Here is a 115,343-nt window from a genome sequence, read left to right on the forward strand (position 1 = left end):
CATTAACAAAGAAAGAAGCATTAATGCGTACTCGTGAAATGGAAAAGCTTGAGAAAAGCCTTGGTGGTATCAAAAACATGGGCGGCTTACCAGACGCTATTTTCATGATTGATGCTGATCACGAGCACATTGCTGTTAAAGAAGCAAACAACCTAGGTATTCCAGTTATCTCAATTGTTGATACTAACTCTAACCCAGACGGTATCGATTACATTGTTCCTGGTAACGATGACGCCATTCGTGCAGTAACGCTTTACACTGATTCTGCAGCTAATGCAGTATTAGAAGGCCGTGAGCAAAACATCGCTGTTCAAGCTGAAAAAGACGGCTTCGTAGAAGCTGAATAATTCACTTTTCAACACATGTCAGTTGCCATAATAGCGTCATGCTGTTGTGGCAATCTGTTAAAACTTATTCGAATTTTGAGGAATTAACTCATGGCAATTACTGCTGCTCTAGTTAAAGAATTACGTGAACGTACTGGCGCTGGTATGATGGATTGTAAGAAAGCCTTACAAGAAACAGACGGCGATATCGATTTAGCAATTGAAAACATGCGTAAATCAGGTCAAGCGAAGGCTGCTAAAAAAGCAGGTAACATCGCTGCTGAAGGTCAAATCATGATCAAAGACGGCGCTTTAGTTGAAGTTAACTGTCAAACTGATTTCGTTGCAAAAGATGAAAATTTCTTAGCATTTGCTAATGAAGTTGTTGATACAGCTGCTGCTTCTAAGCCTTCAATTGAAGAGTTACAAGCACAATTTGAAGAAAAGCGTATCGCACTTGTTGCTAAAATTGGTGAAAATATCAATGTACGTCGTGTTGCTTATGTTGACGGTGCTTCTGCCTCTTATAAGCATGGCGCAAAAATTGGTGTTGTTGTAGCGGGTGAAGGTGATGCTGAATCACTTAAGCATGTTGCAATGCATGTTGCTGCTTCTAAGCCTGAGTATGTTAACCCAGAAGATGTACCAGCTGAAGTTGTAGAGAAAGAAAAAGCGATTCAAATCGACATCGCAATGAACGAAGGTAAGCCTGCTGAAATCGCTGAAAAGATGGTTACAGGCCGTATGAAGAAATTTACCGGTGAAATCTCACTTACTGGTCAAGCTTTCATTATGGAACCTAAGCGTACAGTTGGCGACGTATTAAAAGAGAAAGGCGTTTCTGTTTCTTCATTCATTCGCTTAGAAGTAGGTGAAGGTATTGAAAGAAAAGAAGAAGATTTTGCTGCTGAAGTTGAAGCACAAATTGCAGCGGCTAAATCTTAATCGAAAGTTGGCTAATAATTGAGTGAAAACACTCTTTTTATTATTTAGACTTCCGATAGTTCGCTAAACGTATTAAAATAGCCGCGGTCATAAAACCGTGGCTATTTTTTTATCTGCTATATTAGCATTACATCAACACAGGAATGTTTTTTATATGAGCACCAATCCTAAACCAACATATCGTCGCATCCTATTAAAACTCAGTGGTGAAGCCTTAATGGGCGATGAAGGATTCGGTATCGATCCTAAAATATTGGATCGTATGGCACAAGAAATTAAAGAACTTGTTGAAATGGATATACAAGTTGGGCTTGTTATTGGTGGCGGAAACTTATTTCGTGGTGCTGGCCTTGCAGAGGCAGGGATGAACCGAGTCGTTGGTGACCAAATGGGTATGTTAGCAACAGTCATGAACGGATTAGCGATGCGTGATGCGCTTCATCGTGCTTTTGTTAATGCGCGTTTAATGTCAGCAATTGATTTAGCAGGCGTATGTGATACGTATAACTGGGCTGAGGCAATTAGTTTACTAAAGTCTGGTCGCGTGGTTATTTTCAGTGCTGGTACAGGAAATCCGTTTTTTACAACTGATTCTGCTGCCTGTCTTAGAGGCATTGAAATAGAAGCTGATGTTGTTTTAAAAGCAACAAAGGTTGATGGCATTTTTTCGGATGATCCAGTAAAAAATCCTGAAGCAGAACTCTATAAACATTTAACGTACCAAGAAGTATTAGAAAAAGAATTAAAAGTAATGGACTTGGCGGCATTTACTTTGGCAAGAGACCACAGTATGCCTTTGCGTGTTTTTAACATGAATAAACCAGGTGCGTTGAAAGCAGTGATCATGGGGAACGAAGAAGGTACCATCATAGATCATGCAGAAAACTTAGCATAATTGTAAAACGTAAGGATTATCAACGTGATTGAAGAAATCAAACAAGATGCGCAAGAGCGCATGAAAAAAAGCATTGATTCACTTAAAAATAGCCTAAATAAAGTAAGAACGGGCCGTGCTCATGCTTCACTTTTAGATAATATTACTATTGAGTATTACGGCGTTGATACGCCACTCAATCAAGTAGGTAATGTTTCTGTGCCTGATGCTCGTACTATTGCGGTAACTGTTTTTGATAAAAGCATGATATCAGCGGTAGAAAAAGCAATTATGTCTTCTGATCTAGGATTAAACCCTTCATCACAAGGTACATTAATTCGAATTCCTTTACCGCCATTGACAGAAGAACGTCGTAAAGACTTAGTGAAAGTGGTCAAAGGCGAAGGTGAAAACGGTAAAATTGCGATTCGTAATATCCGCCGTGATGCAAATTCGGACATTAAATCACTTAATAAAGAAAAAGAAATTAGTGATGATGAAATGCACCAGTCAGAAGATGAAGTGCAAAAAATTACAGATATTTATATCAAGCAAGTAGATGAAATTCTTGCTGATAAAGAAGCTGAGTTAATGGAAATTTAACGCCTAATAGCATGTAATAACGTCGCAGCTACCACTGCGGCGTTTTTTATATCTTGTTGATTGTCAATGGAGTTTTTGTGTCACAATCATTAAATGCTGACAATATAGATCTTATCCCTCAACATGTTGCCATCATCATGGACGGCAATGGTAGATGGGCGCAACAACGTGGTAAATCACGTGTTGTGGGTCATAAAAATGGCGTCGAATCGGTTCGTGCTGTGGTTTCTACCGCGAGAAAACAAGGCGTGAAAGCCTTAACCTTGTTTGCTTTCAGTAGTGAAAATTGGCGTCGTCCGGAACAGGAAGTAGGCGTATTAATGGATTTATTTATGTTAGTGTTAACGCGTGAAGTTAAGAAGCTACATAAAAACAATATCCGGTTTCAAGTCATTGGCGACACATCAAAGTTTTCATCCTCTTTACAAGAGAAAATTACTGCTGCAGAAAAACTAACACATCATAACGATGCCATGGTATTGTCGGTGGCGGCAAATTATGGAGGGCGTTGGGATATTACCCAAGCGGCCCAAAAACTCGCAATTGAAGTTCAGCAGGGTAATATCGATGCTCAAGACATAACTGAGTCAAGCGTTGATCAATATACAAGCTTAGCTGGCTTGCCTGAGCTTGACCTACTAGTCAGAACCGGTGGTGATTACAGGATCAGTAATTTCTTATTATGGCAAGCAGCATATGCCGAGTTTTATTTTACCGATATTTTATGGCCTGACTTTCAAGAACAGGCTTTTTGTGAAGCTTTAGCAAGCTTTAGTGGCCGAGAAAGGCGCTTTGGTCAAACGGGTGACCAAGTTAAGGAAAACAGATAACAACCAACAATTACATATATAAGGGTTATCTTTTGTTATTAAAACGTATTATTACAGCTTTGGCATTAGCCCCATTAGCAATTTGGGCTATTTTTTATATGTCGCTGGAACATTTTGCTTATTTCATTATGGTGGTGATGGCCATAGGAGCGTGGGAGTGGGGGCCTTTAATGGGCTTTAAAAACAACCGTCGGCGTTTGGCGTTCGTTGTGGCCACTGTTACGTTAATTTCCTTATTATGGTATCAAATACCTTTGTTTGCGTTATGGCAAGATCCCATGGTGTTAAATCAACATGTCAGTTATTTATTGTGGCTAGCTGTAGTGTGGTGGCTTTTATCTGCAACGCTAACATTTTTATACCCTCGGTGTAGTAAATTTTGGTCAAGTCATCGCTCAGTGCGAGGTTTATTCGGTTGGTTAACACTTGTACCTACATGGCTTGCATTTATGGTGTTAAGAACAAACCATTATCAAGATGACCCATATCACGGTGCACAATTGATTATGTTTTTATTTTTGATGGTATGGGCTGCTGATATCGGTGCTTATTTTGTTGGTAAGTCAATTGGTAAACATAAATTAATGCCCAACGTGAGCCCTGGTAAAACGATGGAAGGTTTTATTGGCGGTGTTATTTTTGCTTGTATATTAATTGCAATAGCAGGATATTTCTTGGATTGGCAAAGTAAACAATATTTAACGGCTATTGGTGTTACTGCCTTGATCACAACAATTTCAGTGCTTGGCGATTTGAATGAAAGTATGTTTAAACGACAAGCTGGCATTAAAGACAGTGGTTCTATTTTACCCGGTCACGGTGGCGTACTTGATCGTATTGACAGCTTAACGGCAACAGCCCCAATATTTGCTCTGTGTTACGCGTTTTTTGGATGGTCTTAAAGTTATATGATACGTAACGTTTCAATTTTAGGTTCAACGGGCTCTATTGGCACGAATACGCTTGATGTTATTAAGCGTCATAAAACCCTGTTCAATGTTGTGTCTTTATCTGCTAATAGTAATGTTGCTTTGATGCTAGAGCAGTGCCAACAGTTTCTTCCTAAAAAAGTCGTTATGGTAGATCCTACTGCTGCTGCCGACTTAAAAGCTCAACTAGCAAAAGTTTCACTCGAACATATTCATGTCAATAGCGGTCATGATGCACTTGTTGACATTGCTGGCTGTGAAAGTGTTGACACAGTGATGGCTGCCATTGTTGGTGCTTCTGGATTATTACCAACACTTTCAGCGGTTAAAGCCGGAAAGCGCGTATTGCTAGCGAATAAAGAAGCGTTAGTCACCTCGGGACAAATTTTTATTGATGCTCTTAATAACTCACAAGCGCAATTGTTACCAATTGATAGTGAACATAATGCAATATTTCAATGTTTACCCTCCAATGAACAACAAGCGATAGGTCAGTGTCAACTTAAGCAAAATGGCGTAAGTAAGGTGTTGCTTACCGGCTCTGGTGGGCCCTTTAGAACGCTCGATAAAGCCAAACTTCAACATGTTACGCCTGAACAAGCATGTACTCATCCTAATTGGGACATGGGGAAGAAAATTTCTGTCGACTCGGCCACGATGATGAATAAAGGATTGGAATTTATCGAAGCAAAATGGTTATTTAATGTTTCTCCTGACGATATCCAAGTGGTATTGCATCCGCAAAGTACCATTCATTCTATGGTGCAATATAAAGATGGCTCAGTTATCGCGCAGATGGGTAATCCAGACATGCGTACACCCATTGCGCATGCATTAGCCTTTCCCGATAGAATTGACGCGGGCGTTGAGCCGTTAGATTTTTTTAGCACCCCATCGTTTGATTTTGAACAGCCAGATTATGAGCGCTATCCTAATTTGAAGTTAGCGATAGAAGCGTGCAAATATGGGCAAGGCGCTTGCACCGCATTAAATGCTGCAAATGAAGTTGCAGTGTCTGCATTTTTAGCCCAGGAAATTAAATTTACCGATATTTACAAAATAAATGAAACTTGTGTGAAAAATTTTGTCTCACAACAGGTAGAATCAATTGAAGAGGTTGTGGCATTGGATTTACTCGTTCGTGAGTTTGCCAAAAAACAAGTGTTAATCATAACGAAAGCTGGTAACGACAAAAAGAAGGTAAATAATTCATGATTGAATTTTTATGGAATCTTTTGTCTTTTATCGTGGCATTAGGCATTTTAATTACCGTTCATGAATATGGCCACTTTTGGGTTGCGCGTAAAAACGGCGTGAAAGTACATCGATTTGCTATCGGTTTCGGCAAACCCTTATGGCGAACCTATGACAAACACGGCACTGAGTTTGTTATTGCAATGATCCCTCTCGGCGGTTATGTAAAAATGCTAGATGAGCGTGTGGATGACGTTGCTGATGCAGATAAACATGCCACTTTTAATAGTAAAACAGTTTATCAACGAATTGCGATTGTTGCTGCTGGGCCATTAGCCAACTTTCTTTTTGCAATTGTCGCTTTTTATTTAATGTTTATTCTTGGTATGCCAAGTGTAAAGCCCGTGATTGGGCAAATAACGCCATCATCCATTGCTGAACAGGCATTGTTAACGCCTAATAGTGAAATAGTAGAAGTGGCTGGACAACACACAATTGATTGGCAAGCAGTAAATTTAGCATTAATTGCTAATATGGGTGAAGAAACAATTGCTATTAAAACACGATCAAGCGATAGTGCCTCAGTAAGAGAATACCAATTAAATACCACCGATTGGCAGTTTTCACCAGAAAAGCAATCAGCAATAGAAAGTATCGGTTTACGACCATTTATGCCGAAAACTTATACTGAGATTGCGCTAGTTGCGGAAAATAGTCCGGCTGAGAAAGCAGGTTTACAAGAGTCAGATCAAATACTTGCGATTGAAAATGAAAAAATTAAAGACAATTGGCATAAATTTACGGAACTAATTAAAAGCTACCCTAATCAAACCATCGTGCTTGACGTAGAACGTGCCGGTAAATTGCTTACTATTGACGTTACGCCTCAGGCAAGAGACGTAAATGGTAAAACGGTTGGTTATTTAGGTTTAGCGCCAAAGGTTGATCCTTATCCAAAAGCGTATCAAATAGAGATATCGTACGGTATATTTGACGCTTTAACGCAAAGTTTAGTAAAAACATGGCAACTTGTGACACTAAGTTTTGATATGATAGGTAAATTATTGACGGGTGATGTATCAGTCAAGAATTTAAGCGGTCCGATAGCAATAGCTCAAGGTGCTGGTGATCATGCAGGTTATGGTTTTGTTTATTTTTTAGGCTTTTTAGCGCTAATTAGTATTAATTTAGGCATAATTAACATTTTACCGGTTCCAGTACTTGATGGCGGACATTTAGTTTATTACTTTATAGAGCTTTTAACGGGTAAGCCGGTATCAGAAAAAGTACAAGAAATAGGTTTTAAATTTGGTACACTAGCCATATTGGGCTTGATGAGTATCGCTCTTTTTAACGATTTATCGCGGTTATAAATAACAATAAGTAGTTAAGTTTAGTTTTTATGATGATGAAAAAAATAGCCTTTGCGGTAATGTTAGCTGCCACAGGTACAAACGCTCAAGCAGCGGAAGAATTCCAAGTAGAAGACATTCAAGTAAAAGGGTTACAACGTGTAGCACTAGGTGCAGCGTTAACACATATACCTTTTAATGTTGGTGATACATTAAATGAATTTCGTATCTCACAATCGATAAAGTCTTTATATAAGTCAGGGCACTTTAATGATATTTCTGTTTATCGTAATGGTAAACGTGTCATCTTTAGAGTTCGTGAGCGTGAAACTATCAGTGAAATTACTTTTGAAGGTAATAGTGATCTGAAAGAAGAACAGCTTGTTGAAAGTCTAGAAGGGCAAGACATTCGCGTTGGTGAAACACTAGATCGAACAGTTATCACTAACTTAGAATCGGGCTTAGAAGACTTTTATCACGGTGTTGGTAAATATAATGCTGATGTAAAAGCAGAAATTACGCATTTACCTCGCAACCGTGTTAACTTGAAGTTTGTTTTCACTGAAGGTGATGCCGCTGCTATACAACGCATTAATGTTGTGGGTAATGATGTTTTTACTGATGATCAATTACTTGAACGAATAGAATTAACCTATGATTCTCCCTGGTGGGATTTCATGGCGCAAGATCGTTATCAAAAGCAGAAACTACAAGGTGATATGGAAACGATCGAAAGTTATTACTTAGATCGCGGTTACCTTCAATATCGCGTTGATTCTACTCAAGTATCAATGACACCTGACAAGAAAGCTGTATATATCACGCTCAATGTCACGGAAGGTGAGCAGTATACAGTCAGCGAAGTAGATTTTATCGGCGATATGGCTGGTTTTGAAAAAACTATTCGTGCGATTAACCCTTTACGGGCTGAAAAATTGTATAACGGTGCTGAAGTTACTTACACCGAAGAAACAATCAGTAAATTTCTCGGACGTTTCGGTTACGCTTATCCTAAAGTAACCACGATCCCAGAGATCAACGAAGAAGACAAAACAGTTAAACTCACTATTTCTGTTGACCCTGGTAAACGTATTTACGTAAATCGCATTAACTTTTCAGGTAATAACGTTACTGCTGACCGCGTATTACGTCGTGAAATGCGTCAAATGGAAGGTGCATGGTTATCAAATGCATTGGTAGAAAATTCAAAAGCATGGTTAATGCGACTTCCATATATGGAAGAGGTCGAATTTGAAACTGTACAATTACCTGAAGAAGATGATTTAGTTGATGTTAACTTTAGTGTTAAAGAACAACCTTCGGGCTCGTTTACTGCCGGTATTGGTTATGGCTCAGCCACAAAACTAAGCTTAAATGCAGGTATTCAGCAAAATAACTTTTTAGGTACAGGTAACCGTTTAGCATTCAATATTAATACCGTAAGCTACTCTCGTGCTGTTAGTATTTCTTATACAGATCCTTATTTTACTACGGATGCTATCTCACTTGGTGGAACCTTGTTTTACAATGAGTTTGATGCGGGTAGTGCAAACTTGGTTGAATACAACAATAAAACTTATGGCCTAGGGGTAAATTTTGGTTTCCCTATTAATGAATATGTACGTTTAAACTTCGGTTTAGGTTATAAGCATAACGGTATTACTCGATTACAAACTTATGAACAAATTCAACGTTTTTATGAGTTGTATTCTGATCCAAGTGACCCTGATGCAGGCTTAGCATTTGATAACTTTGATATTACCGCTGCTATTTCTCGTTCTACATTAAACCGTGGTACGTTCCCAACAGCAGGGTCGCAACAAACCTTATCGTATAAAATGACAACGCCTAACTCTGATACTAATTATTTTAAAATTAATTTAGATACTAAGTGGTATTTCCCAATCGCACGTGGTTGGAGCTTTAAAACAAGCTTAAATTTAGGTTACGGTAATGGTTATGATACGATAAACGGTAGTGATCAAATGTTACCGTTCTGGGAGAATTTTAGAGCGGGTGGTGGTTCAGATACCTTACGTGGTTTTGAAACTAACATTGTTGGTCCTCGCGCAATATTTAGGTATCCTACTTCAATTCCAGGTACGCCTGATCCAGTTGGCGGCGGAGGTTGCTGTTTAGGGCCTGATCATGATGTAATTGACGTATCACAACGTTCAGTTGGTGGTAATGCCATTGCATTAGCAGGGATTGAATTAATTGTTCCTACGCCATTCTTAGATGAAGGCTTTGCTAACAGTGTAAGAACAAGCTTCTTCATTGATGCAGGTAATGTATGGAACACTGAGTTTGATATGAACGATTATCAAGACTTAGCAGCGCGAGAATTGGTAAAAGTAGATGATTATTCAGATGTCGGACGCTTTAGAGCATCTGGTGGTTTATCTATACAATGGTTGTCGCCCATGGGGCCGATGATTTTTAGTTTTGCTAAAACCCTTAAAGAAGAAGAAGGCGATGATACTAAATTCTTTAACTTTAATATTGGCAAAACCTTTTAAACGAAATTTTAAACCTTATATAAAAATAAATAGAAGCGAATTTACGAGCTAGGAGATTACATTGAAAAAGTTATTTAAATCGGTTGCATTGGCAACAATTGCTTCAAGTGCATTATTATCGGGCGCTGCAAGTGCTGCAGATCAAAAAGTTGCCGTAGTTAATTTTCAACAAGTAATGCAACAAATACCACAAACTGATGCGTTAAGACAACGATTAGAAGCAGAGTTCAAAGATTCGCGTGCTGAATTAGAGCAACTGAAAAAAGATTTTGAATATTTTCAAAATAAAAAAGAACGTGATGCTGAGCTAATGTCAGAAAAACAAAAAACTGATTTAGACAAGCAAATTGCTGATACGTATCGTGCGTACCAGGAAAAAGGTCAAAAATTACAAAAAGACGCAGGCGCTCTTCAAAACCAAGAAACCAACAAGCTGTTGGCGTTAATTGGTCAAACGGTTGAGTCTATTGCGGCGAAAGAAAAATTTGATTTAGTGATCAGAAGAGAAGCACTTGTATTTGTTAATCCTGATACAGATATTTCTGCACAAGTCATCGAACAAGTGAGCAAATTACAAAACTAATGTGAATTTATTCATAGTTTTAGTTAATTAATAAAGCGCTGTTTTTAACAGCGCTTTATTTTTTTGTGTTAAATCACATAAAGTTACCATGACATTAAACATCGAGTTAATAACATTTGGTATAAACAGCGATTCTCTTAACTGATTTGATAAAAGGTTAAATACTGAGGAGGCGCTTTAATTAAAACATTAACCGAAGTACAGATTAATTAATGCAATAAAAACGTGAAAAAACAGATAAAAATACCGACTCAGCGTATTTTAGTTATCCACATCTGATCTGAAATAGCCTACAATTAATCATATTATTGCTAATGGCTATTGACGGTTGTCCATCGGTTTTGCAATAGGTTATTTTTAATACTGGCAGGGCTGTATGAATCACGTTTGGTATCACCAAATAAAAGTATGCTAATACCGCTACTGTTTAAAGTACTATTGTCTAAAGACTGAAAGTTAAATTGCTTAACTCTATGCTAAAGATAGTTGGTTTAGATGACTACATAGCGCTATTTCTAACTTGAGATAAACGACATATTCAATCATTCGAATGATTGAACACAGATACATAGCCCCTAGGTCCTTGAAAAAAGAAATTGTTAATCATGAGCTATACACTTGAAGAAATTGCACAAAAAATAGGCGCAACAGTAAAAGGCGATCCTACTTGTTCGGTCAACAAACTTGCGACATTATCAGAAGCCCAATCTGGTGACATCGCATTTCTATCGAATACCAAGTATCAACAGCAACTTGAGTCAACTAACGCTTCTGCCGTTATACTTTCTTCAGAGTGTGTAGAAAGTTGCCCAACTAATGCTTTAGTAATGAAGAACCCTTACTTAGGTTATGCAATGGTTGCACAGTTACTTGATACAACACCAGCGCCAGCGACCTTGATACACCCTAGTGCTGTTATCGAAGATGACGTTGTTATTGGTAAACATGTTGCCATTGGTGCTAATGCCGTTATCGAGGCTGGTGCGGTGCTCGAAGATAATGTTTGTATTGGCGCAGGTTGCTTTATTGGAAAAAAAGCCCATATTGGCCAACATACTCAGCTGTGGGCTAATGTCTCTATTTATCATCATGTTAATATAGGTAAACATTGTTTAATACAAGCCAATACCGTGATTGGCTCAGATGGCTTTGGTTATGCAAACGATCAAGGAAAGTGGATTAAAATCCCGCAACTAGGTACCGTTATCATTGGTAATAACGTAGAAATTGGTGCCAGTACAACGATTGATCGAGGTGCATTAGGTAATACTGTTATTAAAGATGGCGTGATCATCGATAATCAAATTCAAATTGCGCATAATGTAACTATTGGTGAAGGTACCGCGATGGCTGCCTGTAGTGTTATTGCCGGTAGTACAACTATTGGAAAAAATTGTACTATCGCAGGTCTTGTTGGTATAAACGGTCATATTACAATCGCTGATGGTTGTATATTTACGGGCATGACAATGGTTACAAAAGATATACCACAAGGCGGTGTTTATTCATCAGGCGCACCTTGTCAGCCAAATAAAGAATGGCATAAAACGAATGCAAGAATTAGAAAGCTAGAGGCAACTAATGCTAAAATAAAAGCATTAGAGCAGCAAATAAAAGCACTGACTGCTAACGTGAACTAGGTGTAATAAACCCTAGATAATAAGTAGAAAAGGACATTAAATTGGACACTCAAAAAAACACAATAGATGTAGAAGAAATACGTAAGTTGATTCCACATCGTTATCCAATGTTATTAGTTGATCGCGTACTTGATTTTGAACCTGGAAAATCACTGCATGCGATTAAAAATGTTACTATCAACGAGCCTGTTTTTACTGGTCATTTTCCTGATTTAGCTATCTTCCCTGGCGTAATGATTTTAGAAGCACTTGCTCAAGCGACTGGCATTTTAGGCTTTAAAAGTACAGAAGCGAGAGAAAAAGATGAAATGTACCTGTTTGCTTCCATTGATAATGCGAAATTTAAGCACCCAGTATTACCGGGTGACACGATGCACCTACATGTTGATTTTTTGAAAGAACGACGTGGTATGTGGAAGTTTTATGGCGAAGCCCGTGTAGACGGTAAAGTTGTATGTTCTGCTGATTTGATGTGCGCACGCCGTAAAATGTAATAGGAGTTAATCTTGATCCACCCTCAAGCCATTATTGAAGAAGGCGCAGTCATTGGTCAAAATGTTACGATAGGTCCTTGGACTTATATCAGCAAAAATGTGGTAATTGGTGATGATTGCCACATTGGTCCTAACGTTGTGATTAATGGCCCGACTGAATTAGGCAAAGGAAATAGGATATTTCAATTTGCTTCCATAGGCGAGGATTGCCAAGACTTAAAGTATAACGGTGAGCCTACCAAATTGATTGTAGGCGATAATAATATTTTTCGTGAATCATGTACCGTTCACCGCGGTACCATTCAAGATCAAGGAATAACCGAAATAGGCAGCAATAATTTATTTATGGCTTACACGCATGTCGCTCATGATTGTGTTGTAGGTAATCACTGTATTTTAGCGAATAATGCCTCAATTGCTGGTCATGTTCATGTAGGTGATTATGCTATTTTAGGCGGCCAATGCGGTGTGCATCAATTTTGTCATATTGGTGCTCATAGTTTTGTCGCTGCAACCTCATTGATTTTAAAAGATGTACCGCCCTATGTCATGGCTTCAGGTAATGCGGCAAAGCCTTACGGACTTAACAGCGAAGGTTTAAAACGTCGAGGCTTTTCAAGTGATGCAATCAAAGCGATTAAAAAAGCTTATCGTAAGGTATTTCGTGCTGGTTTAACGATAGATGAAGCATTGGCTGTTATTGCAGAAGAAATTCCGCAGCGAGATGAAGTATCACTTTTTACTGATTTTATTAATCAATCTAATCGCGGCATTATTCGATAATCATGACAGCAACGCTTGAAAACACTGAAAATGTATCAGAAAGTACACCTGTTTTTGGCATTGTCGTCGGCGAACATTCGGGTGATACCTTAGGAGCAGGGTTAATTTCTGCGCTAAAAGCTCATTATCCTAAAGCGGAATTTGTTGGAATTGGTGGGCCTAAAATGAAGGCACTTGGCTTCGACAGTCTTTATGACATGGAAGAACTTTCGGTCATGGGGATTTTTGAAGTACTCGGTCGTTTAAGGCGATTGTTTAAAGTACGTGATCAACTTGTTGATTATTTTAGTACGAAACGCCCCGATGTTTTTATTGGTATTGATGCCCCTGATTTTAATTTAAGACTTGAGCTACCCCTCAAACAACGAGGGATAAAAACTGTTCATTATGTCAGTCCAAGTGTTTGGGCATGGCGACCTAAACGCATATTTAACATAGCAAAAGCAACCGATATGGTGTTAAGTCTTTTGCCTTTCGAAAAAGCATTTTACGATAATTATCAAGTGCCTTGCACGTTTGTTGGACATCCGTTAGCTGACGATATTCCCATGTTATCCGATAAAAAACTTGCTCGTGAAAAACTGCAATTAGCAGATAGTAAAACACTTGCAATTATGCCAGGTAGTCGAGGCGGAGAGCTTACTCGTTTGGCACCTATATTTCTTGAAGCGGCAAAAACGTTACATCAGCAAGACGCTGATTTGAGCTTCATTGCGCCCATGATCAGTGATAAACGCGCGAAACAATTTACTCAGATATGTCAAGACATCGCGCCAACACTTCCTGTTAAGATTGTCGTTGGAGATACCCAAACAGTAATGGCTGCGAGCGATTGCTTGTTAACGGCATCAGGCACGGTCACCTTAGAAGCTGCACTGATTAAAAGGCCAATGATCATTTGCTATAAGTTTAATGCTTTCACTTACCATATGTTTAAAGGATTTGTGAAAGTGAAATGGTTTTCATTGCCAAACTTATTAGCCAATAAAACTCTTTTACCTGAACTTTTACAGAGTCAGGTGACGGTAGAAAATCTATTACCCTTATTAACAGAGCGTTTATATCAGCCACAAGATGATTTAACAAAGGCCTTTACCGACATTCACCATAGTTTACGACGTGATGCGAGTAAACAAGCAGCGTTAGCGGTTGTCGATTTATGTGAAAGTAAAACATAATATGAGTAAAGTGAAACTAACCTTACCGCCTTTTATCTACCCAATAGCTTATCGTATTGCAGGTGTTGATGAAGTTGGCCGTGGTCCTTTAGTTGGTGATGTAGTAACCGCTGCCGTTATTTTAGACCCTGAAAACCCTATTGAAGGCTTAACAGACTCGAAAAAATTATCAGAAAAAAAACGTAATATGTTATCTGCTGAAATTAAAGAAAAAGCCACAGCTTGGTATATCGGTAGAGCAACACCAGAAGAAATTGATACATTAAACATTTTACATGCAACGATGCTCGCAATGCAGCGAGCAGTTCAAGGGCTTTCAGTTGAACCTGATTATGTATTAGTCGATGGTAACCGATGCCCAACGTTTCTCAGTTCAGATTTGAGTTCAGACGGTAAAATTGCAAGCCAATCTGTGGTAAAAGGTGATTTACGCGTGGCTGAAATTAGCGCTGCTTCTATTATTGCCAAAGTAGCGCGTGATCAAGAGATGGTAGCACTTGATGAACAGTATCCTGATTACGGCTTTGCTAAACACAAAGGCTACCCGACGAAATTACATTTAGAAAAAATAGTCGAACTTGGCGTACTAGACTGCTATCGTAAAAGCTTTAAGCCAGTTGCCGCTTTACTAAATCAATAAGTATTAATTAACCGCATGTCAGAATCTCAAGAATTGTCTACCGCATTTTCTCCGCCAAAGTTTGTACATTTACGTGTGCACAGTGACTATTCTATGTCAGATGGTTTAAATAAAGTTAAGCCCATCATTGCCAAGGCACAAGAAATGAACATGCCGGCGATAGCATTAACCGATCAAACGAACTTTTGTGGCTTAGTTAAGTACTATCATGCCTGTCATGGCGCAGGTATAAAACCTATTATTGGTTGTGACTTTTGGGTCAAATCTGAAGAGCTCGGGGATGAATTGTCACGTTTGGTCGTGATATCTACTAATAATGATGGCTATAAAAACTTAACTGAATTGATTTCTAAGGCGTATTTACGTGGCCATGTGCAAGGTAAAGCGGTGCTCGATAAAGAGTGGTTAGTTGAGTACGCGCATGGCTTAATTTTATTGTCTGGCGCTAAAGATGGTGATGTTGGTAAAGCGCTTTTAAAAGGCAACCAAGCTATGGTTAACTCGATGGTGCGCTTTTATCAGCAACACTTTCCTGACCATTATTATCTTGAGTTAATTCGAACCGGCCGCGAAGACGAAGAAACTTACTTACATCTAGCGGTAGAACTTGCCGAGCAAAATAACCTTCCTGTTGTGGCAACCAATGAAGTTGTGTTTCTCACCGAAGATTTATTTGATGCGCATGAAATCCGGGTGGCCATACACGACGGCTTTACTTTAGATGATAAACGTCGACCTAAAAAGTATAGCCCTGAGCAATACCTTCGCAGTGAAGCTGAAATGTGCGAGCTGTTTGCTGATATTCCAGAAGCGCTAGAAAATACCGTTGAAATAGCAAAACGTTGTAATGTAACAGTAAGACTAGGCGAATATTTTCTGCCTGACTTTCCAACGGAAGGGATGAAAATAGATGATTTCTTAATTAAAGTCTCGGAAGAGGGGTTAGAAGAACGATTAGAATTTTTATTTGATAAAAACGCCCCCAACTTTGCTGAACTACGCCAACCTTATGATGAACGTTTGAAAATAGAATTAGACGTTATCAATAACATGGGGTTTCCTGGTTATTTCTTGATCGTGATGGAATTTATTCAGTGGAGCAAAGATAATAACATTCCTGTTGGACCGGGTCGGGGCTCTGGCGCGGGGTCTTTGGTTGCTTATGCATTAAAAATTACTGATCTTGATCCGTTAGAGTTTGACTTACTTTTTGAGCGATTTTTGAATCCTGAGCGTGTCTCAATGCCTGATTTTGATGTCGATTTCTGTATGGATCGTCGAGATGAAGTCATTGATCACACTGCAGAATTGTATGGTCGTGACGCCGTATCGCAAATTATTACCTTTGGCACCATGGCTGCTAAAGCGGTTATTCGTGATGTGGGCCGAGTACTAGGGCATCCATATGGTTTTGTCGATCGCATTTCTAAGTTGGTTCCAAGCGATCCCGGTATGACGCTAGCAAAAGCCTTTGAAGTCGAGCCTAAATTACCAGAAGTTTACGCGCAAGACAGTGACGTAAAAGACTTAATCGATATGTGTCGTACGTTAGAAGGTACTACACGTAATGCAGGTAAACATGCTGGTGGGGTGGTTATCTCACCGACAACAATTACCGACTTTGCTCCGCTTTACTGTGATGATGAAGGCAAAAACCCCGTTACTCAATTTGACAAGAACGATGTTGAAGATGCCGGCTTAGTTAAATTTGATTTCTTAGGGCTAAGAACACTGACCATTTTACAGTGGGCTGTTGAAATGGCGAACGATAAGTTAACGAAACAAGGTAAAGAACTTATCGACATAGCCGCGATTCCTCTGGAAGATAAAGCGTCGTTTAAAGTATTGCTTGCCGCGAAAACAACTGCAGTATTCCAATTAGAATCGTCAGGTATGAAAGCCTTAATTGAGAAATTAAAGCCTGACTGTTTTGAAGATATTATTGCCTTGGTTGCCTTGTTTAGGCCAGGGCCGCTTGATTCGGGTATGGTTGATAATTTTATCGAACGTAAACATGGCCGAGAGGAAGTTTCTTATCCAGACGTTAAATGGCAACATGAGTCATTAAAGCCAATTCTAGAACCAACCTACGGTATTATTTTATATCAAGAGCAAGTGATGCAGATCGCTCAAGTACTTGCTGGTTACACCTTAGGCGGAGCAGATATGCTTCGTCGAGCAATGGGTAAAAAGAAGCCTGAAGAAATGGCTAAACAGCGTGCGATCTTTGAAGAGGGAGCAAAAAGTCAAGGTGTTGATGGCGAACTCGCTATGAAAATATTTGACTTGGTAGAAAAATTTGCGGGTTATGGTTTTAATAAATCGCATTCTGCCGCCTATGCCTTAGTGTCGTATCAAACCTTATGGATGAAAGCGCATTTTCCTGAGCCTTTCATGGCTGCGGTAATGTCTGCTGATATGGACAATACCGATAAAATCGTAACGCTCGTTGATGAATGCAGTAATATGGGACTAACCTTATTACCGCCAGATGTAAATTCAGGTCAATATAAATTTACCGTTAATGATAACAATGAAATTGTTTATGGTATTGGAGCGGTTAAAGGGGTAGGTGAAGGACCTATTGAAGCGATTATTGCTTCAAGAAATGCTGACGGCCCTTTTGTTGATTTATTTGATTTCTGTGCTCGAGTCGATTTAAAGAAAACCAACAAGCGCGTACTTGAACGTTTAATTAAATCAGGCGCTATGGATAACTTAGGGCCCAAAACTGATAAAGGCCCGCATCGTGCTGCACTTTTTGAAACGTTGCCGGAAGCGATAAAAGCGGCAGAACAACATGCTAAAGCCCAAGCGTTAGGTCAAGACGATTTATTTGGTTTAATAAACGAAGAACCGGATGATACCCGCCAAGCGTTTAAAGATGTGCCTATGTGGCCAGAAGAAATTTGGCTAGACGGTGAAAAAGAAACACTTGGCTTATACTTAACTGGTCATCCAATTAATCGTTATTTAAAAGAAATAAAACGTTATTCATCGGGTCGTTTAGTGTCAATGCAACCAACTGGTAGGGATAAAACAGCAACAGCGGTTGGTTTAGTATTAAGTGTACGTGTATTGGTGAATAAAAGAGGTCGGCGTTGGGCGTTATTGACCTTAGATGATAAAAGTGCTCGCATGGATGTGAGGCTATTTCCTGATGATTATGATACCTTTGCTGAATTACTGGTTCCTGACGCAATTTTAGTGTGTAGCGGACAGGTCAGCTTTGATGATTACTCTGGTGGTATTACAATGACGGGTCGCGATATTATGACTATCGCTGATGCGCGTGAAAACTATCTGTCTTCAATCGACATCAGTGTAGATCGCAAGGATATGGCGAATAATTTTATCGAGCAATTTAGTCAGGTATTATCTGAGTATAAAGATGGTACTTGTCCAATTCGTGTGTTTTATCAAAGAGATGAAGCAAAAGGTATGTTAGAATTGGGCGTACAATGGCGAGTGACACCCGATGATGCATTATTGCATCAACTAAAAACATTAGCGGGCGAAGAAAATCTCGCACTACAGTTTAAATAATTAGCGTGTTAAATACACGGTAACTTTTGTTAACGCATAGGTAATAAAAACATATGTCATTAAACTTTTTAGACTTTGAGCAGCCGATTGCTGAACTTGAAGCAAAAATTGAAGAACTACGATTAGTCAGCAAAGGGCAAGAATTAGATCTTGACCTAGAAGAGCAAATTAATCAGTTAAAAGAAAAAAACAAAGAACAAACAAGAAAAATATTTGCCAATTTAGATCCATGGCAAACGGCGCGTGTTGCTCGTCATCCTCAGCGACCTTATACCTATGATTACCTGTCGCGTATTTTTACTGACTTCGATGAGTTGGCAGGTGATAGGGCATATGCTGACGATAAAGCAATCGTAGGTGGTACGGCTAGATTAGATGGCAGACCTGTGATGATTATTGGCCATCAAAAAGGCCGTTCGACGACGGAAAAAGTAAAACGCAACTTTGGTATGCCAAGACCAGAAGGCTACCGTAAAGCGTTACGTTTAATGGAAATGGCTGAACGCTTTAATATGCCTATTATTACCTTTATTGATACGCCAGGTGCATACCCAGGTATTGGTGCTGAAGAGCGTGGTCAAAGTGAAGCGATTGCGAAGAACCTACAAGTAATGGCGCGCTTAAATGTACCGGTTATTTGTACGGTTATCGGTGAAGGGGGTTCTGGTGGTGCCTTAGCGATTGGTGTGGGCGACCGAGTTAACATGCTTGAGTATTCAACGTATTCGGTTATTTCACCTGAAGGCTGTGCTTCTATTTTATGGAAAACAGCAGAAAAAGCACCAACAGCCGCTGAAGCGATGGGGATCACTGCAAAGCGTATTAAAGAGTTAGGCCTGATTGATAATGTGATCACTGAACCAATGGGCGGTGCGCATCGTGATAAAGATGAAATGGCTGCTGTGTTAAAGCAATCGCTTAAAGACGGTTTAGCTGAGCTAGAAGGCTTAACTAGCGAAGAATTAATAGAGCAACGCTATCAACGACTCATGTCTTACGGCTATTGCTAATAATGAGGGGCTTGATGTTAACGCATCAAGCCTTTTTCTATGAACAGCATTTATGCTCAATTTCAGCAGCAGTTACTCCCCTTTATTGAATGCCCTATTTGCATCGCTTATAGCGGAGGAATTGACTCTCAAGTATTGCTACACCTCTTTGCGAGGTTAAAAAAAACTACCCCTTTACTTTCAATAACAGCATGCCATGTTAATCATGGTTTAAGTAAAGACGCAGGTAAATGGCAGAACTTTGCAGCTAAACAATGTGCATTGCACGGTATTTCATTGAATACTGAAACAGTCCACCTAGTTAAAGAGTCTCGACAAAGCCTTGAAGCCATTGCAAGAGAGGCACGATATAAAGTCTTTGACCAAGTCACACCAAGTAACGCGTTAATTGTTACAGGTCATCATTTAAATGATCAAATGGAAAGTTTTATACTCGCATTAAAAAGAGGTTCAGGTGTGCAAGGCCTAGCAGCTATAAAACCTGTCTCGCAATTCCGTTCTACCAGTAAAACTTTATTACGGCCATTGTTATCTATTTCTAGACAAGAGATTGAAGCTTATGCCAATGAAAATAAATTGCTTTGGGTTGAAGATGAGTCAAACAACGATCCAATTTTTGATCGTAACTTTATCCGTCATCAAATCACGCCAATATTAGAAAGCCGTTGGCCTAGTATTGCGTACAGTATTGCTCGTACTGTGTCACATTGCCAAGAAACGCAGACATTAATTGATGAAATTGCCGCGCAAGATTTAGCTAAGTGTTGTCCTGAACAGGCTAAAGGTCTTTGTATTGACGCATTACTCGATTTATCAACAATTAGGCGAAAGCACGTCATTCGCTTTTTTTTAGCTTCACATAATATAACCATGCCAAGTGAGCAACAGTTACAACAGCTTTTTGCTGGCTTAAGTGTTGGATCAGAAAGTAAGCGACAAGTTAAAGTTGGCGATGGTTGGTTACGTCAGTATCAAGGAAAGCTTTATTTAACACAAAGCTATACAGATGTGCAGAAATGGCAACAAGTCATAGATGTACAAGAGTTAGTGGACAGCCCCATTCATATCACTTTACCTGATAATATGGGGACATTAACATTGAGCCATTGCACAAAAGAGTGTACGCAAGCGCAAGTGTTTTCAGTGGATAATACAACTAAAGAGCTAACTGTCTCATTTACGCAACCACAAGATAAAGTCTTACCTGATTATCGACAACATCGACGTGAAATGAAGAAAGTTTGGCAAGAGTTGAATGTTGCGCCTTGGCTACGAAAACGCACACCGATGATTTATCTGGATAAACAACTGGTTGCGGTAGCGACTTATTTTGTCTGTCAGCCTTATGTTAAAGATAAACATCAATTAAATATCAAAGTTGACTGGCTAGAATAAAGTGAGTCAGGTTAGAATAAACGCATTCGGCATTTATGCCACCCCCACAAAAATATTATAACAATCGGAGTTTCTATGAATTTAGTATTAAAGCTTATTATCGGTATAATCGCTGGTATATTAGTTGGGCTTTACGCACCCGAATTTATTGTTCAGTTAGTATTTACTGCGCAGAACCTTATTGGTCAACTGATTAAATTTACTATTCCACTGATCATCTTATTTTATATTGCCAGCGGTATTGCCTCTTTGCCTAAAGGCTCCGGTTCATTGCTAGGTAAAACGGTAGGATTAGCCTATGGTTCAACTATTATTGCCGGTATTCTTGCCTTTATAGTTGCTAGTAATGTCTTGCCTGAGTTAACAGCGAGCACAGTTGCAGAAGCCTCACATGGTGGCACAGCTAAAGGCTTTATCGACATTCAAATAACGCCGCTATTTGATGTGATGACGGCATTAGCGATAGCGTTTATTTTTGGTATTGGTATTAGTGCGACAAATGCTAACTCATTAAGAACGACCTTAAATGAAGCAAAAGATGTGATTGAACAATTACTATCAAAGGTTATTATTCCTGCGCTGCCATTTTATATCGCGGGTGTTTTTGCCGAAATGACCGTTGATGGTTCCGTTTTCTCAACCTTAAAAACCTTTGGTATTGTACTTGTACTTGCGCTTGTTATGCATTGGATTTGGATCACTGTATTGTATGTAACGACAGGCCTTGCTATTGGAAAGTCTCCAGCAACATTGTTAAAAAATATGCTGCCAGCATATTTCACAGCATTAGGTACTATGTCTAGTGCGGCGACAATTCCTGTGTCACTACGTGCAAACAAAGAGAATGAAGTAAGCGATGGCGTGGCTAATTTTACCGTGCCATTATGTGCTTCAATTCATTTAAGCGGTTCAACAATTACCATCGTTACTTGTGCTACGGCAGTAATGATCATGACTCCTGGGTTATCCTTACCAGGGTTAACTGGTATGTTAGGCTTTATTTTTATGCTTGGTGTTACTATGATCGCTGCACCAGGCGCGCCTGGTGGTGCTGTGATGGCTGCGTTAGGGTTATTAGCAAGTATGCTAGGATTTACTGATGCAGCACTAGCATTAATGATCGCTCTTTATATGGCTCAAGATAGCTTCGGTACAGCATGTAATGTAACTGGCGATGGTGCAATTGCGCTTTGGGTAGATAAGTTTGCCGGCGGAGAAGGGCTAACGCCTATCACTGATAAAGAATAAATTACACTTTATTCAATAGAAGGTCGCGATAGCGGCCTTTTTTGTGGTTTTATTTTATATAAAACCACTATTTTTATAAGGGTTTTGCAGGCATAATAGCGCAAAATTTATGAGGATTTATTAATGTCAGTAGAACAAGCTTTGCAAGCACGAAGTAATTCACAATGCGAACTTTGCACATCAAAGGATTCATTATCTGTCTATCTTGTACCTCCGGAAAGCGATGGAAGCGTGCAACAAACAGCTTATTTGTGCGCTACATGTATAGATCAAATAAATGGTGATCAAGACATGAACCTTAATCATTGGCGCTGTTTAAACGATAGCATGTGGAGTCAAGAACCGGTGATTCAGGTATTGTCTTATCGTATGTTACATAAGCTATCTTCAGAGAGCTGGGCACAAGATGCAATAGACATGCTTTACTTAGAAGATAACGTAAAACATTGGGCTGAACAGGGTATAGCGGCAGAGCAAACTAATGGGCCAACACGTGATAGTAATGGTACTGAATTACAAGCTGGCGATAACGTGACCTTGATAAAAGATTTAAAAGTAAAGGGTGCTAATTTTATTGCAAAACAAGGCACCATGGTCAGAGGTATTTCATTAACTGATAACCCTGAGCATATAGAAGGTAAAGTAAATGGCACTAAAATTGTGCTTGTTTCAGCTTACTTAAAAAAAGCGTAGGGTAAAATCACATAATACGTGTATTGACTTATTGTCAGCACATGGTCATTATTAGCTTACTTAATGAATTTTATAAAAAACGTCGTAAGAATTACATGTTAACTTTTCAGCAAATAGTCCTCTGTAAAACACCTAAACTACGTATTGTTGTTAAAACAATGCGCTGGTGTGTTTTTGCTGCGGAAAGATAACGTTCGTTTTTGTCTTAAAACCGCAGTTTCTACTGCGGTTTTTTTGTTTTAATCGCAGCAATAACTGTTTTAATCCCTAAGGAGTAAAGCAATGCGTGTACCGATAGCGTATCTCGCTGTTGTGATAATTTGGTCAACTACGCCACTAGGTATAGTTTGGAGTAGTGAGTCAGTGCATCCCACCATGGCTGTACTACTACGCATGCTTATTGCGTGGTTCATTGGCATGTCGATAATACTGACTTGTCGTATTGCGATGCCTTGGCATAAAACAGCGCTTAAGCTTTATGGGTTTTCCTCTGTCGGCATTTTTGGTGGTATGTCATTTTCATACATGGCAGCCACGTATATTTCATCAGGGTTGATGTCATTGGTGTTTGGATTAGCACCCATTCTATCTGGGTTTCTTGCTCAAAAGATGCTATCTGAACCACGCTTTTCTTTGACTAAAAAAGTGGCGCTAGTTGCTGCTTTAACTGGATTGTTGATTGTTTGTCTTGATAATATCGCGTTAAAAAATGATGCATATGTTGGTATTGGTTTAATTTTAGCTGGCGTGTTCTTTTTTAGTGTTAGTGGCGTATTAATAAAATCAGTACCGATTGCAATTAATCCCATTGCGACGACTGTAGGTGCACTAACCTTTAGCGTTCCGTTATTTTTTAGTCTATGGTTTATTTTTGATGGTTCAATTCCTTTTGAACAATGGCAATTTCGATCCATTGCGGCGATTATTTATTTAGGTATTTTTGGCTCACTTTTAGGTTTTATTGCTTATTTCTATGTGTTACAAAAGTTATCAGCTAGTACGGTTGCCTTAGTAACTATGATCACTCCGGTATTGGCACTGATTTTAGGCTATGTTTTTAATGATGAGCAATTAACGCCTAGAATCATAATCGGCGCAATTTTTGTTATTTTTGGTTTATCTTGCTTTCAATGGAGCACAAAGGTTGAAGCACTTGTTACTAAAAGCATGAAACGAAAGGTAACCACAATTGAATGATGTTTCCACTAATTCATTATCCATTACTTTTCGCAAAGCAGTGGATTCTGATATCAGCTTTTTAATTGCACTTCGCAAAGAAACCATGACTGAGCACCTTTTAACCGCAGGTCTTATGTATACTGATGAGCAACATATAGCCAGAATTACAGAACACTTTGAAGACTCTTATATTATTTGCTTTGACGATGTTTCAATAGGGCTAATAAAGCTGGCACAATTTAAAGAAAAGTGGCACATTCGGCAGTTACAAATAGCACGTAATTACCAAGGCAGAGGGCTAGGTACTAAGCTGTTAACACTGCTTCAAAATAAAGCATCACAAATACAAGTGCCTATTTCATTAAACGTACTTTTTAAAAACCCTGCACGTAAACTATACCAAAGAGCAGGTTTCGTTATTGTTGGTGAGAATTCGTTGGAATATCAAATGCTTTGGCGTTCCAAGTAGTGTATTCATATTATTGAGCATGAAAAAATAGAAATTATTGATAATCAGCCCAAGCTTGTAATAAATTTTGATGCAATGTTTCCATTTGAGCGTTAAGTATACTTTGTGCAGAGCTATCTACCGGAAGTTCATCTTTAAGAAAACTAGGCACAATACGAAATACTTTTTTAAATAACCATAGTATTTCGTATTGTAAATCGTCAAGTTCTTGTAACTCTTGATGTACTTCATCGTAATCTTCTTTTTTGATGCTTTCTAACCAATCTAAGGTTTCTGTACTATCAAAGCCACCGCGCTTAATAATATTATTGATTTGCTGATTAGCATCAAATAAGGCTTTACTGTGTTTTCCTGATAAATTTTCAGGAATATGAGTAATAAAATCATTAAAAGCAAGATGTAACTGCATGATACGAATGCGCTTTAATATAATCCGTTTGGGTAAAGACGTAAAAGTTTGGCGATCAATTATTTCTGCGCTATCAAGTTGTGCATGTTGTAAAATATTATACATCGCTTGATAAAATTCAAATTTAAAGGCATGAGAATTAATTTGAAGATAAGGTGAAATATTCGCCATTGATTTTCCTGACTTATCAAATTGGCGTGTGCGAATATGACAAATTAAATCTGCAAGCCCAACTAACTGTCCGAAATTGCCAAGTTGGTCGTTATGTAAACCCATGGGGTAGCCACTGCCGTCGTAACGTTCATGATGCTCTTTTATGCCACGAAGCACTTCACTGCCAAAGGGGTGAATAAGCTTGGCAATAGCTAAACTTATCTTAATATGTTGCTTGAATGCATCCCATTCTTTATCAGTAAAATTACTTCGTTTACTGACTAATGTAGGATCAATGTGTAATAAGCCAATATCATGTAAAAGACCGATATAAAAAGTATGATTAATTTGCTCTAGCGTTAGCTTCGTTTCTTTTGCTATCAGGCATGCAAGCCAAGTACTGAATAAGGTTTGTTCAAATAAATCGGGCAGTTGAATTTTCATGATGGTGAGCTTTTGCAGTAAAATTCTTGGAATTTGTTTAACTGCGCAAAGCTGGTTTAATATGCTTGCGAAATTGGTATTGCTGTGAATTTGAATAAGATCTGGATATTTGTTGATAAATTGCTGAAATTCTTGCTCTAATGAGGCATTAGTTAAACACCCCTGGACGGTAATCAATTCATCGAGCTGGCTTTGCATTTTATGTCCAACGAGAAACTCTTGCACTCGATGTTCGATTGCTGTGCCTTTCGGTACCAATAACACACCAAACTTATTGTAGATATTTTCTACAGCCACAACTTTATTCGTGGTGCTTACATCTGTCAGGTGGTTGATGTAATGTTCGTTGTTTTCTACCTCTAAATCCACAGATAGATCCTTAAAGGGTTATCGATCGGCTAATACTTAAACTATTGAACTATCGTCAGTTATAGCATAAAAGAATGTTAGTCGCGACGGTTTTGTTTTGTGGGCTATAGTGAAAATTGAACGTGATAGGAAAGTAAAAAGGATAAAAACGGCAAATGATAAGCCGTTTTTATATGATTAAGATCAACTATTGATGAGATTTACGGTACTTTTCACAAGCTTCTTGGTCTTCACATTCACCGTATAAATATAAGCTGTGATTAGTTAAGCGAATTTTATGATGTTTTGCTACATCTTCTTGGCGTTGCTCAATAACATCATCTTCGAATTCTACAACTTTGCCACATTTTAAACACACAAGGTGATCATGATGCTTTTTATGGCTTAGTTCAAAAACGGATTTACCACCTTCAAAATGATGACGAGTAACAATGCCTGCATCGTCAAATTGGTTTAAAACGCGATAAACGGTCGCAAGACCAATTTCTTCATTTTGATCAAGCAGGATTTTATATACGTCTTCCGCACTTATATGCTGGTTGTTAGGATCTTGCAATATCGCTAAAATCTTAACGCGAGGTAACGTAATTTTTAATCCGGCTCTTTTTAGTTCTTCGTTTTGATCTGGCATGAAGTAACGTCTCAATTGGTCGTAAAGGGTAAAATTATAGTGGCATTTGCCGTGATATTAAAGGGCTATTTAACGATATTTTTTATTATCGTGTTTCGGTTAATTATTTGATCACTTTACAAGAATTTTCTAATCAATGGTGATGAGAGAATCAAGGCAATATTTTATAGATACGCTCATTAAAAGTTGTTAATAATTTATTTGTTATTATCGATACCATGACAAGAAAAGTGCAACAATGATTGTATCACCCGTTGAACTCAGTTTATTTTTTCAATGTATAAGATGAGCAATCAGGTTAACAGAGTAAAAAAAGCCTGCGTTAACGCAGGCTTTTTTATGGATATTTATGACAACTTAATCCGCAAGTTCAGCTAAGCACATTTCTTCATAAACAAGATTAACCCATTTATCAACACGCTCTTCTGTAAGCTCAGGTTGTCTGTCTTCATCGACACAAAGGCCAATAAATGTATTTTCATCAATCAGCGCTTTTGAGGCTTCAAATTCGTAACCTTCGTTTGGCCAGTTACCAACAATTATTGCCCCTTTAGATTCGCAAATATCTCTAAGCGGCTCCATTGCATCACAAAAGTATTCTGCATAATCTTCTTGATCGCCTAAGCCGAAAATAGCGACTAATTTGTCGGTGAAATCAATTTCTTCTAACTCTGGTAAAAAATCATCCCAGTCACATTGGTTTTCACCGTAGTACCAAGTTGGGATACCTAAAATAATCAAATCAAAAGCGGCGATATCTTCTTTGGTACTTTTGGCAATATCTTTTACCTCAACCATTTTTTTGCCTAATTTCTTTTGGATCATTTTGCCTATAGCTTCAGTATTACCTGTATCGCTACCAAAAAATAAACCTACAATTGCCATGAATAATAACCTTTTACTTTAATTTTCTTCGCTTGCTAATGCTTTTATGATAAGTGATTCGATAAGTTCACTTCTGTTGCAGCTGGCATTCTGTGCGAGCTGATCTAATTTTTCTATCAAATTTTGATGAATTTTAAATTCAACACGTTTTAGACCGTTATTTCGGTCTCTTTTTACTTGGTTTCGTTTGTTAATTCGAACCTGAACGCTCCGCGAATGCGGATTGGTTTTCGGGCGACCAGGTCGCTTATCATCACCAAATATGTCGATTGTGGTTAAATCTGCTTCGTGTTTTGCCATGATTAGCCTAGGCCCTGATTTTCCCAAATAAATTGGATCACGCCCTTGGCAATAAAGCCAGCACAACCTAAAAACAACACGAAGTACACTACGTATTGTCCCATTTTAGGTACATCATTTTTTTTCATAATGTCATGTATAGATAACCCTATGAAAACAAATATAAAAACAAAAAATAAGTTTAAGCCTATTTTTTCAATTAAAGCAAAGTGTTCAGCAAGCATAATTCACCTTAAAAAATTCAGGCGCGACTATAGCACATTGCAAACACCTTACGCATCATTTTTACCATATAAATTATTGCATATGCAACAAAAAAGGCAAATAATATACTTTACTGATTTTTTTGCAAAAAATCACCGACAATTTTATTAAAAGCTACGGTCTTTTCTGCGTGTAACCAATGGCCAGCACCTTGAATTATCTTTGCTGAAGCATTAGGAAATAATTGATTGATTCTATCGCGATGTTGATGAGTAATGTAATTTGATTCACTGCCTTTAATAAATAATGTAGGCCGAGAAAACTGTCGTTCTCCTTGATATGCGGCCATAATTTGTGGATAGCAGTGAGTTAAAAACTCGAGATTACATTTAAAGTGAAATTGTTCATCTTGTTTTGTTAAATTACGCAATAAAAATTGTCGAACGCCTGCTTGTTCAACATAATGTGAAAGCGTTGCATCGGCATCTTTTCTACTTTCAATGTTTTGTAAATCAATAGCATTAAGACCTGCAAAAATTTGCTCATGATGTGGAGGATATGAAGTAGGCGCGATATCAGCAACGATAAGTTTATTAACGCGCTTAGGGTGTTCTAACGCTACCTGCATGGCTATTTTTCCACCCATAGAATGACCTAAAATACTTGCTTTTTCTATGTTTAGCGCGTTCATAGTGTCAATAATATCGGTCGCTAGTGAGTCGTATTCCATATTATTAATTTGCGGGGAGCTACCGTGATTTCTGACATCTACATTGGTAACCGTAAAATGCTCGCTTAACGGTTTGGCGACCATGTTTAAATTTTCTAAGCTACCCAGTAAACCATGTATAAGGAGCAAGTGAGTACCTTGTCCTTGTTGTTGATAATGAAGAATGGCCATGAACAAATATAAATAATGAATGTTGTTAACATTATACTGAATTTCATCAATAAGCTAAATTCCTCTAGAGACTTAGTAATAAGCTCAGTATAATCTTGCTCGCAATTATCGTGGTAAGGTTATTAGATGAAACATATCGAAATAGATGAAGAGTTATATCAATATTTAGCGTCAAATACTCAATATATTGGCGAAAGCGCGTCATCCATATTACGGCGCCTGTTGGCTTTGCCAGGAGAGCAAACGAAAGCAAAATCGGTTAGTGCTGACAAAGTAACTAAAACATTTTCGGTAGAAAACCAGGAGGTAGTTCCTGCGTTGGCAAAAAAACATGAAAATAAAAATGTATTCGATGTTATAAATAAAGAAGAACTCGCTATGCAAAGAGGAGTCGTCGGGCGCTTTTTATTGTTATTATCTGCGTTACATCGTGTACATGGCGAAGCATTTTCTACGGTTTTAGCTATAAGAGGACGAGACCGCCTATATTTTGCTGATAGTGAAAAAGCGTTGAGTGAATCTGGTAGTAGCACAAAGCCACGTCAGATCCCTGAGAGTCGCTATTGGGTGATTACTAATTCAAATACCACCCGGAAAAAAATGATGATCACCGAGGTAGCAAAAGCCTTAGGCTATGTAGATGAGCAAATAGAAAAGATAAGAGATTTATTATAAAAAATTAAGAGGTATTCATGTCTGTTCACGAAAATGCAGGTCAACAAGCTACGCCAAAAGATCTAGAAAATATACCGTCTGTTGTAAGTCAATACTATCTTAATCAGCCTGATGTTAATCACGTTGAGCAACGTGTTAGTTTTGGTACATCAGGACATAGAGGGACTTCAGTAAAGCATAGCTTTAATGAACATCATATTATAGCTATTTGCCAAGCAGTTGCAGAATACCGACAGCAGCAGGGGATAGATGGGCCACTTTTTTTGGGTAAAGATACTCACGCATTATCTGAACCTGCATTTGCTACTGCATTATCGGTGTTAATTGCTAATAACGTGCCAGTAATAGTGCAGCAAGACTTTGGTTTTACGCCGACTCCGGTAATTTCGAGGTTAATCATTGTCCATAACCGTGAACACGATACTCAAGCTGATGGTCTCATTATTACACCTTCCCATAATCCGCCTGCAGATGGTGGTATAAAATACAATCCTCCGCACGGCGGCCCAGCTGAAGGAAATATTACCCAATGTATTGAAAAGCGCGCGAATGACATCATTCAACGTGGCCTGTTAGATGCAAAGCAAGCAAGTTATCAACATGCATTGCAATCGCCGTTATTAACCAAACAAGACTTTATCACTTTCTATGTAAATGAATTATCAAAAGTTATTGATTTAAAAGTAATAAAACAAGCTGGGGTAACCATTGGTGCTGATCCTATGGGGGGATCAGGTATCGATTATTGGCCAGCAATTGCTGAACGCTATCAACTGGCATTATCGGTGGTAAACGATAAAGTAGACGCTAGTTTTGCTTTTATGACGCTAGACAAAGATGGAAAAATTCGCATGGATTGTTCATCACCCTATGCGATGGCTAGCTTGATTGATTTAAAAGATCGTTTTGATATTGCTGTAGGGAATGATGCTGATTTTGATCGCCACGGCATTGTGACAAAAACAGATGGGTTAATGAACCCTAACCATTATCTCGCGGTTGCTATTCATTATTTAATGACGCATCGACAATGGTCAGATAATTGTAAAATTGGTAAAACATTAGTGTCTAGCTCGATTATTGATCGTGTTGCTAAATCACTAAAAAAACCATTGGCAGAAGTGCCTGTTGGTTTCAAATGGTTCGTAGAAGGGCTTCATTCTGGAGACTATGCTTTTGGTGGTGAAGAAAGTGCCGGGGCTTCGTTTTTAGCGCTTGATGGTAGTTGCTGGACAACCGATAAAGATGGTTTCATTATGGCGCTTCTGGCGGCAGAAATATTAGCCGTTACAGGAAAAAACCCTCAGCAGTACTATAATGAGCTAGCAGAACAATTAGGTGAGCCTTGTTACAAGCGAAATGAAGCGGTAGCAACGTTACAGCAAAAACACGTTTTTTCCTCTATTGATGTGAATGAGATTGATGAGCATACCTTAGCGGGTGAGCCTATTACCCAAAAAATGACACATGCCCCGGCAAATAATGCGGCAATTGGGGGAATTAAAATTACTACTGAGAATGGCTGGTTTGCGGCCAGACCGTCAGGCACTGAAAATATTTATAAAATATATGCAGAAAGTTTTATTAATGAAGCACATCTAGAATGCATTATTGATGAAGCTCAGTTGATTGTTAATAAAATGTTTACAAAAAATGCTTCATAATGGTGCGAAATAACGTACAATTCGATTAAAATTTAGCAAGGATAACGATGCAAGGAGTGCATTAAAAAAATAACAAATTTATTTTAAGAGAGATTATGCCTCATCGTCAGTACATACATCGACCGACTGTGATAAAAGATTTATTAGTGATAGCAGTGGTAAACCTAGCGTTTCTGATTGTTTTCATGCAAATAGATTTTTTTGAAGGCATTTATCAATTTGTAATGAAACATGAAAACTATGAACTTGACGAATTAATTCCACTAACGTTCACGCTTGCGTTTAGCTGGCTTATTTTCAGTTACCGCCGGATACGAGAGTTAGGTATTATGGCTCATACGTTAGAGCAAATATCATTAATAGATCCGTTAACAGGTTTACCTAATAGACGATCAGGACAATTAAGTTTAATTTCTTGGTGTGAGTTAGCCAATAAACACGAACAACCCTTTGCTGTGTTTCAAGTTGACTTAGATGATTTCAAAAAAGTAAATGACTTATATGGACAGTTGGTCGGTGATGAAGTACTCAAGCAAGTCACAAGAAAGCTTAATGCGGCTATTCCTAAACAAGCATTATTATGTCGCTGGTTAGATGATAACTTTATTGTAATTGCGCCCATTAACATGCAATCTACTCCTTATCAATTTGCTGAACAATTACAACAAGCGATTGATGATCCAACCATGGCCTCTACTGTTGATATAACCTGTAGTATAGGGTTCGCTATTTATGAAAATAATCAAATCGTTGAAGATATACTCCATGATGTAGAAGACGCTCTTTTAGTGGCAAAACATCGGGGTAAAAATGCTATTCATGGTCATAGTTAATTGAAAGTACCATGTAAAGTTTTCTGCGATCAAAACGTTTTTTATCGGAATGAAATATTATAGTAAAAAAATTACGCTAAATATTTTACAATAGCTTCTATCATTCACCATTTTAAGAAATTGGTTTGGGTAGTTTACAGCAGCAGTTACAAACAACGGGTGACTTTCTAGCGCTTTCGCGCGAGCATCCATGGTCATTTCCAGAAACATTTTCCTTTGATGTTACTCATCAAGCAACCGCTTCACAATGTACCGTGTCTGTTATTGATACTGGTATTATTTCATTTTCACCAAAAGGTGTAGACAGCACGCAAGATATTGTTTTATCTAGTGGTGTACACGGTAATGAAACAGCGCCAATTGAAATTTGTCGCGATATCATTCAAAAGATTATTCTCGGTCAGCTTAATGTTGGTCAACGGGTTTTATTTATTTTTGGCAATATTGCTTCGATGAATATTGCTGAGCGCTTCGTTGAAGAAAACATGAACAGGCTCTTCTCTGGTGGACATTCATTAGATCAAGGAAATGGTGCAGGACTCATTAATAAAGAGCGAGAGCGTGCGTTATTACTTGAAAACACGATCAAACAATTTTTTGAACATGACGCCACCCTCAATAAACCCCGTGAACGCATGCACTATGACTTACACACGGCAATTCGTGGTGCAAAATATGATAAGTTTGCGGTATACCCTTATTTACATGGCAAACCTAGAAAAGCTTCACAATTACAATTCCTTTTAGCGTGTGGTGTGAATACTGTTTTATTATCAAATTCACCTACAACAACATTCAGTTATTTTTCGTCGAAGCACTTTGGTGCCGATGCCTTTACTATTGAACTTGGTAAGGTTCAGCCATTTGGTAAAAACGACATGACACAATTCGAGCAAGTTGCTTCAACGTTAACTAAATTAGTGTCTGGGCAAAATCTTGATCTTAAACCATATGATGAAAATGACTTCCATATATTTACTGTTGCACAGGTGATAAATCGTCAGCATCAAGCCTTTGAATTAACGTTTTCTAGCGATACCGTTAACTTTACTGACTTTCCAAAAGGTCACGTTTTAGCAATCGATGGCGGTAACAAAATCAAAACTCAGCATGAAGGTGAAGCAATTATTTTTCCAAATGCAGATGTTGCCATTGGCCAGCGAGCGATGTTAACGGTGATCCCTGCTAGTTTGAACGAAAGTTAACCATCGAGTATATCCGCTGTTAACTATGTAATTGATTGTTTTCATAGGTTTTAAAATGTTTCTGTAAACATTAATGTTCACTTACAAACATGATGAAACGTGGTGTACTTTTGAAACTTGCATTACAGTTGACGTAAAGGTAAAGTTTGCGCAGGTAAAAAACATAAATGATAACGCACCTAAAACGAAAGTCTCATTTATGCAATCTCGCACTATACTTGATTGCATACAGGTTTTTGATATTCCCTTAAACATTGGGTAAAACATAAGAGAAGGCTATGAATACTGACATTTACAAAGAAGGCCCTGTTGTACACAACGCGGCTTTTATTGATGGTCATTCAGTTGAAATCCCCATCCTCAAAATATTACAACAAGATGGCACTGTATACCAAGGCGCTGAGCTTCCAAAGATCAATGAAGAGCACGCGGTAAAAATTTATAAAGCACTGGCTTTTCACCGAGCATTAGATGAACGCATGATTGGTGCACAACGCCAAGGTCGTATCAGTTTCTATATGGCGGCGCTAGGTGAAGAAGCTGCTAGCATAGGTGGTGCAGCAGGATTAGAAGCACAAGATATGATCATGGCACAATACCGTGAGCAAGGCGCTTTAATTTACCGAGGCTTTAGTTTAGAAAATTTTATGAATCAAATGTTTTCTAATGAAAAAGATCTGGGTAAAGGCAGACAAATGCCAATCCATTATGGTTCGAATGAACTTAATTACATGACAATTTCATCTCCTTTAGGTACACAAATACCACAAGCTGCGGGTTACGCTTATGGCCAAAAACTACAAGGTAAAGATGCAGTAACACTTTGTTATTTTGGCGAAGGTGCTGCTTCTGAAGGTGATTTTCACGCAGGTTTAAATATGGCAGCAGTGCACAATGCACCTGTTATCTTTTTCTGTCGTAACAACGGATATGCGATATCAACACCTTCAGATGAGCAATATGTCGGTAACGGTATTGCTTCTCGTGGCGTGGGCTACGGCATGAAAACTATTCGTATAGATGGCAACGATATATTAGCGGTGCTTAAAGCAGTACAATTAGCGCGTGCTTATGCAATTGAAGAAAGCAAGCCTGTGATGATTGAAGCAATGTCTTATCGTTTAGGGGCTCATTCTACATCAGACGATCCTTCAGGTTACCGTACGAAAGAAGAAGAAGAAAAGTGGCATGCTCATGATCCACTTTCTCGTATGAAATCGTGGATGTTGGCGCAAAACTGGTGGGATGAAGCCCAAGAAACGGCCTTATTTGAACAATTACGTGAAGATATTTTAGCTGCCGTTAAGGTTGCTGAAAAAATCGCGAAACCACCGGTTGAAGATTTAGTATCAGATGTTTATGACCAAGTGCCAGAGCATCTTCAGAAGCAATTGACATCACTTAAAGCACATATCAAAAAATATCCTGAAGCGTACCCGCTCACTGCAGGGAGAATTAAATAATGGCACAAATGAATTTATTACAGGCAATTAACAATGCCTTAGATATTGCCATGGCAGAAAACGATAGTGCACTGTGTTTCGGCGAAGATGTAGGTCATTTTGGTGGCGTATTTAGAGCTACAAGTGGCTTACAGGAAAAGTATGGCAAAGCACGTTGTTTTAATACACCACTGGTTGAGCAAGGTATCATTGGCTTTGCCAATGGTTTAGCTGCACAAGGCAGTACACCAATTGCAGAAATTCAATTTGCAGATTATATTTTTCCTGCATTTGACCAAATTGTTAATGAATCAGCAAAATTTAGATACCGTAGTGGTAATGAGTTCAATGTAGGTAACTTAACAATACGTACTCCATACGGCGGTGGTATTGCAGGCGGCTTATATCATAGCCAATCACCTGAAGCATATTTTGCGCATACGCCTGGTTTAAAAATTGTTGTACCGCGTAATCCTTATCAAGCTAAAGGGCTATTACTTGCTTCTATTCGTGATGATAATCCGGTTATTTTCTTTGAGCCTAAACGCTTATACCGTGCATCAGTGGGTGAAGTGCCAGAAGAAGATTATCAATTACCCATTGGCAAAGCAGAAGTCACTGAGCAGGGGAGCGATATTACGTTGCTAGCGTGGGGCGCTCAAATGGAAATTATTGAGAAAGCGGCTGAAATGGCTAAAAAAGACGGTATCTCATGTGAACTTATTGATTTACGTACTATTTTACCGTGGGATGTAGACACGGTTGCTAATTCAGTGTTAAAAACTGGCCGATTACTTATTTCACAAGAAGCGCCATTAACAGCAGGCTTTGCCAGTGAAATAGCCGCGACGATTCAACAAGAATGTTTCTTACATTTAGAATCTCCTATTGAAAGAGTGTGTGGAATTGATACACCATATCCGCTTTCTCTTGAAAAAGAACATGCCGCTGATCACTTAAAAGTGTATGAAGCGATCAAACGCAGCATTAATTACTAGGGTTTAAAACATGAGCATTGATTTTATTTTACCGGACATCGGAGAAGGTATCGTTGAATGTGAACTGGTTGAGTGGCTAGTAAAAGAAGGCGATCGTATAGAAGAAGATCAGCCGGTTGCTGACGTAATGACCGACAAAGCGCTTGTTCAAATACCTGCAATGCACTCTGGCATCGTTGATAAGCTTTACTATGCTAAAGGCGAAATTGCTAAGGTTCACGCACCTTTATTCGCTATGACTCCTGAAGGTGAAGCATCACCACAAGTTGAAGCTGAGCCTACAACTAGTGAAACGAACACGAAACCAGCGAGCACTCCCGCTTCTGGCACCATCGTCGAAGACTTTATCTTACCCGATATTGGTGAAGGTATTGTTGAGTGTGAAGTGGTTGAATGGTTAGTTGCTGAAGGCGACACCATTGAAGAAGATCAGCCGGTAGCCGATGTAATGACCGATAAGGCGTTAGTACAGATCCCAGCAATGCATTCTGGTACGGTAGTAAAGCTTTATTACGGCAAGGGGGAAATTGCAAAAGTTCATGCACCGCTATTTTCACTTGAGCGCGCATTAACTGACTCACAAGACCCGGCTGCTGAAGTATTACCTGAAAATGAAAAATTGCCGGTACCACCTGCAACAACTTCAACGCCTGCAGAATCAAATACACCTGCTGTAACAACCCCCAAAGTTGTTAATAAAAAAGCGGTTGCAAGCCCTGCGGTACGCCGTGTTGCTCGTGAATTGGGTGTTAACATTCACGAAATACCTGGCAGTGGCAAAAAAGGCAGAGTTTATAAAGATGATGTGCTTGCGTTTAATGACGCACCAGCAGCTGAACAACACGATAAACCATCAGCTACAACGGTTGGCGGTACGCGTGTTGAAGCGATCAGAGGCGTAAAAGCAGCAATGGCAAAAGCGATGGTTGCGTCAGTATCAACTATTCCTCACTTTACTTACTGTGAAGAAATAGACATGACGAACTTGATCAAGCTTCGTAGTGATTTAAAAGAAGTCTATGCTAAACAAGATATTAAATTAACTATGATGCCATTTTTCATGAAAGCAATGTCGTTAGCATTGAAAGAGTACCCGGTGATAAACTCACAGCCTAATGAAGACTGCACAGAGCTTACCTATTTTGATGATCATAATATTGGAATGGCCGTTGATTCTAAAGTTGGTTTGTTAGTACCCAATGTTAAACAGGTGCAAACAAAATCTATTATTGATTTAGCGAAAGACATTACTCGTTTAACCAATGATGCGCGATCAGGGCGTGTTGCGGCGGCCGATTTGAAAGGGGGCACAATCTCAATTTCAAATATTGGTGCAATTGGGGGAACTGTCGCCACGCCAATTATTAATAAACCAGAATCAGCAATTGTTGCACTTGGTAAGTTACAAACATTACCGCGTTTTAATCAACATGGTGAAGTTGAAGCACGTTCTATCATGCAAGTAAGTTGGTCTGGTGACCATCGTGTGATTGATGGTGGTACAATCGCCCGCTTTAGTAACTTGTGGAAGTCGTTCTTAGAAGAGCCAAGCAATATGCTTGTTCACATGAGCTAATATGGTTATCACTGTTTAGTTTAATAACTGAAATTAAAAAGCGGTCTTTATATAGACCGTTTTTTTTGTCGTGAAATTAAGATATATCAGATGGTTGTCATTGTTTACCTTTACTACGTTGAACGATTGAAAACCGTCCGTTTATTTGCTGATATTAATGGCGAAATACAGTTAAAAAAATGGCCCCATTATTATGGAGCCATTTTCAATGTGCTGTAGCAACCTAGCAAGCTATATTGCTAAGGCTATATCTAACCGATAAATTGGCGAGCATTGCGGAACATTCTCACCCAAGGTGAATCTTCATGCCACTCATCAGGGTGCCATGAATTGGCAACTGTACGGAATACCCGCTCAGGATGCGGCATCATAATGGTGACACGGCCATCCGTTGTTGTTAATGCGGTAATGCCGTCTGGTGAACCATTCGGGTTTGCGGGGTAGGTTTCGGTGATGTCACCATAGTTATTCACGAAACGCATTGCTACTGTGCCTGAATCGTTTGTTGCGCCGATTGCCTCTTCACTGGTAAATTCAGCGCGGCCTTCACCGTGTGAAACAGCGATTGGCATGCGTGAACCTTCCATCCCTTTGAAGAAAATTGAAGGGCTTTCTTGTATTTCAACTAATGAAAAACGCGCTTCAAAACGTTCAGATGCATTTTGCACGAAATGTGGCCATGCTTCAGCACCTGGAATAATTTCTTTCAAATTAGATAACATTTGGCAACCGTTACAAATACCCAAAGAGAAAGTATCTTCGCGGTGGAAGAAGGTTTTAAACATTTCACGAGCATTCGCATTAAATAAGATAGACTTCGCCCAACCTTCACCAGCGCCTAGTACGTCACCATATGAGAAGCCACCACAAGCAACAAGGCCTTTAAAATCGGCCAAGTCTACACGACCAGCAAGTACATCTGACATATGTACGTCAATCGCTTTAAAGCCTGCACGATCAAAAACTGCAGCCATTTCAACGTGTGAGTTAACACCTTGTTCACGTAAAATAGCCACTTTAGGGTTATTACCTGTTTGTGCGTCTTTCGCAATTAAATCGGCAACGGTATCTTCATTAATATCATAAGATAATGACACGTTTAAACCTGGATCTTCCGTATCAAATTTAACGTCAAATTCTTCTTGGGCACATTCAGGATTATCACGCATTGCTTGCATTCTAAGTGTTGTTTCTGCCCAAACCGTACGGAAATACGTACGGCTATTTTCTAAGACTGTTTCACCATTACGGGTAAATCGAATGGTGTCATCATTATTGATACCACCGATATCGGTACACAATGCAGCTATGCCATGTTGTTCAAACACTTGGTTTACATCATCAACATCTTGCTCACGAACTTGGATAACGGCGCCTAGCTCTTCGCTAAATAACACACTTAAATCGTCACCTTCAAGTGCGGTTAAATCAATGTCTACCCCGGTATGACCAGCGAAGGCCATTTCAACGACAGAAGTAAATAACCCACCATCACTTCTATCATGATAAGCCAGCAGTTTTTCGTCTGCGACAAGCGATTGAATGGCATTGAAGAAACCTTTTAATGTTTCTGGACTGTCGACATCGGGTGTTTCAGTACCTAATTGTTTGTAAACTTGTGCTAAACAAGAACCACCTAAACGGTTTTTCCCGTTGGAAAGGTCAATGGCGATCAAACGGCTTTCGCCTTTATCGATGCGTAATTGAGGGGTGACAGTTTTACGGACATCTTCAACACGACCAAATGCAGTGATCACTAACGAAAGCGGAGAGGTGACAGCTTTTTCTTCACCGTTCTCTTGCCATTTAGTTTTCATTGACATGGAGTCTTTACCCACCGGAATGGTTAATCCGAGTGCTGGACAAAGTTCTTCACCAACGGCTTTAACCGCTTCATATAGACCCGCGTCTTCACCGGGGTGTCCAGCTGCAGCCATCCAGTTTGCAGAAAGTTTAATACGATTTAAATCGCCAATATCTGCTGAAGCAATATTAGTCAGAGATTCAGCAACAGCTAAGCGTGCAGAAGCACCATAATTAAGTAAGGCAACCGGTGTACGTTCACCCATTGACATAGCTTCACCGTGATAAGAATCAAGAGCAGCAGTTGTAACGGCACAATCTGCAACCGGAACTTGCCAAGGACCAACCATTTGATCGCGGGCAACCATACCCGTAACACTACGATCACCAATAGTGATTAAAAAGGTTTTTTCAGCAATAGTCGGTAAACGTAAAATGCGATCAGCTGCATCAGCAACAGCTACATTGGTTAAGTTTAATGCCGCGCCTGTTTCGGTTTTACTTTGCACATCGCGGTGCATTTTAGGTGGTTTACCTAGTAAAAGATCTAATGATAAATCAATCGGTTTGTTTAATTGCTCGTCATTAGCAAAATGTTCATCAGTTAACGTTAAGTGCTCTTCTTCGGTTGCTTTACCTACAACGGCAAAAGGTGCTCGTTCACGTTGACAAATGGCTTCAAATTGGGCCAGCTTTTCATCTGAGACGGCTAACACATAACGCTCTTGAGATTCATTACACCAGATCTCTAATGGTGACATGCTACGCTCGTCATTAGGTACGTTGCGTAATTCAAAGTTGCCACCGCGTCCACCATCAGCAACAAGCTCTGGGAATGCGTTAGATAAACCGCCAGCACCGACATCATGAATAAATAAAATAGGGTTTTCGTCACCTAATTGCCAACAGCGGTCGATCACTTCCTGACAACGGCGTTCCATCTCTGGGTTTTCACGTTGTACAGAAGCGAAGTCGAGGTTTTCAGCAGACTGACCTGACGCCATAGAAGATGCAGCGCCACCGCCTAAACCAATGTTCATTGCAGGGCCGCCTAAAGCAATAAGGTTAGCACCAACATTAATTTCACCTTTTTGTACATGCTCATCACGAATGTTTCCTAAACCACCCGCAAGCATAATCGGTTTATGGTAACCGCGAACTTCTTTGCCGTTGAATGAGTCTACTTGTTCTTCATAGGTGCGGAAATAACCGAGAATATTAGGACGGCCGAACTCGTTGTTAAATGCGGCGCCACCTAACGGGCCCTCAACCATAATGTCTAAGGCAGAAACAATACGCTCTGGTTTACCAAAGTCTGTTTCCCAAGGTTGCTCAAAGTTAGGGATGCGTAGGTTAGAAACAGTAAACCCGACTAAACCTGCTTTAGGCTTAGAGCCAATGCCTGTTGCGCCTTCGTCACGAATTTCACCGCCTGAGCCAGTAGCAGCACCTGGGTATGGTGAAATAGCGGTGGGGTGGTTATGGGTTTCAACCTTCATTAATATTTGAATATCTTCGTGGTTGTAGCCGTATTCTTTTGATTCAGGGTGAGGGAAGAAACGTCCACCTTCGGAGCCAACCATCACTGCAGCGTTATCTTTATATGCGCTTAATACGTAATCAGGATTGGTTTCGTAGGTGTTCTTAATCATTTTGAACAATGATTTTGGCTGTTCTTGGCCGTCGATTGTCCAGTCAGCATTAAATATTTTATGGCGACAATGTTCTGAGTTTGCTTGGGCAAACATATAAAGTTCGATGTCGTTAGGGTTACGACCAAGCTTGATGAAATTTTCTACTAAGTAATCAATTTCGTCATCGGCAAGCGCTAAACCTAATTCGATATTTGCAGTAGCCAGCGCTTCACGACCGCCAGACAATACATCAACTGCGTTTAATTTACCGGGTTCAGCTGTTGCAAAAAGAGTTTGTGCTTGTTGTGCGTCAGTAAAAATCACTTCCATCATACGGTCATGAATCAAACCGTTTAGTTGTTGCTCTTGTTGTGCGCTTAGCGCTGAACTTTGAATATAGTAAGCAAGGCCTCTTTCAAGGCGAACGACTTTATCTAACCCGCAATTATGCGCAATATCAGTAGATTTTGATGACCAAGGTGAAATAGTACCAGGGCGAGGGGTAACCAATAGTAGTTTGCCTACCGGTTCATGTTCTTCAATGCTAGGGCCGTACGTTAGCAGTTTTGCTAATACGTGTGTTTCTTGTTCGTTAAGCTCAGCAGTTAACTGTGCAAAATGAGTATACTCTGCATAAATATCTGTGACAGGAAGGCTAAGTTCAGCACACTGATCAAGTAATTTCTTGATACGAAAATCAGATAAGGCTGGAGCGCCACGAAGGGTTTGAATCAACATCGCCATATTATGTATTCACCAAGGTTGGATTTATTGGAATAAAAATCGCGCGTATTATAGTGTAAAAGCAGGGCAATAGTAAAAAAAATTCCATGGTTGTTTTCCGGAAATGAAAAAAAAGACTTTGATAAACAATAAAAGCACGCCACAATGGAATGATGAACGTTGTACACTTTAAATATTTTCGCAATATATTCCTTGTTTGGTTGTTATGTCTACCGTTTATTTTTACGTTGAGCGGTTGTCAAAAAAAGTCTGAACAATCAGGGCTTACAAAAGTCGCTAAACAGGGGTATATCACTGTTGGTACCCTTTATGGATTAACGAGTTATTATATCGGCCCAGAAGGTGAAACAGGCTTTGAGTATGAATTAGCCAAAAAATATGCTGATTATTTAGGTGTTGAATTAAAAATTGTTGCTAGCTATAGCTTGGCAGAGCTTTTTGCTTTGCTTGATAGCGGTGAAGTTGACTTTTTAGCAGCAGGGTTAACCATTACAGATAAACGGCTACAGCGTTATAATTTTGCGCCTAGCTATAATCAAATCAGTCAAAAACTTGTTTTTAAACAAGGAAATAAACGCCCCAGAAAATTAGAAGATTTAACCGGTAAATTGATAGTTACCGCTAATTCAAGCCATGTTGAAAACTTACAAAACATTCAGCAAACCTTTCCCGCACTTACTTGGCAAGAAACCGAAGAACTAGACAGCGAAGAAGTACTGATCCGGATTTTAAATGATGAATATGACTACACCATCATTGATAGCCACACGCTTGCTGTTAGTCGCCGGTATTACCCTGAAATTAGCATTGGCTTTACCCTTCAGGCATCAGAGTTAATTGCATGGCCGATTCGCAAAGAAGGTGATGATTCAATATTGGCAAGTATGATTGAGTTTTTTGGCGATATTCATCATAACGGGACTTTATTAGCCCTTGACGATAAATATTTTGGTCATGTTGAACAATTTAATTATGTAGATACTCGTACCTTTATTAAAGCAGTGGATGCAAAGCTGCCAAAATATCGTCCGCTTTTTGAGAAATATGCGCAAGAGATTGACTGGCGATTGCTAGCAGCTATTAGCTACCAAGAGTCACATTGGAATCCAAGAGCAAGATCTCATACAGGGGTACGAGGTATGATGATGTTAACGTTACCTACTGCCAAGCAAATGGGTATTAAAAGTAGAATTGATGCAGAACAAAGTATTCAGGGTGGAGCTAAATATTTTCAACAAATGTTTGATCGCATGCCTGATAGAATTCCACACCCCGACAGATTATGGTTCGCTTTAGCCTCTTATAATGTTGGTCTTGGGCATTTAAATGATGCAAGAGAGATCACCCGCTTACAAGGGGGGGACCCTGATCGTTGGGTTGATGTTAAACAGCGGTTGCCATTATTAAAACAGAAAAAATATTATAAATTCACTCGCTATGGTTATGCACGCGGTGATGAACCTGTGAATTACGTTGAAAACATTCGACGTTACTACGACACCCTAACGTGGATGGATGAAAAACAACAAGAGGCTGAACAACAGCTGTTGCTTGAGGCCTTAGAACAACAAGAGCTCACTAATGCTGCGCCAAACGTATCAGCACTAGAAAAGCATAGCCCCGAACTGCCAAAAGACGAGTAACAATATTTAACCTTGCAGACTTATTTTAACCGCGAATTGCCGCGTTTTGTAATGCAGAGACACTTTCTTACATAATACAGACAGCATTTCATCAAACTGTCATATATTCTCTTGATAATAACGCCTGTAGACACCATATTATAGAGTATGTTTGTTGAACGTTTTTACTTTTATTGTGTCTATATTAAGTACCAACAAACATCATCGAATTAATAGGAGAATATTATATGCAAAAAGCACGAAAAGTGTCGCATTCAACGCAACGAAAACGTTTAATGAATCGGCATAAAGTAAAAGTGAATAACCGTCGTTTGATGCACTTTATACAAGAGAGCCAAGACGTAAACTGTACCCATAACGGTAGCATGAATTAAACCCTGCTACCGTTTTTTATGCCTTTCATCTATACCGTTATTCGATTACCCACCTTTCTATTACTTTTATTATTTTATTTAAAGTGTTGAATAAAATTTACATATTGTTACATTCTACCTTTTGTTATTTTTACTGTTTCTTTAACAGCTCATTAACAATTTGCTACATTGATTATACTACGATAAAAAAAGGGTATAATAATGTTGAAAAAATGGTGCAAACCATCACAAATAGCAATTGCTGCTTCTATTTGTATAACCACACTTTCACCGTCGGTTTTTGCCGATAAAATTAAACAAGTTACTTCGGTAGAAGGAATTTCTGAATACCGCCTTGATAACGGATTACAAGTTTTACTTTTTCCTGATAATACGAAAGAAACTGTCACTGTTAATGTCACCTATCATGTTGGCTCTAAACATGAAAATTACGGTGAGACAGGGATGGCTCATTTATTAGAGCACCTCGTGTTTAAAGGTACGCCAAAGCATAAAGATATTCCTGCAGAATTAAGCTCACATGGCGCTAGGCCAAATGGCACAACTTGGACAGATCGCACCAACTATTTTGAAACGTTTGCTGCCACAGAAGAAAATATCGACTGGGCTTTAAGCATGGAATCAGACCGTATGGTTAACTCGTTCATTGCCAAAAAAGATTTGGACAGCGAAATGACCGTGGTACGAAATGAGTTTGAACGTGGCGAAAATAATCCGTTTCGCATTACTTTACAACGCATGTTAGCAGCAGCTTATGAGTGGCATAATTATGGTAAATCAACTATTGGTGCTCGTGCTGATTTAGAAAATGTACCGATTGACCGCTTACAAGCGTTTTATCGTAAATATTATCAACCAGATAATGCGACATTAACTGTTGCTGGTAAGTTTGATGTTGATACGATGTTAGAAAAAATAAATGCAACTTTTGGTAAAATTGCTAAACCTTCACGTGTTATTCAACCGTTATATACACGTGAGCCCGCGCAAGATGGTGAACGTTTTGTAACAGTGCGTCGTGTCGGTGATGCGCAAATGATCGGTACTGTTTATCATGTCCCTGCTGGCTCGCATCCTGACTTTGCTGCTATCGATGTATTAAATGAAGTACTGTCAGCTCAAGCAACTGGACGGTTACACAAATCATTGGTTGAGAAAAAATTAGCGAGTAACGCTTTCGGTTTCAATTTTCAATGGGCAGAACCAGGTGTTGCCATTTTTATGGCAGAAGTGGATAAAGCCAATGATTTAGCGAAAACTGAAACAGCCCTTATTTCTACATTAGAAGGTATTAGCGATAAACCAATTACCTCAGAAGAAGTGGAAAGAGCGAAACGCACCATATTAAAAAATACCAAATTAGCGTTTAATTCATCAGAGCGCATTGCCATGGAGTTAAGCGAATGGCTGGGAATGGGCGATTGGCGTTTATTATTTTTAAATCGAGATCGTATTGAAAAAGTGACAGCTGAAGATGTTAACCGTGTTGCTGCTAGCTATATTACGCGTAACAACAGAACATTAGGTAAGTTTATTCCTGCTGAAAACCCTGAGCGTGTTGACATTCCACATGTTGAAAGTGTTTCTGCGATGGTTAAAGACTATAAAGGCCGTGAAGCTGTAGCGCAAGGCGAAGCGTTTAATCCATCACATGATAATATCGATGCACGAACTGAAACGAGCAAACTTGATACAGGTGTAAAAATTGCCTTACTTCCTAAGAAAACGCGAGGCGAGTCAGTCGTTGTTAGAGTTAATATGCAAATGGGAGACTTACTCTCGTTGCAGGGCTTGAATGCTGTTGGTGATGCAGCGGGCGCAATGTTAATGCGAGGTACTGAAAATTATTCCCGTGAGCAATTAAAAGAAGCATTTGATAAGCTGGAAGCGCAAGTTAATATTGGTGGTGGAAATACTTACGCCTACGTTACGGTGAACACTACACGCAAAAATTTAAATGAAACCTTAAAGTTAGTAGGTGAAGTATTACAAAAACCTGCGTTCAGCCAAAAGGAATTTGATTTATACAAAAGTGAAACTAAGGTTGCCATAGAGCAGCAACTACAAGATCCGCAACGCATTGCGTTTAAAGCTTACTCACGCCACCAAAATCCATACCCTAAAGGGCATCCTAACTATGTGGCGACGTTTGAGGAAATGCTAACAGAATTGGCTGCAGTTTCTTTAGCAGATGTTCAGCAATTTCATAAAGATTTCTATGGAACGTCAAGTATGCAAATTACCGTTGTAGGTGATTTCGATGAAGCAGAGACAACAAAAGTACTTGATGAGATGACGGCAAATTGGCAAAGTGAAACAGGATATTCACGTATCGATAGCCCGTATAAAAAGCTGTCAAATGAAGCGATGATCTTTGATACGCCAGACAAAGAAAATGCGACTTTTGTTGCATCAATAAGCATTCCAGTGGGACAAAACCATCCTGATGCTCCAGCGTTAACTATGGGCAATTACATGTTAGGTGGTGGATTCTTAAACAGTCGCTTAGCAACTCGCTTAAGACAAAAAGATGGTTTAAGTTATGGTGCAGGCTCATTTATTAATATCAGTGATTTTGATCAGCGAGCGTCTCTTGGGGCATATGCTATTTGTGCGCCGCAAAACTTAGCGAAAGTTGAAGTAGGCTTTAAAGAAGAAGTTGCGCGTATGCTTAAAGATGGTTTTACTGATGAAGAAGTCGCTGCGGCAAAATCTGGCATGTTGCAAGGACGTAAAGTAAGTCGTTCTCAAGATCGTGAACTTGCTGGCAAGCTAAACACAAATATCCGTTTAGATCGCACAATGCAATTCAGTAAAAAATATGAAGCGCAAATTGCGAAGTTAACGGCAGAAGACATTAATAACGTGATGCGTAAATACTTATCAGTAGAAGCATTTGCGATTATTAAAGCAGGCGATATGTCTAAAGTTGAAAAATAGATAACTATTAAGCCCAATAAAAAGGAAGCCTTGCGCTTCCTTTTTTTATGTTAACTCAAAACACCTCCAAAGAAGGTGGTTATTTTTGAAAACGTTTAGATAACTTAATCGTGGTTAATGTTTTAGTGATGTACCTGACCCCTTTTGGTGTAAAGCGGATTCATTTTGAAATAATACTTTTATTTTTTCCATTAAAGCGGTATCGCTGTGCTTGTTTGCTGCAATATAAATATCAAACGATAGTGCTTTGAAAGTGTAATCTAAAGTGAAACTTTCTTTTTTAAACGTTGTATTATTAACCGAAGGGATAAAATTTTGTTCAGAAATAGGATAAAAGTCGACACGTTTTGCTTTAAGTAATTTTAAAGCTTGTTCGGTGTTGTTTACAAAAATAATGTTTTTTCCAGGTGTTAACCCTAATGAAATAAAATAACTTGTGCTGGCCTCTGCACGTTTTAAGGCGATAACATATTTTTTAAGTTGTGCTGGATGAGTGATTTTTTCTTCGTTGTCTGATAACGTTAAAAGTCTTGTCTTCACATTCCCAAGTTTTGCTATCCAATAAAATTGCTTTTCACGTTCAGGTGTTCTTGAAATTGAATAGATAAGAGTATTCGGAGACTCTTTGACGGATTTTAACGCACGAGCCCAACGCATATTAACAATTTTATATGGGATGTTGCCGCTTTTGAATGCTTTTCTAACTTGTTCTGTCGCTTGGCCAGTTAACTGATTATTATCGCTTTTTACTTGAAATGGTGGCCAAATCTCAGAATAAATTTTTATTGGAAAGTGAGAAGGGGTTTGCGTTGCTTGGCTGGGTATGAATACGACACAACAAATAATGAGCAGTGCTTGTCGAAAAACTGATAGCATAAATTTATCCCGAGAACGCAGTATTATTTAATATAACTAAAATCAATAGTTAGATCGATATACTTATGTCTTTTTTATAATGTTGCTCATGCGTTTTTATTACTTTTAATTACTTGTTTCAATGCTTTTTTTTCTAGTCGGCGACGTTTAAAAAAGCTAGAGAGCAATGCGCTACACTCTGTTGCCATCACGCCAGAGGTTATCTCAATTTGGTGGTTGAGCTTGTCATTGCGTGTTAAATCAAAAACACTACCTGCGCTACCCGTTTTTTCATCAGCACAAGCAAACACCACGCGCTTTATACGGCTATGAACCAGTAAACCTGCACACATCGGACATGGTTCTAAGGTGACATATAAAGTGCAATCAAGCATACGATAGTTCTCTAACGTTTTTCCTGCTTGGCGTATAGCGATCATTTCTGCATGAGCCGATGGATCATGTTGCATAATTGACTGATTGAAACCTTCACCAATAACATGGCCGTCAGCAACAACTACGGCACCCACGGGGATTTCATCATGTTGTTCAGCTTTTAACGCTAATGCATAGGCTTTAGCCATAAATGCATAGTCGATCTCTGTTTGGTTGTATTGCGTCATGTTACAAAAACTCTTCTAGCAAGCTGTTTAAATACCGATGACCGAGCTTTGTTACTTGCCAGTTTCCACTTTGATGCTGTAAAAGCCCTTTGTCTAGCGCACGATGCATTTTTGCAGAAATAGTGTTAAAGGCTAGCCCTGTTGTCTGTTCAAAATCAGCTTCATTAAACGCTGAAAATAACCTTAATCTATTCATTAAATACTCAAAAGGGCGCTCTTCTTTGGCAACCGTTAATAATTGATCTAAATGAGCACGGTGAGTATCTAAATAACCTTTAGGGTGCTTAACTTTAATCGTGCGATGTATTTGTTGGTTAATAGGATCTGTAATTTTACCGTGAGCTCCGCAGCCGATACCGAGATAGTCGCCGTATTTCCAGTAATTAAGATTATGTTGACATTCAAAGCCTGGCTTGGCAAAAGCTGAAATTTCATATTGCTGATAGCCAGCATTACTTAACAATGCGCTGCCTTTATCTTGTATATCCCAAAGCGTTTCATCTTCTGGCAGCTGAGGGGGTTTTGAGTGAAAAGCTGTATTGGGCTCAATGGTAAGTTGATACCAAGAAAGATGTGTCGGCGAAATATCGATTGCGGTTTTAATATCGTCCAACGCGTTTTCAAGTGATTGATTCGGTAGACCATGCATTAAATCGAGGTTGAAGGTATTAATGCCACATTCATGGGCTAGCGCTGCTGCGCGTTTAGCTTGATTGCTGTCGTGAATACGGCCAAGCTTAATTAATTTATCAGAAGCAAAGCTTTGCACGCCAATGGACAAACGAGAAACCCCACCTTGGTAAAAACCGATAAATTTATCTGCTTCAACCGTGCCTGGGTTTGCTTCTAATGTGATCTCTATATCAGCGCGATGCTCAAATCGTTGTAATACTTGAGACAGTATTGCTGAAATTGCTGCTGCACTAAATAAACTTGGTGTTCCTCCGCCAATAAAAATTGAATGCAAAGGTCTATCGTGAAGTGCAAAGCGTTGAATATCTGCGTCAAGATCTTTAATTAATTCGGTAACATAAGCCTGTTCTGGAATGTCGTGTTTTAATGCATGAGAGTTAAAATCGCAATAAGGACATTTTTCAATACACCAAGGTATATGAATATAAAGGGATAAAGGCGGAGCAGTTAACATCATTGCTGCTTATTTCGCCTGTAATTTAGTCGCTAATTGGGCAAGAGCTTTACCACGATGGCTTAAAGTGTTTTTGTCTTCGCGGTTCAGTTGCGCAGAGGTTTTGTGTAATTCGGGTAGCCAGAAAAGCGGATCATAACCAAAGCCTTGCTCGCCTTGTTGTTCGGTTACAATACTGCCTTCCCACACACCATGGCAAATAAGCGGGGTGGGATCTTCTGCATGCGTCATATACACCAAAACACAATGAAATCGTGCATTTCGTTCATTTTCGGCCACGTTTTTTAAGGCATTTAGTAACTTTTGATTATTATCGCTATCATTAGCATTTTCGCCCGCATAACGAGCGGAATAAACACCTGGAGCACCTTGTAAGGCATCTACTTCTAAACCTGAATCGTCAGCAATTGCAGGCAAACCAGTGATACTTGCAGCATGTCTTGCTTTTATAATCGCATTTTCTACAAATGTTGTGCCTGTTTCGGGTACATCTGGTACATTAAACTCACTTTGTGCTTTTACCACAAAGCCTTTTTCTGCGAGCAAACTGGCAAGTTCTTTTACTTTACCTTGGTTACCGGTAGCTAAAACGATAGTAGTCATTTGTTCAAATACTGCTTAGAAAATAAAGTCAGATCATACCTTAATCTCAAGTGATTAGGGAGAACAAAGTCGATATTTTGAAAAATGATAGGAAGTAATAATGACCTTAAAAGATAACCTATTAGGCCTAATGATTATTTTTATTTGGGGCTTTAATTTTGTCGTCATTGCATGGGGTGTTCAAGATATGCCGCCATTATTTATGGGCGCCGCTCGCTTTTTATGTGTTGCGCTGTTAGGTTCGTTATTTGTCTCTAAGCCTGGAATACCTTGGCGTTGGATGGCGCTTTACGCAATAACACTTTGTTTTGGCCAATTTGCTTTGCTTTTTTCTGCTTTAGCGTTTGGTATGCCAGCAGGTTTAGCATCGATCGTTTTGCAATCTCAAGCGTTGTTTACCATTCTATTTTCGATAGTATTGTTAAAAGAGCAACTGCACAGAACCCAATTAATTGCGTTAACGATAGCATTTTTCGGATTGTGGGCGATAAGTAGTGCAGGGCAGTCTACAGATATGACGTTAATTGGCTTTATGCTTACCATTGCAGGCGCTATGTCTTGGGCGATTGGCAATATTGTTAATCGTAAAATTACCCAACTAGGCTATCAAGCAAATTTAGGTTTGGTTGTTTGGTCAGCGTGGGTAGCGGTTATTCCTTTCGCGCTTTCAAGCTACTTTTTTGAAGGCCCAGAAGTGATCATACAAACAATTGAAAGCGTTAAGCTTTCTAGTGTATTAGTCATACTTTATTTAGCGATAGGTGCATCTATTTTAGGTTATAGTATGTGGGGAGCTTTACTAAGTCGTTACCCCGCAGGCCAAGTTGCGCCTTTAACTTTAGGTGTTCCTGTCGTAGGTATTATGTGTGCGTCATTTTTTCTGGGTGAAACACTCAATACTGGACAAATATTTGGCATAATTTTAGTGATGTTATCATTGTTTATAAATGCCTTTGGTAAACGGCTGTTTAATAAAAAGCAATTAGCCTAATCGTTGTGAGTTAATGATAAAAAACGGGCATCAAGTGATGCCCGTTTTATCTTAAGATTCACATCATATGATGTTAATCTTCTTCAACCAAAGTCATTAGGGAAGTGTTACCGCCAGATGCTGTGGTATCAATGCTGATGGTTTTTTCTGTTAATAAGCGTTGGATCAAATTATCAAAGTACTCAGAACTGATCACCGGTAATATTGCGCCTTGACGCTCTGCTAACTTTTCACTGATATAATGCTTACGATCACAAAGACTATCAATAACTACCCCTGAAAGTGCTGGGTGATCTAACAAGGCAGATAAATGACGTAATCTGGCAACTTGGAATACGTTTTTATCAACACCTGTGGCAAGAAATTTATCTCTAAAAGCGATGGCCTCATCATAGAATAAATCTGAAACAACGGAAATAACGGTATTACCCGTCGCTAAAGCAGTGACTAATGAAAGTGTCCAAAAGTGGAAACTGGTATTTTTATCCGCGAAACAAATAATATTGCCACGGTTTTCCAAGTAAAGCGTATTTGATTCACCTGTAGGACCCGGTAATACCGTAGGTTTCTTTAAGCGTTTTTCAATGCTGATTAATTGATCGCGCGCTGCTGCTAGGGTGCGATTTAAATCATCGGCAAGATCATCAACGATATCTACATGGGCAATTTTGGCTAATAATTGGCGAACATAAGAGATCCGCGTGTTTAATTCTGTTAAGCGCCAATCTTTTTCTGCCGTGTCAGCTTTTTCCATAAATAGGTTTGCTTCAGACCCGGCTTGTTCATTACTTTCTAATGCTTCAACTTGTTCTGGTAACATATTGAATTGTTCTGCATCAGGTGTGGCTTTTTCTTTCATTAAACGGGTTAAATAGTTTGGACCGCCAGCCTTTGGACCCGTGCCTGATAGACCACGACCACCAAAAGGTTGAACACCAACAATTGCGCCAATCATATTACGATTGATATAAATGTTGCCTGCACGAGAAAGTTTTGCTAATTCAAGAGCACGATGATTGATCCGGGTATGTACCCCCATGGTTAAACCAAAACCTGTACTGTTTATTTTATCAACCACATTTTCAATTTCCTCGCCTTTAAAGCGAACCACATGTACACAAGGACCAAAAACTTCTTTTTTCAAAACGCTTATATCATCAATTTCATATAAGCGAGGAGCGAAGAAATAATGTTCATTGTCAGATAGTTTATCAGTTATCTCTTGAGCAATTTCACATTGGTATAATAACTTACCATGGGTTTGCATATAGTCGCTATGCGCGTTAAGTGCATCTAAGGCCTTTTGATCAATGACAGGGCCAATGTCTGTACTTAACATGGCAGGGTCGCCAATATGTAATTCAGCTAATGCACCTTTAAGCATGGTAATGACATCGTCGGCTATTTCTTCTTGTAAAAATAACACGCGCAACGCGGAACAGCGTTGACCTGCCGATTGAAAACCTGAAGATATAATATCATCAACAACTTGCTCAGGTAGTGCGGTTGAATCAACAATCATGCAGTTTTGACCGCCAGTTTCTGCGATCAAAGGTACTTGGTCGCCGCCACGTTCTGCAAGGGTTTGTGAAATTCTAGTACCGGTTTCTGTCGAGCCGGTAAACATCACTGTTTGCACACGTGTGTCAGGCACAATAACACTACCTACATCGCTACCACGCGCGATTACTGCTTGTACAACACCTTCAGGTAAGCCAACTGATTTCATTAATCCAATAGTGTATAAAGCAATTAAGCTAGTTTGCTCTGCAGGCTTCGCTAAAACAGTATTACCGGTTGCGATTGCTGCCGCGACTTGACCTAAAAATATTGCCAAAGGGAAGTTCCAAGGGCTAATACATAACACTACACCACGCGGTTCTAATCTATCGTCTTCTACGAGTTCAACAGCTCTTTCAGCATAATAACGACAAAAATCAACGGCTTCTCGTACCTCATCAATACCGTCTTGCGCTATTTTACCAGCTTCCTTGATACACATAGCGATAAGTTCATTCATGTGTCGTTCAAGAATATCTGCAATGCGATATAAAAGTGCAGCACGTTCAGTTACAGGTGTTTGTGACCATGAAGCCAATACGTTTTCTGCGGTATCAATCATCGCTAACATATCAGCTTTATCGTGAAAATGGTGATATCCGATAATTTCATGATGGTTAGCTGGGTTTTTCACCGGTACTGATTTTTCAGGTAATGCGTCACTTTTGAGTAAGTTATTCTCAAACCAGTTATCGAGTGATGTTTTTAGCGTAGAGATTTCGATAATATCATCTAAGTCTACCCCTATTGAGTTATCACGCCCGTTACCATTTTTATCATGGTATAACGCGACAGGCTTGAGAATTTGATTATTATACTTGTCTTTTAAACGTTGTGTTTTTTCAACGGGATCTTCAAGCAAAGATTCAACAGGTTGTGATTCATCAACAATGGCATTTACAAACGAAGAGTTTGCGCCATTCTCTAATAAACGACGTACTAAATAGGCGAGTAGATCTTCATGATGACCAACAGGCGCATAAATACGGCATTGGATGCTTTCTCCAGAAACGATTTGATCGTAAAGAGAATCGCCCATGCCATGTAAGCATTGAAATTCAAAGCCTTCTTTATCATCACCAGCAAGCTCTACAATAGTCGCTGCTGTGTAGGCGTTATGTGTGGCAAATTGTGGGTAAATAGTATCACGGTAATCTAATAGTTTATTTGCACATGCGTGATAAGAAACATCAGTGGAAGATTTACGCGTAAATACCGGAAAATGAAGATGACCGTCTTTTTGCGTATTTTTTATCTCTGTATCCCAGTATGCCCCTTTAACTAAGCGCACCATCATTTTTCGGTTTGTTCGTAATGTTAAACTACGTAACCATTCAACGACCCAAAGCGCACGTTTTTGATAGGATTGTAATGCAATACCAAAACCGTTCCAGTCACCTAAATCGTTATCACTAAAGACAGCTTCAATGATATCAAGTGAAATATCTAAGCGTTCTGATTCTTCGGCATCAACGGTTAAACCGATGTTATAGCGTTTAGCTTGTAAACACAGGGTTTTAAGCTTCGGAACGATTTCAGCTAAAACACGTTCTTTATGGCTAAACTCGTAACGTGGATGTATCGCTGACAGTTTTACAGAAATACCGGGTACTTTACGTGGGTCGTTCTTACCTGAGGCTTGAGCAATCGAACCGATAGTTTCTATCGCTTGTTGATAAGACGCTAAGTAACGCTGAGCATCTTCCATGGTGCGAGCACCTTCGCCAAGCATATCGTAAGAATAAACATATCCATTTTGTTCTTTGGTGGCTGCACGTTCAGTTGCTGCTTCAATGGTTTCGCCCATTACAAACTGTTTACCCATGATTTTCATGGCATAGTTCATTGATTTGCGAATAACAGGTTCGCCAAGACGACCGATGGTTTTTTTCAGTAATCCGAAGTTATCTTGCTTACGTTTGTCTGCATAATTGACCATAGAACCCGTGATTAAAAGTCCCCATGATGATGCATTAACAAACAAAGATTCACTGCTGCCTAAATGAGAGCTCCATTTACCTTGCGAAATTTTGTCGCGAATTAAGGCATCTTGTGTATGTTTATCGGGAACACGTAATAACGCTTCAGCTAAACACATCAATACAACACCCTCTTCACTTGACAGAGAGTACTCATTTAAAAGTGCATCTATGGCTCCGTTTCCTTCTTGGTCTTCTCGGATCTTCAAGACCATTTTACGAGCACGTTCCCATGCTCGACTTCGCGCACTTACATTAACTTCAGCTACCGGTAGAATATGATCTACCGCTATGTTTTCATCGATACGATAAAACTCACGAATTTTCTGACGAATGGGACAATCAGAGAATAACGAACCATTAAAAAGCATTTATTTGCCCTCAAAATAGACTGAATAGTGCATTAACACTATAGTTTTTTATACCCACTGAATATTTGTGAATGCTAAACATGAGTTGAAAGCCTTAAAACGTTTCTTACTTCATGCAAAGCATTCATGTAGACATACATTCAAATATTCATACCATTAAGCATGGTGAGATAACATTTCATCATGCTTAGTTAAAATGTCTTCGTTATCTTGTGGTGAAAGGGTACTTACCACAAAAATCACTATTGAACATAAAATAAAGCCAGGAACGATTTCATACATCACTGAACTTAAAGATTGGCCATCAATAGTGAATGGAGAATAAATCCAGAATAGTACTGTTAAAGCGCCTGTTATCATGCCTGCTAACGCTGCGTTTCTGGTCATTTTTTTCCAGAATAAACTACCGATAACTACCGGGCCAAAAGCTGCGCCAAACCCTGCCCAAGCATTACTGACCAGAGAGAGAATTGAGGAGTCGCGATCGTAAGCTAAATAAATAGCCACTAACGCGACTAAAAATACTGATATTCTGCCAACTAAAACTTGTTGTTTATCACTGGCTTCGCGGTGTAAAAAGGTTTTATAAAAATCTTCCGTTAAAGAACTTGATGTCACTAACAGTTGCGAAGAAATCGTACTCATAATCGCAGCTAAAATAGCGGCTAGTAAAAAGCCAGCAATGAGAGGGTTAAACAAAATTTGAGATAACAAAATAAAGATAGTTTCGGCATCATCGAGTGCTAAGCCTGTTTTTGTTACATAAGCAATCCCTGCAAAACCGGTAGCCATAGCGCCAATAATGGCGACAATCATCCAACTCATACCGATACGTCGTGCAGTAGGCATATCTTTAACACTACGTATTGCCATAAAACGTACAATAATATGAGGCTGACCAAAGTAACCTAAGCCCCAAGCCATGGCAGAAAAAACACCAACAACACCAACGCCACTAAAGATATCTAATAGATCGGGGTTAACGGCTTTAATTGTTGAGTAGGTTTCAGACACGCCACCTATTTCATAAATAGCGACAGCAGGCACTAATACTAAAGCGACAAACATGATACAGCCCTGAACAAAGTCAGTTAAGCTCACCGCTAAAAAGCCACCGAAAAGTGTATATGCCACCACAACACCAGCGGTTACATATAAACCAATTTCATAATTTAATCCGAAAGAGCTTTCAAAAAGTTTGCCGCCAGCAACAATACCGCTTGATGTATAAAGGGTGAAGAAAATCACGATTACAACAGATGAAACAATTCTTAATTGCCTTGATTTATCATTAAAACGATTTTCAAAAAAATCAGGAAGAGTAATTGAATCATTCGCGACTTCGGTATAGGTTCTAAGTCGTGGAGCAACAATAAGGTAATTTAAAAAGGCACCAATGACTAAACCGATTGCAATCCATAAACTACTAACACCAGTTAGGTACATGGCACCAGGTAACCCCATTAACATCCAGCCACTCATATCAGAGGCACCAGCAGAAAGTGCAGCAACGCTTGGGCTTAAACTTCTACCCCCTAACATATAACCTGACACATCGCTGGTTGACTTACGATAGGCATAAAAACCAATACCAAGCATTGCAAGAAAATATAGGCCTAAAGAGAAAAAAGTTTCAAATTCCAAAATAATTTCCACCGTTGTATTTTTATTGTAAGAGTAAATTTATTATTGATACTGGTAAAGAGTATCTCTATCCATTAATCCATAACATTTTATGACGATGTACTGTAACACTACTCGTTTAATTCAAACAAAGGGAAATAAAATCCTTTACTGCCAATTGCTTATGCTAAGTCGTAATACGACATGCAACAGAGTTTAATCAGTTATCGTGACTAAGTGCCGAGAGTCTATCATGTGTTCCTTGTTGCAATGAACAATAGAGTAGAAAAAAACAGGTTTTTCCATTCAAAAAGCAATTATATTCGACTTTATGGTATATTTTAGTGATAAAATTTTATGGATTCTTTAATTAAAAAGCTCTTTAAGAGAACAAGGTGTTTTTGGGGACATTGAATGCAAGATAAAGTGCCGTCTAATAATAGAGTGCTAAAGGCTTTCCAAGCATGTAAGGATGGCTTAGTGCGCTCTATTATGAAAATGAGTGTTGAGCCACAAGATGTAGATGATATTTTACAAGAAACTTTTATCCGAGTTTTGCACTCTAATGAACAACAAGCCATAAAATCACCTAAAGGTTATTTGTTTGTTGTCTCCCGAAATTTGGTACTGAAAAAGTTAATGCAACAATCTAAAGAAATTCACACCGAACTTGATGACGCTTTACTGGAAAGCGATGGTGAGAATGTTGTAGAAAAAGAGTTATTTCAAAAGCGTAAGTTTGAACGTTTTACTAACGTGTTAAATTCGCTACCAGAGAAAAACCGTAGAGCGATACTCTTAAGGAAGCTTTATTGCTTAAGCCATAAAGAAATCGCTAAAAAAATGAATGTATCTGTCAGCTCTGTAGAAAAATATATAGCAACAGGATTAAGACAATGTAAACAGTCGCTTTATACACAAGGGTATGACGTTGAAAGTAATACGAATGAAAAGCAGCAGCATCAATCAAGCGAAGAGCGTACAAAATGAATCCAAGTAACAACGTAGTGCCATTACATACGCCGAATAAGATTGATGAAGAAGCGTCTATTTGGCTAGTACGATTAGATAGTGGCAATTTATCTGAGCAATCTAGAAAAGAATTAAAAGCTTGGTTGGCGGCAGATGAACGTCACCAAGTCGCGTTAAAGGCGATGGCTGAAATCTGGGATGACATGGATGAAATACTCAATAATATTGATGAAAAGGCGTCATCGAATAAAATCTCATTATGGGCCGTATTAAAACCCGTGACCGCACCAGCGATGCTGGCGGCGAGTATCAGCTTTATTGCGCTTTTTATTTGGTTAATGATGCCATTAGATGTGACAAAAAACAGCTATATAACAGTAAAAGGTCAACAAATTGAAACCACATTTAAGGATGGTTCAATTATTCATTTAAATACTGATAGTCATATTGAAACAGAGTTTTCTGCTGAAAAACGATTAGTTAAACTCATCAAAGGTGAAGCATTATTTGAGGTTGCTCATGATGCTAATCGTCCCTTTATTGTCTATGCTGGTGATCGTCTTGTACAAGCGATTGGCACTAAATTTGTTGTCCACTTAAAGCCTAAGAATATTCAAGTGACCGTGACTGATGGTAAGGTGAAAATGTCAAAGGTTCATCACAATGCAAATATTGCTGATATCAAAGCACTTGATAATACTGTTATTCAAAAAGATGATGTGTATCTTACCAAGGGTGAAAAAGCTGTTGTAGCCGAGAACAAAACTCCTACGCTAACACATGTTGCCTCAGATAATATGACACGAGAACTCTCTTGGCTTGATGGTCAATTAATTTTTGATAACGAAGCATTGTTTGACGTCATCGAAGAAATAAATCGTTATATTGATGTCACTCTTGTATTAAAAGAACCTTCTTTACATGATATTAAAATAAGTGGTCGCTTCGAGTTAGGTGATAGTGAGGCACTCATAGAAGCCTTAGAACTTTCTTTTAATATTGAGTCACAACGTCTTGGTTCCAATAAAATTTTATTGACCAAAAAAGCGTAGTAAATCCTAATATTGACAGTGACTTATCAAAGTCATCATCTGCAATAAGGTGTTATCAATCGACAACACCTTAACCTCCCATTTTGCTACTTAACCTATCCTCTGAATAAGGTTTATTATTCGGGGTTAGGTATACACAAAATATACTGTCTTCGCTATTCAATTTCAGAAACTTGTAAAAATGTTTACGGTTTTTTCCTTCAACGAACTCTTTAGTTTAGGTTGCGCATTATTCTATTAACAAAGCAACTGATAAAAGTAGGGTTTGTAGGCCTTTCGCGTTTAGTTTGAACAAGATTTAATCTCGAAAGTTCAACATATCCTAGATAAAACTTATAAATACTAGGAAGGAAATAACATGTCTACCAAATTTCGTACCGGTACCCTTGCATTAGCTGTGAGTATGGCTTTAGGTACTTTTACTGTCGCTGCAGAAGAAGATAACTCACAAAAAGCAAAAGAAAAAAGTGTTGAACGTATAGCCGTTGTAGGTACTCGTAGCGCACCTCGTTCTGTTGATGACTCTCCTGTACCAATTGATTTAATTGGCGCTGAAGAACTAGAAAGATCGGGTAACACCGATATGTTAGAACTCGTTAAAGGTACAGTTCCCTCTCTGAATGTACATACTAACCCAATATCAGATGCTGCAAGTCTAGTAAGACCCGCTAACTTAAGGGGCTTATCGGCAGACAGTACGTTAATACTTGTAAATGGCAAACGTCGTCATCGTTCTTCTGTTATTGCCTTACTTGGTGGTGGTATTAATGATGGTGCACAAGGGCCAGATATTTCAGTGATCCCAAGTGCGGCATTAAAACAAATAGAAGTTTTACGAGATGGTGCTGCTGCTCAATATGGTTCAGATGCTATCGCGGGTGTCATGAACTTTGTATTAAAAGATGATTCAGAAGGTGGTTCACTAACGGTTCGACATGGTTCATATTATGAAGGCGACGGCGATACTACCGAAATTAACGGTAATATCGGTATGGAATTGTCTCGAGATGGCTTTGCTAACTTAAGTTTCCAATATAAAAATGCTGATGCTACAAATCGTAGTGTACAACGTCCAGATGCTCAAAGCATGATAGATGCAGGCAATACAAATGTTTCTGAACTAGCTCAAATATGGGGCTCGCCAGAAATTAATGACGACATTACGATTTTTGGTAATTTTGGTTTAGATTTAGGCAAAGGTCGTGAAGCATATATGTTTGGTAATTATTCTGAACGAAGTGTGCGTGGTGGCTTTTACTTCCGTAATCCTCAACTTCGAGGCGGTGTTTTCTCTAATGATGGCGGTGAAACCTTATTAATTGCTGATTTGGATGGTTTAAATAATGGTGTTGAGTGTCCTACGGTAAACATCACCACTGATAATGTGTTAGACCAAGCAGACTATGGATTAATTGCGGATCCGAATACACCGGTCGGCCAAAATTGTTTTGCTTTTAATGAAATGGTACCAGGAGGCTTTACCCCTAATTTTGGTGGTACGGTCATTGATACTGCAATCACAATGGGAACGCGTGGTGAAATTACAGATACGCTATCTTACGACATTAGTGGTTCGGTAGGACGTAATGAATCAAGTTATGTTATTTATAACACTGTGAATGCATCATTAGGCCCAGATACACCACGTGACTTTTCACCAGGTCAGCATATTCAACTTGAGAAATTCTTAAACATAGATTTAGTTAAAGAACTTGATGTCGGTTTATATTCACCGCTTATTATTGCTGGTGGTTATGAATATCACCAAGAAACCTTTGAAGTGATAGCAGGCGATGTAGAGTCATTTACTGCCGGACCATTAACCGATCAAGGTTTTGGTATTGGTTCTAATGGCTTCCCAGGTTTTAAACCTTCTGCCGCAGGTGAGTTTTCTCGTCAAAACTATGCTTTATATGTTGATATTGAAGCGCAATATACAGATCGATTCTTAATGGGATATGCATTGCGTTATGAAGACTATAGTACCTTTGGTGATACCACAAACTATAAAGTAACGGCACAATTTGATGTTACTGACGACTTTTCATTACGTGGCTCTATCAGTTCAGGTTTTCGTGCTCCAACGGTGGGACAGGCTAACTATGCGAATGTACAAACCAACTTAGATGGCGGTGTATTAGTTGATTCTGCGTTATTACCACCTTCTAACCCAGTTGCTACGCAGTTAGGTGCAACCGAGTTAACACCCGAAGAGTCTCAAAGTGTAGCCTTTGGTGCGGTTTGGACGATTGACGAGTTCCATTTCACACTTGATTATTACAACATTGAAGTAACTGATCGTGTTTCTCAATCAGCCAAATATAACTTAAGTGAAACTGATAAAGCTAAGTTAAAAGCTGATGGTGTTCCAAATGTAGATTCAATTCAGCAAGTAAGTTTCTTTACCAATGATTTTGATACTACAACAGAGGGCCTTGATTTCATTGCGAACTATTCAACTGATTTACTAGATGGTAGTTCAGTATTTAGCCTTGCTTATAACTGGAACGAAACCACCGTTGATGAATACACCGCAGTAACCGGCGATGGAAAAGTTTCTCGTTTAGAAAATGATTTACCAAATCATCGCGCAACATTTACTTGGGCGCAAAACTGGGATGATTTCAATATGTTTACCCGCGTGAACTATTTTGGTGAATTCCAAGGTGTGCATGTAGATTGGGTAGGTTCTCCAGAGGAACCAGGTACTGAAATCAATGCTGATGCTGAAGTGACTGTTGATGTGGAACTAACTTACCATGCTACAGAAGACTTAAGTGTGAGTGTTGGTGCTCAAAATATCTTTGATGTGTACCCAAGCGAACTTGCCTTTGAAGAACAAACCGGTTCACCAAATAATAGCTGGGGCGGTAAGTATTATGAAACATCACCTTTTGGTTTTAATGGTGGCTTCTACTACCTAAAAGCAACGTATAAATTTTAATTTTTTAATAAATTAGTTTTATTTAGTTAGATAAAAATCTCAGCAACTGCTGAGATTTTTTATTTTTGAAGAGGGAAAACTTACCGATAAAATCAACATGTTTATAGCTATGGTCGAACGTCTAATCTGATGCTAAGATGACTGAACAAGGTTTAATGTAGGGTTACCAATATAGTGATATTGGAAAAGTTAGTTTCTTGATGATTTTACGAAAAATAATAATAAAGGGCTGCATTCGCCATTTTCACTTAAAAATTCGTCTTTATTTGATTGTTTGATTAGATGAGAATTAAACAATGCATTTAATACTACGACTCTGTGTGAACACTAACTGGCAGCGAGCAAAATCTTAAGTGTTTAGTTGTCGATTACCTTATTCTAAGCGGTTACGCCTGACGTATGTTAATTTTGTTGTTTTCTTATTATTAAGTTTAGGTGTTTTAAAAAACGTTCAAGCTTCAGAGCGCTACCGATTTAATATTCCTGCTATGCAAGCATCAAAAGCGTTAGACAAACTAGCAGAAGTTTCGGGATATTCGCTTCTTTATCCCTTTAGTGATTCCGTTGTTATTATGTCTAATCCATTGGTAGGTAGTTATTCTATCAAAGAGGCGTTAGCGACATTATTGCTTAATACGCCACTAAATGCTGTTGCCACAGATAAACAAGTTATAGCGGTGTCTGCTACTTTAGACCATAACAAAACAAACACTAGACAAACATCGTCAATCGATACTTTAGCGAACATCACCTCTCAGCGTTCTAAACAAAATAAAACCACGAAAAAAACGAAAGCAGAACGTATTCAAATCATTGGCTCTCGACGTAATAATCGCTCTCCAAGCGGAGCACTTGCACCACTTGATGTGATTTCTAATCAAGAATTAGCATCAAAAGGTAGTAATGATATTATCACAACGCTATCGAATATCATTCCTTCGTATAACGCGAGGCAAGAAGCGATTAGCGATGCTGGCACTATGGTTAGACCAGCGAACCTAAGGGGTCTCCCTACTGATAGCATGTTAGTGCTGGTTAATGGTAAGCGACGTCATCGTAGCGGTGTGATATATGAGTTCATTTCAGGATTAAATGTAGGTGCACATGGCGTTGATCTAGAGCCAATTCCTAGTATTGCGCTTAAAAGTGTTGAAATATTAAGGGATGGCGCAACGGCGCAATATGGCTCAGATGCAATTGCTGGTGTGATAAATTTCCGTTTAGAAGATAGTGCAACGATACAAAAAATTGAAATGCGAACAGGCCAATATTATGCCGGTGATGGCGCTAAATTTGAGTTGGCGGGTATATTAGGCACGAACATTGGTGATGAGGGAAGTGCCAATTTCTCTTTTGAATTTTCTGAAAGTGAAGCTACTTCACGTGGCATTCAGGACCCTGCCGTTCAACAGCTAATTGAGACAGGTGTAAATGCTGCTGACATTCGAAACCCTGTTGTAGATTGGGGAGCTCCTGAAATAACGGGCAATATAAAACTGTTTTCTAATATGGCCTTTGATGTAAGCACAAGTGAAAATTACAAACAACTATATGTTTTTGGTAATTGGGCGCAACGTGATGTTGATGGTAGTTTTTTTTACCGTAACCCTAATACTCGAGCGAACGTTTATACGAATCCTCAAAGTGGCACTCGCTTGTTTTACGATATGACTAGCAACAATACTGGCAATTGCCCAACACCGACAATTCCAGGTTCAGAGGGAGATGCTGAGGCACTAGCTGCCGTTGCTGAAAATAATAATTGCTTCGCGTTTAACGAGTTGTTTCCGGGCGGTTTTACCCCAAGATTTGGCGGTAGGGTAACAGATGCGAGCTTAGCCGCAGGTATTCGTGGGGCAGAAGTTATCAATGATGTTGAATTGACCTATGACATGAGTATGGTATTCGGAAAAAATGAAATCGACTACCAGTTACACAATAGTGTTAATGCTTCATTAGGAGAGCTTTCTCCGACATCGTTTGAATTAGGCTCACAAATTCAAACGGAAGCAGTGCTTAATGCTGATTTCACTTATCCTATTGATTTAGGTTTTGAATCTGAATTAAATGTTGCGTTTGGTTATCAACATCATTTAGAGCAATTTGAAGTTGTTGCCGGTGATCGTGCTTCATACCAAACAGGGCCGTTTACCAGTGAAGGAGAGGCGATTGGTGCAAATGGTTTTCCCGGTTTCTCCCCTGAAACTGCTGAAATAAATGATAGAAATTCTAATGCCTTTTATTTAGATGTGGAAGGGGATATCACCGAAGCATTTTCGGTTTCGCTAGCGATGAGATATGAAGACATTGGTGAAATAGGCGATACTTTAGATGGCAAATTGTCGGCACGGTTACAAATTGACGATAACATAGCATTGCGTTCAACAATCAGTAATGGATTTAGAGCACCCACAGTAGGGCAATCTACACTGCAGCGGATATCAACCTCAAATTCAATTATTAACGATGTGGTTGTTCAGCAACGTTCCCAACTTGTTAGTGCGTTGAGCCCCATTGCTTCAGCTCGATCTGGCGGAGAGCTTGAACCAGAAAAGGCCACCAGTTTTGGTGTCGGTTTATTATCTGAGATAAGTGGCATTAATATTACACTTGATTACTTTTACATAGATATTGATGATCGGATCTCACTTTTTACCAGTAAAATAGTCGCTGCTGATGCACCTTTATTAGTCGCTTCAGAAGTGCAGCCAAATGTCAGCAACATTCAGTATTATGCAAATGACTTTAACTCAATTACGCAAGGTGTTGATTTGGTCGCAAGCCTGCCTTTTGAATTTGAACATGCTCAGCATCTTATGTCGTTTGCTTTTAACTATACTGATACTCAACTAGAAGTGACAAACCCCAAAAGCCCAATTGCTAACGAAAATGTACGAAAAGAACGTGAACATGGTGTACCAAAAACTCGCGCTATTTTCACCTATTCTTTATCAAAGGGCGACATAAAAGCCATGGCGCGTATTAACTATTATGGTAGCTTTTATAATGCACAATTTAACGATGTTACTCTACTTGAAAAGGTTAACGCTAGCGTGATCACTGACGTTGAAATCTCTTATAATATTTCTGATAACCTTAATATTGCGATCGGAGCAAAAAATATTTTTGACGTGTATCCTGAAGAATACAGTGAAGGTCGAAAAGCTGGCTTCTTAGGCGCGATTTATCCGGTAAATTCACCAGCAGGTTTTAATGGTGGCCAATATTACTTGCATGTTGGTTGGAAGTATTAAATTTCAGTTAGCTGTTCAAACAGCCAATGTACCAGCTGCAATGACTGGTACTTGAGAAAATAAATGGTGGTTCATGCTGTTACTGATGTTGGCATTAATCCGTGTAAAACTTATGTTTAAATGACAGTTGCTGCTGTTCTCTGCCGTTATCTATGGTTAGATTGAAACGTATCGTTTCTTCATTACGATGCATAACCTGTGCTAAGTAATAAACAGCATCGCCTTCAACAACTTCTTCAAAGTTAAGATCTTTATCTTGCCCAAGTAAGTTAACTGCTTTACCTGTTATTTTGACTTTTTGTGCTGGGTTACCTTTAATGGTGTTATCCATTACGGCAATATTAATTAATCCATTGTAATTACTACGCTCGATACCGTAAGCTTTTGCCACTTCAGGGGTTAGAAATGTTGCACTAATAGCCATGTAGTGTACATTCATATCGCCAAGTTTCTTCATGTTTTCAGCGTTAGCATTATTTAACATTAAGAAGGCAAAGGGTAAAGCGAATGATAAATGACGAAAGAATTTTTTTAGCGAAAGTTGCATAGTAAACTCCTTGATATAAGTGATTATGCGCTAAGTATAGCCATAACCACTTATAAACCAATGTTGTTTTATAATTAAAGCATTGCCCAATATGGGATAGCCCCAGAAAGCACAATATTAATCACGTTTAATAGTAAAAAGGCAGCTAAAACCGATAAATCTAAACCACCAATTGCCGGGATCACTTTTCTTATTGGTCTTAAAAAAGGATCAGTTAATTGATGTAAAATTACGTGGGTAGGGTTGTAACCTTGCACCACCCAACTCATTACTGCCATAACCAACATTAGCACGAATAGCAAAAAGCCGGTTTGTTTAATCAGGTATAATACGCCAATAAACAAAGCCGTTAATAAATCAAAAGGACCACCATTTAATAACGGTATGATAATGAACTTTAACACGGCAACTAAATATGCAATCACAAGTGTTGCCATATCTATACCACCCACACTAGGAATAATACGGCGAAATGGAATGACCAATGGATTTGTTACTTTCACCACGAATTGACTTAGCGGGTTGTAAAAGTCAGCCCTGACTAGTTGTAACCATACCCTAATAACCAATAACATTAACAAGGCGTCGAAAAAGAAGCCAAGTAAGTAATTAATTGCTGCCATTAATAGTTCTCCAAAACCTTATTAACATTAAAGATGGTAACAAACCAAAAGAATTTCAATGTTTAAAAGGTTAATTAATATGTATTGTGTTTAAGTTAAGCGTTGCTTTCTGCCATTTCTTTGGCTCTGGCTTTTGCCGATTGCATTGCATTACTAACCAGTTTATCTAGGCCACCATCAATTAATGTGGTTAACGCTGCTTGTGTTGTGCCGCCTTTTGATGTGACGTTTTCACGTAATGTGCTAATAGCTTCTTCGTTCTGTACGACCATTTCAGCAGCACCTAATGCCGTTTGTTGAATAAGTTGTCGGCTTTCTTGTGCCGAAAACCCCAAACGTATCGCTTCTTTTTCCATTGCTTCCATAAACAAGAAAAAATAAGCAGGAGCAGAGCCTGAAACGGCAATAATGTTATCGATTTCGCTCTCATCTGTTAGCCATTTAGTGATACCAACAGATTTCATTAATGCATCAGCTTGTTCTTTTTGTTGCTTTGATACTTGTGGTGAAGGAAACAACCCAGTAACGCCTAAGCCTAATTGTGAAGGCGTATTAGGCATGGTACGAATAATAGGGCAAGGCTTACCTAATGCTTGCTCCATGGTTGACATAGTGCAACCAGCGGCAACTGAGATAAAACACTTTTCTTCGACATTGACCGCCGAGCTTATTTGCTGGCAAACATCAGCAATAAAGTAAGGTTTAACACCTAAAACAATAAAGTCAGCAAAGGTAGCAGCTTCAATATTGTCACTGGTGTGTAGGATATTATAATTGCTGGCTAATTTTTGACGTTTGCCAGCCGAAGGGTTTGAAACAATAACGTCGCTTGGCGTAAAACCATTGCTGATAAGGCCTGTGATAATGGCGCTATTCATGTTGCCCGCGCCAATAAAAGCTATTTTACTCATTTAAAATTCCTAATTTTTTGGACCAATTCTTATTGGTGTTATGCTCTAGCGCCAAAGATGGCAGTGCCAATTCTGACCATGGTTGAGCCATTAGATATCGCCTCACGTAAATCGCCAGACATACCCATTGATAATGTATCAACGGTGTTAAACCGTTGTTGAAGGGATTGAAACAGTGCAGACATTTTAGCAAAACTTTCTGCAGCGTTGTGTTTTTCGGGAATAGCCATTAAACCACGTAACGTTAAGTTATCTGCTGAGTCTACCAATTGTGCTAGCTCGTCTAACTCATTGACTTCAATGCCAGATTTAGAAGCCTCACCACTAATATTTACTTGTAAACAGACATTGAGCGGAGTATCTTGACTGCAACGTTGTTCGTTTAATCGTGTGATAATTTTCTTGCGATCTACACTTTGTACCCAAGAAAAGTGCTCTGCGATCAAACGAGTTTTATTTGACTGAATAGGGCCAATAAAGTGCCAACAAATATGCTCAAGATTAGAAAGCTGCTGTATTTTTTCAACGGCTTCTTGCAAATAGTTTTCACCAAAAGCTATTTGACCAGCATCGTAAGCTGCTTGCACCTGAGCGGCCGGTTTTGTTTTACTTACTGCCAACAGTTGAATAGCATTTCTTTGTCGTTTCGCTTGCTGACAAGCATCTGCAATTTGCAGTTCTACTTGAGCAAGATTATCTTTAATATGACTCATTACTTAAATTTTTTGCCATCTATGTGTTACCACATAAATGCCGTTGTTAACTATAAAAGAGGTTTTCATGGATATTACCGAATTACTCGCATTTAGCGTAGAAAATAATGCTTCGGATCTACATCTTTCTACGGGTGTTCCACCTTTAATTCGCGTGGATGGCGATGTACGTAAACTTAACATACCTGCCTTTGAAGCCAAAGACGTAAATGCTCTTGTTTATGACATTATGAACGATCGACAACGAAAAGAATACGAAGAAAATATGGAAGTCGATTTTTCTTTTGAAGTGCCTAATCTAGCGCGTTTTAGGGTTAATGCTTTTAATCAGAATCGTGGGCCGGCGGCAGTATTTCGTACTATCCCTAGTAAAGTATTATCGTTGGATGACTTAGGGTGTCCTGATATTTTCCGTACTATTTCAGAGAACCCTAGGGGGCTAGTATTAGTGACAGGGCCTACCGGTTCGGGTAAATCAACCACGTTAGCGGCGATGATTGATTACATCAACAATATGAAACATGATCATATTCTTACCATTGAAGATCCAATCGAATTTGTTCATGAGAACAAAATGTGTTTGATCAACCAACGTGAAGTGCATCGCGATACCTTAAGTTTCAACAATGCGTTGCGTTCAGCACTTCGTGAAGATCCTGATGTGATTTTGGTTGGTGAGATGCGTGATTTAGAAACCATACGCTTAGCGATGACCGCTGCAGAAACGGGTCATTTAGTGTTTGGTACTTTACATACCACCTCAGCACCTAAAACGATTGACCGTATTATTGATGTATTCCCTGCAGAAGAAAAATCAATGGTGCGTTCAATGTTGTCAGAGTCGTTGCGTGCGGTTATTTCTCAAACGCTAGTGAAGAAAGTTGGTGGCGGTCGTGTCGCTTCACATGAAATTATGATCGGCGTACCGGCGATACGTAACCTTATTCGTGAAGATAAAGTGGCGCAAATGTACTCTGCTATTCAAACGGGGATGCAGCATGGCATGCAAACCATGGATCAATGCTTACAAAACTTAGTAAATCGCGGTTTGATCACTAGACAAGATGCGATGGAAAAAGCGTCAGATAAAAATCAATTTCAAGGGTATTAGGAGTTAATCATGTTGAGATTTCATCAATACCTCGAAAAAATGGTGCAGCATGATGCATCCGATATGTTTGTTACTGCGAAGTTGCCGGTCAGCGCAAAGATCAATGGTGAATTAACGCCTATTGATGAAACGGCGTTAAGTCCAGAAGCGGCGTTAGAACTTGTTCATAACGCTATGAATGAAAAGCAAAAAGAGCAATTTGACCAAGAAAAGGAATGTAACTTTGCTATTTCAATCGATGATATAGGCCGATTTCGTGTTTCAGCATTTTGGCAACGTGATATGGCCGGTATGGTAATTCGTCGTATTGTGACTGAAATACCTGACTCTGACGATTTAGGCTTACCGTCAGTGCTCAAAGATGTAGTGATGTCTAAACGTGGTTTGGTGTTATTTGTCGGTGGTACGGGTACCGGTAAATCAACCTCAATGGCTGCGCTTATTGGTTATCGAAATCGCAACTCTCGTGGCCATATACTGACTATTGAAGATCCGGTGGAATTTGTTCATGAGCATGGTAAGTCAATGGTCACGCAACGAGAAGTTGGTTTAGATACAGAAAGCTTTGATGCGGCATTAAAAAGCTCTTTACGCCAAGCACCTGATGTTATTTTAATTGGTGAGATCAGAAGCCAAGAAATCATGGAACATGCGTTGGCGTTCGCGGAGACAGGTCACTTATGTATTGCAACCCTTCATGCGAATAATGCAAACCAAGCAATAGATCGTATTATGCATTTAGTGCCTGCGGATCAACACGGTAAATTACTGTTTGATTTGGCGTTAAATCTTCGCGGCATTATTGCTCAGCAATTAATTCCTACTCGTGATGGCAATGGCCGAGTTGCTGCAATCGAAATATTACTTAACTCACCCTATATTGCTGAATTAATCAAAAAAGGCGAAGTAGGTGATATTAAGGAAGTAATGGAGAAATCTACCGAACAAGGCATGCAAACCTTTGACCAAGCATTGTTTAATTTATATCAGCGTGGCTTGATTAATTACGCGGATGCTATTCATCATGCGGATTCACCAAATGATTTACGCTTAATGATTAAACTGCGTAGTAATGATCAAGGTGGTAGCGGTTCTTTGTCGGGGGTAACAATAGACGGTTTAGATCCAAAAGATTAAGTGAACCAATTTCTTCAAGATTGGCGTTGATAAGCTAGATATTTAACAGCGCCTTACTTTCTATTTGAATAGTTCATCTAAGGTGAATATTTCAAACGGCTCTTTTTGTTCTTTACTAACGTTTAGCATTTTTTTCGCCACTTGAGCGCCTTCAATAGGGCGATAACGTTTTAAAAATGGCAGCTTGCAGATGATGGGTAATAGGTAACTGCTAAGCACTTCGCCTAGCCTAAAATGATCCCGTTCACCGAGCAATAATGAAGGTTGTAAAATACTCATCCGCTGAAAACTTAACGGTTTAACTTTATCCTCTAGCTCACCTTTCATTTTGAAGTAAGCGCTGTTGGCGTTTTTATTTGCACCACTTGAAGAGACTAATACATAGTGTGCTACGCCATTTTCTGCAGCCATTTTTGCTGCTTGGTATTGGTAGTCAACATCAACCATTCGCTGCTTTTCTATTGAACCTGCTTGTTTTTTGGTGGTGCCTAAACAAGAGAAAAGTACATCACCAATAAAGTCGTTTTGATAGTTGCCTAGCTGATTAAAATCGATGACATGATTAACGAGTTTTTTACTTTTAGATTTTATAGGCTTGCGTGTAAATGCGATTATTTTGCTATATGTAGAATCAGCTAATAATTGAGTAAGCAAGTGTTGACCAATTAAGCCTGTTGCGCCAATAACAATTGCTGTTTTCATGGTTATTCGCCGTAAGTACTTTCAAAGTAGCTTTCAACAATTAAACGGGCAGATTCGGCATCAATATTGTCTTTTGATAAATTTCGATAACCACCGTGCTCAAATAAGTGTTGTTTAGCATCAGCAGTTGTTAACCGTTCATCAACAAACTCAATGGGTGTTTTGTAATCATGCGCTAAACGGTTGCCAAATTTTTTTGCATCAAAAGTAACCTGTTGAGGGGTTCCATCCATATTAAGCGGTAAACCTACCACAATTAAATCTGGCTGCCACTCATCGAAATAGCTTTTAAGCTGTTGTTGGTTGGGAATGCCATCTTTGGCTTTCACAGAGCCTAATGGCGAGGCAGTGCCGGTAATTGCTTGACCAACGGCAACACCAATATATTTTTTACCAAAATCAAAGCCAAGTATTGTTTTATGTGTGCTTTTGGTCACTATGCGTGTCCTATATCGCTAGATAAGTGCGCGATATCAATACCTAGTTTTTCGGTCGCTTTTTGCCAACGTTGTTCAATGGGAGTATCAAATAATATTTGGCTATCAGCTGGTGTTATTAACCAAGAATTCGCTTTTATTTCTTGCTCTAGTTGACCTGGCCCCCAACCAGCATAACCGAGTGTTACCATAAATTTATCAGGAGCATCATCACTGCCAAGTGCTTGTAATATATCTTTTGAGGTAGTGATCATTACGTCATCACTTAATGCTAACGAGCTACTCCAGCCCGATTGCGGACTGTGTAACACAAAACCTCTATCACGAGATACTGGCCCGCCGGTTAACACTTGTTGCGCAAGCTCGGGTAGCTTTTCATCGCCGTCTTCTTCAATTTGGGCCAGCAATTCATTTAACGTGATATTAATGGGTAAATTGATAATAATACCCATTGCACCGTCATCATTATGTTCGCATATGTAAGTCACCGTTTTGTTAAAATACGGATCATCTAAGCTTGGCATAGCAATTAATAAATGATTTTCTAAACTGTCCACTGGCCTACCTTCTTATTTAACGCTGTTCAATTAATGATTCAATAGCATCCATTAATTTACCACTGATATTAATAGGATATGCGGCTTCAATTTCACGAATACAAGTTGGGCTGGTAACATTTATTTCAGTGACTTTGTCACCAATAACGTCTAATCCTACAAAGTATAGACCACGTTTTTTAAGTTCTGGTGCAATTGTTTCTGCGATCAGCTTATCACTCGCTGATAATGGCCTTGCTTCACCCGTACCGCCAGCGGCTAAATTGCCACGAGTTTCACCTTTTGCAGGAATGCGTGCAAGGCAATAAGGCATTGGCTCGCCATTAACAATTAGAATACGTTTATCACCGTCTTTAATTTCCGGCATGTATTCTTGCACCATAGTATATTGCTCACCGTGGTTTGTCAGCGTTTCAATGATCACACCAACATTTGCCTCGTGTTCTTTCATGCGAAAGATTGAAGAGCCACCCATACCGTCGAGGGGTTTGATAATCACGTCTTTTTCTTGTTGATGAAAGTCACGAATTTGCTGACTATTTCGTGTTACTAAGGTTTTGGCGGTTAATTCAGGAAACCACGCAGTAAATAATTTTTCATTACAATCACGCAAGCTTTGTGGCTTATTAATAATTAACGTACCGCATTGCTCTGCACGTTCAAGCATGTAAGTTGCGTAAATATATTCGGTATCAAAAGGGGGATCTTTACGCATGATAACCGCATCTAGCTCTGTTAAAGCAATATCTTGTGATTCTGCTAAGTCATACCAGTGATCGGCATTATCATAGACAGTAACTTTACGGGCAAAGGCACGGCTTTCACCTTGCAGCATGTAAAGATCATTCATTTCAATATAAAAAAGTTCATACCCTCTAGCTTGCGCTTCAAACATCATTGCCATTGATGAATCTTTATGTACTTTTACTTGAGAAATAGGGTCCATAACGACACCTAGTTTAATAGCCATGATGTATTCCTGTTTAATTATTTAATATCGCCAAGGCGACATTGCAGTGCAGTAATTGCGGTTAACGCTGCGGTTTCTGTTCTTAATACTCTAGGACCGAGTAACACGTCATTAAATTCATGTTTTTTTGATTGTGCAATTTCTTCATCACTTAAGCCACCTTCGGGTCCTATCAGTAATCTAATACGATTATGCGATAAGGGTAACGCCATAATAGACTGTTCAGCTTTCGGGTGTAAATTTAGTTTTAGTGCAGAAGTAGATTGCATAAGCCATTGTTCAAGAGAGATTGCCGGTTTCACTATTGGTATTGTGCATCGTCCACTTTGTTCACAGGCACTGATAACAATTTTCTGCCACTGGTCACATTTTTTTTGTAACCGTTCACCTTTTAATTTAACGCCACAACGGTCAGTAAATAGTGGAGTAATTGTATTTACGCCAAGCTCAACTGACTTTTGCAACGTAAAGTCCATACGCTCACCGCGAGAAATACCTTGTCCTAGATGAATATTTAACGGTGATTCATTGTCTACCTCAGTAAATTCGCCAATCATCGCATTGGCCGACTTTTTACCTACGTCAGTTAAAACGGCTTGGAATTCGCCATAACTGTTATTAATCAATTGTCCGTTAAATAGGGTGATAGCATCACCGCTAGTTAGTCGTAATACTCTGATCGCATGGCCAAATGCGTCATCAGATAGGGTAACGGCTTCGCCTGTTGATAAAGGTTGATTTTCGAATATTCTCGGATTGCGCATGTCGTCTATCGATCATTTACTCAATACAGCCAAGATAGGGGTTAAGTTGATCTATTTCAATAAGTTCAATAAATTAATTCGTTATTATGGCTAGGGTCTGTTGATCTTTCGAGATTAAATTTTGTTTGAACTAAACGCGAAAGATCAACAGACCCTAACAAAGTGAAGTTAATAAGTCGGCTAATATTGCTTCTCACGATACATGCTATTTCTAATATTATTTGTTAGAATGCGCGCCGTTAATTGCGATGCCGTATAAACGTTAAGCAATTTATCGCCAAATTAGTGCCAGATTTGCGTTCTGGTCAAACTTAAATAGGTAGAAAATACATGCAAAATATTACTGTTTGCGCATTATACAAATTTGTGCGCCTCAACGATTTCGAATTGATCAAACAACCGCTATTAACTGTGATGCAAGAACATAATGTAAAAGGTACATTATTACTTGCTAATGAAGGGATTAATGGAACGGTAGCTGGCCCGCAAACAGGCATAGACGCTGTATTAGATTTCTTAGCAAAAGATGATCGCCTTGGTTGCGTTGATCATAAATTTTCATATGCAGATGAAAACCCTTTTCAACGTTCTAAGGTAAAACTGAAAAAAGAAATTGTTACGATGGGGGTAGAAGGCATAGATCCGACACTTACCGTAGGTACGTATGTTAAGCCTGATGAATGGAATGCTTTAATATCTGATCCAGAAGTATTACTAATTGATACACGTAACGACTACGAAGTTGAAATAGGTACTTTTGAAAATGCAATTAACCCAAATACAGAAACCTTCCGTGAATTCCCCGATTATGTTGAAAAGCATTTAGATAAAACCAAACATAAGAAAGTTGCTATGTTTTGTACTGGCGGTATTCGTTGTGAAAAGTCTACGGCTTACCTTAAAGAGCAAGGGTTTGATGACGTGTATCATCTTGAAGGTGGTATTTTAAAATACCTAGAAGAAGTACCAGAGCAAGAGTCTAAATGGCAAGGTGACTGTTTTGTTTTTGATGGACGAGTTGCGGTTACTCACGGTTTAGAACAAGGTCAATATGACCAATGTTTTGCTTGTCGTTACCCTATCACTGAAGAAGAAAAGCAAAGTGAGCACTATGTAAAAGGTGTAAGTTGCCCGAAATGCATTGATAAATATACCGCTGATCAGCGTGAGCGATTTGCTGAGCGAGAAAAACAAATTAATTTAGCGAAAGCGCGAGGCGAAACTCATATTGGCGGTGAGATAAAAGACGTAATAGAGCAACGTCGAAAAGAAAAACTAGCGGCTAAAAAGGCACAAGCCCAAAGTAAGTAAAACATAAAAGGGGTCAGGTACAATTATTAAGATAAATAATTGTACCTGACCCCTTTTATTATTTTTAGGTTATATACCTGCGGCGGCTTTTAGTGCTTGGGCTTTATCTGTTTTTTCCCAAGTAAAAGCAGTAAACGTTTCACCATCAACCGTCATTTCATAAGGTTCTCGGCCAAAGTGACCGTATGCGGCTGTTTGTTGATACATTGGGTGTAACAGGTCTAACATTTTGGTAATGCCGTAAGGGCGTAAATCAAAATGTTCACGAACAAGTTTAATTAATGTTTGTTCAGCAACTTTACCGGTACCAAAAGTATCAATAGAAATTGACGTTGGCTCTGCCACCCCAATGGCGTAAGACACTTGAATTTCACAACGATCTGCCAAGCCTGCAGCTACAATGTTCTTAGCTACATAACGACCAGCGTATGCGGCACTGCGATCAACCTTTGATGGATCTTTACCAGAGAATGCACCGCCACCATGGCGCGCCATGCCGCCATAGGTATCAACAATAATTTTACGACCAGTTAAGCCACAATCACCTACAGGACCACCAATAACGAAACGGCCCGTTGGATTAATAAAATACTTTGTTTCCTCTGTTAACCATTCAGCAGGTAAAACCGCTTTAATGATGTTTTCCATCACTGCTTCGTGTAGGTCTTCCTGCGAAATTTCTGGGTTATGCTGAGTAGATAAGACGACAGCATCAATTGCAACGGGTTTATCGTTTTCATACACAAAGGTAACTTGTGATTTAGCATCAGGACGTAACCATGGTAATACGCCAGACTTTCTAAGCTCAGCTTGTCGTTCAACTAATCGGTGCGAATAATAAAGAGGTGCAGGCATTAATGTTTCGGTTTCATTTGTTGCATAACCAAACATGAGACCTTGATCACCAGCACCTTGATCTTCTGGTTTTACACGATCAACACCTTGGGCAATTTCAGTTGATTGTTGACCTATAAGGTTCATAATGCCACATGTTTCACCATCAAAACCAACATCAGATGAGGTATAGCCAATATCGCAGATAACTTTACGTGTAAGGTCTTCTAAATCTACCCATGCAGAGGTTGAAATTTCACCAGAAATTATCGCAACACCTGTTTTAACCATCGTTTCACAGGCAACGCGTGCATGCTTATCTTTGGCAATAATGGCATCTAATACAGCGTCTGAAATTTGGTCAGCAATTTTATCAGGATGACCTTCTGAAACAGATTCAGATGTAAAATAATGTCTAGACATAAACCCTCAACAATTCAATTAATGGACAATCAGTCAACTTATAGGCGCATTGTAACCTCAGTAAAAATTATTTTCTACTTTTTTACGCCTAGACGTCTAAATGGCTTAAATTCTTTAGTTATATAAATGAAGTAAAGCGTAATTGTGTGGACCAAAGTGTCGATAAAAGTTGGTCATGATTTGTATTATGATGATTGCTATAAAATAAGGATTTACCACAACCATTTGATAAATTTACTATTTTATTTTTCTTTAACTGTCTTGATAGTTGCTCTGTTACCGGTTGTGCTGTTTCTAGAAGATGAACGTTGTTACCTACAATGTGTTTAATTTGTTTACTGACAAAAGGGTAATGTGTACAGCCGAGAACGAGTTGATCAATATTATTAGCTAATAATGGCGATAGAAATTGTGTTAATAACGCAAAACACTCGTGACTATCTTGTTGACCTGTTTCTATCATGTTGACCAAACCAGGACAGGGTTGAACAAAAATGCTAGCGCCATTTTTGTGCTGATTAATCAATGATAAAAAGCGTGGATTTTCAGCCGTAGCACTGGTTACCAGCACGCCAACTTTTTTATTCTTACTTAATGCGGCTGCTGGCTTAATGGCAGGTTCAACACCAATAATGGGGATGGACACTTTTGCTCGTAGTTGATCAATAGCATTGACTGTTGCGGTGTTACATGCAACAACTATGGCTTTACAGTGTTGTTCGATAAACCACTGTGCAATGGTATTAACGCGTTCAATAATCTTATCAAGCGGCTGCTCACCATAAGGAGCAAATTTTGAATCAGCCACGTAAATCAAATTTTCGCGTGGTAACTGTTCAGTAATGCATTTAGCAATCGATAAGCCACCGATGCCAGAGTCGAATATACCAATAGGAGAGTTATTTGATTGAGTTTGCAATTTGAACACTTAAAACAATGGCTAACAGTGCTGTTATAGGGATTTTTTCGTGAAATGTAAAGAATAACAGTATTAAGAATAAAGCTTCCAGAATGCAGTGGCCAACATTAGTCCTGAACACCGTGTGTTCAGGGCGGGAATCGTGCAATATCCGTAGGCTTCCCAATACGCGTTGGGCTTGCACAATAGATACTACTTAACTCCCTTAGGTAAAACTTATCGGCTCAGGGACATAGTTCGCACACTAACACCCCAGAAGACTTAAGCCTTAGTATAGCGAAAATAGCCGATAGCTTTAAGTTTTTTCGAAGCGAATTGGTTTAATTGGTTAGTGAGTAAGCTAACTGCTTATCAGTTAAGCAATTTCTATTCTTGTTCAATTGAACAAGGGTCGTAATCAGGGTTTTTAGACAGTAATTTGGCGTCTTTAATTAGCGCTTCCGCCGCTAGTTTCTCTGTACCTTGCTCCATCATGAAAAGCCAATCACGTAACAAATCTTCATCATGAAACGCGAGCATTGTTGCTTTGATAAACTCTTGATTTTGAAAAAACGCATTCTGTTCTTTAAATTCCTTTTGTAACTTCGTTACTCCATTTTGTTCTGATATTTTTTTATATACGTTAATTTGTAGCGCTATGCCTAATATATTATTTATATGCGTATCAGCAGTTTTTTCTACTAATTTACCTGCTGACAAGCATAAATCTACATACTCTTTATCGTCAGTGATGGCATTTTCGCAGAGTTCAATTATTGGGTAAATACTCGATGAGGGGTTTTGGAACGCTGTTAGCAATAATCGCTCTAAATCGGTAAAACTGCCGTGTAACAATAGGTTATTATCGATCAGCGTTTTAAATTCATAGGGTGGTTCATTATACGTTGTGCGGTTAATCGCTTTTCTTAAAAGCTGTTTGCTTTTACTGAAATCTTCTTGCTGATACCTTAATGCGGCTAGCTGCATTAAAACAGACGCGTATTTTCCTCCTATAGTTTCAGCTTTTTCATAAATAGCGTTATTACACAATGAGTCGTCTGAATTACGCAGGCACTCTGCTAGAATATTTTTTATAATGGTAGGAGAGGTTGGCATAATATTAAATAGTTTTTTAAGGCGCTCCACTCTTTTTATATTTCTTTTGCTTTTATTTAACAACAGATAACTCAGCTGATCGTCATGAATATCACTTTGCTCAATAACCTTAAGGTAGGTATTTAATTTTTTGTCTAATTTCTTTTGCTTTTTTTTAATGGATTCGTTGCTACATTCTTTTATATAATCATCCGGTAACGCATCACTACCTTGAATAGATGCTATTTGAACGGGAGAGTGAGCGCGCAGAGGTATATCTTCAACTTTATCTGACGTTAGGTTCGACGTGTTACCTTTCGGTATTTCGCTCTTTGCCGTAGCTGGCGAGTCGGGTATTGATGTTATTGAGGATGTAATCGAGCTAAAATAAACAACAAATAGTCCGACAACGATAACAAACAGCAAGATTAGCGCTTTTCGTTTATGCATATCCATTGCACCGTGTGTTGGTTAGGCTTGTTTTTCTTGTCGATGAACGGCTTGTTCAATAGTTTGTTGTAATAGGTCTATTTTACTTTCAAGTTGCTGTTTTTCAGCTTTAAAGGCTTGTTGCTGCTCTAAATAATCGTTTGCTAAGTTTAACGATGCCATTAACATGGCTTGTTCAGCCGTTTTAATAACCTTAACGTTGCTTTTATCAGTTTCTAACCGACTATTTAATTCATTTGCTGCCTGCAACAACGCAGACTCTTGACCTTGCGGGCAAGCAATCTTTAAGCGGCGTCCTGCCACTTCAATGGTGACGTTATGTTGACTCATCGAGGCACTTCTATTAATTATTGTCAGTAAAATTAGCTAGTTGATTGTTTAATAAACAATTTAAACTACAACGTGATTGCAAACTATAACGGTCGGCGATCACAGATGCAAGCAGTTATCTTGTCTTTCTATTATTCCAATATAGCGTTGCATTAAGAACAGCAATTTTAGTGCTAAATGTAAGCTTTATTCATGAAAAAAACATCGTACAAAGGCATGCCCATGCTAGCTTACAAGCCACGGCAATGTTACGATATTAAGCAATTAGTTTTGGAAATTTTTATATGTCACTCAATAACTCTTTGGACTTTGCAAGTACGCAAGCCACTATTACTGCTGAAAGTGCAGAACTACATGCCTCTGAATTGCATGGAATGTTAACGGGCCTTATTTGTGGTGGTTATTCTTTTGAAAGTAACGATTACACGACATTAATCGAAGATATGTATAACAATGGCGAGTCGTTATCTGGTGCTGTTCGCATTACATTAAAACTTATTTTTAGTAATGTATGGCAAAGTTTGCTTGATGATACTTACGGGTTCACCCCCATGTTGCCCGACGATGACGATTCAATGCGCGAACGTGGTTTTGCATTAAGTGCATGGGTGCAAGGGTTTAATTTGGGCTTTGGGTTACAGCAAAAAAGTAACGCAGTGTTATCTGACGATGTGAAAGAAGTACTCAATGATTTTGCTGAAATTGCTAATTTATCAGACGAAATAGATGAAGATGAAGCTACAGAGCAAGCGTATTTTGAAATATCAGAATACGTTCGAATTTCTGCTCTATTATGTTTTACTGAATTAGGTACACCACCGGAACCTAAAGATACCTCAGAAACTGTACATTAATCATGAAGCACACCTTAATGCCAACAAGTGAATTTAAGGCACGTAGAGCCTTATTTGCTGAGCAACTGCCTGATAACTCAATTACTTTAGTGTTTGCAGGACAAGAAGTTACACGTAGTAATGATACGGAGTATTTGTTTTGCCAAGATAAATCATTTTTTTATTTAACAGGCTTTCCTGAGCCTGATGCGGTATTAATGATTGAAAAAGTAAACGGTAGCGTGTCATCCACTTTATTTTGTTTAGCTAAAGACCCATTTGCCGAAGTTTGGCATGGCAAGCGTATTGGTTGCGAAGTAGCAAAAGAGCAATTTGGTTTTGATACCGCGTACAGTTTAGATGATATAGACAGTGTTGTTGAAGATGCTTTAGCGAACAAACATTCGCTTTGCTACTGTCAAGGGCATAACCCTCAACATGATGATCAAGTTTATACTTGGTTAGCACAAGTGAAAGCCAAGGTGCGCCAAGGCATTAGTGCGCCCAACTCTTTGGTAAATTGCCAGCCTATCATTGAGGAATTACGCCTTATCAAAAGCGATGCTGAGCTTGATGTCATGCGTAAAGTGAGCATCATCAGTGGTGGAGCGCATCTACGCGCGATGGAGAAAACTCAAGTAGGTATGTTTGAATACCAAATAGAAGCTGAGCTGTTACATGAGTTTGCTCGTAATGGTGCGCGTTTTGCGGCTTATAATTCAATTGTTGCTGGTGGAAACAATGCGAATACTTTGCACTACACCGATAATAGCGGCATGTTAAAAGACGGTGATTTGTTATTAATTGATGCTGGCGGTGAACTGGCCGGTTATGCGGCTGATATTACCCGAACATTCCCTATTAATGGAAAGTTTACTCCTGAACAGAGAACGCTTTATCAACTGGTGCTTGATGCACAAATGGCGGCAATTAATGCTATTAAACCTGGCGCGAATTTGGGCCAGTTAAATGATATTTGTCAGCACATTCTCACCGAAGGTTTGCTTAACTTAGGTATCTTAAAAGGCGATTTATCACAATTGATCGCTGATAAAGCCTGTAAACAATATTTTATTCATGGTTTAGGGCATTGGCTAGGGTTAGATGTGCACGATGTAGGTGATTATCAGATGAAAGATAAACGCCAAACACGCTCGTTTCAGCCTGGTATGGTGATGACGATTGAACCGGGCTTGTATATTCCTGCTGGTGATCAAAACGTTGACCAAAAGTGGCGCGGCCTTGGTATTCGCATTGAAGATAATATTGTCGTGACTGAGCAAGGTTTTGAAAATTTAAGTGAGCAGGTGCCAAAAAGTGTTGATGACATTGAACGTACAATGCAAAACGCTAAACGTTAAGCAAAAACACCATATTCAGTAAGCAAATTCGTAACGGAATTATTCGTGGTAAATAATAAACAACAAGTTGATGTATTGATTGTGGGCGGCGGCTTAGCAGGCTGCTTGTCTGCGTTAGCATTATCAAGGTTAAAAACACCATCAGGAAAACCACTTACGATTGCGATTATTGAAGCAAGTGATGTTCATACGAATTCAAATCAAGAAAAATCGGCATTACACTTTGATTCACGCGTATTGGCGCTTTCGCACGGTAGTGCTAGCTATTTAAAAACCTTGGATGTGTGGCAAGCAATACAATCACAAGCCGCTGCCATCGATACTATTCATATTTCTGATCACGGTCATTATGGTAAAGCCCGTATTTATGCGCATGAACACCAGGTTAACGCATTAGGCTATGTTATTGAAATGGCAACACTTGGAGAAGGGCTAGTTAAGGCGTTGGGAAACGCTGAGAATGTTTCTTGGTTTGCACCAAATAAAGTTGAGAATATTCACTGGCATTCTACTCATGTAGATGTACAACTAGATGATCAGCAATTATTACAGGCCGCATTAATATTAGGCTGTGATGGTGGCCAATCGAAATGCCGCAAATTTGCAAATATTGATGTCGTAACGAAAAGTTATCAGCAAACAGCAATTATCGCGAACGTTCGGTTTGAAAAACCACATCAGCATATTGCCTATGAACGATTTACTGAACATGGTCCTTTAGCGATTCTCCCTTTAACTGACCAAGATAATAACGGTCAAAAATGTTCACTTGTTTGGACCACAACCCCAGAGCATGCAGATTATTTATCGCAATTACCTAACGAAGGTTTTGCTGAGCAATTAAACCAAACGTTTGGTCATTGGTTAGGTAGTGTTGAACACGTAGGAAAGCGCGAAAGCTACCCACTTGATTTAGTCAAAGCTAATGAACAAGTGTTTCACCGTATGGTTTTAGTGGGTAATGCGTCACATACTATTCATCCTATTGCTGGCCAAGGATTCAACTTAGGGTTACGCGATGTTAGTGAATTGGCTGATATGATTGCTGAACAATTAGTTAAAAATGAAGATATTGCGACGTTTTCAAAGCTAAGCCAGTATGCGGTTAAGCGTTCTAAAGATCATCAGCAAATTATTGGTTTAACAGATTCGCTAGTTACACTTTTTTCCAATAAACACGCGCCACTTATTGTTGGGCGTAATGTTGGCCTTAAAGTGTTAAATTATTGTCAAAGCTTAAAAAATAGCTTTGTTAGCAAAACAATGGGCTATTAGTCGAAGTGTTAATAGTCGAATTAGGATGATTACTGCTTAATCATTCATAGGTTGATAAAATTATGCAAAAGTTTGATGTATTAATTGTTGGTGGTGGCATGGTGGGGTTAGCTACTGCACTCGCGATACGCCATTTAAGTGCGTTAACCGTCGCGATTGTGGATACGCAAAATGTGCCGAATATTACAGAAACACCTGATATTCGAGTGAGTGCTATAAATGCCGCAAGTAAACAGTTATTCGAACATTTAGGTGTTTGGCATCAAATAACGACATTAAGACATCAACCCTACCAAGCAATGCATATTTGGGACAGTGGTGGATTTGGTCAGCTTGATTTTAACCTGCAAGATATCAGTACTCGTGATCATAGTGGCCAGCTTGGCTGGATTATTGAGAACAATATTGTACGCTCAGCGCTATGGCAAAAAGCACAGCAAGATAATGGCATTGCGTTTTTTACTGAAGAGAAACTTACCCATATTACTCAAGGTGAAACTGAAGTATTTGCCACATTTGCTAGCCAAGCACCAATTATGGCTAACTTAGTCATTGGTGCCGATGGTGCAAACTCTTGGGTGAGAGCACAAGCCAAAATTCCTTTGACGTTTCGAGATTACGACCATCATGCTATTGTTGCGACCGTTGCATGCGAGCAAGGTCATCAAAATACGGCATGGCAAGTATTTTTGCCTACTGGGCCGCTGGCTTTTTTACCCCTGCAAAGTGATGGTAATAACCTCTGTTCTATTGTGTGGTCTACTAGTCCAGAGCAAGCAAACCGATTAACACAACTAGATGAACAAGCCTTTAATCAAGCACTAACAGCTGTGAGTGATGGAAAGCTAGGAGTTGTTTCGTTGCAAAGTAAGCGTCAAGCATTTCCGTTAAGAATGCGTTATGCACAACAGTTTGTTAGCGAACGCTTTGTACTAGTAGGAGACGCGGCACATACTATTCACCCGCTAGCCGGTCAAGGGGTTAATTTAGGCTTGAAAGACGCGGCAGCGTTAGCGCAATTGTTGGCTGAAGGTTCAACGTCTGTTAATTGTTCTAAATTACTTAGTCAGTATCAGCGCTGGCGTAAAGCTGATGCAATAGACATGATTGCGGCAATGGAAGGGATCAAACAAGCATTTGCCCCACAACAAGTACCTATTGCCTTGGCACGCGGTATGGGGCTGTCTGTGCTAAATAAACTAAAACCGATGAAAGCGTCATTAATAAAGCAAGCGATGGGCAATAATGGCCACTTACCTCATCTTATGAAAAATTAGTGATAATGGTTGCTTATCGAGCATTGACAGTATTTACCAAAAATGAAGAAGAGCTTTGTTTGATCACGCTGCGAATAAAATCGGGCAAATAATCACTTTGTCTAATGTAGTCGTCAATATCGAACTTTTCATTTTCAGGTTGTTTAACAAATTGTACTTCACTGGCATCGACTATTTTTTCAATAATATGTTCAGGAATCGCTAATCGCGTGGCTAGCATGATCAAATTAGTTGCTCTATTTGCATGAATATCTCTTAGAAAAAAAATATCGTAAGTCACACCAGTGTCATTAATTCTTGCACTGTTAATTAAATATTCAGCGGCTGCAATTGCGACAAAGGTAAATTTAGTGCGTTTATCAATACTTGCATTCAATTGAATAACCACTTTTTGTTCTTTATCAACAGCGATACGGCAAAGATCGCTCAGTTCAGGGGTAATTTTTAAGGTTAAATTTAGTGATCGGCATATTTGTTTTAAGTCAACGGTGTCGCCAATTGTGGCGTTTGATATTAATTGTTGTGGATTATATCGACTCAATTTTTTACTCTTTATTTCATACAGTTGTTGCTTAAATTCATCATAGCAGATGAATGGAATTTTGTTTGATTAGAATACCTATGAATTTAAATCAGAACAATCCTGTTTAGAACGCTATAAATAGAATTTAATTTTTAATTGTTACGGTACTAGAAATTTAATATTGATTATGATGTTAAAGTGGTTTTTTATTTGATTAACCTCCCTTTATTTGTTGAATACCTGTTAACCGATCGCTATAATTGCGCGCAAATTTTGATAAAACACCTATGCTATTTTTTAAGCATAATGGTTATACAGCAAGCAACAATTGGAAGATAAACATGACCAATAAAACGGTATTACATGCTAAGCACCTTGAAGCAGGCGCAAAAATGGTTGATTTTCACGGTTGGGAAATGCCAATCAACTATGGTTCTCAAATTGAAGAACACCACGCAGTACGAAAAGATGCGGGTATGTTTGATGTATCTCACATGACAATTGTTGATATTCAAGGTGCTGATGCAAAAGCATACTTGCAACGTTTAGTGATAAACGATGTTGCAAAACTTGAAGTAGCGGGCAAAGCGCTATATACCGGTATGTGTAACGATGAAGGTGGTGTCATTGATGATTTGATCATTTATCACTTTACGAGCACTGATTACCGTTTAGTGGTTAACTCAGCGACACGTGAGAAAGATTTAGCCTGGATGACAAAACAAGCTACTGGTTTTGATATTACCATTACCGAACGTCCTGAATACGGCATGATTGCAGTACAAGGGCCAGAAGCAAAAGCGAAAGTGGCTTCAATTTTATCAACTGAACAAAATCAAGCAATTGAGGGCATGAAACCATTCTTTGGTGTTCAGGCGGGTGATTTATTTATTGCAACGACAGGTTACACTGGCGAAAGTGGTTATGAAATTGTAGTGCCAGAAGCTGCAACGGCTGACTTATGGCAACAACTTGTAGATGCAGGCGTAGCTCCTTGTGGTTTAGGTGCACGTGACACATTGCGTTTAGAAGCAGGCATGAACCTATATGGCTTAGATATGGACGAGACAGTATCTCCATTAGCAGCAAACATGGCATGGACAATTTCATGGGAGCCATCAGAGCGCAACTTTATTGGTCGTGATGTATTAGCGGCACAACGTGAAGCTGGTGATCAACCGAAATTAGTTGGTTTAGTGATGACAGAAAAAGGTGTGTTACGCACTGGCCTTAAAGTAGTAACCGAAGCCGGCGAAGGCGTTATCACGTCAGGTACATTTTCTCCAACATTACAACATTCTATTGCTATGGCGCGCGTTCCTCGCAGCGTAAAAGTTGGTGATGTTGTTGAAGTAGAAATGCGCAAAAAGTTAGTGAGCGTAAAAGTGGTTAAACCAAGCTTTGTTCGTAACGGCAAAAGCCAATTAGATTAAATTTTTATGCTACTCTATAGTCTTAAATAGACTGAGTAGTCGAACAGATATATAACAATTACAGACATATTAGGAACTAAAAAAATGAGCAACATTCCTTCAGAATTAAAATATGCAACGTCGCATGAATGGGTACGCAATGAAGGTGACGGTACTGTTACTATTGGTATTACAGAGCATGCGCAAGAATTACTTGGCGATATGGTATTTGTTGAATTGCCAGAAGTAGGCGAAAGCGTTAGCACTGGTGATGATGTTGCGGTAGCTGAATCAGTAAAAGCTGCATCAGATATTTATGCGCCTGTATCAGGTGAAGTGCTTGCCGTTAACGAAGAATTAGAAGATTCTCCTGAACTTGTAAACTCTGACGCGTTTGGCGACGGTTGGATGTTTAAAATCAAACTTGACGATGCAAGCGAGTTAGAAAACCTTCTTGATGCTGAAGGTTACGAAAACTCAATCGACGAAGATTAATTTAGTTACTTTAATCTGTTTTAAGCATTTTTGTTTGAACACAGGTTTTGTTAACTAAAGACTTGTTGTTGGTAAATCAATAACAATATTTTCGCTATTTTAAGCAGTTTAAAATAGTCAACAGATTAAGCCTCTCACTGAAAATAAGTTTGGGGCTTTCTTTATTTTTTACTTACTTTTCTTATTTAGGTAAGCCGTTTTATGACTACTCACTCTCAAAACAACATTACGTTGAAAGATCTAGAACAAACGCAAGACTTTATTCGTCGCCATATTGGCCCTGACGAAGTACAAGCTCAGGCGATGTTAAACGAAATTGGTGCAGAATCAGTTGATGCATTAATTGACGAAATTGTTCCTAGCGACATTCGCCTAGCTGACTTACCGGCTATAGAAGAAAGTAAAACGGAAGTAAAAGCGCTTAGCGATTTAAAAACCGTTGCCAATAAAAATAAAGTAAACAAAACGTATATTGGTTTAGGCTATTACGGCACATTAACACCTAATGTTATTTTACGTAATGTATTAGAAAATCCAGGATGGTATACCGCTTACACGCCTTACCAGCCTGAAATCGCCCAAGGTCGTTTAGAGTCATTATTAAATTACCAACAAATGTGTTTAGACCTTACCGGTTTAGATTTAGCATCAGCGTCATTACTTGATGAAGGTACAGCTGCTGCAGAGGCCATGGCTCTTGCTAAACGTGTATCAAAAAATAAAAAATCAAACCAATTTTTCGTTGCAGAAGAAGTTTACCCACAAACCATTGACGTTGTTAAACAGCGAGCAGAAATGTTTGGTTTCGACATTATCGTGGCACCAGCAGACAGCGTAAGTGAACATGATGTATTTGGTGCACTTTTACAATACCCAAGTGCAACGGGCGAAGTACGTGATATTTCAACCCTTATTGAAAGCGTTCATGAGAAAAAGGGCATTGTAGCCGTTGCGGCTGATATCATGAGCTTAGTGTTACTTAAAGCACCAGGTGAATTAGGCGCTGATGTGGTAATTGGTTCAAGCCAACGTTTTGGTGTGCCAATGGGCTATGGTGGACCTCACGCTGCATTTTTCACAACGAGTGATAAATACAAGCGTTCTATGCCTGGTCGTATTATTGGTGTGTCAAAAGATACGCGTGGTAACAACGCACTTCGTATGGCAATGCAAACACGTGAACAACATATTCGTCGTGAAAAAGCCAATTCAAACATTTGTACAGCACAGGTGCTACTTGCCAACATGGCAGCATTTTATGCGGTATATCATGGCCCTAAAGGGTTAAAAACAATTGCTAGCCGTATCCATCGCTTTGCGGATATTTTAAACGTAGGTACTGCGTCAAAAGGCTTAAAAGCACTTCATGCTAATTATTTCGATACGTTAACATTTAACCTTGATAACAAAGAAGATGTTGTAGCGCGTGCACTAGCAGCTGATGTTAACTTACGCACAGATGTTGCTGGCCAAGTGAGTATATCTCTTGATGAGACAACAACACGTGAAGACATTACTACTTTATTTGATGTGCTACTTGGCGAAGGTCATGGTTTAGACGTAGCAGCATTAGATGCAGAAATTTTAAGTACTGATTATCAATCAATTCCTGCTGAATTAGTACGCGAGTCAGACATTTTAACGCACCCTGTTTTTAACTCGCACCATAGTGAAACTGAAATGCTTCGCTATATTAAAAAATTAGAAAACAAAGATTTAGCGCTCAATCATTCAATGATTTCATTAGGTTCTTGTACCATGAAATTAAACGCAACAGCGCAGATGATCCCTGTGTCATGGCCTGAATTTGCGAATATGCATCCGTTTGCACCGATAGACCAAGCGCAAGGCTATATTGAGATGATCAACGAACTAGGCGACTGGTTAGTTGAATTAACAGGCTATGATAACATTTCAATGCAACCGAACTCTGGCGCACAAGGTGAGTATGCAGGTCTTATTGCTATTCATAAATACCATGAAAGTCGTGGTGATGCGCACAGAAATATTTGTTTAATTCCATCTTCTGCACACGGAACTAACCCCGCGTCAGCGCAAATGGTTGGTATGAAGGTTGTAGTAGTAGATTGCGATAAAAACGGTAACGTTGACATGGCTGACTTAACAGCCAAAGCAACAGAAATGCGTGACAACTTATCATGTATCATGATCACATACCCATCAACACATGGTGTATATGAGACAACAATACGTGAAATTTGTAACATTGTTCATGACAACGGCGGCCAAGTTTATTTAGATGGCGCAAACATGAATGCACAAGTTGGTTTAACTTCACCAGGTTTTATTGGCGCTGATGTTTCGCACTTAAATTTACACAAAACCTTTGCAATTCCACATGGCGGCGGCGGCCCAGGTATGGGACCAATAGGTGTTAAATCACACTTGGCACCGTTTCTACCTGATCATTCACTTATTACCGTTAATGAAACCACAAAAGGTAATGGCGCGGTTTCAGCTGCACCATTTGGTAGTGCAGGCATTTTATGTATCTCTTACCTATACATTGCTTTATTAGGTAAGAAAGGTGTAACAGATTCAACAAAATTTGCCATCACTAATGCAAACTACCTAGCGAAGAAGTTAAGCGAGCATTACTCGATACTGTATACCGGCGCTAACGGCCGCGTAGCTCACGAATGTATTGTTGACTTACGCCCATTAAAAGATTCGTCTGGTATTACAGAAATGGACGTAGCTAAACGTCTACAAGATTACGGCTTTCATTCACCAACCATGTCTTTCCCAGTGGCAGGCACGTTGATGATTGAACCAACTGAATCAGAAGCAAAACCTGAATTAGACCGCTTCATTGAAGCTATGGTATGCATTCGTGATGAAATACGTAAAGTAGAGCAGGGTGAATGGACACTTGAAGATAACCCGCTTCACAACGCACCACATACCTTAGCCGATATTACAGACGCGTCATGGGGTAGAGCCTACACAACAGCAGAAGCTGTATTCCCTGTACCAGCGGCAGCGGCAAATAAATTCTGGCCAACGGTAAACCGCATTGATGATGTATACGGTGACCGTAACCTAATTTGTAGTTGCCCTAGTGTGGATACGTATAAAGATTAATTGTTAGTTGTTGTCGTACTCTAATAAAGTCTGTGACTTTATTTTTGTAGTTTGTGAGTCGAATATAGTTTGTGACTGATAAAATCTTGAAAAGGTGAGCCTAGCGCTCACCTTTTTTATTATGACGTGTACATAGTCTATTCTTTACATCAGCAGCAGGTTGGTTCGCGTTCACGGCAAAGTTAAGAAAGATCGTTTGGTGCCAATTAGTCTACGAGGATGCGAGTGGCTAGCTTTTTATATTGGAAAGATTCGCATAATGTTTGCCTTCATCGGATCTGGAAAGGCACTGTTTCTGGCTAACAATGGCAAACGCTATGTGCCGGGGAAGTTGTCTGAAGTTTATGAAGCAACGCATCCTTCTGCTGAAGGTGTGAGTGGGTTGTTTCAATAAGAAAATTAGTATCTTAATTTAACAAAATTAGTTAAATTTAATGCAAATGAATTTATAAAAACTAATCAAGGATGGTGAATTGTGCAAGTTATAAAGTTAGAACATTTTCAACGAGCTGCTGAAGAGATTGGTAAGCACGGAGACAATGATACTTTGCCATTTAATATGGATAATCGATTCATTGCTAAAAAGTCAGAACAGTTAGCAAAAATTGCTTTTGAATATTTTGAAAGGTTAAACAAAAGCGGTAAAAAAAGTGCAGCAAAGCAATTAAATTCGCTCCAAATCTTTCACGAAAGGCTCTTGACACCTACAGGGGCTTATGGATTCAGAACATCCACCAAGATACACCCTTTTTGGAATATTTATTTAAATGGTTTAGCTATAGCAATTGCAGAAGCTAATGAGCCTTATAGAAGTTCTAGGGCGCATTCATATAGATATGCAGCGGATATGGTCGAATTTTTCGACAGAAGTAAATCATGGAGAGCATATAAAGAAGCTACTCTAGGCGAGTCACTATTAGATTCTCCTAATGCAGTTGTAATTCAAACTGACATTTCTAGTTTTTACGAACACATTTATCACCACAGAGTTGAAAATTGTATCGATGATCTATTTGAAGAAAGTAATACAGTCGGTACTCAAATAGATCGTATTTTGAATCAATTAAGTTCCGGTCGTTCTTTCGGCCTTCCTGTTGGTGGGCAATGTGCAAGAGTTTTAGCAGAGCTTTTAATGACATCAATAGACTCACTACTTAGTCAAAATGGAATTATTTGGCATAGATATGTTGACGATTTTACTCTGATTGCAGATAGTCAAGCTAAAGCTTACGAAGCACTCTCGATACTTTCCAATGTTTTAGCTGATTATGGACTTTCGCTAAACAGAAGTAAAACAACTCTACTTAGCTCAAAGCATTATAAAGATTTTGTAACTGCACAGTTATTTGCAAGTGATGACCAAGCAAGTAAGCTGAAAGAGATAGATTTATATTTTGATCCTTATACAGATGATCCTCATCAGGACTATGAAGACTTACAACAAACAGTAAAAGAGATAGATCTCCAAGCGTTGTTAGCGGCTGAAACGAGTAAAAGCCAACCAGATGCATACTTGGTTTCCCAAATTAGTAGAACTTTAAAATTACAAGAACCGATTACAGCGCTTCAATTATGTAGAACTTTGCTTTCTGTTCAAAACTTAAATGCTTTTAGGGCATCTTGGCCTACCATTATGAGAGGAGTTATTGCCCTTAGAAGTGATTCAGATTTTGTATCTATACATGCCATGTTAGATACTTGTTTAGATGAGGTAATTTCACATTCTAAACATCTACTTTTACCAGAGTCAAACTGTTTACATTTTCTAAGAGCAATTAGATTTAAGAAGACTGAAGCCAGAAGCGTTTTCGTAACTACTGAAGTTTTTAAGAAGACCAAATATGAAACGATCAAAAGAGAGTGTATAGAGTGCTGGAGGCATTGGAAAGATCGTCCTTCATTTATTTCTGTCAGAAATACGTGGTCCACACAAGGAGCAGAGGTTCAAAGAATGCTATGGTTGGCATCACATAAATTTGGTGATGACGGGCTTCACTTTAGAAATCAAGTTAATAATACTACAGATACTTCTTGGACAGTTGGTATTGAGGTTAAGTCAGGAACATCTTTTGGAAGTTTATTTAAGCATTGGACCGAAACATGCGATTCTTAAGACTTCCAATGCGAGACCCTAGAACGGTTGCCAGAGATATTCCGGGAGTTTGCGATATATTGTTTCCTAGGTTGTTACCGGGACTAGTTGGGTTGTTAAATAGAAAATCACAAGCGTTTGCTGGAATTGAACCTATAAGTCCTCAAGATATGCGTTGCATTAAAACCAATGCCGCCATGTTATTTGAAATTGCTTTTGCGCGAGCTGAACAGACACTTTCGCATTCCCCAGTGAATATCGAGGATTGTATTCAACTTGCTATTAATAGGCAGTCAAAATATTTTGACGCAAAAATACCTTCTCAGTTAACAGACACTGAATTGGCAATTATAGATAAAACTTCAGATAACTTGGCAAGAAGTTTACATATGCTAGCTAATGGCAATGAGATTGTTACCGCTCCTCAAATATTTGGCTTTGACTGGATATCAAATGGCGTTGGTGATTTTTCTGCGGGTGATTCCTTGATAGAAGTTAAATGTACATCAAAAGGCTTCTCTTCTAATGACTACAGGCAATTATTAATTTACTGGTTGCTCAGTTATGCATCGGCGATTGAAAAAAACACTATTGAATGGAAGCGCGGAGTTTTATTGAATCCAAGGTTAAATCACTTTGTTGAGTTTGATTTCGATGAGCTAATTCACCTAGTTACAGGTGGTGTTTCTAAAGTAGAGGTATTAGAGCTATTTAGGTCTGTTGTATCCGAATATTCTACAAAGCTATCTATTGACTCATTTGGCAATTATTGAGGCATGAAATCACACATGCCCGTGTTGTCTGATTTATTTTATGTTATTAAGTACTTAATTATTATGTGAACATCAAAGTAAGCCGTAGAATAATAACAAGGACGGATGAGTATGAAAAAAAAGGATAAGAGAAGTGAGCTTTTAAATTTTTTTCGTGAAAAAGAGAAAAATAAAACACACTTCACGTATGCTGAAGCTGCCGCTGAAACTGGATACAAATCAGACTCCATTAGCAAATTTGTTAGTGAGAACCTCAAGGGAAAGTACATATTTCAAAACAAAAGGCCCTATTGGTACAGCCAAGGGTTACTTTCCTTAAGTGACGATGATTTCTTCAGAATAACTTCCCAAAGCACACAAGCTAAAGTACTTAGTGATGATGAAAAGCTATATCAAAAACTAATTAAAAGAAGCCTAAATGCCTTTACAGTTGCTCTGGAAGTTTATAACCGACCAAGCTTAGAAAACAGAGTTGAAGCCTTTGCCATTATGATGACTAATGCTTGGGAACTTTTACTTAAAGCGCAGATACTAAAGGCACAAGGATTTGATTCACTATTTGAAGAAAATGGAAGGAGTATCCCAATTGGGCAAGCAATAAACTTTCGATACCCCTCTAAAAGTGCTGATAAGGATAATTTAAATCAACTAGTTTCTTTGAGAAACGATGCTGTTCATTTACTTTTACCTGAGATTCAACCTCAATTATCTAGGCTATTTCAATCATCAGTTTTGTTGTATCAAGAAGAGTTTGCTCATCAAGAGGGGTATGCTCCTCTTTCTGATCAAAGTGTAGGTATGTTGAGTTTAGTGATTGATGGCCCTGAACCAGATATGGCTATTCTAAAAGATGAATACGGTAAAAGAACTACTGATGAAGTAATAAAGTTTTTGAAGAAATTCACGAAACTTGAGCAAGAGCATGACTCTAACCGCTTCGCAATTAACATTGAATACAAGCTTGCCTTGACTAAAAAACCGGGAGATGGTGACTTAACTTTTGGTGCTGGCCCAGATGGGGCGCATACTGTTTTTGTGGATCGACCCAAAAACCTTAAATTAACACATCCCTTTTATGAGAAAGCTGCAATTCAAAGAATAAACGATGCGCAATCGACTCATTGTATTACTAGTTATTCGTTTAGGGCGGTAGTGAAAAAGCATAAAGTTAAAAGCAAACCGACTTTTTTCGATCATACAGATAGACCTAGATATTCTGAGTCATTTATTGATTGGTTTTTGAAGAACTTATCTCACTCCAATTGGCTAGAAAAATCATTGCCATCAAAAAAAGTGAAAAGCTAGTGACTACATTATTTTTGGGGGCAGGATTTTCTAAATGGGCATTTGATCTACCACTAGTCAACCAACTGTTTGATTTTGATATTGAACCAACAAATGAAACGGAAAATAGAAAGCTAGAATTATTGCTAAGTGACTGGAGCAAGTGGAAAAACGAAAACCTCACTGCTACGGAAGAGCAATTTATCTATTGGTGTTTGCACAAGTCATCACACAGGCGTAGCCGAATTATTTGGTATGTGAATAGGCGTCTAACAGAACCATTCATGACTAGAATCCAAGGTTCGTATACGTCGGCTATGTTCGATGAGCGAGTTGTTAGAGAAAATGAACAAATAATTAAGATTAAGGATTTCATTAATTCTATAGCTAGCTTTGGTTTACTAGGAATACTAACTTGCAATTACGATACTTTAGTCGAGTGTGCTTTAGGAACTAAAGGCTTTAATTATGGAGTTAAAGGAGAGCAACTATTTGGTAGAGGTATAAATCCTCAATTTCCTTGGCAAAATGCACATGTAAATGTAACAGGTAATATACCTTTTGCTAAACTGCACGGCTCACTTTCTTGGGATTCAGAATTCAAGTATACAAGTGGGAAACCCGGTAGAGCAGGCAAGGCTCTTATTGTTCCACCTGCGCCAGAGAAAACACCACCACCAGAGCTAGCAAATGTATGGGCCTTAGGAGACCAAATATTATCAAATAGTAAAAGAATTATACTATTTGGTTTTGCATTTAATGCATATGATTATGCACTTCTCAATTTTTTGAAAGAAAGTGGTGAAAATATAACCCAGGTACTGTTGATCGACCCGTACCCAAATGAAGCTGCTGCTAAGAAACTTTGGCCTAAAGCAACCGTCAATACATTAAACCCGCTAAACGATTTCGATATAGAAGATTATTTATAAGAAGCCAATCTTTGTACTAAGAGGAAGTATGTGGGATCGTAGTTCGTTCTAATTTATATGCAGGCACGATACTATGACCCTTTAAATTGAATTTAATGCCTTGGAGTCATTGCTCTTATTTTGCGGAATGTTTCAATTTTCAAGCATCAATGTCTTAATGAACCATTCCGTTAAAAGCTGAATTTAATTGAGAGATCTGGTTTGGGCTGAAACCCATTCGCAGCAACTCAAAATCACGAAAGTCAATCGTTGCAACTGTTCCCACGCCTTCAAGCACATAGACGCTGCCGCTATATGTTTCAACAATACTTCTTTTTAGGTTGCAGTGCACGGGGATGTTTCCAAGGCTTACAATTGGGTTAGAAGAGATATACTGAATTACCGCCATTGAATAGCTTTTGAAACTAAGCTGATTAGGCCATACACTCTGACTTTTGCTGTTATTGTCATTAATCTTCACACTAAGTAAATAAGTTTCTATTAATTGAATTGTCGTAATAGTAAGGGCTTTTTGCCACTAAAGCAGATATTGTATGCTAAATTAAGCACGATAAAATAAGGATGTTTATGATAAATATAAAAATAATTAGTTTAATTTCCGTTGTTATCTATTTTTGTAGTTTTGAAGCAGTCGCTAAAATAAAAGGGACGGCATTAGAATTACTACCTTCTGGTCATTTAATCGTTGACGTGGTTATAAAGGGGGAAACGGCTAAATTTATTGTCGATACTGGCGCATCGTCAAGTGTTATTGATAAAAAGCTTGTTAAAAAATTGTCTTTAACACCATTAAGTAATGAAGCTAGTATCCAAGGCTACGTTCCCGGAGAACACGTTCTTGAAATGCTGAAATATAGATTAAATGAGGTTGATCTTGGAGGTTTAGTTAAATCTGAAATTGTCTTTGTTGAGCAAGATTTGTCCCCTATGTTTCAAGGTTTAAGCCAATACGAAATACAGGGCATAATAGGGCAAGAGATTTTGGCTAAATTTGGTTTGTTGTTAGATGTTTCAAAAGCAAAGCTTTATCTACCAAATGAACAGTTACTAAAAGGTTATACAGCCACTCACATTCAAACTACGGCGATTGGTTTATCTTTTATCGAAATCGAGATTAATCAAATAAAATTGAACATGTTTATCGACTCTGGAGCAACAGAGGTAATGATTGATAAAGAAATGGCAATCAAACACAATGTTGGTGAAATTTCTTACGATAATCAGATGGAAGGTGTAGGAGAAAACGGTAACATAAGAAAAATTGGTTTGATTGAACATAGTATAATAATGATTGCAGGTAGAAGTATTGACTCGCTTTTATTAGTTGATGATTTTAGTGGATTGTTATCTCAAGTTAACCCTGTGGCACTGCAAGGTGAGATTTCTGGCCTAATAGGTGTAAGCGCTTTAGCTAAGTTGTCTGCAATAATTGATGTTAAAAACCAACGTTTATATATTAATTAGTTCCTACAGAAATAGCAGCAGAAAAAAAATTAAAAGGTCATGATAAAAGGGGTCAGGTACAATGACTAAATCTACCTGACCCCTTTTAATTTCTTTTAATTTTGAGAGTCACTTAAGCTTAATCTTGTTTTTCTTCCTCAAGAATAGTCATTCTAATAATGGAGACCATTTTTTTAGGTACTGTTGGGTAGCCTAGTTTATCGCTGTAACCAACTTCTAGCTGTGATATCGCTTCAACGATGTCGTAACCTTCAATGACTTCACCAAATACGGCATAACCCCATGAGTTTCCTGGATCTAAATTGGTGTTATCGTTGAGATTGATAAAGAACTGGTTGGTTGCTGAGTGTGCATCATTCAGTTGTTTGGCCATGGCAATAGTGCCTTCTTTATTTTTTAGCCCATTGCCAGACTCGTTGAAGATCGGCTCGTTAGGTAAAACTTCAGAGTAATCTGTGTTAAACCCACCAGCTTGGATCAGGTAGCCTTCTTCGACACGGTGAACCAACGTTTTATCATATTTCTTTTGCGCTACATATCCTAAAAAATTATCCACGGTAATTTTGGCTTTAATACGGTCAAGCTCGATAATGATATTACCCATAGAGGTTTCTATTCGTACTTTAGGAGAATAATTATTCGGTTGAATATATTGCCCTTTAGTATTTGCTGCGTGCAATTGGAGAGAAATTAATACCGTAAAAATAAGTAGTGAAACTCTAATCACGTTAGTACCTTTTGTTAAAGTAAATTTACTTGAAAAATATCAGTTAGTTTAACAATTATATATTTTATTGTTAACTCAAAACCATGGTCTATAGAGCTGATGAACGTAAAGTCAAAGTTTTGCGTGTATAGTACCGATATTCTAGCTTAACTTGTAAATAAAAGAATAAAAGGGTCAGGTACAATTACTAAATGTACCTGACCCTTTTATTCGTGACCCGTTTTATTCGTCAGAGCTATGTGCAGTGAGGCATGGGGAACTAAAAAAGAAAAGGCGCCATAAAGGCGCCTAAATTTTTGCTTGCGAGCATTTTGAGGAGTTAACTCCTCGTATTGAAAATAGCTAGAGATCTATTCTCAACGAGCGCTAGAAGGTTGGGAGGTTCCAGCAATTTGTATTCAATAAGCTTACAGTGCTTAGTTTCGCTTATTCAGCGATCACTTCGTTTTTTGCGATTAACTCTGACTTAGTCGCTTTTTTAGCTGTTTTAATAACAGTAATTGGTTTTACTAAGTTTGTTTCAAAAGCGGTTACTAAAGTTTGCATTGATATTTTTACATCTTCATGCGCTTGTGAAGTAATTTCAACAGTGTTAACGGGTTGTGCTTTTTCAAACGCAATATTTGTTGCTGTTGCATTGCCTGCTACTAAGAGCAGTGCTGCTGTGAATATGTTGATAGTTTTCATGATTTGTCACCTAATATTAATTAATAAACATCCAAATAGATGATTAGGGACCTTTTCTTTGCTCGGTGAATGTTTTGGGAGTACATTCATTGCCTGCTACACTCATTGGTCTGGGCTGTAGTAAAAAGATGTAGTCCGTCATCTATGGTGTGTATATTAAGTAAAAACTGGTCAAATGAAAAATGACAAATTATAATGTCATCCATTAGAAAAACTAATGATAAAATGTTTTTTGATATCAGTAGAGTATTTATTCAAAAAACGATCATTTTTATTTATTTAAATAGTGAGAGTTAATGGCTACAAGAATCCCGCCGCTCAATGCCTTAAGGGCCTTTGAAGCATCAGCTAGGCAGTTGAGTTTTACTCGGGCTGCTGAGGAATTATTCGTTACTCAGGCTGCGATTAGTCATCAAATAAAATCTCTAGAGGAGCATCTTGGATTAAAACTTTTTATGCGAAAAAATCGTGCTTTGCTATTAACAGAGGAAGGGCAAGCATATTATCAAGACATAAAAGATGTGTTTACTTCTCTGCAAGATGCAACAGAACGGTTACTCGTTAGGGGCGCTAAAGGAGCGATTACGGTTAGTTTACAACCAAGCTTCGCCATTCAATGGTTAGTTCCAAGACTAAACACGTTTAATTTACTCAATACTGATATAGATGTACGTATAAAAGCGGTAGACCAACCTGATGGCTTATTAACAGAAGATGTTGATGTGGCAATTTATTACGGAAGAGGCCGGTGGCCAGGCGTTCATGCTGATAAATTGCACACGGAATATTTAATACCTGTTTGTTCACCATTGCTACTTGATGGGCCAAAACCATTGAGTACTATTCAAGATCTTACTAATCACACTTTATTGCATGATACCTCAAGGCGAGATTGGAAACGCTGGTTCAAAGAAGCCGGGATAAGAGGGACTAATGTTAATCATGGCCCCATTTTTAGCCATTCAGCCATGGTTGTGCAAGGGGCTGTACATGGTCAGGGTATCGCTTTAGCTCAACGTATTTTAGCGCAGCCCGAGTTAGATGCAGGTCGACTTGTGATACCAGTTGAACATAGCTTGATCAGTAAAAATGCATTTTATTTAGTGTGTCGAGAGCACCAATTAGAGTTAGGCAAAATAGCTGCCTTTAGGGATTGGGTACTTGAAACTGTAGCCGAAGAAGAAGAGTTAGATGAAGAGTTTTAATTATAATGAAAGTTTAGTAGAACAGCCTATAGCGCATTTTCTATTTGCTCATGGTGCTGGTGCTGATATGAATTCAACGTTTATGGAAAATATGACTACTGCGTTAAATAAACGAAATATTAGTGTCACACGTTTTAATTTTCATTATATGGATAAACGCTTATCTGACGGTAAAAAATATCCTCCAGATAGAATGCCCAAATTGTTGGAGAGGTTTGCGGAGGCTATCAGCACACTTCACATTACAGCACCCTTATTTTTGCTGGGTAAATCGATGGGATCACGTGTTGCGGCAACGCTGACGAATGAATTAATAGAAAACCCTAAAGGTAATCCTGAAATACGAGGAGTAATTTGCCTTGGCTACCCGTTTCATCCTATTAATAAAATTGAACAATTACGATTAGAGCCGTTAATAAATAATCATTATTCAATTCTTATTTTACAAGGTGATCGAGATAAACTTGGCAACAAAGAAGAAGTATTAAGCTATGAGTTACCGGAAAATATCACTACGATATTTTTGCCTGATGGTGATCACGATTTAAAGCCAAGGGTAAAGTCAGGGTATACACATGAACAAAATCTACAGTCTGCTGTAGACCACATTGAGAGGTTCGTTTATGAAAATAGATAAAGCGCGTAAATTATTTATCGTGTTTGTTAGCCTTAGTGGTGCTTATTCTGTATTATTCGGCGCTTGGTTGTCACATCAGGGCGATTTACTGCCAACGTTAAAGATTGCGCATTTTTATCAGTTTTTGCATACTATCGCGCTATTGGCTGTTTGTTTTTTCTGGCAATCTACACAACCGAAAGCGGCTTTTTTGACTGCAACATTATTATCACTTGGTATGTTGCTTTTTAGTGGAAGCTTATACGTGAAAGTGTTGTTTGCCTGTGAATTAATAGGCAAACTAACACCATTCGGTGGCATTTTATTATCATTGGCATGGTTGTCAGTGCTCATTCACCTTAATATTCGAAAACATTAATATGACTGCAATTGTGCTTTATTGTCGACCAGGCTTTGAAAAAGAGTGTGGCGCTGAGATCCAAGAGAAAGCTGCTTGGAATGAAATTTATGGTTATCTTCAATTAAAGAAAAACCAAGGTATTGTATATTTTCATCTTAATAATGCTGATGAAGGTGAAATACTCATTGCTAAACTCCCTTTGAAGCGTCTAATCTTTGCTCGGCAGTGGTTTGTGTCATTAACCGATACTATCGAATTGCCTGAGTATAACCGAGTAGAAGCAATAATTGAGCATTTGGGTCAAGAATGGCAATACGCTGACCTTAGGATGGAAACACCTGATACCAACGATGGAAAAGCACTATCTAAATTTTGTAGAAAGCTTGGTGTACCTCTAAGACAAGGGCTAAGATCTAAAAAAATGTTGGCTCCAAAAGGTCAACATGATGGGGCAGTCTTACATGCATTATTTTTTAGTGGCAGTGAAGTGATCCTTGGTTATTCACTTGGCACAAACACTTCACCACATTTAATGGGAATACCTAGGTTAAAGTTTCCATCTCAAGCCCCAAGCCGCTCTACACTTAAACTTGACGAAGCTTTTTTATACTTCATTCCAAAAGATGAATGGCCTACGCGGTTAACGTCTGGTATGAATGCCGTTGATTTAGGCGCTGCTCCGGGAGGCTGGACCTATCAACTTGTTCGACGCGGTATGATGGTAACGTCAATAGATAATGGGCCGATGGCGGAATCTTTGATGGATACTGGTCAAGTCAAACATCGAATGATTGACGGCTTTAAATATACACCCGCTAAACAAAATGTTTATTGGCTCGTCTGTGACATGATAGAAAAACCGCAACGAGTAGCTAAATTAATGGCTGAATGGTTATTACGCGGCGACTGCAAAGAAGCAATGTTTAATTTAAAGTTACCCATGAAAGGGCGATATCAGCAAGTACAGGATGACTTACAGCTAATAAAAGATATGCTTTCTGAGCATCAAGTAAAATATGAGCTTTACGCAAAGCATTTATACTACGATCGTGAAGAAATAACGGTGCATGCGAGATTACTTTCACCGCCACCGTAAACATAATAAAAGGATCAAAAAAAAGGGGTCAGGTACAATAAGTAATTGTACCTGACCCCTTTTTTATGGTTTGTTTCTTATAGTCGCTCTAACAAGGCATCGGTGAAATCTGTTGTACCATGAGTACCACCTAAATCACGAGTTGTACGATCACCTGTTTCAATAACTTCAGTGATAGCTTTGCGGATAGCTTCTGCTTTATCGCTCATTTCTAGGTATTCTAGCATTTGAATTGCTGCCAAAATAACAGATGTTGGGTTTGCTAGGTTTTTACCTGCTATATCTGGAGCACTGCCGTGTACAGCTTCAAAAATAGCGCAATCTTTACCAATGTTAGCGCCAGGAGCCATACCTAAACCGCCTACAAGGCCAGCACATAAATCAGATAAAATATCACCAAACAGGTTTGTTGTAACAATTACGTCGAACTGTTCAGGGTTCATCACAAGTTGCATACAACAGTTATCAACAATCATTTCAGTTGATTCAATATCAGGATAGCGTTCGCCAACTTCACGGGCTACTTTTAAAAATAAACCTGAAGTTGATTTTAAGATATTGGCTTTATGAACGGCAGTAACTTTTTTACGACCTTCTTTTCGTGCGGTTTCATAAGCAAATTCAACAATGCGCTCTGCACCTTCGCGCGTGATCAAACTCATTGCTTCTGCCTGTGCGCCATCTTCAGAGACTGTTTGGCCTAAGCCAGAATACATGCCTTCAGTATTTTCACGGATGGTAATAATATCAATGTCTTCGTAACGAGCTTTTGTGCCTTTAAAAGACAGAACCGGGCGCACATTTGCGTATAATTGAAATTGTTTTCTTAATGTTACGTTAATCGAAGTGAAACCTTCACCTACAGGTGTAGTCAGAGGGCCTTTTAAACTGATTTTGTTTTTCTTGATTAATGCTAATGTTTCTTCTGGAACAAGTTCGCCATGTTTTTCTAACGCGACTAAGCCTGCGTCAGCGTATTCATAGTTAAAATCACAGCCTGCTTTGTCTAAAACTTTGATGGTTGCATCGATAATATCTGGGCCAATACCGTCGCCTGGAATGACTGTGATGGTTTGTTTAGCCATGTGTTTATCCTTTAAAAAATTAAAATTGTTTTTTCAAAGTGAAATTTACCTTAGCACTTTGAAAGTGTGCAGGTTTATACCACGCTTACTTAATGTAAGCTACTCTGAAACCTTTCAGTGTGGCTTTATTAATAAACTATTGTGTAGCTAAGTTTAGTATAAAAATGACAGGTTATAGGATGTGCATGACTTAACAATAAGACATTAGTCGCAACATGCACGAATAAAATTAGTAACAGGTTTATTGAATGGAAATGCTAACGATGAACTTAATTAGAGTTAGGGAACGAAACTTCTGATAATTCATCAAGTGGAATTCCATATTCTTTGATCACACTATCAAGACCTTTATATCTGTCGGCTTTAGCGATTTCTGTCAATTTATTATCAACAAAAACTAGATATGAACATTCATCTTGAGTGGTAATACCGTCTGATTTCACATGTTGTGTGCGGTAAAACAATACCTGGAAGTTTTGATCATTAGCTTGTTTTGCTTCGGTAATGTCAGGACTACCAAGCTTTTCTATTGCTTGTTCGAAGGTAAACTCGCCCAATCTAAGTTTACTAATAAATTGGCGATTGTAGGCTTCTCGATCTTCCCATTGCATATTTGCTGGGCTATCGTCATAAAAGTTTACAACTAATAGCACAAAAACCCCATAAGCAGCTAACGCTAGAAAAATTCTGAAAATGATCTTTTTATTCATTTGATAATTGATAAATCGTGTGTGATTTTATTTTTATATAGGATAACGATAAGTCGCTTTTATTGAAAGAGCTTAACGAGCAAATCTATCACAAAATAGGTAAATAACGATGATAAAACTAATTTATCCATCTGTGATGGTTAAAGGGAGACGAATATCCTTTAAATTAAATCCTAAGGGAATATCCTGTTTTAATTGTAATAGTTTTTTAGCCAACGTGATATCGTCATGATGCGCTGTTAATTTATCGCGTATGCTCGCTTTAATTTCATTGCTATTTAAAATAGCCTGTAACGAACCATGTTGATTAAGTAAGCCGGCCGCGGTTACTTGCCCAATCCCCGGCACGCCAGGGATTTTATTGGTGTTATCTCCGGTAAGCGTCCACAAATCCATTAATTGACCTGGGGCTACATTAAACTTTTCACGTACGTATGGTTCGTCAAGCGAGCGTCGATTAAAGTAGTCGTAGACATGAATATGATTACTTAATAACGATAAAAAACACTTGTCTGTTGAAATAATAGTGACTTTTTGTCCTCTCAAAGCCACTTTAATCGCTAGGGTGGCAATTAAATCGTCAGCCTCATCTGATTCTGATATTAAAGAATCAACATGTTGTTGTAAGAAGGCATCTTGTATTTGCGGTAGGGTATCAGCAAGATGCTGCGGCATTTTTTTTCTGCCTACTTTATAGTCTGGGTAAAGCTGGTAACGCCAACCAGGTGAATGGCTGTCAAAAACAGCTAATGCATGAGTTGGCGAGGTTTGTTCGATAATGTTACTAAGCGCTGTAGCACATGCTTGTTTAGTGTTATGTAACACTTGTTGCTTGGTGTTTTCAGCAAGCTCATTATTGAGTAAAAATGGGCGCTCTTGCACCGCATAAATTCGTCTAATTAGATTCATTGCATCAATAAGTACAACATTGACTGACATTTAGGCTTTTCCAACTACGTTGTAACAAGGCGTATATGTGCTTCCTGGTAATTTCATTCGTTGCTGTTCCACGAAAGAATTTAGTAAATTGTCCATTAGTGTCATAATTTCGTTGTCACCGGTAACAGTAAAGGGGCCGTGTTTACGGATTTCTTTAATCCCTTCTGATTTTACATTACCTGAAACAATGCCGGAAAATACGCGGCGTAAGTTTGCAGCTAAACTAGCAACATCCATATCATAGCTAATTTGTGTTTTTTCCATGTTTTCATGTGTTGGAATAAATGGTTGCTGGAAATCTTGTTCGATCACTAAAGACCAATTAAAGTGGTAAGCGTCGCCTGTTTGTTTGCGATAGGTTAGCACGTCTTGTAGGCCAACTTTCATTTTTTTTGCGACAAGTTCCGCATCATCTACAATAATTTCATATAGTTTTTGAGCTTCTTCGCCTAACGTTGCGGCAATAAACTTATCTATTTGTTCAAAGTACTCACTACTTGCAGCAGGCCCTGTTAAAATAATTGGCAGCTTTTGCGCTCGATTTTTTGGATTGAGTAAAATCCCTAAAATATATAGTAATTCTTCAGCTGTGCCTGCACCACCAGGAAAAATAATGATGCCATGAGACATTCGTACAAAGGCTTCTAAACGTTTTTCAATATCAGGCATGATAACAAGTTCAGAAACCATAGGGTTAGGGGGCTCTGCTGCGATGATACTTGGTTCTGTAAGGCCAATATAGCGTCCGTTGTAATTTCGTTGTTTTGCATGGCCAATAGTGGCGCCTTTCATTGGGCCTTTCATTGCTCCAGGGCCGCAACCGGTGCAAATGTTAAACGCCCTTAGCCCTAATTGGTAGCCTACTTCTTTTGTGTACTGATATTCAATATCGTTAATCGAGTGGCCGCCCCAACAAGTCACCAAGTTTGGTTCGCTATCGGGTAAAATGGCATTGGCATTTCGTAATATATCGAAAGTGGTATGTGTGATGTTAGCGCCATCAGTTACATGGTGATCGTAGCGGGTATTGGTGAATAAAATATCTCGAAGTACCGCTGATAAATGCTCTTGAATACCACGAATAATTTTACCGTCAACAAATGCATGCTTAGGCGGGTTTTCTAACGCGAGTTTAACGCCACGTTCTCTTCTTAGCACTTGAATATTGAAATCTTGATATTGTTGATATATCACTTCTGCATCATCGGTATGACTACCCGAATTAAGTACTGCCAGTGAACAGTTTCGATACAGTTGATGTAAGTTACTGGAGGCAGATTGCTGTAATTTACCTACTTCTATTGGCGAAAGTAGGTTCATGTTTCCTAAAGGGTTAAATTGTACATGCATTGGCGACTCCTTAACTGCTAATCAATATAGATGACTTGGTTTTTTCCTTTTTCTTTGGCTTCATATAAAGCTTTATCTGCTCGTTCAAAGGCTATGTGAACATTGTCATCTTGTTTTATGTGCGTAACGCCTATCGACATACTCATATTTACTTTATCATTTCTGAACTTAAAAGGTAGTTTAGCAATCGTTTTCCGCAATAAATTTAAGGTGTGAATAAGGTTATCTTTTTTAATGTCATTGAAAACAAATACAAACTCTTCACCACCGTAGCGGGCAACAAAGGCATGTTTATCTAAATGTTTTTTCAGCGTACCGGCAATAACTTGTAATGTTTTGTCACCTGCGGTGTGCCCATAGGTGTCATTAATTTTTTTAAAGTTATCTAAATCGGCAACAACAATCGCTAAAGGTTTATTATTATGCTGACAGCGAGCAATCTCTTTATGGAAGTGCTCATCAAAAGCTGCGCGGTTGTATAGTTTAGTTAAAGCATCTTCTAAACTTTTAGCTTGTTGTTCTTTAATTTGCTTTTCAAAGGCGCGACTTTGTTTTTCAAGCTGTTGAACTTTTTCCGACATGCTTTCAAGCTGTTCAGTAAATCTTTGTTGTTGATTTTTTTCATATGCTGTTTTTCTTTCAAGCGTAGAAGCAATAACTTGTAACTTGGTGTTTATTTCAACCTTGATATCAACTAACGAATTAGCTTTGTCTAATTCTTCTGACATTTCACTAAGTTGGTTTTGCATGCGTTCATTCAATTTTTGAAGTTTCACGCTTGATTCTTTATGAGTATCAATGGTTGTAGTAACAGCGTTTTGTACGGTGGCTAACGTATCACTTAGCGTAGAAAGGAAAACTTTTGCGGTATTTCGTTCACGGATTAAATCTTGACTGATCACATCAAAAGTCGCTAAGAAAGTATCGAACAACTGATCACTTGGCATGTTGTCGGAAAGCTGTGAACGGATGCGATTTAATTGCTCTTGGAATTTTTTCGATATGCTAATTTTATTGAGAAATTCATTAAACTTTTGTACAACTATTTTATTGCTAATTTGACTATCAAGTGACTTACTCGCAGGTTTGTTCAGCAAGCCATTTGCTGAGTTTGCAATATTACCTTGTTTCAGCGCTGCTTGATAAAATAGAACAAGTTCACTTAACAAGGGGATATACTGCGATAATGCATCTTTGCTGTTTTCGTTGTCTTTAAGCAATGCGCGAAGTTGCCGGCGTAAATGTTCAGGTAAACCGTTTACTTTTTGTAGTGATTGACCCGCAGACTGAAAGGTGTCTTGCAACTGGCGAATTTCCACATCAGCTTTTGCTGAATAATGATATAACAAGGTAGATGATTCATTGATCAGCTTTTCTATATCATTAATAGATGCAGAGTTAGTAAAAAGCTGACGCAATTTGGCTAGTTTATTATCAAGCGATACGTCGACTCCTTTAGCGACTTTACTGAGCTTAATAATGAACTCAGAAAGCAAGGCAGATTGATGCTTTAAGTCACTTTCTACACTTGCTCTAGCGGTTATTGCTGAATCAAGTTTACGTTTCAGTACTAAAAGCTCTTTATCGACAGCTGTGTTACCCGTCATGGATATGTTACGTCCTTTTGATAGAAAATTTCACCCTTGCGGTAAAATCAAATATATTTCGATGATCCATATATTATAAGAACAACAGAATATAAGAATATAGTTCGCATTATTAATAATATACGCAAGTTTTAAAATTGTCAGTATGGAAATGCGACTATTATCAGATTAGTCATGATTTACATCCAATAACGGATATTTTATTGCCGTAACGTTCTAGTTTTTGGAGCAATGCTTTCGTGGGTTGAGCGAAATGGGTTGATATCTAACCCTCCTCGTCTTGTGTACCTAGCATAAACAGACAACGCTTCTGGTTGGCAAATGGTCATTAAATCGCAAAAAATTCGTTCTACACACTGTTCATGAAACTCATTATGCTCTCTAAAAGAAATGATATATTTTAACAATGCCGAGTGGCTTATCTTCTTTCCTTTATAGCTAATGAATAATGATGCCCAGTCAGGTTGGTTGGTGATTAAACAATTTGATTTAAGAAGATGTGAAACTAACACTTCGCTTACCACAATGTCACTTTCAGTATTTAATAGTGCGGAAGACAATTGGTAATCATGCATTTCAATATCTAATTCATCCAAACACTTTGCATTTGGTGTGTTAATTTCAAGGGCAGGGCACTTGTCAACAGGGTATAGAATTACATTAGCTTCGGTGCCACAAACCGCTGATAAGTCATTTTTCATTGCTGTAATAACATCTTGTTCACTTGAAAATGTGGTTTGGTTAAAGCTGTTAAGATACAGTTTAAATGATTTTGATTCGATGATATTTTCACTCGTACAAGGAAAGCTAAATTCTGCCACTTTTACAATCGGCTTTCCTTTTGCGTTGAGCCATGACACTTCGTAGCCATACCAAACATCTTCGCCCATAAAGGGTAAAGCATTCTCATCAAGTGATAATGAATCTCTGTTTAAACGCCTTGGTACGCCTTGCAGTAAATCAGCATTATATTGGTTAGGGTATTCAGTGCTCTTGCCTAACGTTAGCTTTTCAAGTTCGTTGGCGTTTTTATATTGGCTCATAGAAATATTATCAAGTAAGATCAGTTTGCATATTAGCTTGTATTGTAAAGAAAGTAGAGATAGATGGAAACGAAACAATTGCCAAATTTAAACGAATTAATACTTCACTTTGGACAGCAGTATCTAAGTGAATTCAAAAGTAAACTTGGACATTATCCTGTTGTTGAAGCCGATGAAGAATGGCCTTCACCGTGTGAGTTAACGCCATTTAACGAACAGTTGATAACTTGGCAGCCGATAAAAATTAAAGGTAGCTTAAACTTCGACAATGTTGAATCGGCACTTTCTATTACGCTTCATCCGAGCATCAAAACGTATTTTACAACGCAATATAGTGAGAGCATTCCTGCTAATTGTGCTGAAGGAAACCTGCAACTACTCTTTGCATGGAGCGAAAAAGATTTTGAGCGATTACAGCAAAATATGATCGGGCATATTTTGATGAAACAAAAGCTAAAACAACCTATCACGTTATTTTTCGCATTAACCGATAAAGAAGATATTATTTTGACGGTTGATAACGAATCTGGCGAAGTGTGGGTAGAAAAAGTAGGGGCTAAACCTCACAAAAAAGTCGCTGATAGTCTTGCTTCTTTTATTCCCTTGTTATCTCCAGATATCTATTTAGAAGAATAAATAGATATCACACTTTACCCTTTCATCTTTTTATTTGTTCAGTTGGCTTTTTAGTTGTTGTATTTCTTTTTTTAGCGCTGATATTTCTTCTTGTAGAGGAATTAATGCTTTGGTGATTGCCAATGATATCGTATTGGTAAGGTCATCTTTGTGTTTTGATGCGCTGTCTTGGTTGATTGTCGAACGGGGCTGAATAAAATTGGGATCATGTTGCCAGGTTTTCAAAACCGATATAATCGTTGGTAACGGAACCGGTTGTGTGAGTTTGGTTTTAATACGGGCTACGGTTGGTTTAATCCCTTGATTAGCGAGTGTATTAGCAGCGGTTAATATCTCATCATTGATGGTCATAATGCTCATTCAGCGTTGTTGAAAAAACAATATTTTAGCCAATTTTACTCATGAAGTCTTGTTGTAATCACAACCTTTTAGTGCAAAATTCAATTATTACATAAGGTTACAATTGTTGGTTTAACTTTTGCTATATCGTTGGCATTGACATAAACAATAAAAATGAGAGTTAACTATGAAAAAATCACTTATCGCATTACTTGTTGCTGCACCATTAACGTTTTCTTTAACAGGGTGTGTTGTTGCCGTTGGTGGCGATGATGATCATGCTTTTACTTCTGGCTTTACTGATCGTGAATATAATAATCGTAAAAAAATTGCACGTATTAATTTAGGCGCTAGCTATGGTGATGTTTCTCGAGATTTAGGTGTTGCTGATTTTAATGAAAATTATCGAAAAGATGATAAAAACATTCAAGTGTTATTCTATCGCACAAATCGCGTTCATAAAGATGATTTAACTACAAAAGATGAATGTACTTATCTTTATTTTGTTAATGGGGAATTAAAAGAAACAGGTCAAGGTGGTGACTTTTCTCGAAATACAGGTTTCTAGTAAATAAAAATGCCGCTTAATATAAGCGGCATTTTTTATGTTTGCTTGTTGTATTTAAAGCTTAGGGATGTGGATTTTTTTCTCTTCACTTTGACGATATACAACTAACGTTTTGCCAATTAATTGCACTTTAACGGCATTTGTTTCTTTACAAATAGCATCAACGATTAATCCTTTTACTTCTCTATCATCCGTTGGAATTTTGACTTTAATCAATTCGTGATGATTTAGCGCGTAATCGATTTCTGCGATCACTGCTTCCGTTAAGCCATTACTACCTAAAAGTACTACAGGTTTTAACGAATGCGCTTTACCTTTTAAATACTGAATTTGTTTTTTATTTAAACTCATTAAAAATTTCGTTACATGTTAGCTTGAATTATCACTATTTTAACTCCATCTTGTTTGTAATACTAATAAAACCTGTTTTGTTTAGTGACATTCGCTAGCCAAAACCTAATCTATACTGGTTATGAGTAAAAAAAAATTATCAAACAGTAGTCAACGTTGGATGCAAGAGCATTTTGATGACGAATACGTAAAAAAAGCGCAAAAGCTTGGTTTGCGTTCACGCGCGGTGTTTAAAATTGAAGAAATTAACGATAAAGACAAGTTAATTAAATCAGGCATGAAAGTGGTAGACTTAGGTGCGGCGCCAGGTGGTTGGTCTGAATACGCAGTTAAAGCGGTAGGCGATACAGGCCAAGTTGTTGCTTGTGATATTTTATCGATGGATCCCATCGCCGGTGTTGACTTCTTACAGGGTGACTTTCGTGAAGACGCGGTACTTGATGCGCTATTAACGCGTATTGATGGAAAAAATATTGATGTTGTACTGTCAGATATGGCAGCAAATTTTACTGGGAACGATGCCGCTGATTCAGCAAGAAGTATGTATTTAGTAGAATTAGCACTAGATATGTGTAACCAAGTACTCAAGAAAAACGGTGCTTTTGTGGTTAAAGTGTTTCAAGGCGCTGGCTTTGATCAATTTATGCAAGAAGTAAAACAAATTTTTAAAGTGGTCAAGGTGAGGAAGCCGCAATCATCACGCGCAAGATCAAGAGAAGTATATCTTGTGGCGACAGGCTTTAAATTGTAGTAAATTATACAGAATTATTTAAGCACTACTTAAACGGATATAGTAGTGTTAATGAACTAAAGAGGTCATTAAGTTGAGCGATATGGCAAAAAATCTGATTTTATGGTTAGTAATAGCCGTGGTATTAATGTCGGTTTTCCAGAGTTTTACTCCGGGAAGCAGTAACGAACAAACAATGAATTACACGCGTTTCATACAAGATGTTCGTCAAGGACAAGTGCGTGAAGTTGTTGTTGATCGTAATGGTGTTATTAAAGGCACTAAGCGCAGTGGTGAACAGTTTACAGCTGTAATACCCGGTGGTTACGATCGTGACTTAATTAATGACCTTGTTAAGCAAGGCGTTACTGCATCTGGTGAAAAGCCAGAAGAAACAAGTTTCTTAACTTCAGTATTTATTTCTTGGTTCCCAATGATTTTGCTGATCGGTGTTTGGATTTTCTTCATGCGCCAAATGCAAGGCGGTGGTGGTAAAGGCGCAATGTCTTTTGGTAAATCAAAAGCGCGTTTATTAAGTGAAGATCAAATTAAAACAACTTTTGCTGATGTAGCTGGTTGTGATGAAGCAAAAGAAGAAGTTGCTGAACTAGTCGATTACTTAAAAGATCCATCGAAATTTCAAAAACTTGGTGGTCGTATTCCTTCTGGTGTATTGATGGTAGGTCAGCCTGGTACAGGTAAAACATTACTTGCTAAAGCCATTGCTGGTGAGGCAAAAGTTCCATTCTTTACTATTTCAGGTTCAGACTTTGTTGAAATGTTTGTTGGTGTAGGTGCTTCGCGTGTTCGTGATATGTTTGAACAAGCAAAAAAATCAGCGCCATGTATTATCTTCATCGATGAAATTGACGCAGTAGGTCGCCAACGTGGTGCAGGTTTAGGCGGTGGTCATGATGAACGTGAACAAACGTTAAACCAAATGCTAGTTGAAATGGACGGTTTTGAAGGTAATGAAGGCGTTATTGTTATTGCTGCTACAAACAGACCTGACGTACTTGACCCTGCATTATTACGTCCTGGTCGATTTGACCGTCAAGTAACGGTTGGTTTACCTGATATTCGTGGTCGTGAACAAATTCTTAAAGTACACATGCGCAAAGTGCCAATTGGTGATGACGTAAAAGCTTCAGTGATTGCACGTGGTACACCAGGCTTTTCAGGTGCTGATTTAGCTAACTTAGTTAATGAAGCTGCATTATTTGCAGCGCGCTCTTCACGTCGATTAGTGTCGATGGAAGAGTTCGAAAAAGCGAAAGATAAAATATTGATGGGTGCAGAGCGCAAATCAATGGTAATGAGCGAAGACGAAAAAGCTATGACGGCCTACCATGAAGCAGGGCACGCCATTGTTGGTCGCTTAGTACCAGAACATGACCCTGTTTATAAAGTAAGTATTATCCCTCGTGGTCGTGCGTTAGGTGTTACTATGTACTTACCAGAACAAGATCGCTTTAGTCATAGCAAACAACACTTAGAAAGTAATATTTCATCGCTATACGGTGGCCGTATTGCAGAAGAAATTATCTATGGTGCTGATAAAGTATCAACAGGTGCATCAAATGATATTGAACGTGCTACCAATTTAGCGCGTAAAATGGTAACTCAGTGGGGCTTATCTGAAAAGATGGGACCAATGTTGTTCGCTGAAGAAGAAGGTGAAGTATTCTTAGGAAGAACTTCAGCAAAATCGTTACATATGTCTGATGATACTGCGAAGTCTATCGATGGTGAAATCAAGCGTATCATCAATGATAACTATCAGCGAGCTGAACAGATCTTAAAAGACAACATGGACATATTGCATGCGATGAAAGATGCGCTAATGCATTATGAAACTATTGATGCTAATCAAATTGATGATTTAATGAATCGTCGTGAAGTTAGACCACCAGCAGACTTCCATGGTGATAACTCATCTGGCTCAGATAATCCACCTAAAGCCCCAACAGGTGATAAAAAGACCGAGCCTGATCTTAATAAGCCGAGTGACATACCCGCTAAATAAATATAGAAAGCCTCGATATTCGAGGCTTTCTTTTTTATAATATTCGTGTTTTCTAACGCTACGAGTACATGTTGTGAAACTACTTTCCCCTGGCAGCCCTTTATCATTAAATGTTGAAGATATCCAAGTAATGGGTATTTTAAATGTTACCCCTGATTCCTTCTCTGATGGTGGTAATTACACCGCCGTTGACAGCGCTATTTTACAAGCTAAACGAATGATAGATGACGGTGCATCAATTATTGATATAGGTGGTGAGTCTACACGTCCTGGTGCCGCTGAAGTTGCTATTGAAGATGAGTTGCAACGTACGATTCCAGTAATAGAGGCAATAAAAGCGCGTTTTGATACTGTTATTTCCATAGACACAAGTAAAGCTAGGGTGATGGCTGAAGCGATTTCCGCGGGTGCCGATTTAATTAATGATGTTAGAGCTTTACAAGAAGAAGGCTGTCTTGAAGTTGTGGCTAAATCAAAAGTACCTGTCTGTTTAATGCATATGCAAGGTCAGCCTCGTACCATGCAAACCCAACCGCAATATAATGATGTTGTTAACGATATTATGCAGTTTTTTACTCAACGTATTGAAACCTGTGAGCGTGCAGGTATTGCAAGGGATAGAATTATTCTAGACCCAGGTTTTGGTTTTGGGAAAACACTTGAACAAAACTATGATTTATTGGCAAACTTAGCGAAGTTTAAGCGACTTAATTTACCAATATTATCGGGTACTTCACGAAAGTCGATGATTGGTAATTTGCTAAATCGTGTTGTTTCACAAAGGCTTGCTGGCAGTTTAACCACCGCAATCTTAGCAGTAGAAGCAGGGGCTTCAATAATTAGAGTACATGATGTACAAGAAACAGTAGATTCAATAAAAATATTACAATATATGCACCAACAACAAGCTTAAGCTTGTTAATAAAAATTTAAAACAAGGATTTATTCATGTCTGAAAGAAAATACTTTGGTACTGATGGCGTAAGAGGCTTAGTAGGCAAATACCCAATCACCCCAGACTTTGTCATGAAATTAGGTTATGCAGCCGGTAAGGTGTTAGCAGCACAAGGCACGAAAAAAGTATTAATAGGTAAAGATACAAGGATCTCTGGTTATATGCTTGAATCAGCACTCGAGGCTGGCTTTTCCGCAGCAGGTGTTGATATAGGGTTGTTAGGCCCAATGCCAACTCCTGGCATCGCTTATTTAACAAAAACATTTCGCGCGGAAGCAGGTATTGTTATCAGCGCGTCACATAACCCTTTTTACGACAATGGTATTAAATTTTTCTCACAAGACGGACAAAAGCTACCTGACGAAGTGGAACTTGCTATTGAAGCTGAACTAGATAAAGAGATTACCTGTGTAGATTCAGCAGAGTTAGGTAAAGCAACGCGTATTGCTGATGCATCTGGTCGTTACATTGAGTTTTGCAAAAGTAATTTTCCGAGTCAGTATTCATTACAAAACCTGAAGATAGTGGTTGATTGTGCTCACGGCGCAACTTATCACATTGCACCTAATGTTTTCAGAGAACTCGGTGCAAATGTTGTTGAAATAGGCACAAAACCAAACGGTACGAACATCAATGATGAATGTGGTGCAACGTCAATGGCGGCCATTAGCGCTGCTGTTGTTGAGCATCAGGCTGATTTAGGCATTGCTTTAGATGGTGATGGTGATCGACTGATGATGGTTGATCATACCGGCTATGTGCTTGATGGCGATGAGTGCGTCTTTGTGATTGCTTGCAACGATTTGAAGTCAGGAAATATACGTGGTGGTGTTGTCGGTACGTTAATGAGTAATATGGGCTTAGAATTAGCGTTAGCTGACATGGGCGTACCTTTTGCTCGTAGTAATGTAGGTGATCGCTACGTAATGGAAATGCTCAAAGAAAATGGCTGGCAACTTGGCGCGGAAAATTCAGGTCATATTATCAATTTAAATCACACATCAACAGGTGATGGTATTATTGCTGCGCTTAATGTACTTACTGCTATGTGCGCGTCAAATAAAGCGTTATTTGAATTACGACAAGGCATGAAAAAGTTACCGCAAGTGCTAGTTAATGTAAGGTTCTCTGGCAATACAGATCCTTTAACTGAAGATAGTGTTGTAGCATCTGTGCATCAAGTAAATGAAACCTTGAAAGGTCGAGGTCGCGTATTACTGCGAAAGTCTGGTACAGAACCGCTTATTCGTGTGATGGTGGAAGGGCCGGATCATGCTGAAGTGACCTCTCTTGCGAATGAAATTGCTGATGCAGTAAAAAAAGCCTGTTAGACGGTTGAAATATGAGCAAATGAGCAAGATATTAAGTGAAAGACTTGTATCTTGCCCAGAGGTTAGTTAATATCTCGCCGCTTTGATTTAGGAAAGACTTATGAACAGATCAGTGATAGTTGCCGCGAATTGGAAAATGAACGGGAATTTAGCATTAATCAAAGAAATGACCTCTGCATTAGCGAATGTGTCACTTTCTTCTAATACCTGCGTGGTCGTTTGTCCTAGTTTTCCATATCTATCAGCGTTTGCACAAGCGCGAGTAGATAAAGCTCTTGATAAAAAAATAATGCTAGGTAGTCAAAACGCAAGTGAACACCAACAAGGTGCATTCACAGGCGAAGTGTCTAATAGTATGTTACAAGAGTTTGGCGTTAATTACGTGATCTTAGGTCACTCAGAACGCAGAAGTATTAATAAAGAAACAAGTACATTAGTTGCCCATAAAGTCCGTTCTGTGCTTGACGCTGGCATGACACCAATATTATGTATTGGCGAAAGTGAACAAGAACGAGAAACTGGTCAAACAAATGTAGTGCTAGCTGCACAACTACAGCCTGTTATTGATGAAATAGGTATAGAGAAATTTGCCGATGTTGTTATTGCTTACGAGCCTGTTTGGGCGATAGGTACAGGAAAAACAGCATCACCAGAACTGGCGCAAGAAACGCACCAGTATATTCGTCAGTTTATTGCGGATATAAATCAGCCTATCGCTGAAAAACTTTCAATTTTATATGGTGGTAGTGTTAACGCTGCCAATTGCCAGCAATTATTTGCACAGTCTGACATAGACGGTGGTTTAATTGGTGGTGCTAGCTTAAAAGTTGATGAATTTACTAAAATTTGTTCAACGGTATAAAGGATATAGTGATGTTGTATCAAGTATTAATTGTTGTCTATTTAATTGTTGCTATCTGCCTCATTGGCCTTGTTTTACTTCAACAAGGTAAAGGTGCAGATATGGGAGCATCGTTTGGTGCAGGCTCATCGGGTACCATTTTTGGTTCAAGTGGTTCTGGTAACTTTCTTACGCGTGCAACAACATGGTTAGCAATTGCTTTTTTCGCCATTAGCTTAGTGTTAGGTAACTTAACTGCTAATCGCGTTAAATCTGGTGACGAATGGAATGACTTAGCAGCGCCAGCAGAGCAAACGGCTATTGAATCAAGCGTTGAGCCAGCAGCTGATGCTAATGATGAAGTACCTACTGCGACTGAAGCTAAGAAAAACAACGATAGCGAAATACCAGATTAAACAGAATTTGCGGAAGTGGTGGAATTGGTAGACACGCCATCTTGAGGGGGTGGTGGCTTCGGCCGTGCGGGTTCAAGTCCCGCTTTCCGCACCAATACATGAATAAAGGGCTGTAGCGATGCAGCCCTTTTTTATTTGTCTAAATTCAATATGAGCGCAACCTTTCCGCAACCTTTACGCAACCTATTACATTAGTTGACAGTTAAATGGGTTAGGTATCAAGAAAAGTATTTGTTCGTTATTAGGTATTGATAAAAATTCTTATACTAGAGTAATTGAGTAAACATTTTTAGCCCTTGAAGTATTATTAAATGAACCCATATTTTACTTAACGATTAAGTTTTCTTAATATTGACCGATAAAGAGATCTAGAAGCTTGCTATTGCAAAATAAACGAGTATAGTTTCTAGCGCAATTAAGCATAATTATCACGTTGTGCTATACTTTCTAAGCGATATTTAAGGCGGCCAAGTTGCCTGCCAAGGTTAAAATAATGTTATACAGTGAAGGTCGCGGCGCCTAATAAGCCGAGCACTTTTTTGATATGGACATTGATAAAGTTAAAGAAAACTATTGGAAGTTTACTGATGAATACCGATCCGCATGGCGGTTTTTCAAAGCAGTTTTCTTCGTTACCATAGTTTTTTATGTCTATGCAAAATTAGATTCTATGTTTGCTATTTACGGTCAAATTAGACTAGTAGCAGGCTTTTTTGCACATCTAATAGAACAGCTTCCCTCTAAATATGTGTCTGCAGGAGCAATAATGCTTTCTGCCCTTGTGGCAATCTGCATGGGTGTTTATACCACAAACATGAACAGAAGGATTGCTCGAAAAAGGGCAACAGCAGACA

Annotated in this window: 103 protein-coding genes, 1 tRNA gene and 1 other RNA gene (2 of these 105 running past the window's edge); 66 read left to right on the top strand and 39 right to left on the bottom strand. The window is 38.7% G+C overall.

Going from position 1 to position 115,343, the window contains the following annotated elements:
* From rpsB to Q4489_RS06970, 22 genes are all read left to right on the top strand, one after another.
* Positions 1-347, top strand: partial view of a 30S ribosomal protein S2 gene (rpsB, locus tag Q4489_RS06865; protein WP_074498435.1) — the end only. Its footprint begins 382 nt before the window's first position; only the last 347 of its 729 coding nucleotides appear in the window; its start codon lies off the left edge, out of view; its stop codon occupies positions 345-347.
* A 90-nt stretch (positions 348-437) separates the two neighbouring features.
* Positions 438-1,271 (top strand): translation elongation factor Ts, encoded by an 834-nt coding sequence (gene tsf, locus Q4489_RS06870; protein ID WP_303478383.1) that lies wholly within the window; start codon positions 438-440, stop codon positions 1,269-1,271.
* A gap of 154 nt (positions 1,272-1,425) precedes the next feature.
* Entirely contained in the window at positions 1,426-2,166 is a 741-nt protein-coding gene (pyrH, locus tag Q4489_RS06875; RefSeq protein ID WP_074498433.1) for a UMP kinase, read from the top strand.
* Positions 2,167-2,190: 24 nt separating this feature from the next.
* Positions 2,191-2,748 (top strand): ribosome recycling factor, encoded by a 558-nt coding sequence (gene frr / locus Q4489_RS06880; RefSeq protein ID WP_303478386.1) that lies wholly within the window; start codon positions 2,191-2,193, stop codon positions 2,746-2,748.
* A 59-nt stretch (positions 2,749-2,807) separates the two neighbouring features.
* Entirely contained in the window at positions 2,808-3,578 is a 771-nt protein-coding gene (gene uppS, locus Q4489_RS06885) for a polyprenyl diphosphate synthase (protein ID WP_303478540.1), read from the top strand.
* Positions 3,579-3,610: 32 nt separating this feature from the next.
* Positions 3,611-4,480, top strand: a complete 870-nt coding sequence (locus Q4489_RS06890) for a phosphatidate cytidylyltransferase (RefSeq protein ID WP_074498430.1) — start codon at positions 3,611-3,613, stop codon at positions 4,478-4,480.
* A gap of 9 nt (positions 4,481-4,489) precedes the next feature.
* Positions 4,490-5,722: a 1-deoxy-D-xylulose-5-phosphate reductoisomerase gene (ispC, locus tag Q4489_RS06895; protein ID WP_303478542.1), complete on the top strand. Its 1,233-nt coding sequence runs from the start codon at positions 4,490-4,492 to the stop codon at positions 5,720-5,722.
* Complete coding sequence (rseP, locus tag Q4489_RS06900; RefSeq protein ID WP_303478388.1) at positions 5,719-7,074, top strand: sigma E protease regulator RseP; 1,356 nt, start codon at positions 5,719-5,721, stop codon at positions 7,072-7,074. The genes ispC and rseP overlap by 4 nt, the downstream gene beginning before the upstream one ends.
* A gap of 29 nt (positions 7,075-7,103) precedes the next feature.
* Positions 7,104-9,572, top strand: coding sequence for an outer membrane protein assembly factor BamA (gene bamA, locus Q4489_RS06905; RefSeq protein ID WP_303478389.1), 2,469 nt, complete (start codon positions 7,104-7,106; stop codon positions 9,570-9,572).
* 61 nt (positions 9,573-9,633) lie between these two features.
* Positions 9,634-10,155 carry an OmpH family outer membrane protein gene (locus Q4489_RS06910; protein WP_286272339.1) on the top strand — a complete coding sequence of 174 codons (522 nt, stop codon included), beginning with the start codon at positions 9,634-9,636 and terminating at the stop codon, positions 10,153-10,155.
* A 605-nt stretch (positions 10,156-10,760) separates the two neighbouring features.
* Complete coding sequence (lpxD, locus tag Q4489_RS06915) at positions 10,761-11,795, top strand: UDP-3-O-(3-hydroxymyristoyl)glucosamine N-acyltransferase (protein WP_303478391.1); 1,035 nt, start codon at positions 10,761-10,763, stop codon at positions 11,793-11,795.
* A 41-nt stretch (positions 11,796-11,836) separates the two neighbouring features.
* The gene (gene fabZ, locus Q4489_RS06920; protein ID WP_303478393.1) at positions 11,837-12,289 is read left to right on the top strand and encodes a 3-hydroxyacyl-ACP dehydratase FabZ; all 453 of its coding nucleotides are present in this window, start codon (positions 11,837-11,839) and stop codon (positions 12,287-12,289) included.
* 12 nt (positions 12,290-12,301) lie between these two features.
* Complete coding sequence (lpxA, locus tag Q4489_RS06925) at positions 12,302-13,072, top strand: acyl-ACP--UDP-N-acetylglucosamine O-acyltransferase (RefSeq protein WP_303478395.1); 771 nt, start codon at positions 12,302-12,304, stop codon at positions 13,070-13,072.
* 2 nt (positions 13,073-13,074) lie between these two features.
* Entirely contained in the window at positions 13,075-14,250 is a 1,176-nt protein-coding gene (lpxB, locus tag Q4489_RS06930) for a lipid-A-disaccharide synthase (RefSeq protein ID WP_303478397.1), read from the top strand.
* A 1-nt stretch (position 14,251) separates the two neighbouring features.
* Positions 14,252-14,890 (top strand): ribonuclease HII, encoded by a 639-nt coding sequence (gene rnhB, locus Q4489_RS06935; RefSeq protein ID WP_303478399.1) that lies wholly within the window; start codon positions 14,252-14,254, stop codon positions 14,888-14,890.
* 15 nt (positions 14,891-14,905) lie between these two features.
* A complete protein-coding gene (dnaE, locus tag Q4489_RS06940) occupies positions 14,906-18,436 on the top strand; it encodes a DNA polymerase III subunit alpha (RefSeq protein ID WP_303478401.1) in 3,531 nt (1,176 codons plus the stop codon).
* Between the two features lie 53 nt (positions 18,437-18,489).
* Positions 18,490-19,446: an acetyl-CoA carboxylase carboxyl transferase subunit alpha gene (gene accA, locus Q4489_RS06945; protein ID WP_303478403.1), complete on the top strand. Its 957-nt coding sequence runs from the start codon at positions 18,490-18,492 to the stop codon at positions 19,444-19,446.
* A 39-nt stretch (positions 19,447-19,485) separates the two neighbouring features.
* On the top strand, positions 19,486-20,841 hold the full coding sequence (tilS, locus tag Q4489_RS06950; RefSeq protein WP_303478404.1) for a tRNA lysidine(34) synthetase TilS: 1,356 nt from the start codon (positions 19,486-19,488) through the stop codon (positions 20,839-20,841).
* A 75-nt stretch (positions 20,842-20,916) separates the two neighbouring features.
* A complete protein-coding gene (locus Q4489_RS06955) occupies positions 20,917-22,089 on the top strand; it encodes a dicarboxylate/amino acid:cation symporter (protein ID WP_303478406.1) in 1,173 nt (390 codons plus the stop codon).
* Positions 22,090-22,212: 123 nt separating this feature from the next.
* Complete coding sequence (locus Q4489_RS06960; RefSeq protein ID WP_303478407.1) at positions 22,213-22,782, top strand: alkylphosphonate utilization protein; 570 nt, start codon at positions 22,213-22,215, stop codon at positions 22,780-22,782.
* Between the two features lie 282 nt (positions 22,783-23,064).
* On the top strand, positions 23,065-23,979 hold the full coding sequence (locus Q4489_RS06965) for a DMT family transporter (protein ID WP_303478409.1): 915 nt from the start codon (positions 23,065-23,067) through the stop codon (positions 23,977-23,979).
* A complete protein-coding gene (locus Q4489_RS06970; protein ID WP_303478410.1) occupies positions 23,972-24,430 on the top strand; it encodes a GNAT family N-acetyltransferase in 459 nt (152 codons plus the stop codon). Before Q4489_RS06965 ends, Q4489_RS06970 begins: the two co-directional genes overlap by 8 nt.
* Before the next feature lie 34 nt (positions 24,431-24,464).
* Here Q4489_RS06970 and Q4489_RS06975 read toward each other — a convergent pair whose 3' ends face one another.
* From Q4489_RS06975 to Q4489_RS07000, 6 genes are all read right to left on the bottom strand, one after another.
* The gene (locus tag Q4489_RS06975) at positions 24,465-25,805 is read right to left on the bottom strand and encodes an HD-GYP domain-containing protein (RefSeq protein WP_303478412.1); all 1,341 of its coding nucleotides are present in this window, start codon (positions 25,803-25,805) and stop codon (positions 24,465-24,467) included.
* 187 nt (positions 25,806-25,992) lie between these two features.
* On the bottom strand, positions 25,993-26,436 hold the full coding sequence (gene fur, locus Q4489_RS06980; RefSeq protein WP_074498413.1) for a ferric iron uptake transcriptional regulator: 444 nt from the start codon (positions 26,434-26,436) through the stop codon (positions 25,993-25,995).
* A gap of 357 nt (positions 26,437-26,793) precedes the next feature.
* Complete coding sequence (gene fldA, locus Q4489_RS06985; protein WP_074498412.1) at positions 26,794-27,321, bottom strand: flavodoxin FldA; 528 nt, start codon at positions 27,319-27,321, stop codon at positions 26,794-26,796.
* 18 nt (positions 27,322-27,339) lie between these two features.
* On the bottom strand, positions 27,340-27,621 hold the full coding sequence (ybfE, locus tag Q4489_RS06990) for a LexA regulated protein (RefSeq protein ID WP_074498411.1): 282 nt from the start codon (positions 27,619-27,621) through the stop codon (positions 27,340-27,342).
* A 2-nt stretch (positions 27,622-27,623) separates the two neighbouring features.
* A complete protein-coding gene (locus Q4489_RS06995; protein ID WP_074498410.1) occupies positions 27,624-27,845 on the bottom strand; it encodes a DUF2788 domain-containing protein in 222 nt (73 codons plus the stop codon).
* A gap of 110 nt (positions 27,846-27,955) precedes the next feature.
* Entirely contained in the window at positions 27,956-28,726 is a 771-nt protein-coding gene (locus Q4489_RS07000; protein ID WP_303478415.1) for an alpha/beta fold hydrolase, read from the bottom strand.
* Between the two features lie 126 nt (positions 28,727-28,852).
* On the opposite strand from Q4489_RS07000, the gene seqA reads away from it, so the two are divergent.
* From seqA to Q4489_RS07035, 7 genes are all read left to right on the top strand, one after another.
* Positions 28,853-29,401 carry a replication initiation negative regulator SeqA gene (seqA, locus tag Q4489_RS07005; RefSeq protein ID WP_303478416.1) on the top strand — a complete coding sequence of 183 codons (549 nt, stop codon included), beginning with the start codon at positions 28,853-28,855 and terminating at the stop codon, positions 29,399-29,401.
* Positions 29,402-29,418: 17 nt separating this feature from the next.
* Positions 29,419-31,065 (top strand): phosphoglucomutase (alpha-D-glucose-1,6-bisphosphate-dependent), encoded by a 1,647-nt coding sequence (gene pgm, locus Q4489_RS07010; RefSeq protein WP_303478418.1) that lies wholly within the window; start codon positions 29,419-29,421, stop codon positions 31,063-31,065.
* Positions 31,066-31,160: 95 nt separating this feature from the next.
* On the top strand, positions 31,161-31,898 hold the full coding sequence (locus Q4489_RS07015; protein ID WP_303478420.1) for a GGDEF domain-containing protein: 738 nt from the start codon (positions 31,161-31,163) through the stop codon (positions 31,896-31,898).
* 125 nt (positions 31,899-32,023) lie between these two features.
* Positions 32,024-33,103 carry a succinylglutamate desuccinylase gene (gene astE, locus Q4489_RS07020; protein WP_303478422.1) on the top strand — a complete coding sequence of 360 codons (1,080 nt, stop codon included), beginning with the start codon at positions 32,024-32,026 and terminating at the stop codon, positions 33,101-33,103.
* A gap of 278 nt (positions 33,104-33,381) precedes the next feature.
* Positions 33,382-34,566 (top strand): thiamine pyrophosphate-dependent dehydrogenase E1 component subunit alpha, encoded by a 1,185-nt coding sequence (locus Q4489_RS07025; RefSeq protein ID WP_303478424.1) that lies wholly within the window; start codon positions 33,382-33,384, stop codon positions 34,564-34,566.
* On the top strand, positions 34,566-35,543 hold the full coding sequence (locus Q4489_RS07030; protein ID WP_303478426.1) for an alpha-ketoacid dehydrogenase subunit beta: 978 nt from the start codon (positions 34,566-34,568) through the stop codon (positions 35,541-35,543). The genes Q4489_RS07025 and Q4489_RS07030 overlap by 1 nt, the downstream gene beginning before the upstream one ends.
* A gap of 10 nt (positions 35,544-35,553) precedes the next feature.
* A complete protein-coding gene (locus tag Q4489_RS07035; protein ID WP_303478427.1) occupies positions 35,554-37,119 on the top strand; it encodes a dihydrolipoyllysine-residue acetyltransferase in 1,566 nt (521 codons plus the stop codon).
* A gap of 251 nt (positions 37,120-37,370) precedes the next feature.
* Here the strand turns inward: Q4489_RS07035 and purL are convergent, their stop codons facing one another.
* Positions 37,371-41,294 (bottom strand): phosphoribosylformylglycinamidine synthase, encoded by a 3,924-nt coding sequence (purL, locus tag Q4489_RS07040; RefSeq protein WP_303478545.1) that lies wholly within the window; start codon positions 41,292-41,294, stop codon positions 37,371-37,373.
* A gap of 155 nt (positions 41,295-41,449) precedes the next feature.
* Here purL and mltF point away from each other — a divergent pair, with 155 nt between their 5' ends.
* The 3 genes from mltF to Q4489_RS07055 all read left to right on the top strand — a co-directional run bounded on the left by mltF (position 41,450) and on the right by Q4489_RS07055 (position 46,257).
* A complete protein-coding gene (gene mltF / locus Q4489_RS07045) occupies positions 41,450-42,943 on the top strand; it encodes a membrane-bound lytic murein transglycosylase MltF (RefSeq protein ID WP_303478429.1) in 1,494 nt (497 codons plus the stop codon).
* A gap of 227 nt (positions 42,944-43,170) precedes the next feature.
* A complete protein-coding gene (locus Q4489_RS07050; RefSeq protein WP_303478430.1) occupies positions 43,171-43,317 on the top strand; it encodes a hypothetical protein in 147 nt (48 codons plus the stop codon).
* A gap of 201 nt (positions 43,318-43,518) precedes the next feature.
* Positions 43,519-46,257, top strand: a complete 2,739-nt coding sequence (locus Q4489_RS07055; RefSeq protein WP_303478433.1) for a pitrilysin family protein — start codon at positions 43,519-43,521, stop codon at positions 46,255-46,257.
* Between the two features lie 114 nt (positions 46,258-46,371).
* Here the strand turns inward: Q4489_RS07055 and Q4489_RS07060 are convergent, their stop codons facing one another.
* The 4 genes from Q4489_RS07060 to Q4489_RS07075 all read right to left on the bottom strand — a co-directional run bounded on the left by Q4489_RS07060 (position 46,372) and on the right by Q4489_RS07075 (position 49,485).
* On the bottom strand, positions 46,372-47,133 hold the full coding sequence (locus Q4489_RS07060; protein ID WP_303478434.1) for an ABC transporter substrate-binding protein: 762 nt from the start codon (positions 47,131-47,133) through the stop codon (positions 46,372-46,374).
* A gap of 86 nt (positions 47,134-47,219) precedes the next feature.
* Complete coding sequence (tadA, locus tag Q4489_RS07065; RefSeq protein ID WP_303478436.1) at positions 47,220-47,735, bottom strand: tRNA adenosine(34) deaminase TadA; 516 nt, start codon at positions 47,733-47,735, stop codon at positions 47,220-47,222.
* Between the two features lies 1 nt (position 47,736).
* Complete coding sequence (hemW, locus tag Q4489_RS07070) at positions 47,737-48,885, bottom strand: radical SAM family heme chaperone HemW (RefSeq protein WP_303478438.1); 1,149 nt, start codon at positions 48,883-48,885, stop codon at positions 47,737-47,739.
* A 6-nt stretch (positions 48,886-48,891) separates the two neighbouring features.
* Positions 48,892-49,485 (bottom strand): XTP/dITP diphosphatase, encoded by a 594-nt coding sequence (locus Q4489_RS07075; protein ID WP_303478439.1) that lies wholly within the window; start codon positions 49,483-49,485, stop codon positions 48,892-48,894.
* 100 nt (positions 49,486-49,585) lie between these two features.
* On the opposite strand from Q4489_RS07075, the gene Q4489_RS07080 reads away from it, so the two are divergent.
* Positions 49,586-50,476 carry an EamA family transporter gene (locus Q4489_RS07080; protein ID WP_303478440.1) on the top strand — a complete coding sequence of 297 codons (891 nt, stop codon included), beginning with the start codon at positions 49,586-49,588 and terminating at the stop codon, positions 50,474-50,476.
* A 73-nt stretch (positions 50,477-50,549) separates the two neighbouring features.
* Here Q4489_RS07080 and putA read toward each other — a convergent pair whose 3' ends face one another.
* Both putA and putP read right to left on the bottom strand, forming a co-directional pair.
* The gene (gene putA, locus Q4489_RS07085; protein ID WP_303478442.1) at positions 50,550-54,386 is read right to left on the bottom strand and encodes a bifunctional proline dehydrogenase/L-glutamate gamma-semialdehyde dehydrogenase PutA; all 3,837 of its coding nucleotides are present in this window, start codon (positions 54,384-54,386) and stop codon (positions 50,550-50,552) included.
* Positions 54,387-54,542: 156 nt separating this feature from the next.
* Positions 54,543-56,030, bottom strand: coding sequence for a sodium/proline symporter PutP (putP, locus tag Q4489_RS07090; RefSeq protein WP_303478444.1), 1,488 nt, complete (start codon positions 56,028-56,030; stop codon positions 54,543-54,545).
* Positions 56,031-56,423: 393 nt separating this feature from the next.
* Here putP and Q4489_RS07095 point away from each other — a divergent pair, with 393 nt between their 5' ends.
* The 4 genes from Q4489_RS07095 (at position 56,424) to Q4489_RS07110 (ending at position 64,231) form a co-directional block, all read left to right on the top strand.
* Positions 56,424-56,999 carry an RNA polymerase sigma factor gene (locus Q4489_RS07095; RefSeq protein ID WP_303478446.1) on the top strand — a complete coding sequence of 192 codons (576 nt, stop codon included), beginning with the start codon at positions 56,424-56,426 and terminating at the stop codon, positions 56,997-56,999.
* Entirely contained in the window at positions 56,996-58,033 is a 1,038-nt protein-coding gene (locus Q4489_RS07100) for a FecR domain-containing protein (RefSeq protein ID WP_303478448.1), read from the top strand. Before Q4489_RS07095 ends, Q4489_RS07100 begins: the two co-directional genes overlap by 4 nt.
* A gap of 403 nt (positions 58,034-58,436) precedes the next feature.
* Entirely contained in the window at positions 58,437-60,977 is a 2,541-nt protein-coding gene (locus Q4489_RS07105) for a TonB-dependent siderophore receptor (protein WP_303478547.1), read from the top strand.
* Between the two features lie 353 nt (positions 60,978-61,330).
* Entirely contained in the window at positions 61,331-64,231 is a 2,901-nt protein-coding gene (locus Q4489_RS07110; RefSeq protein WP_303478449.1) for a TonB-dependent siderophore receptor, read from the top strand.
* 94 nt (positions 64,232-64,325) lie between these two features.
* Here Q4489_RS07110 and Q4489_RS07115 read toward each other — a convergent pair whose 3' ends face one another.
* The 4 genes from Q4489_RS07115 to Q4489_RS07130 form a co-directional block, all read right to left on the bottom strand.
* Positions 64,326-64,778, bottom strand: coding sequence for a DUF4426 domain-containing protein (locus Q4489_RS07115; RefSeq protein WP_303478450.1), 453 nt, complete (start codon positions 64,776-64,778; stop codon positions 64,326-64,328).
* Positions 64,779-64,852: 74 nt separating this feature from the next.
* The gene (locus tag Q4489_RS07120) at positions 64,853-65,401 is read right to left on the bottom strand and encodes a YggT family protein (RefSeq protein WP_303478451.1); all 549 of its coding nucleotides are present in this window, start codon (positions 65,399-65,401) and stop codon (positions 64,853-64,855) included.
* A gap of 95 nt (positions 65,402-65,496) precedes the next feature.
* On the bottom strand, positions 65,497-66,312 hold the full coding sequence (proC, locus tag Q4489_RS07125; protein WP_303478453.1) for a pyrroline-5-carboxylate reductase: 816 nt from the start codon (positions 66,310-66,312) through the stop codon (positions 65,497-65,499).
* Between the two features lie 38 nt (positions 66,313-66,350).
* Positions 66,351-67,025: a YggS family pyridoxal phosphate-dependent enzyme gene (locus tag Q4489_RS07130; protein ID WP_303478454.1), complete on the bottom strand. Its 675-nt coding sequence runs from the start codon at positions 67,023-67,025 to the stop codon at positions 66,351-66,353.
* A gap of 67 nt (positions 67,026-67,092) precedes the next feature.
* On the opposite strand from Q4489_RS07130, the gene Q4489_RS07135 reads away from it, so the two are divergent.
* Both Q4489_RS07135 and Q4489_RS07140 read left to right on the top strand, forming a co-directional pair.
* Complete coding sequence (locus Q4489_RS07135; RefSeq protein WP_074498387.1) at positions 67,093-68,136, top strand: type IV pilus twitching motility protein PilT; 1,044 nt, start codon at positions 67,093-67,095, stop codon at positions 68,134-68,136.
* A gap of 9 nt (positions 68,137-68,145) precedes the next feature.
* Positions 68,146-69,273, top strand: coding sequence for a PilT/PilU family type 4a pilus ATPase (locus Q4489_RS07140; protein WP_175573100.1), 1,128 nt, complete (start codon positions 68,146-68,148; stop codon positions 69,271-69,273).
* Positions 69,274-69,333: 60 nt separating this feature from the next.
* Here the strand turns inward: Q4489_RS07140 and Q4489_RS07145 are convergent, their stop codons facing one another.
* From Q4489_RS07145 to rsmE, 5 genes are read right to left on the bottom strand one after another with little or no spacing between them, the layout of a single operon-like run.
* Complete coding sequence (locus tag Q4489_RS07145; RefSeq protein WP_303478455.1) at positions 69,334-69,975, bottom strand: NAD(P)H-binding protein; 642 nt, start codon at positions 69,973-69,975, stop codon at positions 69,334-69,336.
* A gap of 2 nt (positions 69,976-69,977) precedes the next feature.
* Positions 69,978-70,412, bottom strand: coding sequence for a Holliday junction resolvase RuvX (ruvX, locus tag Q4489_RS07150; RefSeq protein WP_303478456.1), 435 nt, complete (start codon positions 70,410-70,412; stop codon positions 69,978-69,980).
* Positions 70,412-70,969 carry a YqgE/AlgH family protein gene (locus Q4489_RS07155; RefSeq protein WP_303478457.1) on the bottom strand — a complete coding sequence of 186 codons (558 nt, stop codon included), beginning with the start codon at positions 70,967-70,969 and terminating at the stop codon, positions 70,412-70,414. The genes ruvX and Q4489_RS07155 overlap by 1 nt, the downstream gene beginning before the upstream one ends.
* 16 nt (positions 70,970-70,985) lie before the next feature.
* Entirely contained in the window at positions 70,986-71,939 is a 954-nt protein-coding gene (gene gshB / locus Q4489_RS07160) for a glutathione synthase (RefSeq protein WP_303478459.1), read from the bottom strand.
* Between the two features lie 17 nt (positions 71,940-71,956).
* Entirely contained in the window at positions 71,957-72,703 is a 747-nt protein-coding gene (rsmE, locus tag Q4489_RS07165; RefSeq protein ID WP_303478460.1) for a 16S rRNA (uracil(1498)-N(3))-methyltransferase, read from the bottom strand.
* A 330-nt stretch (positions 72,704-73,033) separates the two neighbouring features.
* Between rsmE and Q4489_RS07170 the strand changes: the two genes are divergently transcribed.
* Entirely contained in the window at positions 73,034-74,014 is a 981-nt protein-coding gene (locus tag Q4489_RS07170; RefSeq protein ID WP_303478461.1) for a rhodanese-related sulfurtransferase, read from the top strand.
* A gap of 69 nt (positions 74,015-74,083) precedes the next feature.
* Here the strand turns inward: Q4489_RS07170 and metK are convergent, their stop codons facing one another.
* The 5 genes from metK to Q4489_RS07195 all read right to left on the bottom strand — a co-directional run bounded on the left by metK (position 74,084) and on the right by Q4489_RS07195 (position 78,044).
* Positions 74,084-75,271: a methionine adenosyltransferase gene (gene metK, locus Q4489_RS07175; RefSeq protein ID WP_303478462.1), complete on the bottom strand. Its 1,188-nt coding sequence runs from the start codon at positions 75,269-75,271 to the stop codon at positions 74,084-74,086.
* A gap of 118 nt (positions 75,272-75,389) precedes the next feature.
* Positions 75,390-76,190, bottom strand: a complete 801-nt coding sequence (murI, locus tag Q4489_RS07180) for a glutamate racemase (protein ID WP_303478463.1) — start codon at positions 76,188-76,190, stop codon at positions 75,390-75,392.
* 80 nt (positions 76,191-76,270) lie between these two features.
* Positions 76,271-76,452: non-coding RNA, 6S RNA (gene ssrS, locus Q4489_RS07185), on the bottom strand.
* 104 nt (positions 76,453-76,556) lie between these two features.
* The gene (locus Q4489_RS07190) at positions 76,557-77,714 is read right to left on the bottom strand and encodes a hypothetical protein (protein WP_303478464.1); all 1,158 of its coding nucleotides are present in this window, start codon (positions 77,712-77,714) and stop codon (positions 76,557-76,559) included.
* 21 nt (positions 77,715-77,735) lie between these two features.
* Positions 77,736-78,044 carry a cell division protein ZapA gene (locus tag Q4489_RS07195; protein WP_303478465.1) on the bottom strand — a complete coding sequence of 103 codons (309 nt, stop codon included), beginning with the start codon at positions 78,042-78,044 and terminating at the stop codon, positions 77,736-77,738.
* 284 nt (positions 78,045-78,328) lie between these two features.
* On the opposite strand from Q4489_RS07195, the gene Q4489_RS07200 reads away from it, so the two are divergent.
* From Q4489_RS07200 to Q4489_RS07215, 4 genes are all read left to right on the top strand, one after another.
* Positions 78,329-78,898 carry a UPF0149 family protein gene (locus Q4489_RS07200; RefSeq protein ID WP_303478466.1) on the top strand — a complete coding sequence of 190 codons (570 nt, stop codon included), beginning with the start codon at positions 78,329-78,331 and terminating at the stop codon, positions 78,896-78,898.
* Between the two features lie 2 nt (positions 78,899-78,900).
* A complete protein-coding gene (gene pepP, locus Q4489_RS07205) occupies positions 78,901-80,238 on the top strand; it encodes a Xaa-Pro aminopeptidase (RefSeq protein ID WP_303478467.1) in 1,338 nt (445 codons plus the stop codon).
* A 45-nt stretch (positions 80,239-80,283) separates the two neighbouring features.
* The gene (ubiH, locus tag Q4489_RS07210; protein ID WP_303478468.1) at positions 80,284-81,513 is read left to right on the top strand and encodes a 2-octaprenyl-6-methoxyphenyl hydroxylase; all 1,230 of its coding nucleotides are present in this window, start codon (positions 80,284-80,286) and stop codon (positions 81,511-81,513) included.
* A gap of 62 nt (positions 81,514-81,575) precedes the next feature.
* The gene (locus Q4489_RS07215) at positions 81,576-82,790 is read left to right on the top strand and encodes a UbiH/UbiF/VisC/COQ6 family ubiquinone biosynthesis hydroxylase (RefSeq protein ID WP_303478470.1); all 1,215 of its coding nucleotides are present in this window, start codon (positions 81,576-81,578) and stop codon (positions 82,788-82,790) included.
* Positions 82,791-82,803: 13 nt separating this feature from the next.
* Here the strand turns inward: Q4489_RS07215 and Q4489_RS07220 are convergent, their stop codons facing one another.
* Complete coding sequence (locus tag Q4489_RS07220; protein ID WP_303478471.1) at positions 82,804-83,331, bottom strand: hypothetical protein; 528 nt, start codon at positions 83,329-83,331, stop codon at positions 82,804-82,806.
* Between the two features lie 323 nt (positions 83,332-83,654).
* Here Q4489_RS07220 and gcvT point away from each other — a divergent pair, with 323 nt between their 5' ends.
* The 7 genes from gcvT to Q4489_RS07255 all read left to right on the top strand — a co-directional run bounded on the left by gcvT (position 83,655) and on the right by Q4489_RS07255 (position 93,406).
* The gene (gene gcvT / locus Q4489_RS07225) at positions 83,655-84,746 is read left to right on the top strand and encodes a glycine cleavage system aminomethyltransferase GcvT (protein ID WP_303478473.1); all 1,092 of its coding nucleotides are present in this window, start codon (positions 83,655-83,657) and stop codon (positions 84,744-84,746) included.
* A gap of 84 nt (positions 84,747-84,830) precedes the next feature.
* Positions 84,831-85,220 (top strand): glycine cleavage system protein GcvH, encoded by a 390-nt coding sequence (gcvH, locus tag Q4489_RS07230; protein ID WP_303478475.1) that lies wholly within the window; start codon positions 84,831-84,833, stop codon positions 85,218-85,220.
* A 201-nt stretch (positions 85,221-85,421) separates the two neighbouring features.
* Complete coding sequence (gene gcvP / locus Q4489_RS07235) at positions 85,422-88,325, top strand: aminomethyl-transferring glycine dehydrogenase (RefSeq protein WP_303478476.1); 2,904 nt, start codon at positions 85,422-85,424, stop codon at positions 88,323-88,325.
* Between the two features lie 475 nt (positions 88,326-88,800).
* A complete protein-coding gene (locus tag Q4489_RS07240) occupies positions 88,801-90,438 on the top strand; it encodes an RNA-directed DNA polymerase (RefSeq protein WP_303478478.1) in 1,638 nt (545 codons plus the stop codon).
* Entirely contained in the window at positions 90,426-91,190 is a 765-nt protein-coding gene (locus Q4489_RS07245; protein ID WP_303478479.1) for a hypothetical protein, read from the top strand. Before Q4489_RS07240 ends, Q4489_RS07245 begins: the two co-directional genes overlap by 13 nt.
* Before the next feature lie 111 nt (positions 91,191-91,301).
* Positions 91,302-92,495 carry a DUF3644 domain-containing protein gene (locus Q4489_RS07250; protein ID WP_303478480.1) on the top strand — a complete coding sequence of 398 codons (1,194 nt, stop codon included), beginning with the start codon at positions 91,302-91,304 and terminating at the stop codon, positions 92,493-92,495.
* On the top strand, positions 92,495-93,406 hold the full coding sequence (locus Q4489_RS07255; protein WP_303478482.1) for a hypothetical protein: 912 nt from the start codon (positions 92,495-92,497) through the stop codon (positions 93,404-93,406). Before Q4489_RS07250 ends, Q4489_RS07255 begins: the two co-directional genes overlap by 1 nt.
* Before the next feature lie 154 nt (positions 93,407-93,560).
* Here the strand turns inward: Q4489_RS07255 and Q4489_RS07260 are convergent, their stop codons facing one another.
* Positions 93,561-93,794, bottom strand: a complete 234-nt coding sequence (locus tag Q4489_RS07260; RefSeq protein WP_303478483.1) for a hypothetical protein — start codon at positions 93,792-93,794, stop codon at positions 93,561-93,563.
* A 179-nt stretch (positions 93,795-93,973) separates the two neighbouring features.
* Between Q4489_RS07260 and Q4489_RS07265 the strand changes: the two genes are divergently transcribed.
* Positions 93,974-94,870, top strand: coding sequence for a pepsin/retropepsin-like aspartic protease family protein (locus tag Q4489_RS07265; protein WP_303478485.1), 897 nt, complete (start codon positions 93,974-93,976; stop codon positions 94,868-94,870).
* A gap of 118 nt (positions 94,871-94,988) precedes the next feature.
* Here Q4489_RS07265 and Q4489_RS07270 read toward each other — a convergent pair whose 3' ends face one another.
* Positions 94,989-95,597 carry a peptidylprolyl isomerase gene (locus tag Q4489_RS07270; RefSeq protein WP_303478487.1) on the bottom strand — a complete coding sequence of 203 codons (609 nt, stop codon included), beginning with the start codon at positions 95,595-95,597 and terminating at the stop codon, positions 94,989-94,991.
* Positions 95,598-96,023: 426 nt separating this feature from the next.
* Entirely contained in the window at positions 96,024-96,284 is a 261-nt protein-coding gene (locus tag Q4489_RS07275) for a hypothetical protein (RefSeq protein WP_303478488.1), read from the bottom strand.
* A 296-nt stretch (positions 96,285-96,580) separates the two neighbouring features.
* Here Q4489_RS07275 and Q4489_RS07280 point away from each other — a divergent pair, with 296 nt between their 5' ends.
* From Q4489_RS07280 to rlmM, 4 genes are read left to right on the top strand one after another with little or no spacing between them, the layout of a single operon-like run.
* Complete coding sequence (locus Q4489_RS07280; RefSeq protein ID WP_303478489.1) at positions 96,581-97,489, top strand: transcriptional regulator GcvA; 909 nt, start codon at positions 96,581-96,583, stop codon at positions 97,487-97,489.
* The gene (locus Q4489_RS07285; protein WP_303478490.1) at positions 97,476-98,126 is read left to right on the top strand and encodes an alpha/beta family hydrolase; all 651 of its coding nucleotides are present in this window, start codon (positions 97,476-97,478) and stop codon (positions 98,124-98,126) included. Before Q4489_RS07280 ends, Q4489_RS07285 begins: the two co-directional genes overlap by 14 nt.
* Positions 98,113-98,484: a DUF423 domain-containing protein gene (locus Q4489_RS07290; protein ID WP_303478491.1), complete on the top strand. Its 372-nt coding sequence runs from the start codon at positions 98,113-98,115 to the stop codon at positions 98,482-98,484. The genes Q4489_RS07285 and Q4489_RS07290 overlap by 14 nt, the downstream gene beginning before the upstream one ends.
* 1 nt (position 98,485) lies before the next feature.
* Complete coding sequence (rlmM, locus tag Q4489_RS07295; protein WP_303478492.1) at positions 98,486-99,562, top strand: 23S rRNA (cytidine(2498)-2'-O)-methyltransferase RlmM; 1,077 nt, start codon at positions 98,486-98,488, stop codon at positions 99,560-99,562.
* A gap of 77 nt (positions 99,563-99,639) precedes the next feature.
* Here rlmM and Q4489_RS07300 read toward each other — a convergent pair whose 3' ends face one another.
* The 6 genes from Q4489_RS07300 to queF form a co-directional block, all read right to left on the bottom strand.
* Positions 99,640-100,647 (bottom strand): isocitrate dehydrogenase, encoded by a 1,008-nt coding sequence (locus Q4489_RS07300; RefSeq protein WP_303478494.1) that lies wholly within the window; start codon positions 100,645-100,647, stop codon positions 99,640-99,642.
* Between the two features lie 269 nt (positions 100,648-100,916).
* Positions 100,917-101,357: a DUF3192 domain-containing protein gene (locus Q4489_RS07305; RefSeq protein ID WP_303478496.1), complete on the bottom strand. Its 441-nt coding sequence runs from the start codon at positions 101,355-101,357 to the stop codon at positions 100,917-100,919.
* Between the two features lie 123 nt (positions 101,358-101,480).
* Entirely contained in the window at positions 101,481-102,296 is an 816-nt protein-coding gene (xni, locus tag Q4489_RS07310; protein WP_303478498.1) for a flap endonuclease Xni, read from the bottom strand.
* Complete coding sequence (ppnN, locus tag Q4489_RS07315; protein WP_303478499.1) at positions 102,297-103,646, bottom strand: nucleotide 5'-monophosphate nucleosidase PpnN; 1,350 nt, start codon at positions 103,644-103,646, stop codon at positions 102,297-102,299.
* 17 nt (positions 103,647-103,663) lie between these two features.
* Positions 103,664-105,253 carry a GGDEF domain-containing protein gene (locus Q4489_RS07320; RefSeq protein WP_303478513.1) on the bottom strand — a complete coding sequence of 530 codons (1,590 nt, stop codon included), beginning with the start codon at positions 105,251-105,253 and terminating at the stop codon, positions 103,664-103,666.
* Between the two features lie 200 nt (positions 105,254-105,453).
* On the bottom strand, positions 105,454-106,296 hold the full coding sequence (gene queF / locus Q4489_RS07325) for an NADPH-dependent 7-cyano-7-deazaguanine reductase QueF (protein WP_303478515.1): 843 nt from the start codon (positions 106,294-106,296) through the stop codon (positions 105,454-105,456).
* A gap of 63 nt (positions 106,297-106,359) precedes the next feature.
* Here queF and syd point away from each other — a divergent pair, with 63 nt between their 5' ends.
* Positions 106,360-106,932 carry a SecY-interacting protein gene (gene syd / locus Q4489_RS07330; RefSeq protein WP_303478516.1) on the top strand — a complete coding sequence of 191 codons (573 nt, stop codon included), beginning with the start codon at positions 106,360-106,362 and terminating at the stop codon, positions 106,930-106,932.
* A 30-nt stretch (positions 106,933-106,962) separates the two neighbouring features.
* Here syd and Q4489_RS07335 read toward each other — a convergent pair whose 3' ends face one another.
* Complete coding sequence (locus Q4489_RS07335) at positions 106,963-107,292, bottom strand: hypothetical protein (RefSeq protein WP_303478517.1); 330 nt, start codon at positions 107,290-107,292, stop codon at positions 106,963-106,965.
* A 166-nt stretch (positions 107,293-107,458) separates the two neighbouring features.
* Between Q4489_RS07335 and Q4489_RS07340 the strand changes: the two genes are divergently transcribed.
* The gene (locus tag Q4489_RS07340; RefSeq protein WP_303478519.1) at positions 107,459-107,839 is read left to right on the top strand and encodes a DUF3192 domain-containing protein; all 381 of its coding nucleotides are present in this window, start codon (positions 107,459-107,461) and stop codon (positions 107,837-107,839) included.
* Between the two features lie 54 nt (positions 107,840-107,893).
* On the opposite strand, the gene yhbY is transcribed toward Q4489_RS07340, so the two are convergent.
* Complete coding sequence (yhbY, locus tag Q4489_RS07345) at positions 107,894-108,190, bottom strand: ribosome assembly RNA-binding protein YhbY (RefSeq protein WP_286272428.1); 297 nt, start codon at positions 108,188-108,190, stop codon at positions 107,894-107,896.
* A gap of 121 nt (positions 108,191-108,311) precedes the next feature.
* On the opposite strand from yhbY, the gene rlmE reads away from it, so the two are divergent.
* The 8 genes from rlmE to Q4489_RS07385 all read left to right on the top strand — a co-directional run.
* Positions 108,312-108,941 (top strand): 23S rRNA (uridine(2552)-2'-O)-methyltransferase RlmE, encoded by a 630-nt coding sequence (rlmE, locus tag Q4489_RS07350; RefSeq protein ID WP_303478522.1) that lies wholly within the window; start codon positions 108,312-108,314, stop codon positions 108,939-108,941.
* A 73-nt stretch (positions 108,942-109,014) separates the two neighbouring features.
* Complete coding sequence (gene ftsH / locus Q4489_RS07355; protein ID WP_303478524.1) at positions 109,015-110,946, top strand: ATP-dependent zinc metalloprotease FtsH; 1,932 nt, start codon at positions 109,015-109,017, stop codon at positions 110,944-110,946.
* Positions 110,947-111,076: 130 nt separating this feature from the next.
* Entirely contained in the window at positions 111,077-111,859 is a 783-nt protein-coding gene (gene folP, locus Q4489_RS07360) for a dihydropteroate synthase (protein WP_303478550.1), read from the top strand.
* A 35-nt stretch (positions 111,860-111,894) separates the two neighbouring features.
* Positions 111,895-113,232 carry a phosphoglucosamine mutase gene (gene glmM, locus Q4489_RS07365; protein ID WP_303478527.1) on the top strand — a complete coding sequence of 446 codons (1,338 nt, stop codon included), beginning with the start codon at positions 111,895-111,897 and terminating at the stop codon, positions 113,230-113,232.
* A 100-nt stretch (positions 113,233-113,332) separates the two neighbouring features.
* Positions 113,333-114,094, top strand: coding sequence for a triose-phosphate isomerase (tpiA, locus tag Q4489_RS07370; RefSeq protein ID WP_303478529.1), 762 nt, complete (start codon positions 113,333-113,335; stop codon positions 114,092-114,094).
* 14 nt (positions 114,095-114,108) lie between these two features.
* Positions 114,109-114,489: a preprotein translocase subunit SecG gene (gene secG / locus Q4489_RS07375; RefSeq protein ID WP_303478552.1), complete on the top strand. Its 381-nt coding sequence runs from the start codon at positions 114,109-114,111 to the stop codon at positions 114,487-114,489.
* Positions 114,490-114,498: 9 nt separating this feature from the next.
* Positions 114,499-114,583 (top strand) — tRNA-Leu (locus tag Q4489_RS07380).
* A 450-nt stretch (positions 114,584-115,033) separates the two neighbouring features.
* Positions 115,034-115,343, top strand: partial view of a DUF4760 domain-containing protein gene (locus Q4489_RS07385; protein WP_303478531.1) — the start only. The gene runs 464 nt beyond the window's last position; only the first 310 of its 774 coding nucleotides appear in the window; its start codon is at positions 115,034-115,036; its stop codon lies off the right edge, out of view.

The organism is Thalassotalea sp. 1_MG-2023, assembly GCF_030546745.1.
GTDB lineage: Bacteria > Pseudomonadota > Gammaproteobacteria > Enterobacterales > Alteromonadaceae > Thalassotalea_C.

Bases quoted from the DNA above. Each gene is read 5' to 3' on its own strand.
- Q4489_RS07305 (WP_303478496.1), bottom strand. From the start codon at position 101,357: ATGAATAAAAAGATCATTTTCAGAATTTTTCTAGCGTTAGCTGCTTAT.
- lpxB (WP_303478397.1), top strand. From the start codon at position 13,075: ATGACAGCAACGCTTGAAAACACTGAAAATGTATCAGAAAGTACACCT.
- gcvT (WP_303478473.1), top strand. From the start codon at position 83,655: ATGACCAATAAAACGGTATTACATGCTAAGCACCTTGAAGCAGGCGCA.
- Q4489_RS07215 (WP_303478470.1), top strand. From the start codon at position 81,576: ATGCAAAAGTTTGATGTATTAATTGTTGGTGGTGGCATGGTGGGGTTA.
- fldA (WP_074498412.1), bottom strand. From the start codon at position 27,321: ATGGCAATTGTAGGTTTATTTTTTGGTAGCGATACAGGTAATACTGAA.
- Q4489_RS07340 (WP_303478519.1), top strand. From the start codon at position 107,459: ATGAAAAAATCACTTATCGCATTACTTGTTGCTGCACCATTAACGTTT.
- Q4489_RS07120 (WP_303478451.1), bottom strand. From the start codon at position 65,401: ATGGCAGCAATTAATTACTTACTTGGCTTCTTTTTCGACGCCTTGTTA.
- Q4489_RS07290 (WP_303478491.1), top strand. From the start codon at position 98,113: ATGAAAATAGATAAAGCGCGTAAATTATTTATCGTGTTTGTTAGCCTT.
- Q4489_RS06995 (WP_074498410.1), bottom strand. From the start codon at position 27,845: ATGCTTGCTGAACACTTTGCTTTAATTGAAAAAATAGGCTTAAACTTA.
- lpxD (WP_303478391.1), top strand. From the start codon at position 10,761: ATGAGCTATACACTTGAAGAAATTGCACAAAAAATAGGCGCAACAGTA.
- purL (WP_303478545.1), bottom strand. From the start codon at position 41,294: ATGTTGATTCAAACCCTTCGTGGCGCTCCAGCCTTATCTGATTTTCGT.
- rlmE (WP_303478522.1), top strand. From the start codon at position 108,312: ATGAGTAAAAAAAAATTATCAAACAGTAGTCAACGTTGGATGCAAGAG.
- putA (WP_303478442.1), bottom strand. From the start codon at position 54,386: ATGCTTTTTAATGGTTCGTTATTCTCTGATTGTCCCATTCGTCAGAAA.
- Q4489_RS07030 (WP_303478426.1), top strand. From the start codon at position 34,566: ATGGCACAAATGAATTTATTACAGGCAATTAACAATGCCTTAGATATT.
- metK (WP_303478462.1), bottom strand. From the start codon at position 75,271: ATGTCTAGACATTATTTTACATCTGAATCTGTTTCAGAAGGTCATCCT.
- Q4489_RS07145 (WP_303478455.1), bottom strand. From the start codon at position 69,975: ATGAAAACAGCAATTGTTATTGGCGCAACAGGCTTAATTGGTCAACAC.
- Q4489_RS07035 (WP_303478427.1), top strand. From the start codon at position 35,554: ATGAGCATTGATTTTATTTTACCGGACATCGGAGAAGGTATCGTTGAA.
- syd (WP_303478516.1), top strand. From the start codon at position 106,360: ATGGAAACGAAACAATTGCCAAATTTAAACGAATTAATACTTCACTTT.
- Q4489_RS07025 (WP_303478424.1), top strand. From the start codon at position 33,382: ATGAATACTGACATTTACAAAGAAGGCCCTGTTGTACACAACGCGGCT.
- Q4489_RS07100 (WP_303478448.1), top strand. From the start codon at position 56,996: ATGAATCCAAGTAACAACGTAGTGCCATTACATACGCCGAATAAGATT.
- Q4489_RS07135 (WP_074498387.1), top strand. From the start codon at position 67,093: ATGGATATTACCGAATTACTCGCATTTAGCGTAGAAAATAATGCTTCG.
- gcvP (WP_303478476.1), top strand. From the start codon at position 85,422: ATGACTACTCACTCTCAAAACAACATTACGTTGAAAGATCTAGAACAA.
- Q4489_RS07140 (WP_175573100.1), top strand. From the start codon at position 68,146: ATGTTGAGATTTCATCAATACCTCGAAAAAATGGTGCAGCATGATGCA.
- Q4489_RS07260 (WP_303478483.1), bottom strand. From the start codon at position 93,794: ATGGCGGTAATTCAGTATATCTCTTCTAACCCAATTGTAAGCCTTGGA.
- Q4489_RS07080 (WP_303478440.1), top strand. From the start codon at position 49,586: ATGACCTTAAAAGATAACCTATTAGGCCTAATGATTATTTTTATTTGG.
- Q4489_RS07285 (WP_303478490.1), top strand. From the start codon at position 97,476: ATGAAGAGTTTTAATTATAATGAAAGTTTAGTAGAACAGCCTATAGCG.
- pyrH (WP_074498433.1), top strand. From the start codon at position 1,426: ATGAGCACCAATCCTAAACCAACATATCGTCGCATCCTATTAAAACTC.
- rlmM (WP_303478492.1), top strand. From the start codon at position 98,486: ATGACTGCAATTGTGCTTTATTGTCGACCAGGCTTTGAAAAAGAGTGT.
- pepP (WP_303478467.1), top strand. From the start codon at position 78,901: ATGAAGCACACCTTAATGCCAACAAGTGAATTTAAGGCACGTAGAGCC.
- tilS (WP_303478404.1), top strand. From the start codon at position 19,486: ATGAACAGCATTTATGCTCAATTTCAGCAGCAGTTACTCCCCTTTATT.
- Q4489_RS07195 (WP_303478465.1), bottom strand. From the start codon at position 78,044: ATGAGTCAACATAACGTCACCATTGAAGTGGCAGGACGCCGCTTAAAG.
- dnaE (WP_303478401.1), top strand. From the start codon at position 14,906: ATGTCAGAATCTCAAGAATTGTCTACCGCATTTTCTCCGCCAAAGTTT.
- Q4489_RS07105 (WP_303478547.1), top strand. From the start codon at position 58,437: ATGGCTTTAGGTACTTTTACTGTCGCTGCAGAAGAAGATAACTCACAA.
- Q4489_RS07170 (WP_303478461.1), top strand. From the start codon at position 73,034: ATGCAAAATATTACTGTTTGCGCATTATACAAATTTGTGCGCCTCAAC.
- mltF (WP_303478429.1), top strand. From the start codon at position 41,450: ATGATGAACGTTGTACACTTTAAATATTTTCGCAATATATTCCTTGTT.
- accA (WP_303478403.1), top strand. From the start codon at position 18,490: ATGTCATTAAACTTTTTAGACTTTGAGCAGCCGATTGCTGAACTTGAA.
- Q4489_RS07190 (WP_303478464.1), bottom strand. From the start codon at position 77,714: ATGCATAAACGAAAAGCGCTAATCTTGCTGTTTGTTATCGTTGTCGGA.
- Q4489_RS07245 (WP_303478479.1), top strand. From the start codon at position 90,426: ATGCGATTCTTAAGACTTCCAATGCGAGACCCTAGAACGGTTGCCAGA.
- Q4489_RS07115 (WP_303478450.1), bottom strand. From the start codon at position 64,778: ATGCAACTTTCGCTAAAAAAATTCTTTCGTCATTTATCATTCGCTTTA.
- Q4489_RS07250 (WP_303478480.1), top strand. From the start codon at position 91,302: ATGAAAAAAAAGGATAAGAGAAGTGAGCTTTTAAATTTTTTTCGTGAA.
- Q4489_RS07300 (WP_303478494.1), bottom strand. From the start codon at position 100,647: ATGGCTAAACAAACCATCACAGTCATTCCAGGCGACGGTATTGGCCCA.
- gshB (WP_303478459.1), bottom strand. From the start codon at position 71,939: ATGGCTATTAAACTAGGTGTCGTTATGGACCCTATTTCTCAAGTAAAA.
- Q4489_RS06960 (WP_303478407.1), top strand. From the start codon at position 22,213: ATGTCAGTAGAACAAGCTTTGCAAGCACGAAGTAATTCACAATGCGAA.
- tpiA (WP_303478529.1), top strand. From the start codon at position 113,333: ATGAACAGATCAGTGATAGTTGCCGCGAATTGGAAAATGAACGGGAAT.
- Q4489_RS07000 (WP_303478415.1), bottom strand. From the start codon at position 28,726: ATGGCCATTCTTCATTATCAACAACAAGGACAAGGTACTCACTTGCTC.
- tsf (WP_303478383.1), top strand. From the start codon at position 438: ATGGCAATTACTGCTGCTCTAGTTAAAGAATTACGTGAACGTACTGGC.
- ybfE (WP_074498411.1), bottom strand. From the start codon at position 27,621: ATGGCAAAACACGAAGCAGATTTAACCACAATCGACATATTTGGTGAT.
- folP (WP_303478550.1), top strand. From the start codon at position 111,077: ATGGGTATTTTAAATGTTACCCCTGATTCCTTCTCTGATGGTGGTAAT.
- gcvH (WP_303478475.1), top strand. From the start codon at position 84,831: ATGAGCAACATTCCTTCAGAATTAAAATATGCAACGTCGCATGAATGG.
- seqA (WP_303478416.1), top strand. From the start codon at position 28,853: ATGAAACATATCGAAATAGATGAAGAGTTATATCAATATTTAGCGTCA.
- queF (WP_303478515.1), bottom strand. From the start codon at position 106,296: ATGAGCCAATATAAAAACGCCAACGAACTTGAAAAGCTAACGTTAGGC.
- Q4489_RS07335 (WP_303478517.1), bottom strand. From the start codon at position 107,292: ATGAGCATTATGACCATCAATGATGAGATATTAACCGCTGCTAATACA.
- Q4489_RS07200 (WP_303478466.1), top strand. From the start codon at position 78,329: ATGTCACTCAATAACTCTTTGGACTTTGCAAGTACGCAAGCCACTATT.
- Q4489_RS07275 (WP_303478488.1), bottom strand. From the start codon at position 96,284: ATGAAAACTATCAACATATTCACAGCAGCACTGCTCTTAGTAGCAGGC.
- rseP (WP_303478388.1), top strand. From the start codon at position 5,719: ATGATTGAATTTTTATGGAATCTTTTGTCTTTTATCGTGGCATTAGGC.
- proC (WP_303478453.1), bottom strand. From the start codon at position 66,312: ATGAGTAAAATAGCTTTTATTGGCGCGGGCAACATGAATAGCGCCATT.
- rsmE (WP_303478460.1), bottom strand. From the start codon at position 72,703: ATGCGCAATCCGAGAATATTCGAAAATCAACCTTTATCAACAGGCGAA.
- tadA (WP_303478436.1), bottom strand. From the start codon at position 47,735: ATGACGCAATACAACCAAACAGAGATCGACTATGCATTTATGGCTAAA.
- Q4489_RS07060 (WP_303478434.1), bottom strand. From the start codon at position 47,133: ATGCTATCAGTTTTTCGACAAGCACTGCTCATTATTTGTTGTGTCGTA.
- hemW (WP_303478438.1), bottom strand. From the start codon at position 48,885: ATGATGTTAACTGCTCCGCCTTTATCCCTTTATATTCATATACCTTGG.
- Q4489_RS07015 (WP_303478420.1), top strand. From the start codon at position 31,161: ATGCCTCATCGTCAGTACATACATCGACCGACTGTGATAAAAGATTTA.
- pgm (WP_303478418.1), top strand. From the start codon at position 29,419: ATGTCTGTTCACGAAAATGCAGGTCAACAAGCTACGCCAAAAGATCTA.
- xni (WP_303478498.1), bottom strand. From the start codon at position 102,296: ATGTCAGTCAATGTTGTACTTATTGATGCAATGAATCTAATTAGACGA.
- ppnN (WP_303478499.1), bottom strand. From the start codon at position 103,646: ATGCATGTACAATTTAACCCTTTAGGAAACATGAACCTACTTTCGCCA.
- bamA (WP_303478389.1), top strand. From the start codon at position 7,104: ATGATGATGAAAAAAATAGCCTTTGCGGTAATGTTAGCTGCCACAGGT.
- yhbY (WP_286272428.1), bottom strand. From the start codon at position 108,190: ATGAGTTTAAATAAAAAACAAATTCAGTATTTAAAAGGTAAAGCGCAT.
- Q4489_RS06965 (WP_303478409.1), top strand. From the start codon at position 23,065: ATGCGTGTACCGATAGCGTATCTCGCTGTTGTGATAATTTGGTCAACT.
- Q4489_RS07280 (WP_303478489.1), top strand. From the start codon at position 96,581: ATGGCTACAAGAATCCCGCCGCTCAATGCCTTAAGGGCCTTTGAAGCA.
- Q4489_RS07075 (WP_303478439.1), bottom strand. From the start codon at position 49,485: ATGACTACTATCGTTTTAGCTACCGGTAACCAAGGTAAAGTAAAAGAA.
- Q4489_RS07055 (WP_303478433.1), top strand. From the start codon at position 43,519: ATGTTGAAAAAATGGTGCAAACCATCACAAATAGCAATTGCTGCTTCT.
- Q4489_RS07095 (WP_303478446.1), top strand. From the start codon at position 56,424: ATGCAAGATAAAGTGCCGTCTAATAATAGAGTGCTAAAGGCTTTCCAA.
- rnhB (WP_303478399.1), top strand. From the start codon at position 14,252: ATGAGTAAAGTGAAACTAACCTTACCGCCTTTTATCTACCCAATAGCT.
- Q4489_RS07320 (WP_303478513.1), bottom strand. From the start codon at position 105,253: ATGACGGGTAACACAGCTGTCGATAAAGAGCTTTTAGTACTGAAACGT.
- Q4489_RS07130 (WP_303478454.1), bottom strand. From the start codon at position 67,025: ATGAGTCATATTAAAGATAATCTTGCTCAAGTAGAACTGCAAATTGCA.
- Q4489_RS07050 (WP_303478430.1), top strand. From the start codon at position 43,171: ATGCAAAAAGCACGAAAAGTGTCGCATTCAACGCAACGAAAACGTTTA.
- Q4489_RS07265 (WP_303478485.1), top strand. From the start codon at position 93,974: ATGATAAATATAAAAATAATTAGTTTAATTTCCGTTGTTATCTATTTT.
- Q4489_RS06955 (WP_303478406.1), top strand. From the start codon at position 20,917: ATGAATTTAGTATTAAAGCTTATTATCGGTATAATCGCTGGTATATTA.
- fur (WP_074498413.1), bottom strand. From the start codon at position 26,436: ATGCCAGATCAAAACGAAGAACTAAAAAGAGCCGGATTAAAAATTACG.
- glmM (WP_303478527.1), top strand. From the start codon at position 111,895: ATGTCTGAAAGAAAATACTTTGGTACTGATGGCGTAAGAGGCTTAGTA.